This window comes from Actinokineospora sp. UTMC 2448 (genome assembly GCF_024760565.1).
Classification (GTDB): domain Bacteria; phylum Actinomycetota; class Actinomycetes; order Mycobacteriales; family Pseudonocardiaceae; genus Actinokineospora; species Actinokineospora fastidiosa.
In genome coordinates, this window is record NZ_CP031087.1 from 1301028 (window position 1) to 1416370 (window position 115343).

The 115343-nt window shown below is 72.4% G+C and carries 95 protein-coding genes, 3 tRNA genes and 1 riboswitch; of the genes, 57 read left to right on the top strand and 41 right to left on the bottom strand.

The features are described from left to right. Nucleotides 1–48: 48 nt before the first annotated feature. On the top strand, nucleotides 49–1227 hold the full coding sequence (locus Actkin_RS06165) for a L,D-transpeptidase (RefSeq protein WP_258906316.1): 1179 nt from the start codon (nucleotides 49–51) through the stop codon (nucleotides 1225–1227). Between the two features lie 52 nt (nucleotides 1228–1279). Here Actkin_RS06165 and Actkin_RS06170 read toward each other — a convergent pair whose 3' ends face one another. The 3 genes from Actkin_RS06170 to orn all read right to left on the bottom strand — a co-directional run bounded on the left by Actkin_RS06170 (nucleotide 1280) and on the right by orn (nucleotide 3091). Further along, nucleotides 1280–2059 carry a S1 family peptidase gene (locus tag Actkin_RS06170; protein ID WP_189212242.1) on the bottom strand — a complete coding sequence of 260 codons (780 nt, stop codon included), beginning with the start codon at nucleotides 2057–2059 and terminating at the stop codon, nucleotides 1280–1282. 294 nt (nucleotides 2060–2353) lie between these two features. After that, nucleotides 2354–2429 (bottom strand) — tRNA-His (locus Actkin_RS06175). 53 nt (nucleotides 2430–2482) lie between these two features. Beyond that, nucleotides 2483–3091, bottom strand: coding sequence for an oligoribonuclease (gene orn, locus Actkin_RS06180; RefSeq protein ID WP_189212241.1), 609 nt, complete (start codon nucleotides 3089–3091; stop codon nucleotides 2483–2485). A 102-nt stretch (nucleotides 3092–3193) separates the two neighbouring features. On the opposite strand from orn, the gene Actkin_RS06185 reads away from it, so the two are divergent. Beyond that, a complete protein-coding gene (locus Actkin_RS06185; protein ID WP_258906317.1) occupies nucleotides 3194–4696 on the top strand; it encodes a helicase HerA-like domain-containing protein in 1503 nt (500 codons plus the stop codon). A 56-nt stretch (nucleotides 4697–4752) separates the two neighbouring features. Then, complete coding sequence (locus Actkin_RS06190) at nucleotides 4753–6231, top strand: glutamate-cysteine ligase family protein (protein WP_189212239.1); 1479 nt, start codon at nucleotides 4753–4755, stop codon at nucleotides 6229–6231. On the opposite strand, the gene Actkin_RS06195 is transcribed toward Actkin_RS06190, so the two are convergent. Next, nucleotides 6221–7729 carry a PH domain-containing protein gene (locus Actkin_RS06195; RefSeq protein ID WP_258906318.1) on the bottom strand — a complete coding sequence of 503 codons (1509 nt, stop codon included), beginning with the start codon at nucleotides 7727–7729 and terminating at the stop codon, nucleotides 6221–6223. The two genes, Actkin_RS06190 and Actkin_RS06195, sit on opposite strands and share 11 nt — an antisense overlap. Beyond that, entirely contained in the window at nucleotides 7726–8217 is a 492-nt protein-coding gene (locus Actkin_RS06200; RefSeq protein ID WP_189212238.1) for a PH domain-containing protein, read from the bottom strand. The genes Actkin_RS06195 and Actkin_RS06200 overlap by 4 nt, the downstream gene beginning before the upstream one ends. Before the next feature lie 131 nt (nucleotides 8218–8348). Here Actkin_RS06200 and Actkin_RS06205 point away from each other — a divergent pair, with 131 nt between their 5' ends. Beyond that, nucleotides 8349–11882 (top strand): NB-ARC domain-containing protein, encoded by a 3534-nt coding sequence (locus Actkin_RS06205; RefSeq protein WP_258906319.1) that lies wholly within the window; start codon nucleotides 8349–8351, stop codon nucleotides 11880–11882. Here Actkin_RS06205 and Actkin_RS06210 read toward each other — a convergent pair. The 3 genes from Actkin_RS06210 to Actkin_RS06220 form a co-directional block, all read right to left on the bottom strand. Then, nucleotides 11848–13737 (bottom strand): SDR family oxidoreductase, encoded by a 1890-nt coding sequence (locus Actkin_RS06210; RefSeq protein ID WP_258906320.1) that lies wholly within the window; start codon nucleotides 13735–13737, stop codon nucleotides 11848–11850. The two genes, Actkin_RS06205 and Actkin_RS06210, sit on opposite strands and share 35 nt — an antisense overlap. A gap of 56 nt (nucleotides 13738–13793) precedes the next feature. Next, nucleotides 13794–13997 (bottom strand): hypothetical protein, encoded by a 204-nt coding sequence (locus Actkin_RS06215; RefSeq protein ID WP_189212235.1) that lies wholly within the window; start codon nucleotides 13995–13997, stop codon nucleotides 13794–13796. Between the two features lie 98 nt (nucleotides 13998–14095). Continuing rightward, complete coding sequence (locus Actkin_RS06220; protein ID WP_258906322.1) at nucleotides 14096–15364, bottom strand: multidrug effflux MFS transporter; 1269 nt, start codon at nucleotides 15362–15364, stop codon at nucleotides 14096–14098. Nucleotides 15365–15540: 176 nt separating this feature from the next. Here Actkin_RS06220 and Actkin_RS32575 point away from each other — a divergent pair, with 176 nt between their 5' ends. Genes Actkin_RS32575 through Actkin_RS06240 form a run of 3 tightly spaced genes read left to right on the top strand, consistent with a single transcriptional unit; the run spans nucleotide 15541 to nucleotide 20110 of the window. Then, a complete protein-coding gene (locus tag Actkin_RS32575; RefSeq protein ID WP_309569115.1) occupies nucleotides 15541–18030 on the top strand; it encodes a tetratricopeptide repeat protein in 2490 nt (829 codons plus the stop codon). A gap of 41 nt (nucleotides 18031–18071) precedes the next feature. Beyond that, on the top strand, nucleotides 18072–19226 hold the full coding sequence (locus Actkin_RS06235; RefSeq protein WP_258906325.1) for a lactate 2-monooxygenase: 1155 nt from the start codon (nucleotides 18072–18074) through the stop codon (nucleotides 19224–19226). Then, nucleotides 19226–20110, top strand: coding sequence for an AraC family transcriptional regulator (locus Actkin_RS06240; RefSeq protein ID WP_189212231.1), 885 nt, complete (start codon nucleotides 19226–19228; stop codon nucleotides 20108–20110). Before Actkin_RS06235 ends, Actkin_RS06240 begins: the two co-directional genes overlap by 1 nt. Here Actkin_RS06240 and Actkin_RS06245 read toward each other — a convergent pair. Genes Actkin_RS06245 through Actkin_RS06255 form a run of 3 tightly spaced genes read right to left on the bottom strand, consistent with a single transcriptional unit; the run spans nucleotide 20000 to nucleotide 23264 of the window. After that, nucleotides 20000–20866 (bottom strand): NAD(P)-dependent oxidoreductase, encoded by an 867-nt coding sequence (locus Actkin_RS06245; protein WP_229787108.1) that lies wholly within the window; start codon nucleotides 20864–20866, stop codon nucleotides 20000–20002. The two genes, Actkin_RS06240 and Actkin_RS06245, sit on opposite strands and share 111 nt — an antisense overlap. Nucleotides 20867–20915: 49 nt before the next feature. Beyond that, nucleotides 20916–21617 carry a hypothetical protein gene (locus Actkin_RS06250; RefSeq protein ID WP_258906328.1) on the bottom strand — a complete coding sequence of 234 codons (702 nt, stop codon included), beginning with the start codon at nucleotides 21615–21617 and terminating at the stop codon, nucleotides 20916–20918. A gap of 15 nt (nucleotides 21618–21632) precedes the next feature. After that, a complete protein-coding gene (locus Actkin_RS06255; protein WP_258906329.1) occupies nucleotides 21633–23264 on the bottom strand; it encodes a bifunctional 3'-5' exonuclease/DNA polymerase in 1632 nt (543 codons plus the stop codon). A 263-nt stretch (nucleotides 23265–23527) separates the two neighbouring features. Here Actkin_RS06255 and Actkin_RS06260 point away from each other — a divergent pair, with 263 nt between their 5' ends. Further along, a complete protein-coding gene (locus Actkin_RS06260; RefSeq protein WP_258907866.1) occupies nucleotides 23528–25072 on the top strand; it encodes an acyl-CoA synthetase in 1545 nt (514 codons plus the stop codon). Nucleotides 25073–25108: 36 nt separating this feature from the next. On the opposite strand, the gene Actkin_RS06265 is transcribed toward Actkin_RS06260, so the two are convergent. Continuing rightward, nucleotides 25109–25690 (bottom strand): TetR/AcrR family transcriptional regulator, encoded by a 582-nt coding sequence (locus Actkin_RS06265; RefSeq protein ID WP_258906330.1) that lies wholly within the window; start codon nucleotides 25688–25690, stop codon nucleotides 25109–25111. An 86-nt stretch (nucleotides 25691–25776) separates the two neighbouring features. Here Actkin_RS06265 and Actkin_RS06270 point away from each other — a divergent pair, with 86 nt between their 5' ends. The 9 genes from Actkin_RS06270 (at nucleotide 25777) to Actkin_RS06310 (ending at nucleotide 33637) form a co-directional block, all read left to right on the top strand. Further along, nucleotides 25777–26976, top strand: coding sequence for an acyl-CoA dehydrogenase family protein (locus tag Actkin_RS06270; RefSeq protein WP_258906332.1), 1200 nt, complete (start codon nucleotides 25777–25779; stop codon nucleotides 26974–26976). Then, nucleotides 26973–27761 (top strand): SDR family NAD(P)-dependent oxidoreductase, encoded by a 789-nt coding sequence (locus tag Actkin_RS06275; RefSeq protein WP_258906333.1) that lies wholly within the window; start codon nucleotides 26973–26975, stop codon nucleotides 27759–27761. The genes Actkin_RS06270 and Actkin_RS06275 overlap by 4 nt, the downstream gene beginning before the upstream one ends. Beyond that, on the top strand, nucleotides 27758–28510 hold the full coding sequence (locus tag Actkin_RS06280) for an SDR family oxidoreductase (RefSeq protein WP_229787106.1): 753 nt from the start codon (nucleotides 27758–27760) through the stop codon (nucleotides 28508–28510). The genes Actkin_RS06275 and Actkin_RS06280 overlap by 4 nt, the downstream gene beginning before the upstream one ends. Beyond that, nucleotides 28507–29547, top strand: a complete 1041-nt coding sequence (locus Actkin_RS06285; protein WP_258906334.1) for a phosphotransferase family protein — start codon at nucleotides 28507–28509, stop codon at nucleotides 29545–29547. Before Actkin_RS06280 ends, Actkin_RS06285 begins: the two co-directional genes overlap by 4 nt. Further along, on the top strand, nucleotides 29544–30185 hold the full coding sequence (locus Actkin_RS06290; protein WP_258906335.1) for a histidine phosphatase family protein: 642 nt from the start codon (nucleotides 29544–29546) through the stop codon (nucleotides 30183–30185). Before Actkin_RS06285 ends, Actkin_RS06290 begins: the two co-directional genes overlap by 4 nt. Before the next feature lie 101 nt (nucleotides 30186–30286). Next, nucleotides 30287–31120, top strand: a complete 834-nt coding sequence (locus tag Actkin_RS06295; protein WP_258906336.1) for a helix-turn-helix domain-containing protein — start codon at nucleotides 30287–30289, stop codon at nucleotides 31118–31120. Further along, on the top strand, nucleotides 31117–31269 hold the full coding sequence (locus tag Actkin_RS06300) for a DUF397 domain-containing protein (protein ID WP_258906338.1): 153 nt from the start codon (nucleotides 31117–31119) through the stop codon (nucleotides 31267–31269). Before Actkin_RS06295 ends, Actkin_RS06300 begins: the two co-directional genes overlap by 4 nt. A gap of 535 nt (nucleotides 31270–31804) precedes the next feature. Continuing rightward, a complete protein-coding gene (locus tag Actkin_RS06305; RefSeq protein ID WP_258906339.1) occupies nucleotides 31805–32680 on the top strand; it encodes a phosphotransferase family protein in 876 nt (291 codons plus the stop codon). 60 nt (nucleotides 32681–32740) lie between these two features. Continuing rightward, complete coding sequence (locus Actkin_RS06310) at nucleotides 32741–33637, top strand: NADP-dependent oxidoreductase (protein ID WP_258906341.1); 897 nt, start codon at nucleotides 32741–32743, stop codon at nucleotides 33635–33637. On the opposite strand, the gene Actkin_RS06315 is transcribed toward Actkin_RS06310, so the two are convergent. Beyond that, on the bottom strand, nucleotides 33638–34009 hold the full coding sequence (locus tag Actkin_RS06315; RefSeq protein WP_189212217.1) for a hypothetical protein: 372 nt from the start codon (nucleotides 34007–34009) through the stop codon (nucleotides 33638–33640). A 131-nt stretch (nucleotides 34010–34140) separates the two neighbouring features. Here Actkin_RS06315 and Actkin_RS06320 point away from each other — a divergent pair, with 131 nt between their 5' ends. Together Actkin_RS06320 and Actkin_RS06325 are read left to right on the top strand one after the other, a co-directional pair. Further along, on the top strand, nucleotides 34141–35124 hold the full coding sequence (locus Actkin_RS06320; RefSeq protein ID WP_189212216.1) for an SMP-30/gluconolactonase/LRE family protein: 984 nt from the start codon (nucleotides 34141–34143) through the stop codon (nucleotides 35122–35124). 11 nt (nucleotides 35125–35135) lie between these two features. Beyond that, nucleotides 35136–35603 carry a PPOX class F420-dependent oxidoreductase gene (locus Actkin_RS06325; RefSeq protein WP_258906342.1) on the top strand — a complete coding sequence of 156 codons (468 nt, stop codon included), beginning with the start codon at nucleotides 35136–35138 and terminating at the stop codon, nucleotides 35601–35603. On the opposite strand, the gene Actkin_RS06330 is transcribed toward Actkin_RS06325, so the two are convergent. Then, the gene (locus Actkin_RS06330; RefSeq protein WP_258906343.1) at nucleotides 35566–36213 is read right to left on the bottom strand and encodes a Pr6Pr family membrane protein; all 648 of its coding nucleotides are present in this window, start codon (nucleotides 36211–36213) and stop codon (nucleotides 35566–35568) included. The genes Actkin_RS06325 and Actkin_RS06330 overlap by 38 nt on opposite strands. A gap of 188 nt (nucleotides 36214–36401) precedes the next feature. On the opposite strand from Actkin_RS06330, the gene Actkin_RS06335 reads away from it, so the two are divergent. From Actkin_RS06335 to Actkin_RS06355, 5 genes are all read left to right on the top strand, one after another. Next, nucleotides 36402–36764: an STAS domain-containing protein gene (locus Actkin_RS06335; protein ID WP_189212213.1), complete on the top strand. Its 363-nt coding sequence runs from the start codon at nucleotides 36402–36404 to the stop codon at nucleotides 36762–36764. Between the two features lie 251 nt (nucleotides 36765–37015). After that, nucleotides 37016–37681, top strand: a complete 666-nt coding sequence (locus Actkin_RS06340) for a hypothetical protein (protein WP_258906345.1) — start codon at nucleotides 37016–37018, stop codon at nucleotides 37679–37681. Between the two features lie 78 nt (nucleotides 37682–37759). Then, entirely contained in the window at nucleotides 37760–38089 is a 330-nt protein-coding gene (locus Actkin_RS06345; protein ID WP_189212211.1) for a YciI family protein, read from the top strand. 1 nt (nucleotide 38090) lies between these two features. Beyond that, complete coding sequence (locus Actkin_RS06350) at nucleotides 38091–39317, top strand: RNA polymerase sigma factor (RefSeq protein ID WP_258906346.1); 1227 nt, start codon at nucleotides 38091–38093, stop codon at nucleotides 39315–39317. Then, nucleotides 39307–39891 (top strand): maleylpyruvate isomerase family mycothiol-dependent enzyme, encoded by a 585-nt coding sequence (locus tag Actkin_RS06355; RefSeq protein ID WP_258906347.1) that lies wholly within the window; start codon nucleotides 39307–39309, stop codon nucleotides 39889–39891. The genes Actkin_RS06350 and Actkin_RS06355 overlap by 11 nt, the downstream gene beginning before the upstream one ends. Before the next feature lie 593 nt (nucleotides 39892–40484). Here the strand turns inward: Actkin_RS06355 and Actkin_RS06360 are convergent. Both Actkin_RS06360 and Actkin_RS06365 read right to left on the bottom strand, forming a co-directional pair. Next, nucleotides 40485–41684, bottom strand: coding sequence for an RNA polymerase sigma factor (locus Actkin_RS06360; protein ID WP_258906348.1), 1200 nt, complete (start codon nucleotides 41682–41684; stop codon nucleotides 40485–40487). Next, a complete protein-coding gene (locus Actkin_RS06365; protein ID WP_258906349.1) occupies nucleotides 41681–42049 on the bottom strand; it encodes a YciI family protein in 369 nt (122 codons plus the stop codon). The genes Actkin_RS06360 and Actkin_RS06365 overlap by 4 nt, the downstream gene beginning before the upstream one ends. Before the next feature lie 226 nt (nucleotides 42050–42275). Between Actkin_RS06365 and Actkin_RS06370 the strand changes: the two genes are divergently transcribed. Together Actkin_RS06370 and aroF are read left to right on the top strand one after the other, a co-directional pair. After that, nucleotides 42276–43817, top strand: coding sequence for an acyl-CoA carboxylase subunit beta (locus Actkin_RS06370; protein WP_258907867.1), 1542 nt, complete (start codon nucleotides 42276–42278; stop codon nucleotides 43815–43817). 286 nt (nucleotides 43818–44103) lie between these two features. Next, nucleotides 44104–45138, top strand: a complete 1035-nt coding sequence (aroF, locus tag Actkin_RS06375) for a 3-deoxy-7-phosphoheptulonate synthase (protein WP_258906350.1) — start codon at nucleotides 44104–44106, stop codon at nucleotides 45136–45138. 228 nt (nucleotides 45139–45366) lie between these two features. On the opposite strand, the gene Actkin_RS06380 is transcribed toward aroF, so the two are convergent. Beyond that, nucleotides 45367–45804, bottom strand: a complete 438-nt coding sequence (locus tag Actkin_RS06380; protein WP_189212205.1) for an SgcJ/EcaC family oxidoreductase — start codon at nucleotides 45802–45804, stop codon at nucleotides 45367–45369. Nucleotides 45805–45813: 9 nt separating this feature from the next. Next, nucleotides 45814–46992, bottom strand: a complete 1179-nt coding sequence (locus Actkin_RS06385) for an acyl-CoA dehydrogenase family protein (RefSeq protein WP_189212204.1) — start codon at nucleotides 46990–46992, stop codon at nucleotides 45814–45816. A gap of 177 nt (nucleotides 46993–47169) precedes the next feature. On the opposite strand from Actkin_RS06385, the gene Actkin_RS06390 reads away from it, so the two are divergent. From Actkin_RS06390 to Actkin_RS06425, 8 genes are all read left to right on the top strand, one after another. Further along, nucleotides 47170–48627, top strand: a complete 1458-nt coding sequence (locus Actkin_RS06390; protein ID WP_258906351.1) for a multicopper oxidase family protein — start codon at nucleotides 47170–47172, stop codon at nucleotides 48625–48627. 109 nt (nucleotides 48628–48736) lie between these two features. Continuing rightward, complete coding sequence (locus tag Actkin_RS06395; protein ID WP_258906352.1) at nucleotides 48737–53926, top strand: type I polyketide synthase; 5190 nt, start codon at nucleotides 48737–48739, stop codon at nucleotides 53924–53926. 10 nt (nucleotides 53927–53936) lie between these two features. Continuing rightward, nucleotides 53937–54095, top strand: coding sequence for a hypothetical protein (locus tag Actkin_RS06400; protein ID WP_189212201.1), 159 nt, complete (start codon nucleotides 53937–53939; stop codon nucleotides 54093–54095). 70 nt (nucleotides 54096–54165) lie between these two features. Next, nucleotides 54166–55188, top strand: a complete 1023-nt coding sequence (locus tag Actkin_RS06405) for a hypothetical protein (RefSeq protein ID WP_258906354.1) — start codon at nucleotides 54166–54168, stop codon at nucleotides 55186–55188. Nucleotides 55189–55226: 38 nt separating this feature from the next. Then, nucleotides 55227–55305, top strand: a riboswitch (S-adenosyl-L-homocysteine riboswitch). A gap of 17 nt (nucleotides 55306–55322) precedes the next feature. Further along, complete coding sequence (gene metH, locus Actkin_RS06410) at nucleotides 55323–58916, top strand: methionine synthase (protein ID WP_258906355.1); 3594 nt, start codon at nucleotides 55323–55325, stop codon at nucleotides 58914–58916. A 411-nt stretch (nucleotides 58917–59327) separates the two neighbouring features. Next, nucleotides 59328–60545 carry a DUF6801 domain-containing protein gene (locus tag Actkin_RS06415; RefSeq protein ID WP_189212493.1) on the top strand — a complete coding sequence of 406 codons (1218 nt, stop codon included), beginning with the start codon at nucleotides 59328–59330 and terminating at the stop codon, nucleotides 60543–60545. 187 nt (nucleotides 60546–60732) lie between these two features. Next, a complete protein-coding gene (locus Actkin_RS06420; protein ID WP_258906357.1) occupies nucleotides 60733–61938 on the top strand; it encodes a PucR family transcriptional regulator in 1206 nt (401 codons plus the stop codon). Between the two features lie 158 nt (nucleotides 61939–62096). Then, nucleotides 62097–64406: an ATP-binding protein gene (locus Actkin_RS06425; RefSeq protein WP_258906358.1), complete on the top strand. Its 2310-nt coding sequence runs from the start codon at nucleotides 62097–62099 to the stop codon at nucleotides 64404–64406. A 93-nt stretch (nucleotides 64407–64499) separates the two neighbouring features. Here Actkin_RS06425 and Actkin_RS06430 read toward each other — a convergent pair whose 3' ends face one another. Together Actkin_RS06430 and Actkin_RS06435 are read right to left on the bottom strand one after the other, a co-directional pair. After that, the gene (locus tag Actkin_RS06430; protein ID WP_189212197.1) at nucleotides 64500–65171 is read right to left on the bottom strand and encodes a DUF998 domain-containing protein; all 672 of its coding nucleotides are present in this window, start codon (nucleotides 65169–65171) and stop codon (nucleotides 64500–64502) included. Nucleotides 65172–65310: 139 nt separating this feature from the next. Beyond that, the gene (locus Actkin_RS06435; RefSeq protein WP_189212196.1) at nucleotides 65311–66372 is read right to left on the bottom strand and encodes a lytic polysaccharide monooxygenase; all 1062 of its coding nucleotides are present in this window, start codon (nucleotides 66370–66372) and stop codon (nucleotides 65311–65313) included. A gap of 188 nt (nucleotides 66373–66560) precedes the next feature. Here Actkin_RS06435 and Actkin_RS06440 point away from each other — a divergent pair. Next, nucleotides 66561–66643, top strand: a tRNA-OTHER gene (locus tag Actkin_RS06440). 12 nt (nucleotides 66644–66655) lie between these two features. Here the strand turns inward: Actkin_RS06440 and Actkin_RS06445 are convergent. Both Actkin_RS06445 and Actkin_RS06450 read right to left on the bottom strand, forming a co-directional pair. Then, nucleotides 66656–67864, bottom strand: coding sequence for an extracellular solute-binding protein (locus Actkin_RS06445; RefSeq protein WP_258906361.1), 1209 nt, complete (start codon nucleotides 67862–67864; stop codon nucleotides 66656–66658). A 5-nt stretch (nucleotides 67865–67869) separates the two neighbouring features. Then, the gene (locus tag Actkin_RS06450) at nucleotides 67870–69852 is read right to left on the bottom strand and encodes a vWA domain-containing protein (RefSeq protein ID WP_258906362.1); all 1983 of its coding nucleotides are present in this window, start codon (nucleotides 69850–69852) and stop codon (nucleotides 67870–67872) included. 128 nt (nucleotides 69853–69980) lie between these two features. Here Actkin_RS06450 and Actkin_RS06455 point away from each other — a divergent pair, with 128 nt between their 5' ends. The 5 genes from Actkin_RS06455 (at nucleotide 69981) to Actkin_RS06475 (ending at nucleotide 75371) form a co-directional block, all read left to right on the top strand. Beyond that, complete coding sequence (locus Actkin_RS06455; RefSeq protein WP_258906364.1) at nucleotides 69981–70946, top strand: cation diffusion facilitator family transporter; 966 nt, start codon at nucleotides 69981–69983, stop codon at nucleotides 70944–70946. 148 nt (nucleotides 70947–71094) lie between these two features. After that, a complete protein-coding gene (locus Actkin_RS06460; RefSeq protein ID WP_258906365.1) occupies nucleotides 71095–73863 on the top strand; it encodes an AfsR/SARP family transcriptional regulator in 2769 nt (922 codons plus the stop codon). Between the two features lie 9 nt (nucleotides 73864–73872). After that, complete coding sequence (locus Actkin_RS06465) at nucleotides 73873–74745, top strand: class I SAM-dependent methyltransferase (RefSeq protein WP_258906366.1); 873 nt, start codon at nucleotides 73873–73875, stop codon at nucleotides 74743–74745. 210 nt (nucleotides 74746–74955) lie between these two features. Then, nucleotides 74956–75171 carry a hypothetical protein gene (locus Actkin_RS06470; RefSeq protein WP_229787102.1) on the top strand — a complete coding sequence of 72 codons (216 nt, stop codon included), beginning with the start codon at nucleotides 74956–74958 and terminating at the stop codon, nucleotides 75169–75171. Beyond that, nucleotides 75168–75371 (top strand): cold-shock protein, encoded by a 204-nt coding sequence (locus Actkin_RS06475; RefSeq protein ID WP_189212190.1) that lies wholly within the window; start codon nucleotides 75168–75170, stop codon nucleotides 75369–75371. The genes Actkin_RS06470 and Actkin_RS06475 overlap by 4 nt, the downstream gene beginning before the upstream one ends. Nucleotides 75372–75378: 7 nt before the next feature. On the opposite strand, the gene Actkin_RS06480 is transcribed toward Actkin_RS06475, so the two are convergent. The 7 genes from Actkin_RS06480 to Actkin_RS06510 all read right to left on the bottom strand — a co-directional run bounded on the left by Actkin_RS06480 (nucleotide 75379) and on the right by Actkin_RS06510 (nucleotide 78553). Continuing rightward, on the bottom strand, nucleotides 75379–75912 hold the full coding sequence (locus tag Actkin_RS06480; RefSeq protein ID WP_229787101.1) for a GNAT family N-acetyltransferase: 534 nt from the start codon (nucleotides 75910–75912) through the stop codon (nucleotides 75379–75381). Next, on the bottom strand, nucleotides 75909–76037 hold the full coding sequence (locus tag Actkin_RS06485) for a hypothetical protein (protein WP_258906368.1): 129 nt from the start codon (nucleotides 76035–76037) through the stop codon (nucleotides 75909–75911). Before Actkin_RS06485 ends, Actkin_RS06480 begins: the two co-directional genes overlap by 4 nt. 34 nt (nucleotides 76038–76071) lie before the next feature. Beyond that, a complete protein-coding gene (locus tag Actkin_RS06490; RefSeq protein ID WP_189212189.1) occupies nucleotides 76072–76500 on the bottom strand; it encodes a DUF6292 family protein in 429 nt (142 codons plus the stop codon). Nucleotides 76501–76746: 246 nt separating this feature from the next. After that, complete coding sequence (locus Actkin_RS06495) at nucleotides 76747–77190, bottom strand: hypothetical protein (RefSeq protein WP_189212188.1); 444 nt, start codon at nucleotides 77188–77190, stop codon at nucleotides 76747–76749. Further along, nucleotides 77184–77396 (bottom strand): hypothetical protein, encoded by a 213-nt coding sequence (locus Actkin_RS06500; RefSeq protein ID WP_258906369.1) that lies wholly within the window; start codon nucleotides 77394–77396, stop codon nucleotides 77184–77186. Before Actkin_RS06500 ends, Actkin_RS06495 begins: the two co-directional genes overlap by 7 nt. Before the next feature lie 263 nt (nucleotides 77397–77659). Next, the gene (locus Actkin_RS06505) at nucleotides 77660–77965 is read right to left on the bottom strand and encodes a peptidoglycan-binding domain-containing protein (protein ID WP_258906370.1); all 306 of its coding nucleotides are present in this window, start codon (nucleotides 77963–77965) and stop codon (nucleotides 77660–77662) included. A 9-nt stretch (nucleotides 77966–77974) separates the two neighbouring features. After that, the gene (locus Actkin_RS06510; protein WP_258906372.1) at nucleotides 77975–78553 is read right to left on the bottom strand and encodes a hypothetical protein; all 579 of its coding nucleotides are present in this window, start codon (nucleotides 78551–78553) and stop codon (nucleotides 77975–77977) included. 897 nt (nucleotides 78554–79450) lie between these two features. Between Actkin_RS06510 and Actkin_RS06515 the strand changes: the two genes are divergently transcribed. Both Actkin_RS06515 and Actkin_RS06520 read left to right on the top strand, forming a co-directional pair. Further along, entirely contained in the window at nucleotides 79451–79735 is a 285-nt protein-coding gene (locus Actkin_RS06515; protein WP_258906373.1) for a cold-shock protein, read from the top strand. A 13-nt stretch (nucleotides 79736–79748) separates the two neighbouring features. Further along, on the top strand, nucleotides 79749–80312 hold the full coding sequence (locus Actkin_RS06520; protein WP_258906374.1) for a hypothetical protein: 564 nt from the start codon (nucleotides 79749–79751) through the stop codon (nucleotides 80310–80312). Between the two features lie 771 nt (nucleotides 80313–81083). Here Actkin_RS06520 and Actkin_RS06525 read toward each other — a convergent pair. Further along, nucleotides 81084–81159 (bottom strand) — tRNA-Arg (locus Actkin_RS06525). 103 nt (nucleotides 81160–81262) lie between these two features. After that, entirely contained in the window at nucleotides 81263–82282 is a 1020-nt protein-coding gene (locus Actkin_RS06530; protein ID WP_258907868.1) for a LacI family DNA-binding transcriptional regulator, read from the bottom strand. Between the two features lie 89 nt (nucleotides 82283–82371). On the opposite strand from Actkin_RS06530, the gene Actkin_RS06535 reads away from it, so the two are divergent. The 8 genes from Actkin_RS06535 (at nucleotide 82372) to Actkin_RS06570 (ending at nucleotide 98921) form a co-directional block, all read left to right on the top strand. Continuing rightward, nucleotides 82372–83529 carry an MFS transporter gene (locus Actkin_RS06535; RefSeq protein ID WP_258906375.1) on the top strand — a complete coding sequence of 386 codons (1158 nt, stop codon included), beginning with the start codon at nucleotides 82372–82374 and terminating at the stop codon, nucleotides 83527–83529. 47 nt (nucleotides 83530–83576) lie between these two features. Beyond that, nucleotides 83577–85562, top strand: a complete 1986-nt coding sequence (locus tag Actkin_RS06540) for a bifunctional copper resistance protein CopD/cytochrome c oxidase assembly protein (RefSeq protein ID WP_258906376.1) — start codon at nucleotides 83577–83579, stop codon at nucleotides 85560–85562. Nucleotides 85563–85663: 101 nt separating this feature from the next. After that, nucleotides 85664–86053, top strand: a complete 390-nt coding sequence (locus Actkin_RS06545; RefSeq protein WP_258906377.1) for a single-stranded DNA-binding protein — start codon at nucleotides 85664–85666, stop codon at nucleotides 86051–86053. Nucleotides 86054–86158: 105 nt separating this feature from the next. Continuing rightward, complete coding sequence (ettA, locus tag Actkin_RS06550; RefSeq protein WP_189212182.1) at nucleotides 86159–87835, top strand: energy-dependent translational throttle protein EttA; 1677 nt, start codon at nucleotides 86159–86161, stop codon at nucleotides 87833–87835. Nucleotides 87836–88802: 967 nt separating this feature from the next. Then, nucleotides 88803–92699, top strand: coding sequence for a hypothetical protein (locus tag Actkin_RS06555; protein WP_258906378.1), 3897 nt, complete (start codon nucleotides 88803–88805; stop codon nucleotides 92697–92699). 153 nt (nucleotides 92700–92852) lie between these two features. Then, nucleotides 92853–97778, top strand: a complete 4926-nt coding sequence (locus Actkin_RS06560) for an NAD-glutamate dehydrogenase (RefSeq protein WP_258906379.1) — start codon at nucleotides 92853–92855, stop codon at nucleotides 97776–97778. Between the two features lie 89 nt (nucleotides 97779–97867). Continuing rightward, entirely contained in the window at nucleotides 97868–98299 is a 432-nt protein-coding gene (locus Actkin_RS06565; RefSeq protein ID WP_189212179.1) for an acyl-CoA thioesterase, read from the top strand. Further along, on the top strand, nucleotides 98292–98921 hold the full coding sequence (locus Actkin_RS06570) for a DUF8010 domain-containing protein (RefSeq protein ID WP_258906380.1): 630 nt from the start codon (nucleotides 98292–98294) through the stop codon (nucleotides 98919–98921). Before Actkin_RS06565 ends, Actkin_RS06570 begins: the two co-directional genes overlap by 8 nt. Nucleotides 98922–99191: 270 nt before the next feature. Here Actkin_RS06570 and Actkin_RS06575 read toward each other — a convergent pair whose 3' ends face one another. The 4 genes from Actkin_RS06575 to Actkin_RS06590 all read right to left on the bottom strand — a co-directional run bounded on the left by Actkin_RS06575 (nucleotide 99192) and on the right by Actkin_RS06590 (nucleotide 102637). Next, nucleotides 99192–99524 carry a hypothetical protein gene (locus tag Actkin_RS06575; RefSeq protein WP_258906381.1) on the bottom strand — a complete coding sequence of 111 codons (333 nt, stop codon included), beginning with the start codon at nucleotides 99522–99524 and terminating at the stop codon, nucleotides 99192–99194. A 93-nt stretch (nucleotides 99525–99617) separates the two neighbouring features. After that, on the bottom strand, nucleotides 99618–101189 hold the full coding sequence (locus tag Actkin_RS06580; RefSeq protein ID WP_258906382.1) for a glycoside hydrolase family 13 protein: 1572 nt from the start codon (nucleotides 101187–101189) through the stop codon (nucleotides 99618–99620). 49 nt (nucleotides 101190–101238) lie between these two features. Next, entirely contained in the window at nucleotides 101239–101649 is a 411-nt protein-coding gene (locus Actkin_RS06585; RefSeq protein WP_189212175.1) for a globin, read from the bottom strand. A gap of 13 nt (nucleotides 101650–101662) precedes the next feature. Next, nucleotides 101663–102637 (bottom strand): mechanosensitive ion channel family protein, encoded by a 975-nt coding sequence (locus Actkin_RS06590; protein ID WP_189212174.1) that lies wholly within the window; start codon nucleotides 102635–102637, stop codon nucleotides 101663–101665. A 166-nt stretch (nucleotides 102638–102803) separates the two neighbouring features. Here Actkin_RS06590 and Actkin_RS06595 point away from each other — a divergent pair, with 166 nt between their 5' ends. Then, a complete protein-coding gene (locus tag Actkin_RS06595; RefSeq protein ID WP_373292418.1) occupies nucleotides 102804–103439 on the top strand; it encodes an HNH endonuclease in 636 nt (211 codons plus the stop codon). A gap of 51 nt (nucleotides 103440–103490) precedes the next feature. On the opposite strand, the gene Actkin_RS32700 is transcribed toward Actkin_RS06595, so the two are convergent. After that, nucleotides 103491–104282 carry a hypothetical protein gene (locus Actkin_RS32700; protein WP_396122943.1) on the bottom strand — a complete coding sequence of 264 codons (792 nt, stop codon included), beginning with the start codon at nucleotides 104280–104282 and terminating at the stop codon, nucleotides 103491–103493. A 305-nt stretch (nucleotides 104283–104587) separates the two neighbouring features. Here Actkin_RS32700 and Actkin_RS06610 point away from each other — a divergent pair, with 305 nt between their 5' ends. Both Actkin_RS06610 and Actkin_RS06615 read left to right on the top strand, forming a co-directional pair. Further along, nucleotides 104588–104836 (top strand): aa3-type cytochrome oxidase subunit CtaJ, encoded by a 249-nt coding sequence (locus Actkin_RS06610; RefSeq protein WP_189212172.1) that lies wholly within the window; start codon nucleotides 104588–104590, stop codon nucleotides 104834–104836. Further along, nucleotides 104823–105317: a DUF5130 family protein gene (locus Actkin_RS06615; RefSeq protein WP_189212171.1), complete on the top strand. Its 495-nt coding sequence runs from the start codon at nucleotides 104823–104825 to the stop codon at nucleotides 105315–105317. Before Actkin_RS06610 ends, Actkin_RS06615 begins: the two co-directional genes overlap by 14 nt. A gap of 358 nt (nucleotides 105318–105675) precedes the next feature. Here the strand turns inward: Actkin_RS06615 and pepN are convergent, their stop codons facing one another. Beyond that, a complete protein-coding gene (pepN, locus tag Actkin_RS06620) occupies nucleotides 105676–108240 on the bottom strand; it encodes an aminopeptidase N (RefSeq protein ID WP_189212170.1) in 2565 nt (854 codons plus the stop codon). A 173-nt stretch (nucleotides 108241–108413) separates the two neighbouring features. On the opposite strand from pepN, the gene Actkin_RS06625 reads away from it, so the two are divergent. Together Actkin_RS06625 and Actkin_RS06630 are read left to right on the top strand one after the other, a co-directional pair. Then, complete coding sequence (locus tag Actkin_RS06625) at nucleotides 108414–109025, top strand: mycothiol-dependent nitroreductase Rv2466c family protein (protein WP_258907870.1); 612 nt, start codon at nucleotides 108414–108416, stop codon at nucleotides 109023–109025. A gap of 91 nt (nucleotides 109026–109116) precedes the next feature. Continuing rightward, nucleotides 109117–110538 carry an aldehyde dehydrogenase family protein gene (locus tag Actkin_RS06630; protein ID WP_258906383.1) on the top strand — a complete coding sequence of 474 codons (1422 nt, stop codon included), beginning with the start codon at nucleotides 109117–109119 and terminating at the stop codon, nucleotides 110536–110538. Here Actkin_RS06630 and Actkin_RS06635 read toward each other — a convergent pair. Next, entirely contained in the window at nucleotides 110519–111208 is a 690-nt protein-coding gene (locus Actkin_RS06635; RefSeq protein WP_258906384.1) for an MBL fold metallo-hydrolase, read from the bottom strand. The genes Actkin_RS06630 and Actkin_RS06635 overlap by 20 nt on opposite strands. Beyond that, nucleotides 111205–111906, bottom strand: coding sequence for a 2-phosphosulfolactate phosphatase (locus Actkin_RS06640; protein ID WP_258906385.1), 702 nt, complete (start codon nucleotides 111904–111906; stop codon nucleotides 111205–111207). Before Actkin_RS06640 ends, Actkin_RS06635 begins: the two co-directional genes overlap by 4 nt. 63 nt (nucleotides 111907–111969) lie before the next feature. Between Actkin_RS06640 and Actkin_RS06645 the strand changes: the two genes are divergently transcribed. Both Actkin_RS06645 and Actkin_RS06650 read left to right on the top strand, forming a co-directional pair. Then, nucleotides 111970–112437 carry a ribose-5-phosphate isomerase gene (locus Actkin_RS06645; RefSeq protein WP_258906386.1) on the top strand — a complete coding sequence of 156 codons (468 nt, stop codon included), beginning with the start codon at nucleotides 111970–111972 and terminating at the stop codon, nucleotides 112435–112437. Nucleotide 112438: 1 nt separating this feature from the next. After that, nucleotides 112439–113248, top strand: coding sequence for an Fpg/Nei family DNA glycosylase (locus tag Actkin_RS06650; protein WP_258906387.1), 810 nt, complete (start codon nucleotides 112439–112441; stop codon nucleotides 113246–113248). Here Actkin_RS06650 and Actkin_RS06655 read toward each other — a convergent pair. Together Actkin_RS06655 and Actkin_RS06660 are read right to left on the bottom strand one after the other, a co-directional pair. After that, nucleotides 113245–114051: a hypothetical protein gene (locus tag Actkin_RS06655; RefSeq protein ID WP_258906388.1), complete on the bottom strand. Its 807-nt coding sequence runs from the start codon at nucleotides 114049–114051 to the stop codon at nucleotides 113245–113247. The genes Actkin_RS06650 and Actkin_RS06655 overlap by 4 nt on opposite strands. A 60-nt stretch (nucleotides 114052–114111) precedes the next feature. Next, nucleotides 114112–115314, bottom strand: coding sequence for a GNAT family N-acetyltransferase (locus Actkin_RS06660; protein ID WP_258906389.1), 1203 nt, complete (start codon nucleotides 115312–115314; stop codon nucleotides 114112–114114). Between the last annotated feature and the right edge of the window lie 29 nt (nucleotides 115315–115343).

Here is a 115343-nt window from a genome sequence, read left to right on the forward strand (position 1 = left end):
TGGGGCACACTGGGTTCCCACAGGTCAGCGTGAGGAAAGTGGGGGACGATGCGGGGACGGGTTGGCGTGCTCGTCGCGGTTCTGGTGGGTCTGGGGGCGTGCACGGCCGCCCCCGAGCCGTCGGCGCCCGCGGGGGAGACGCCGGGTGTGACGACCACCACGGCGCCGCCCGCGGAGCCGTTGCGGCTGACGCTCACCCCGGCCGACAAGGCCAAGGACGTGGAGCCGGGGCAGCCGGTGACGGTGGAGGTCGCCGGGGGGATGCTCAGCGAGGTCGTGCTCAAGAACGACGCGGGCAAGGCGGTCGAGGGGAAGCTGTCCGACGACGGTCGCACGTGGACCTACGCGGGCGGGCTCGGCTACGGCAAGACCTACACCATGACCGCGACCGGCAAGGACGCCGAGGGCAAGCCGACGACCTCCACCGCGACCTTCACCACGGCCAAGCCCGCTCGGCAGACGGCGCTGTCGATGAACCCCCTCGACGGGCAGACGGTCGGGGTCGGGCAGCCGTTCTCCTTCTACTTCAGCACCAACATCCGCGACAAGGCCGCCGCTGAGAAGGCAATCAGGATCACCACGTCGCCGGAGACCGAGGGCGCGTTCTACTGGTACGACGACAGCACTGTGCACTGGCGGCCCAAGGAGTACTGGAAGCCCGGCACGAAGGTGACCGTCGACGCGCGGATCTACGGCAAGCACTTCGGCAACGGCACCTACGGCCGCGAGGACCGCAAGGCCTCGGTGACCATCGGCGACGCCGTGGTGATGAAGGCCGACGGCAAGACCCACCAGATGACGGTGACGATCAACGGCAAGGTCGCCAAGACCATGCCGATCTCGATGGGCAAGAAGGGGTACGAGACCCCGGTCGGCACCTATGTGGTCATGAGCGAGCACGTGAACTACACAATGGACTCCTCCACCTACGGCGTGCCCACGGACGCCGCCGAGGGCTACCGCACGACGGTCGAGGTGGCCACCCGGATGTCCAACAGCGGGATCTTCTACCACTCCGCGCCGTGGTCGGTGGGGGACCAGGGCAGGCGCAACGTCAGCCACGGGTGCATCAACGTCTCCACGGAGAACGCGCGCTGGCTGCAGCGGATCTCGCAGAAGGGCGACGTCATCACCGTGGTGAACTCCGGTGGGGCCAAGCTGCAGTCCTGGGACGGCCTCGGCGTCTGGCAGGTGCCGTGGGAGACCTGGAAGAAGGGCAACCGCTGAAAAACGGGCCCCCGGCGGGACTGCCGGGGGCCCGTTCCTTACCGGTACCGGCCTAGGACAGGGCGCCGGTGTACTGCTGGATCCAGTTGCGGAACGCCGGGACGTCGGTGTAGATCGACGGCGCGACGGCGCACTGCGAGCCGCCGCCGGAACGGCTGGTCGCCCCGATCAGCTCCCACTGGCCGTTGACGGCCTTGATCTGCGGGCCGCCGGAGTCGCCGTAGCAGGCGCCCGCGCGGTTGCCGGGGTTGTCGGTGCAGATCTCGATCGAGCCCGAGATGCCGGAGCACTCGTAGTCGTTGACGATCGAGGTGTCGAGCTCCTGCAGCGTGATGGGCGCGCCGCAGGCACCGCGGACCGGGCAGGTCTGGCCCCAGCCGATGATGCGCGTCTGGGTGCCGACCGGACCGGACGACGCCGCGATGCGCACCGGCGCCTGGCTGACGCTGGTGCTCAGCTGCACGAGCGCGATGTCGTACGGGCCGCGGTAGGACGGGTGGATGATGATGCGCGAGGCCCGCGCCACCGTCCCGCCGCTGGTGCGGTTGGTGGTGCCGATGCGCGCGATGGTGCTGCTCGGGGAGCGGCCCTGGACGCAGTGCGCGGCGGTCACCACCCAGTTGGCCTTGATGAGCGAACCTCCGCAGAAGTGCCCGCCGGAGGTGGACTGCAGCGACACCATGAAGCTGTAGGTCTGGGTGGCGTTGTGCCCCCCGACGATCAACGTGCCCATCTCGCCGTCGCCGGTGGGCGGCGCGGCCGCGGCCGCGGTGGGCGCCACCACGGCGGCAGCGGCGGCGATCATGCCCACCAGCAGGGTGCGAACCTTCATTGTCGCGACTCTCCTTCCACCGCCGGGGCCCTCGACCCGGCGATGATTGGTCACGCTAGGAGAGCCGGGTCACACCCGGCACCCGTCGACCGGAGGGGGTCGTTGCCAGTCGGTGATTCACCGGGAGTGGGAACGGCCGGTGACCAGCTAGCGAGCGGATTCCCTGGGAATGGCCGGGGCCCATCAGGCGAGCGTCGCGGGGAAGAGGGGCGAACTCGGGCGGAGGTCCACAGACGCAAGAAGGGCCGTCCGAGAGGACGGCCCTTCTTGAACAGGTCCCTGAACGGGCCCGGGTGGGGTGAGTGACGGGACTTGAACCCGCGACATCCTGGACCACAACCAGGTGCTCTACCAGCTGAGCTACACCCACCATCGCGCACGGGCGCGCCGTGCGGAGACATCGTAGCGCGTCCCGGGAAGCGGTTATGCCTGGGGGTTGACCAGCAGGGTCCCGGCCACTGCCTTGGCCTCGTCCGTGGTCGGTCCCGGCTGCGGGACGAAGACCGTGCCGCGGTAGTAGCGCAGCTCCCGGATCGACTCCTGGATGTCGGCCAGGGCGCGGTGGGCCAGGCCCTTGTCCGGCTGCGCGTAGTACACCCTCGGGTACCAGCGGCGGGCCAGCTCCTTGATCGACGACACGTCCACCATGCGGTAGTGCAGGTGGGCGTCCAGCGACGGCATGTCCCGGCTGATGAAGCCGCGGTCGGTGGCGATGGAGTTGCCGCACAGCGGCGCGGAGCGGACCTCGGGGACGTGCTGGCGCACGTAGTCCAGCACCGCGCGCTCGGCGTCGGCCAGGGTGAGCGTCGAGGCGCGGACCTCCTCGGTGAGCCCGGAGCGCGCGTGCATCTCGGCGACGACCTCCGGCATCCCCGCGAGCGCCTCGTCGGAGGCGTGGATGACCAGGTCGACGCCGTCGCCGAGGACGTTCAGCTCGGAGTCGGTGACCAGGGCGGCGATCTCGATCAGGGCGTCGCGGCCGAGGTCGAGGCCGGTCATCTCGCAGTCGATCCATACCAAGCGGTCCGTCACCCGACGTAGCTTAGCCGCACGGCCCGGCGCGGATCCCGGGCTGCGGCCGCGCCGCGCCGGTTCTACGCTCCCGCTGATCCGGCACCGGGCGGAGGAGGCACGATGAGCAGCGCCGAGGACATCGCCGAGGGTTACGCCACCGACGGGGCCGCGGTCGAGTTGGGCAGCGTCGTCATCGCGGGGACCGCGCACCCGGCGGCCGCCGTGCGCGTGCCGCTGTCGATGATGAACCGGCACGGGCTCGTCGCCGGGGCCACCGGGACCGGCAAGACCAAGACGCTGCAGGGGATCGCCGAGCAGCTGTCCGCGCACGGCGTCCCGGTCGTCATGGCCGACATCAAGGGCGACCTGTCCGGGCTGTCCCGGCCGGGCGAGGCCGACGACAGGATCGCCCAGCGCGCGGCGGACACCGGCGACGACTGGACGCCCACGGCGTTCCCCGTGCAGTTCCTCTCCCTGGGCGCCTCCGGCGCGGGCGTCCCCGTCCGCGCGACGGTCACCGGGTTCGGCCCGCTGCTGCTGTCCAAGGTGCTCGGTCTCAACGACACGCAGGAGTCCACCCTCGGCCTGATCTTCCACTGGGCCGACCGGCGCGGCCTGCCGCTGCTGGACATCAAGGACCTGCGGGCGGTGATCACGCACCTCACCGGCGACGAGGGCAAGGCCGACCTCAAGGGCATCGGCGGGGTGTCGTCGGCCACCGCCGGGGTGATCCTGCGCGCGCTGGCGAACCTGGAGGCGCGCGGCGGGGACGAGTTCTTCGGCGAGCCCGAGCTCGACATCGCCGACCTGATGCGCGTCGACAGCGGCCGGGGCGTGATCAGCCTGCTGGAGCTGGCGAACCTGCAGGCCGACCCGGCGCTGTTCTCCACCTTCCTCATGTGGCTGCTGGCCGAGCTGTTCGAGGAGCTGCCCGAGGAGGGCGATCTCGACCGGCCCAAGCTGGTGTTCTTCTTCGACGAGGCGCACCTCCTCTTCGCCGACGCGTCGAAGGCGTTCCTGGAGCGCATCGAGCAGACGGTGAAGCTGATCCGGTCCAAGGGCGTCGGGGTGTTCTTCTGCACACAGCTGCCCACGGACGTGCCCACCGCGGTGCTGTCCCAACTGGGCGCACGCGTGCAGCACGCGTTGCGCGCGTTCACCCCGGACGACCAGAAGGCGCTCGCCAAGACGGTGAAGACGTACCCCACCACCGAGCACTACGAACTGGACAAAGCGCTCACCTCGCTCGGGATCGGTGAGGCGATCGTCACGGTGCTGTCGGAGAAGGGCGTGCCGACCCCGGTGGCGTGGACGCGGCTGCGCGCCCCTCGGTCGCTCATGGACACCATCGGCGACGACGGGATCCGGCAGGCCGCCGCGGCCTCGCCGCTGCACGCCAAGTACGCCGAGACGGTGGACCGCGAGTCGGCCTACGAGCGCATGGCCGCCAAGGTCGCGCCCCCGCAGGAGGCGCCCCCGCCGGAGGAGGCCGCGCGGCCGGAGCCGGGCTTCGTCGAGCAGGTGATGGGCAACAGCGCGGTGAAGTCGTTCCTGCGCTCCGCCGCGAGCGCACTGGGCCGGGAGATCGCCCGCGGCGTGTTCGGCACGCGCCGGAGGCGGTAGGCCACGGCGGGTGACCGGTGTGGCGGGATGGTCACGGATGAATCACGCTTGGCGGCATGGGCAAGGACGTCGAGCAGACCGAGTTCACCCGGGCCGACCGCCAGCGGTTCCGGCAGAAGGTGCGCCAGTGCCTGGACGTGTTCGCGCGCATGCTGGCCGAGTCGCGGTTCGACGCCGACCGGCCGATGGCGGGCATGGAGGTCGAGCTGAACCTCGTCGACCCCGAGGGCAGGCCGTCCCTGCGCAACGCCGAGGTGCTGGACGAGATCGATGACCCCGCGTTCGTCCCCGAGCTCGGGCAGTTCAACATCGAGATCAACGTGCCGCCGCAGCGGCTCGACCCCGTCGGGCTGACCGCGTTCGAGAAGAAGGTCCGCGACGACCTCAACGCGGCCGAGGCCAGGGCCGCGCGCATCGGCGCGCACATCGCGATGGTCGGCATCCTGCCGACGCTGCGGCGCGAGCACACCGCGCCGGAGGCGCTGTCGGAGAACCCGCGCTACCGGATGCTGGACCAGCAGGTGTTCGCCGCGCGCGGGGAGGACATGGCCATCGCGATCACCGGCGCGGAGCGGCTGGCCACCCAGGCCGAGTCGATCGGGCCCGAGGCGGCGTGCACGAGCGTGCAGTTCCACCTGCAGGTGGCCCCCGACGACTTCGCGCGGTTCTGGAACGCCAGCCAGGTCATCGCCGGGCCGCAGGTGGCGCTGGGGGCGAACGCGCCGTACCTGTTCGGCAAGCAGCTGTGGGCCGAGACGCGGATCGCGCTGTTCGAGCAGGCCACCGACACCCGCCCGGACGAGCTGAAGGCGCAGGGCGTGCGGCCGAGGGTGTGGTTCGGGGACCGGTGGATCACCTCGATCTTCGACCTGTTCGAGGAGAACGTGCAGTACTTCCCCGCCCTGCTGCCGATGTGCTCCGACGAGGACCCGACGGAGGTGCTGGAGCGCGGCGACGTGCCCCGGCTGGAGGAGCTGCGCCTGCACAACGGCACCGTCTACCGCTGGAACCGCCCGATCTACGACGTGGTGCGCGGCCGCCCGCACGTGCGCGTGGAGAACCGCGTGCTGCCCGCCGGGCCGACGGTGATCGACGTGATGGCCAACGGCGCGTTCTACTTCGGCCTGGTGCGCGCGCTCGCCGACCAGGACCGCCCGGTGTGGTCGCGGATGAGCTTCTCGGCGGCGGAGGACAACTTCCACGCCGCCGCGCGCAACGGCATCGACTGCCGGGTGTACTGGCCGGGGGTCGGCGAGGTGCCGCTGACCGAGCTGGTGCTCCGGCGGCTGCTGCCGATGGCCCACGACGGGCTGGACGCCTGGGGCGTGGCCGCCGAGGACCGGGACCGCCTGCTCGGCGTGATCGAGCAGCGCTGCCTCACCGGCCGCAACGGCGCCACCTGGCAGGTGAGCACCGTCCGCGCGCTGGAGGAGGGGTCATCGCTGGACCGCGACGAGGCGCTGGCCGAGATGACCCGCCGCTACCTGGAGCTGATGCACGCCAACCGGCCCGTGCACGAGTGGCCTACTCCCTGATCAGGAACGGCGTCAGCAGGTCGGGGACTGCGGCGTCGGCGAGCCGGACGCCGTCGGACTCGCCGATGTCGGTCACCGCGTACTGGCCGTGCCCGGCCGCCGTCGTGGCGGTCAGGGTGACCAGCCGCGCGCGCCGCTGGAACGGCGACTGCTCGACGCGCCAGCCGATGATGCCGGTGCGCTGCAGGGCGACCGTGCGGCGGGTGAACGAGCCGGAGCGGCTGACCAGGTAGCGCCCGGTGAGCGCATGGCCGAGGTTGCGGTAGCGATCGAGTCCGATGAGGACGGACAGCGGGATCAGCGCGGCCGCCCCGATCCACAGCCCGGCAGGCCAGTCGGCGAAGGCGCTGAGCAGGGCCAGGGCCGCGGTGAGCACGACCGGGACGGCGACCGCCCTGACCAGCCGCCTGCGGCGCGCGGCGACCGGGTGGCGGGTCAAGGGCGCGCTCGTGGGGTTCTCGCCGATGACCGCCGCGGCGACCCGGTGCGACTCCGCGCGCGGGGCGGGCGGGACCAGCAGGCTGCTGGCGGCCTGGCGCAGGCCGAGGCCGGTGGTCACCGCGTTGAGCCGGGCGCCGCGCGCCGCGCGCAGCAGCAGGGGCTCGTGCAGCGCGACGCCGCGCAGGCGCTGCTCCTCGATGGAGACCGAGCGCGTGGTCAGCAGCCCCCGGCGCACGCGGACGGTGGCGTCGGCGTGCCGGGTGAGGCGGAAATCGTGGTTCTGCAGCAGATACGTCAGCAGTGAGGCCACAGTGGACAGCAGGACGACCACCACGGCGGCGATCAGCACCACCAGCGCGGGCGACTGGCCGCTGAGCCAGCCGAACAGGCCGCGGATCACGTCGACCTCGGAGAACCGCAGGTTGAGCTCGCCCGCGAGGTTCATCCCGAACCCGACCGCGATCGCGATGCCGAGCAGACCCGACAGCGACAGCGGGGCATAGCGGTACCAGCGCCGGTCCAGCCGGGTGATCTCGACGGCGGCCGGTTCCTCCGCGCCGTCCGTCGAGGTCGCGGCGGTGGTCGGGCGGTGCAGGAAGACCTGGCGCAGGCGTTCGGCCTCGGCCGTGGTGACGGCGTCGAGCACGACGCCCTCGCCCGCCTGCCGCTCCTGCTGCCCGGTGCCGACCCGGACAGCGGACAGCCCGAACAGCCGGTGGCCGAGCTTGGCGGTGAGGTCGACCGTGCGGATGCGGTCGCGCGGGATGGCCCTGCGCTGCCGGAACACGACCCCGGTGTGCAGCTCGACCTGCGCGTCGGTGATCCGGTACTTCGTCGTCAGCCAGGCGAAGAGGCCGTAGAGGATGATCAGCGCCACGGTCCCGACCCCGACCACGACCCGCCACGTCTCGACGTTGCCGAGGAACACCAGGGCGAACAGGAGGGGCAGCAGGCCGATCAGCTCGTTGAGCGGCTTGACCACGATCATCCTCGGGTCGAGCCTGCCCCACTCGGGCACGGGCTCGACGACCGGCGGCGCGGCGGGGAACGCGGTCACGTCGCGTCCCCGGGCACGGCCTGCGTGGTGGTGGCCAACTCGTCGACGATGCGGGCGGCGACGCTCTCGTCCAGCCCCTCGATCTTGAGCGGCCCCGCCGCGGACGCGGTGGTGATGGTGACGGTCGCCAGCTTGAGCAGCTGCTGCAGCGGCCCGCGCCCGGTGTCGACGGTCTGGATGCGCGAGACGGGCGCCAGCCGCCACTCCTGGTTGATCCACCCGCTGCGGGTGAACACCGCCGCCGGGGTCGTCTCCCACCGGTGCACCCGGTACCGCCACGTCGGCATCACCGCCACGTGCACGACGGCCGCGACCGCGAGTCCGGCGAGCACGTGCCCGACCCAGTCCGGCCCGCCCAGCGCGTGCCAGACGCCGAGCCCGCCGAGCACCACGATCCAGCCGATCGCCGCCCGCACCGTCCACTGCACCACCGCGCGCTTGCTGACCAGGTTCACCGGCGCACGCAACCGCCACTCACCGTCGTCCACCCCGCCAGTCTGCCTCCCGCGTCCGTGCGCCGCCGTCAGCCCGGAGGGGGACGCGGCGACGACCGGGGCGTGGCCCTGCGCACGCACTACGCTGCCGGTGTTCCGACGATCTTGCCGAGGGGGCGCGCTCGATGACGGCACGGAGGCAGGCGGTCGCCGCGGCGGCGGCCACCACGGTGAGCGTCCTCGTCGCCGTCATGGTCAACCTGCTGACCTCGGGGTGGAGCTGGCTGATCTTCCTGGGGCTGGCCGCGCTGTCGCTGGCCTGGGTCGGCCTGGAGGTCTGGCGGTCGACGCCGGGGCGGGAGTCCCGCGCGGCGCTGGGCGCGCCCGCCGAGGTGGCCGCCGTGGACGGGTTCGTGCCCCGGCCGGAGCTGACCGCCGGGATCGTCCGCGCGCTGCTCGCGGGCGGGCGGCGCAAGGTCGGGATCACCACGGCGCTCGCGGGCGCGGGCGGGTTCGGCAAGACCACGCTGGCGGCCCAGGTCTGCGAGCTGCCGGAGATCAAGGCAGCGTTCCCCTCGATCTACTGGGTGACGGTGGGCCAGGAGGTGCGGGGCGCGGCGCTGGCCGACACGGTCAACGACGTCATCGAGCGGGTCGCCCGGCGGCGGTCGGGCCTCACCAGCCCGGAGCAGGCCGGGCTCCAGCTGGGCGAGCTGCTGGCCGAGCGGGGGCCGTCGCTGCTGGTCGTCGACGACGTCTGGACCGCCGAGCAGCTGCGGCCGTTCCTCAACGCGGGCCGCGGCTGCACCCTCATGGTGACGACCAGGATCCCGGACCTGCTCCCGGACTCCGCCGACACCGCGACCATCCGGGTCGACCAGATGAGCCGGGTGCAGGCGACCGAATTGCTCGGCAGCGGCCTCGGCGGGCTCCCCGCGCACGTCGGCGAGCGGCTGCTGGACATCACCGGCCGCTGGCCCCTTGCCCTGCGGCTGGCGAATGCCGCGCTACGCCGCACCGCCCGCGACGGCGGGGACATCGCCGAGGCCGCCGAACGCCTGCTGCGCCGACTGGGCGAGCTGGGCCCGGCGGCGCTGGACGTCACCGACACCGCCCGCCGCGAGCGCACGGTCGCCGCGACCCTGGAGTCCTCGCTGAGCGTGCTGGGGGCCAACCGGGACCGCGCGCTGGAGCTGGCGATCTTCCCCGAGGACGTCGAGGTCCCGCAGGACCTCGTCGCCCACCTCTGGAAGGCGACCGCCGACCTGGCGCGGGACGAGAGCGACCGGCTGTGCCGCGAGCTGGTCGAGCTGTCGCTGGTGACCCAGCACGGACCCCGGCTGCGCCTGCACGACGTCATCCGCACGTACCTGCGGCACGAGTGCGGCGGTCTGCGGCTCGCGCGGCTGAACGAGAGCCTGCTGACCGAGGTGGCGTCCACCCTGCCCGACCCGGTGTCCGGCCAGGTGCCGTGGTGGTGCCTGCCGCGCTCGGCCGACTACCTGTGGCGCTCGCTCGCCTACCACCTGGACAGCGCGGGCCGCGCGGAGGAACTGGCGGCGCTGGCGACCGCGCCGCCGTGGGTCATCACCAAGCTGCGCCGCTTCGGCCCGGTCGCGGTGGCCGAGGACCTGGCGTTCGTGGACACCGAGAGCGCGGCGGAGCTGGGCCGGTTCCTCGACCAGCTCGGCCACCTGCTGGTGCCGACCGAGCCCGACCACGCCGTGGTGAACGCCCTCGCCCAGCGCCTTCCCGCCTCTCCCGCGCTCGACGACCTGCGGAGGGCCGCCCTGGCCGCGGTCGACGGCGTGCCGCGCCTTGTGCCGCAGCGCGCGCTGCCGGACCTGCCGGACCCCGCCCTGAACCGCGTGCTGGTCGGCCACGAGGACATCGTCGAGGGCTGCGTCTACGCCCCGGACGGGAGCTGGCTGGCGACCGTCGCCGCCGACGGGGTGCGCGTCTGGGACCCGGAGACCGGCAGGCTCCTGCGCATCCTGGAGGGCAGCGCGCGGGACCTGCTGGAGGAGGGCTTCGCGCTGTCGCCCGACGGCCGCCTTCTCGCCTGCGCGGCTGATGTGCACACCGTCGACGTGTGGGACACGAGCACCTGGCGGCTGCGGTACACGCTCACCGGGCACCGGACGCCGCTGAACTGCTGCTGCTTCTCCGCCGACGGCACGACCCTGCTCACCGCGGACTACTACCGGCAGGCCCGACTGTGGGACGTCGCCACCGGCGGGCTGATCCGGGTGATCAAGACCGACCCGGCGGTGGAGTCCTGCGCGGCACTGCCGGACGGGCGGCTGCTGGCCGTCGACGGCGACGGCGTGAAGGTGTGGGACCCGCGCGCCGCGGTCGGCGCCGCGATGCCGCTGCCGAGCGGCTTCACCTGTGAGGCCGTGGCGGTCAGCCCCGACGGCCGGTGGGCCGCGGCTCCCGGGGACGTCGGGGTGCTGATCTGGGACCTGACCGCGATGGGTGAGCCCCCACGGATGCTCCACCACCACCGCGACCTCACGGTCGCGGTGTTCTCCCCTGACGGCGGGACCCTCGCCGTCGGCGGGGAGAACGGGCTGATCGTGCTCTGGGACACCGTCGCGTGGCGTCAGGCGGGCGCCATCGCCGCGCACGGGGCGGAGGTGACGGACCTCGCCTTCGCCCCGGACGGCTCGGTGCTGGCCTCGACGGCGAAGGACCGCACGGTCCGGCTGTGGAACCCGGGCCGGGCGCGCGTGGATGTGGAGCACCGCGAGGTCCCCGACGCCCTGGGCGAGTGCGCGGCCGCGCCGGACGGGAGCTGGTTCGCCGTGGGCACGGGCGACGTCGTCGAGATCCACGACCCGGCCGGCGGCGGGGTCCGGGAGAGGATCCGCTATCCCGGTCGCCTTTTCGACCTCACCCCGGTCGGCGCCGACCTGCTGCTGATCCAGGACTTCGACCGCTTCCTGCTGTGCCGGACGGACGACTGGCGCAGCGCCCGGCCGCTGCTGCACCCCGCTGACCTGCTGCGGTACCCCCTGGGGGTCGGCGGCGCTCTGGTCTGCGGGGTCGACACCCAGGGCTGGGTCGTGGTGTGGGACACGGCGACCTGGACGCCGCCGGTGTTCCTGGAGGCCACCGAGTCCGGGGTGCGCGTCCACCGGCAGTGGGCGGACAGGACCGACCAGCTGGCCAACCGGCTCCGCCGCGTCGCGGGGCGCATGCCGAAGCAGGACAACTCGGCCGAGGCCGCGATCTCGCCGCACGGCGAGTGGCTGGCGGTGCGCCGGGCCAGGACGATTCACGTGCTCGCGCCGGGCGATTGGGCGCCCCTCGCCGCGATCCGCGTCGATCACGAGGTCGACGCCATGGACGTCACCCCCGACGGCGCCCACCTACTGCTGACGGGACCCGACGGCGACCGTTGGTGGGACACCCGCACGTGGACCGAAAGCGAAGCGCCGCCGCGCTTTCCGTCGAAGGTGATGGACGACCGGTGGTCGCCGAACGGCAGGCTCGTCGCGAGCGTGTCCGAGCGGGTGCTGCGGATCCGCGACGCCGAGGACTGGTCCCCGCTGACCGAGATCCGGCTCGATGGCGAGGTCACCGGCTGCGCCTGGCTGACCGACGAGCGGCTGGCGGTCATCGGCGGCCACGGGATCTTCTGGTTCGCCTACGTGCCGGGCGAGAGCGACCCGGCGACCGTCAGCCCGACGGTCGACGCAGGCGTCGCCAGATAGGCCGGACGAGCGCGCTCGCCAGCACAGCCGCCGGGTGCTCGCCGCGGTCGCGGGCCTCCGGGGCGGACTCCGGGGTCATCCGGTGGGTCAGGTTGAGCGCCTGCCGGTGCACCGTCGGCGCGAGCACCCGCAGCAGTTCCAGCGCCAGGCCCTCCGGCCGCTGCACCACCTCCGCGGTCCCCTCCAGCGCGGAGACGATCATCCGCGCCGCCGTGTCCGGGGAGAACGCGGGCACGCCGCGGTAGGCGTCGGTCGCGGTGATCATCGGCGTCCGCACCAGGGGCATGCGGACCGAGCAGAACGTCACGCCGTCGGCCAGCAGCTCGCGGCCCGCCGCGCGGCCGAAGTGCTCCAGTGCGCCCTTCGACGCCAGGTAGGCGGCGAAGCGCGGGGTGTCCGACTGCAGGCCCATGGTGGTCACGTTGACGATCCGGCCGCGCCCGGCGGCGCGCATGCCGGGCAGCAGGCCCAGGGTGAGGCGCAGCGGGGCGAAGTAGTTCAGCGCCATCGTGCGCTCGTAGTCGTGCAGGCGGTCCGTCGACAGCCGCACCGAGCGGCGGATGGAGCGGCCCGCGTTGTTGACCAGCATGTCGACCTGGCCGAGATCCTTCACCAGCGCGTCGACCGCGTCGGCGTCGGTGAGGTCGCAGGGGTGGGCCGACGCCGTCCCGCCCGCGTCGGCGACGAGGTCGGCCACCGCCGCCAGCTCGTCGACGCGGCGGGCGACCAGCAGGACGTGCGCGCCGCGCCGTCCGAGCGCCAGCGCCGTCGCCTTGCCGATCCCCGAGGACGCCCCGGTCACCACGATCCGCTTGCCGCGCAGGCCGTGGTCCCCGCGGTCCGGGTCGAGGTGCTCGGCCCAGTACCGCACCAGCCGACCCGCGTACGAGGCGAACGGCGGCAGGGTGACCGCGCCCGCCAGCGCCTCCTCGGTGCGGGTCGAGTCGAACACCGTCGGCATGTCCAGGTGCGGCACGACCTCGGCGGGGATGCCCGCCTCGGCCAGCGTCGCGCAGGCGGCCGGGCCAGGGCGCAGGCGCGGCAGGCGGACCGGCAGCGTCGCGGCGATCCGCGGCGCGCCGAGCGCGTCGGCGAAGGCGTTGTAGACCTCGGTGTTGGGCTGCCTGCCGTTGTGCGTCAGGTGGTAGGTGCTGCCCGAGGGCGCGTCGATGTGCATCAGGTGGGCCATCGCGTCGACGACGTAGTCGACCGGGACGACGTTGGTCGCGCCGAGGTCGGGCAGCACCAGCGGGAGCGCCCTGGGCAGGCGGGCCAGCCGGGCGATGGTCGGCAGGAAGTAGTACGGGCCGTCGACCTTGTCCATCTCGCCCGTGCGCGAGTCGCCGACGACCGCCGCGGGGCGGTAGATCCGGTACGGGACTCGGTCCTGCTCGCGGACCAGCTTCTCGGCGGCGAACTTGGTCGCGTGGTACGGCGCGTGGTGGCGCTGGCCGAGGTCGAAGTCCGCCTCGGTGAACCGGCCCCGGTGATCGCCAGCGACGGCCACCGACGAGACGTGGTGGAACAGCCGCGCGCCCGCCGCGGCGGCGAAGTTGACCACGTTCGCGGTGCCGACGACGTTGACCGTCTCGTTGTCGGCGCCCGGGGCGGTGAAGTCGTAGACCGCGCCGAGGTGGACGACGTGGTCGACCGGCGGCAGCAGGTCGAGGCCGAGGCCGGGCTCGCACAGGTCGCCGACGACCGGCACGACGCGCTCGTCCCACGCGGGCAGCTTGCGCAGTGACCGCGCGCGCACCAGGACGTGGATCGTGCCGCAGTCGGGCCGCGCCAACAGCCGGTCCACCAGCCTGCGGCCGAGGAATCCTGTCGCGCCCGTGACGAAGTAGGTAGCCATCCCGTGCCTCCTCGGACAGGATTCTGCCACTACCTACTCACAAGTAGGAAGTGTGGTCAGCGATCGGCCTCCACCGAGGCGTCCACGACCGCGTCCCGCAGGGCGGCCCGCAGGCGGCCCACGTCCAGCGGGGAGAAGACGGCCGTCTCCCCCGGCGGGGCCACGAGCACCACCCTGCCCTGCCGGACGAAGATCGTGACGTCCCGCCGCCGACCCGCTATGTCGCGGCAGCTGACCGTCCACTCCCGGTGGCTGCTCACCGTGTCCCACCCTCTCTTGAAACCATGTGCTGGCGCTTATGCGACGCGGACGGTAACGAGCCGTGACGGGACTAGGTGACGCCAATCCGGGGATTTCTCTACACATGCCCCCGCGGCGACCCGACCGGCCGGAACGGGATGGTGTCGGCCTGGCGGAAGGCGGCGTAGCGGCCGGGGCGGCGCCGGGTGGGCCGCAGCAGCGCGAACGCGATCAGCCCGGCCGCCGACATGCCCGCGATCACCGTGGCCATCGGCGTCGCCGACCGCTCCGCGCCGAGCCCGACCAGCGGCGCTGCCAGGCCGCCGATGAGGAACTGGATCACGCCCAGCAGCGCGGACGCCGTGCCCGCCCGGTTGCCGTGGTCGGCCAGCGCGAGCGCGGTCGCGTTCGGGCTGACGATGCCCAGGCTCGCCACCACGAGGAACAGCGCCGTCAGCAGGTACACCAGCTCCAGCTCCATGGCCACCGCGGTGTAGACCCCGGCCCCGGCCAGCGCGGACAGCGCAAGGCCGACCGTCAGCAGGACGCGGGGGCTGAGCCAGCGCAGCAGGATGCCGTTGACCTGGGTGAACAGCATCAGGCCCAGCGCGTTGGCGCCGAAGACCAGGCTGTAGGTCTGGGGGCTGAGCCCGTGCAGCTCCTGCAGGACGAACGGCGACCCGGCGATGTAGGCGAACATCGCGGCGGTGACGAAGCCGATCGAGGTCGCGTAGGCGACGAACGTCCGGTCGGTGGCGACGCGCAGATAGGTGCGCATGATCTGGCGCGGGTTCGCCGGGCGGCGCTTGGGCGGCGGCAGCGTCTCCCGCAGGCAGACCGTCGCCGCGATGAGCAGCAGGACGCCGAAGTAGGCCAGCACGACGAACACGCCCTGCCAGTTCGTCCACCGCAGCACCTGCGCGCCGATCAGCGGCGCCAGGATCGGGGCGAGCCCGGACACCAGCATCAGCATGGAGAAGAACCGCGCCATCGCGGGCCCGGTGAAGATGTCGCGCACGGCGGCGCGGGCGATCACCACCCCGGCCGCGGCGGCGACGCCCTGCGCGAACCGCAGCCCGACGAGCGTGAACACCGACGGGGAGATCGCGCAGGCCAGCGACGCCATCGTGTAGGCCGTCAGGCCCGCGAGCAGCGGAAGGCGCCTGCCGAGGGTGTCCGAAAGCGGACCGACGACCGCCTGGCCCACCGCCATCCCGATCATGAACGCGGTCAGGGTGAGTTGGACCTGCGCCTGGCCGGTGTCCAGGCCGTCGGCGATCTCCGGGAACGCCGGGAGGTACATGTCGATGGACAGGGGACCGAAGGCGGAGATCCCGCCGAGGAGTAGCGCGAGCCGCGCTCTCGCCCACGGCGATGGTCTGCTCACCCGATCAGTCTATGTCCTATGACAAACGAGGCTTACCCGCCGTCGCCTGTCTGGTCCACACTGGCTTGGTACGTCTGTCCGTCATCGCTGATCACCCGGTGGACACCCGGGCGGGTCGACTGGGCACCGGATCGGTCCCTTGACAGACTGTGCGTCCAGAGCGCGGGAGGGGAGCCATGTCCCAGCCGATCGATGCGGTCCTCGCCGACGCGGCGCGCCTCACCGCCGCGGGCAGGCCGCGCGCCGCCATCGAGGTCCTGCGGCCCGTGCTCGCCGACCACCCCGACCACCCCGGCGCGTGGTGCGGTCTCGCTGCGGCGTTCCTGGACGTCGGCGAGCCGCTGCACTGCCTCGACGCCGCCAAGCGCGCGATCACCCTCGGCGAGCCCGCATGGGCGCACCGCCTGGCCAGCCTCGCGCTGACCGAGCTGGGCAGGCACGAGGAGGCGGTGATCTCCGCCCGCGAGTCGGCCCGCCGCGACCCCGACGACTGGCGCGGCCAGGTGGCCCTCGCGGAGGCCCTGGCCCCCACCACCCCGGCCGACGCCCTCACCGCCGCCCGCCGCGCGGTGGCGATCGCCCCGGAGGAGCCCCGCACCCACGAGGTCCTGGGCAACACCGCCGAGCGCGCGGGCGACCTCGACGGGGCGCGGGCGGCCTACCAGGAGTCCCTGCGCCTGGACCCGACGAACCCCGACGCCCAGGCCGCCCTCTCCCGCCTCCGCCGCACCACGGGCCGCTTCGGCGACGTCCCCTGGGAACGCTCGACGGCGTGGCATGAGGCGGAGGATCCCGACTGGACCCTGGTGGACGCCGACCCGGCCCGCGCGCGGAAGTCCCCCCGCGGCCCCAAACGCCCCGCCGCCGCCCGAGCCGTCCGCCTGGCCCCGGACCTCGACGACGCGGCCGTCCACGCGCACGCGGCCCCGGTGGACCTGTCCGACCACCTCCCCCACCCACCCGCCGATGATCTCGACGTCGACCCCACCCACCCCGACGCCGACCCCACCCACCCCGACGCCGACCCCACCCACCCCGACCGCACTGCCTGGACCCCCCGCCCCAAACAAGCCCCGCAAGACGACGGTGACCGCCCAGACGGCGATCGCACAGCCGCAGTCCCCAACCCCGACCCAACCGGGGACCGAGAGCCCGCCACCGCCCGCCCCGACCTGTTCCCGACCGAGGGCGAGCGCCGAAAGCGAGGCCTCTTCGCCCGAATCCGGTCCCGCCACCCCCGCCCCGCCCCCAAGCCCGACTTGTTCGCAGGCCTCACCGAGGAGCCTCGGCCCCGCCGCCCCAGGCCCACTCGCGACTCAAGGCCCGCCCCGTTCGCAGGCAGCGCCGCGACCCAGGCCGAGGACGATGGGTCCAAGCCCGCCCGCTTCCCCCACGCGGGCGCGGCAGGAACCACCCGCGATTGGACCAAGCCCACCCGCCCCGCCCGCGGCGACTCCACAGGCGATGACCGGCCCGAACCCGATCCGTTCGCGGAGGGTGGCTCGGTGGGGGTCGAGGGTGATCACGACGCCCCCGGTCGGTTCGCGCGCGGCGGTTCCGTAGGAGCCGAGCGGGATGGGGCCGAGGCGGATCGGTTCGCCCGCAGGGACTCCACAGGCGATGATCGGTTCGAGCCGGGTCGGTTCGCGCGCGGTGGCTCTGCGGGAGCCGAGCGCGAGGCGGATCGGTCCGCCCATGGAGACGCCGGAGGTGATGATCGGTTCGAGCCTGGTCCGTTCGCGGTGGGGGGCGAGGGTGATCAGGGGCCTGCTCGGTTCGCGCGTGGTGGTTCCGTGGGCACCGACCGGGATGGGGCCGAGGCGGATCGGTTCGGGCGTGGGGACGCCGGAGGTGATCGGTTCGGGCCTGGTCGGTTTGCGCGTGGTGGTTCCGTGGGAGCGGAGCGGGATGGGGTCGAGGCGGATCGGTTCGGGCGTGGGGACGCCGGAGGTGATCGGTTCGAGCCGGGTCGGTTCGCGCGCGGTGGCTCTGCGGGAGCCGAGCGCGAGGCGGATCGGTTTGGGGGTGGGGGTTCTGGTGGGGCTGGTGGCGGTGTTGGGTCGGGCTGGGGCAAGGGGGATCGCGAGGCTGAGCTGTTCGCGCGGGGGACGGGGCGGCGTGCGGGGGAGCAGGAGCCTGATCTGTTCGTGCGGGGTGGGCGTGTGCGGGGCGGTGGGGGGCGGGCCGCGGTGGGGCAGCAAGGGCGGACCGTCGGTGCGGGTGGGGCTCGGGAGGCGCGGCCGCTGCGGGATCGGCGGTTCGGGCGGGCGCAGCGGATCGGGTTGTGGTTGGCGTTGCGGCGGGGGGCTGGGTGGTTGCTGGCCGGGGGGCTCGTGCTGATGATCGCGGGCATGCCCTCGCCCAGCCGGTTGCTGGTGTGGTTCGGGGTGGCGCTGCTCGTGCTGGTCGCGGGGGTCGTGGGGGTGGCGGTGTTCCGGCTGCCCGCCGACATCCGGGTGACGCCGGGCTACCTCTGGGGGCAGGACCGGCTCATGGCCGTCTGCGCCGCCGTCCTGGCGCTCGGGCTCGGCCTGCTCGCCGTCTGGACCGCGGCCCTCGGGCTGGGCGCCACCGGCATGGCCCTGCTGACCCCGGTGGTCATCCTCGGCCTGCTGGCCTTCGCCGTCGGCACGCTCGGACTGTGGCGGATGCGCATCCGCCGGTGACAGACTCTCGCGGACCCGACCCCCGACGGTGAGGACGCGCGATGGGCCAGCACTCCGGCTACCAGAACGAGATCTACCTGCAGGGGCTGGCCGAGAAGACCCCGCCGTTCACCACCGACGCGACCCGGCTCGAGGCCGTCGCCGCCGAGGCGTTCGCGCCCGGACCCTTCGGCTACGTCGCGGGCGGCGCGGGCTCGGGCGCGACCATGCGCGCCAACCGCGCCGCCTTCGACCGGTGGCGGATCGTGCCCCGGATGCTGGCCGACGCCACCGAGCGGACCCTCGACACCACCGTCCTCGGCACCGCCATGCCCGCGCCCGTGCTGCTCGCCCCCATCGGCGTGCAGTCGATCGTGCACCCCGACGGCGAGCTCGCCACCGCCCGCGCGGCCAAGGCGCTGGGCGTGCCGATCGTGCTCTCCACCGCGTCCTCCTACGCCTTGGAGGAGGTCGCCGAGGCCGCGGGGCCGCGCTGGTTCCAGCTGTACTGGCCCAACGAGCCCGAGGTGTGCGCGAGCCTGCTCCAGCGCGCCAAGCGCGCCGGGTACGAGGTGCTGGTGGTCACCCTCGACACCTGGACCCTCGCCTGGCGCCCGCAGGACCTCGACCAGGCCTACCTGCCGTTCCTGCGCGCGACCGGCGTGGCCAACGCCTTCACCGACCCCGCGTTCCTCGCCGGGCTGGCCAAGTCCCCCGCCGACGACCAGGCGATGGCCGTGCTGCGCTGGGTGTCGCTGTTCACCGGGCAGGACAAGAGCTGGGACCGCCTGCCGTTCCTGCGCGAGCACTGGGACGGCCCGATCGTCCTCAAGGGAATCCAGCACCCCGACGACGCCCGCCGCGCCGCCGACGCGGGCATGGACGGCATCGTGGTGTCCAACCACGGCGGCAGGCAGGTCGACGGCGCGGTCGGCGCGCTGGAGATGCTGCCGGAGATCGCCTCGGCCGTCGGCTCGCGCATGTCGGTGCTGTTCGATTCCGGCGTCCGCACGGGCGCGGACGTGCTCAAGGCGCTCGCCCTCGGCGCCGACGCGGTGCTGATCGGCCGCCCCTACGTCTACGGCCTCGGCCTCGGCGGCGAGGACGGCGTGCGGCACGTGCTGCGCGGCCTGCTCGCCGACCTCGACCTGACGCTGGGCCTGTGCGGCAGGCGCAGCGTGTCCGAAGTGGACTCCAGCCTGGTGCGGAGCGCCTGATGGAGGCCGGGTTCAGGCTCCGCTTCGGCGGCGGGGCCGAGGGCATCGAGCGGTTCGAGGCGTCCCTGCTGGGCGCGGCCTTCTCCACCCACCGCCACGACACCTACGCCATCGGGATGACGCTCTCGGGCGTGCAGACCTTCCGCTTCCGCGGCGAGCGGCGGCAGTGCCTGCCGGGGGAGTGGCACATCCTGCACCCCGACGAGCCGCACGACGGCGCTGCCGGGACCGACGCGGGCTTCCGCTACCGGATCTTCTACCTCGACCCCGCCCTGGTGCAGTCCGCGCTCGGCGGCGCGCCGCTGCCGTTCGTGGCCGACCCGGTGGTCAGCCGCGCCGACCCGATCATGACCGCCCGCCTCGCCGACATCGACGACCCGCTCGACGACCTCGCCGCCGTCGAGCTGACCACGGCGATCGCCGACCTGCTCCGCGCGCACGCCGCGCCCCGCCGCGGCCGCGCCGCCATCGACATCGCCGCGATGACCCGCGTGCGGTCGCTGCTGATCGACGACCCGACCGTCCCGCACAGCGTCGCCGAGCTGGAGCGCGTCGCCGGGTGCGACCGGTGGTCGATGGCCCGCCAGTTCCGGGCCGCGTTCGGCACCAGCCCCACCCGGTTCCGGACGCTGCGCAGGCTCGACATCGCCCGCGGGCTGATCCGCGCGGGACGGCCGCTGAGCGAGGTGGCCGTGGCCGCCGGGTTCGCCGACCAGGCGCACCTGACGCGCATGTTCAAGGGCGCCTTCGGCCTCACCCCGGCGGCGTGGCGGTCATCCGGTTCGCTCGCGCAGGGCGTGGATCACCGCGATCATGTCGGACTTGCCGTGGCCGAGCGCCACGGTCTCGGTGAACAGCGCGTGGCAGGCGTCCAGCAGCGGTGACGCCGTGCCGTTGGCGCGGGCGGCGCCCGCGATGAGCTGGTTGTTCTTGAGGACGTCCGCGCACGCGGCCTGCACGGCGAGGTCCCCGGCGACCAGCTTGGCGGTCTTGGCCCGCGACAGCGCCGACGACATCGGCCCGTTGTCGAGGATCTCCGCCAGCCGCACGGTGTCCAGGCCGTGCTCCTCGGCGAAGTGGAACGCCTCGGCGAGCCCGGTGGCCAGCGTGATCAGGTGCAGGTTGACCGCGAACTTCATCAGCAGAGCGCCCGGGACGGCGCCGCAGTCGACCACCCGCGAGCACATCGCCGCCATCAGCGGCCGCACCCGCTCCGCCGCGCTGCCTGCGACCATGCCCACCAGCGTCGCGCTCTCGGCGGGCCCCTTGGACCCGGAGACCGGCGCCTCCACGTAGTCCCCGCCCGCCGCGGCGATGTCGGCTTCGAGCGCCTGCGAGTAGGTGGCCGCGAGCGTCCCCATCTGCACGACGACCCGCCCGCGCACCCTCGGCCCGAACGCCGGGCCGCCGCGATCGAGCACGGCGTCGACGGCGGCCTCGTCGGCCAGCATCAGGAACACGATCTCGGCGCGGTCGAACACCGCGGCCACGCTCTCGCCCTGCTCGGCGCCCGCCGCCAGCGCGGGTGCGCACTTGGCGGGGGTGCGGTTCCACACGACCACCGGGGTGCCGGATCGCGCGAGGTTGACGGCCATGGGCGAGCCCATGACACCCAGTCCGATGAATCCCACAGTCTCCACACCCGGCGTTGTACTCAGCGGAGCGGGCGCGGTCTTGAAGGTTTGTGCGCTAGTCCCGCGCCCAGACGGTGAGCAGGGCGAACGCGTCCCTCTCGTGGAACTCGACGTCGCTGAGCACCACGATCCGGCCGCGCGGGCTCTCCGCGCAGTAGACGCCGCCCTCGGCCAGGGACAGCCGCGCGGTGCCGAACCGCCGGATCGCGTCCTGGCACTCCTCGCCGTCGGGCACACCCGCGCCGCGCCACTCCGCCAGCGTCCGCTGCCGCTGGTACATGTTCGAGCCCGCGTAGAGGTCCGCGTGGGTGGGGGCGCCGCCGATGCCCTGGAGGTAGTCGAGGGTGAAGACCGCCGACCCGCTGCCCGGACTCGGCGGGATGACGTCGACGTTCACCTGCTGCACAGCCCAGACCTGCGAGTACACGCGCCGGAACCCGGTGGCCGGTCCGGCGGCGGTGGTCTCGGTGGTGGGCCGCGGGTCGGCTGCCGTCGTGGTGGGCTCGACGGCAGCCGCGGTGGTCGTCGGCGCGGCGGTGGCCGGGACGGGCGGCGGCTGGGACTGCCCCGCGGGCGCGGCGGGCTCGTCGCCGACCAGGGCGAGCACCAGCGCCGCGCCGAGGGCGATCACGGCGATCACCACCGCGTACGGCAGCCACGGGCTGCCGAAGAAGATGCGGACGTTGCCACCCGCCTGGGTGAAGATGCCCGAGGCGTTGCCGCCGACGCTGGTGGAGTTCCGGACCTTGCCCGTCATTGATCAATCGTGCCATCACTTGGCGTCGGCGTAGCAGTCCACGACGGTTGCCTGGAGCGGGAAGCGCACGGGTGTCCGCCCGAAGACCAGGCCGGTGGCCTCGGCGGCGGCCGCGTCGAACTCGGCGGCGACGGCGGGGGCGTCGGCGGCCGGGCAGTGCACGATGACCTCGTCGTGCTGGAAGAAGACGATCGCCGCCTCGCTCGCTGCCAGACGGCGGCGCAGCGCGGCGAGCATCGTCAGCGCCCAGTCGGCCGCGCTGGCCTGCACGACGAAGTTGCGGGTGAACCGCCCCCAGTCGCGGGCGGCCCTGCGGCCCGCGGTCTCGTCGGTGGACGTCAGCTCGCGCCACGCCTCGCTCGGCGGCGGGCTGGTGCGGCCCAGGCGCGAGCGCACGACCCGGCCCTGCTCTCCGGCGCGGGCAGCGTGCTCGACGTAGTCGACCGCGCGCGGGAAGCGTTTGCGCAGCACGGCCAGCAGCGGTCCGGCCTCGCCGCTGGTGCCGCCGTACATCGCCGAGAGCATGGCGATCTTCGCCCGGCCCCGGTCGCCGCCGAAGGCGTCCGCGGCGAGGCTGGTGTAGAGGTCGACCGACGCCGACACCTCGGCGAACCGCTGGTCCTCGGCCAGCGCGCCGAGCACGCGCGGCTCCAGCTGGGCGGCGTCGGCGACCACCAGCGACCAGCCGGGATCGGCGCGCACGGCCGTTCGCAGCAGCTTGGGCAGTTGCAGCGCCGCCCCGCCGCGCGTCGCCCACCGCCCGGAGACCACGCCGCCGACGACGTACTCCGGGCGGAACCGCCCGCCGTCGACCCAGCTCTCCAGCCACGACCACCCGTGCGCGACGTACAGCCGCGCCAGCTCCTTGTACTCCAGCAGCGGCTCGACGGCCGGGTGGTCGACCTCCCGCAGCACCCACGCCCGCGCCGACGGGATCTCGATGCCCTCCCTGGCGAACGCGGCCACGATGCTCGCGGGCGCGTCCGGGTTGACCGCCCGGCCGTGGAACGCCGCGGTGATCCGGTCGGCCAGCGCCGCCAGCTTCGCGGGCCGCCCCCCGGGCGATGGCCGCGGGCCCAACGCGGTGACCAGCAGCTCGGCGTGGATGTCGGCCCGCCAGGGCAGCCCGTGGTGGGTCATCTCGGCAGCGGCCAGCGCCCCGGCGGACTCCGCTGCCGCCAGCAGCCGCAGCCGCTCGGGATGCGCGGTCGCGGCGATGCGCCGCTCCTGGTCGGCGTGGACGGCCTCGATGGCGTCCAGCACGTCGACCCCGGCGGGCGTGGTCCCGCGGTCGGGCTCGAACAGCGTCGGCTGCTCGCCCTTGGCGATCGGCCGGGGGTCGGCGGGCTCCGGCCCGCCCCGCAACCGGGCCCAGGCCGCCGCCAGGTTCCTCGGCCGCCTCGGCGTCTCGGCGAAGGCGAGCAGCAGCGCCTCGACCAGCCCGAGGTCGTGGCACCGGCCCAGCCGGACCCCGCGCTCGAGCAGCGCCGGGTACAGCTCCTCGGCCGAGGGCACGATCCACCGCGGCCCCTCGGCCTCCATGCCTGCCATCCACCCGGCGAGGTCGTCGGTCTCGACGGTCGTGGCGGAGCCCAGCACGCGGGCCCTGCCCCGACCGTCCCCCGTGGGTACCACCGCGACCAGCACGAGGTGATTCTGCCGCCGGGGACCGACAGCCTGCCTCACTTTCGGCCAGCGGGAGCAGGCGCCGTCTCCCCGCACGGGCCGGATCTTGCTCTCCCCCAGTGTCCCGTGCGTCCCGTTTTGCGCCCCCCGCGACGAGTTCCCGGACGCGTGGTTGACGGGGCCGAGGGGCCTGGGGCACGGTGTTACCCATCAGTAACAGCCGGGGAGGCGTGGTGTCCGAGATCCTCACCAAGGCCAAGGTGGCGGTGCGCAGCGTCGACGTGATGCGCAGGGCCGGGCTCGTGCCGCTGTCGCGTCCCGACCACGTGCTCAAGTCCGCGCTCGCCGTGCGCAGGCTCGGGCCGATCGCCGGGGCCGCGCAGGTGGCCGCGACCAGGGACAAGACCGCCGTCGGGCTGGTCGACGAGCGCGGCCCGCTGACCTTCCACGAGCTCGACACCCGCTCCAACGCGCTCGCCCGCGCGCTCCAGCAGCGGGGTGTCACCGACAAGTCCGTGGTCGCCCTGCTCGCGCGCGATCACCGAGGGGCCGTCGAGACCATGCTGGCCGCGGGCAAGATCGGAGCCCGGCTGCTGCTCATGAACACCGGCTTCGCCCGCCCGCAGCTGATCGACGTGGCCGAGCGCGAGGGCGTGACCGTCTTCGTGCACGACGAGGAGTTCGCCGACCTCGCCGAGGCGGTGTCCGTTCCGCGGTTCCTGTCCTGGGGCGAGGGCGGCACGACGCTGGAGCAGCTGATCGCCGAGGCCGACGACAAGCCGCTGCCCGCGCCCGCCGAGCCCGGCGGCATGGTGCTGCTGACCAGCGGGACCACCGGCACCCCCAAGGGCGCGCCCCGCCAGGTCCGCTCCCCGCTGGCCGCCGCCCAGTTCCTCGACCGGGTGCCGCTGCGCGCGGGGGAGTGCACGGTCCTCGGCGCGCCGCTGTTCCACGCGACCGGGCTGTCGCAGTTCATCCTGTCGTTCGCCCTCGGGTCCTGCGTCGTGCTGCGGCGCAAGTTCGACCCGGAGACGATGCTGGCCGACATCGCCGCCAACAGGGCCACCGCCGTCGTGCTGGTCCCGACGATGCTGCAGCGCGTCCTCGACCTCGGCCCGGAGGTCCTGGCCAAGTACGACACGTCCTCGCTGCGCATCCTCTTCACCGCGGGCTCGGCGCTCTCCCCCGAGCTGGGCAACCGCGCCACGAAGGCGTTCGGCGACGTCATCCACAACCTGTACGGGTCCACCGAGGTCGCCGTCGCCACCGTGGCCACGCCGGAGGACTGGAAGGCCGCCCCGGGCACCGTGGGCAAGCCGCCCGTGGGCTGCCGGGTCGTGCTCTACGACAACGACGGCAAGCCGATCACCGAGCCGCACGTCACCGGCCGGGTGTTCGTCGGCAGCGGCCTCAGCTTCGCCGGGTACACCGACGGCCGCACCAAGGACATGATCGACGGCCTGCTCTCCAGCGGCGACATCGGCCACTTCGACGCCGAGGGCAGGCTGTTCATCGACGGCCGCGACGACGACATGATCGTCTCCGGCGGCGAGAACGTCTTCCCGGCCGAGATCGAGAACCTGCTGGTCGAGTACCCCGGCGTGGTCGAGGCGGCCGTCCTCGGCGTCACCGACGAGCAGTTCGGCCAACGCCTCAAGGCCTACGTCGTCGTGGACAACCCCGCCACGGTCACCGCCGACGACCTGCGCGAGCACGTCAAGGCCAACCTGGCCCGCTTCAAGGTCCCCCGCGACGTCGTCTTCCTCGACGAGCTCCCCCGCAACGCCACCGGAAAGCTCATGCGCAAGCAGCTCACCGAACTGGGCTGAGCCACTCGCGCGGACCGCCGAGGGCCCGTTGGGCGGTCAGCGGCGGACGAGGCCATCCAGAGTGGACAACAGCAGCTCCACCAGCGCGTCGTGGTCGGTGCGGCCGCGGCCGGTCCACTCGATGGTCAGCTCCTCGGCGAACGCCCACCAGGCGCGCACCGCGAGTTCGGTGACCTCGTCCGGCTCGGCGAGGCCCAGCGCGTCCAGGGTGCGCTCGGTCAGGGCCGTCTGGGTCTCGTCGTGCACCGCGCGCACCCAGTCGCCCTGGCCGCCCGCGCGGAACAGGCCCACGTACTGCGAGCGCCGCCGGGTCAGGAAGGCGATGTAGCCCTCCACGATCGCGCGCAGCCGCTGCGGACCGGGCGCGTCCGGGTCGACCCGGGTCGCGCGCAGCATGCGGCGGCCCGCCGCGCGCACGACCTCGACGTAGAAGTCCTGCTTGGTGGGGAAGTAGTGGAACAGCAGGCTGCGCGCGATCCCGGCCTGCGCCGCCACGTCGTCGACGGTGATGTCGTGGATCGGCCGGGTGGTCAGCATGCGCAGGCCGATGCCGATCAGCTGGCGGCGGCGGTCCTCGGCGGTGCGCCGGGTCCGGGTGGGCCGCGTCACCTGGTCCATGGTCCTCCTGCTGTTGAGCGCTGCTCGATAAGGAGGGTACCTTGTCGAGCAGTGTTCAATAGCAGTCGTCCGGTCGGGAGGCCGCCGTGGACTTCGCCCACTCCGCCAAAGCCGCCGAGTACCTGGCGCGCGTCACCGAGTTCATCGCCACCGAGATCGAGCCGGTCGAGCCCGAGTACCACCGCGAGCTGGCGCGGCTGGACGACCCGTGGACGGTGCTGCCGGTCATCCCCGAGCTGAAGGCCAAGGCCCGCGAGCGCGGGCTGTGGAACCTGTTCCTCCCGTCGGTCTCCGGCCTGACGAACGTCGAGTACGCCCTGCTGGCCGAGGCGATGGGCCGCTCGGCCATCGCGCCCGAGGTCTTCAACTGCAACGCCCCCGACACCGGCAACATGGAGGTCCTGCACCTCTACGGCTCCCCGGAACAGCAGGAGCGCTGGCTCACCCCGCTGCTCGACGGCGAGATCCGCTCCGCGTTCTGCATGACCGAGCCGGACGTCGCCTCCTCCGACGCCACCAACATGGCCGCCACCGCGGTCGTCAAGGGCGATGAGGTGGTGCTCAACGGCCGCAAGTGGTTCTCCACCGGCATCGGCCACCCCAACTGCAAGGTCCTCATCTTCATGGGCCTGACCGACCCGGACGCGCACAAGTACCTCCAGCACTCGATGGTCCTGGTCCCGCTGGACACCCCGGGCGTCGCGATCGAGCGGATGCTGCCGGTCTTCGGCCGCCACGACGAGCCGTTCGGCCACGGCGAGGTGAGCTTCACCGACGTGCGGCTGCCCGCGAGCGCGATCATCGCCGGGCCCGGCCGCGGCTTCGAGATCGCCCAGGGCCGCCTCGGACCCGGCCGCATCCACCACTGCATGCGGCTCATCGGCCTGGCCGAGAAGTCGCTCGATTTGGCCTGCAAGCGCGCCAGCACGCGCACCGCGTTCGGCAAGCCGCTGGTCAACCTCGGCGGCAACCGCGAGCGCATCGCGCAGGCCCGCATCGCCATCGAGCAGGCCAGGCTGCTGGTGCTGCACGCCGCGTGGAAGATCGACACCGTGGGCGCGATGGCCGCCCGCTCGGAGATCTCCCAGATCAAGGTCGCGGTGCCGAACATGGCCCTCGGCGTGATCGACATGGCCATCCAGCTCCACGGCGGCGCGGGCATGACCGACGACTTCCCGCTGGCCGCCGCCTACTCCGGCGCGCGGTCGCTGCGCCTGGCCGACGGTCCCGACGAGGTCCACCTGGGTGTGATCGCCCGCCTTGAGCTGAAGAAGCACCTGTCGTGAGCCGGGTCCTGGTCACCGGCGCGGGCTCCGGCCTCGGCGCGGCGCTGGCCCGCGGGTTCGCCGCCCGGGGCGATCAGGTCCTGGTGACCGATGTGGACGGTGACGCGGCGAAGGCGGTCGCGGACGGGATCGGAGCCGAACACCGCGCCCTCGACGTCACCACCGACGACTGGGCCGCCGCCCGCGAGTGGTGCGCCGAGCACTGGGGCGGGCTCGACGTGCTGGTCAACAACGCGGGCGTCGGGTCGGGTGGGCGCATGGAGCGCATCCCGCTCGCCGACTGGGACTGGATCTGGGACATCAACGTGCGCGGCGTCGTCCGCGGCTGCGCGGAGTTCATCCCGGTGTTCAAGGAGGCGGGCGCGGGCCACCTGGTCAACATCGCCTCGCTCGCGGCCATCATGAACCTGCCCGGCATGGCGTCCTACAACGTCACCAAGGCGGGCGTGCTCGCGCTCTCGGAGACCCTGCGCCACGAGTTGCGCCCGTACGGGATCACGACCACCGTCGTGTGCCCGGGTTTCTTCCAGACCAACCTCAACGACCGGCTGCGCACCCCGGACCCGGCCGCGCTCAGGCTCAGCCGGAAGCTGATGGCCTCGGCCACGGTCACCGCAGACGACGTGGCCGCGCGGGTGATCGCGGGCGTCGCCGCCCGCCGGTTCCTGGTGCACACCCACCGCGACGGCCGCCGCGCCCACCTGCTCAAGCGGCTGCTGCCCGGGGTCGTCGACCGCCAAGTCGCCAAGTACTGGGCCCGCATCCGGCCCGCCATGGAGAAGTGATGACGCGCAAGAACATCCTGATCACGGGAGCCAGCTCCGGCCTCGGCGCGGAGATGGCCCGCCAGTTCGCCGCGCGCGGCCGCAACCTCGCGCTCGCGGCGCGCCGGGTGGAGAACCTCGACGGGCTCAAGGCGGAGATCACCGCGGCGAACCCCGGCATCACGGTCAGCGTGCGCGCGCTGGACGTCAACGACCACGACGCGGTGTTCAAGGTGTTCGGCGAGTTCCGCGACGACCTCGGCTCGCTCGACCGGGTGATCGTGAACGCCGGACTGGGCAAGGGCCAGCCGATCGGCACGGGCTACTTCGCGGCCAACAAGCAGACCGCCGAGACCAACTTCGTCGCCGCGCTCGCCCAATGCGAGGCCGCCATGGAGATCCTGCGCGCGCAGAACGCGGGCCACCTGGTGATGATCTCGTCGATGAGCGCCATGCGGGGCATGCCGCGCAACCTGACGACCTACGCGGCCACCAAGGCGGGCGTCTCCGCGCTCGCCGAGGGCATCCGCGCCGACGTGGCCCGCACGCCGATCAAGGTCACCACCATCCACCCCGGCTACATCCGCTCGGAGATGAACGAGCGCGTCGCCAAGACCCCGCTCATGGTCGACACCAGGACCGGCGTGACCGCGATGGTGAAGGCGATCGAGAGCGAGACCGGCAGCGCGTGCGTGCCCCGGTGGCCGTGGAGCGTGCTGGGCTTCGCGATGCGGCACCTGCCGCTGGGCGTCGTGGCGAGGATGTCGTGAGGGACGAGCCCGGTTCGGTCCGCGGCGAGGACAGCTTCGACGTCGCCGCGGTCGACAGCTGGTTGAAGTCCATTGTGGAGCTGGACGGGACGCCGTCGGTGCGGCAGTTCCCCGGCGGGGCGTCGAACCTGACGTACCTGCTGACCTATCCCGGCCGGGAGCTGATCCTGCGTCGCCCGCCGGTGGGCCGCAAGGCCGCGTCGGCGCACGACATGCGCCGCGAGTACCGCGTGCAGCGCGGGCTCAAGCCGGTGTACCCGTACGTGCCGACGGTGATCGGGTTCTGCGACGACCACGCCGTCCTGGGCTCGGACTTCTACGTCATGGAGCGCATCCCGGGCACGATCCTGCGCGGCGAGCTGCCGCCGGGGATGGCGTTGGACGAGGCCGGGGCGCGGAAGCTGTCGACGGCCCTGTTCGACCGGCTGGTGGACCTGCACCGGGTCGACCCGGCCACGGCGGGCCTTGCCGACCTGGGCAAAGGCGCGGGCTACGTCGGCAGGCAGGTGAGCGGCTGGTCCACGCGCTACCGCGCCGCCCGCACGGAGAACGTGCCCGACTTCGAGTCGGTCATGGCCTGGCTCGCCGAGCACCAGCCCGACGACGTGGCCACGGTCGTCATCCACAACGACTGGCGCTTCGACAACGTCGTGCTCGACGACGCCCTGGACATCGTCGGCGTCCTCGACTGGGAGATGTCCACCCTGGGCGACCCGCTGATGGACCTCGGCGGCGCGGTCGCGTACTGGATCGAGCCCGGCGACGACGCCGTCTTCCAGCAGGCCCGCCGCCAGCCCACCCACGTGCCCGGCATGCTGACCCGCGCGGAACTGGTCGACCACTACTGCGCCGCCTCCGGCCTGCGCCCGGCCAACTGGGCTTTCTACGAGGTGTTCGGCCTGTTCCGGCTCGCGGTGATCATGCAGCAGATCTACTACCGGTACCACCACGGGCAGACCCACAACGAGCGGTTCAAGGACTTCTGGATGTTCGTGGGCTACCTGGAGTGGCGCTGCCGGGAGGTGGCGGGCCGGTGAGCGTCATCTACCTCGTCCGCCACGGCCAGGCGTCCTTCGGCCAGGCGGACTACGACGTGCTGTCCCCGACGGGCGAGCGCCAGGCGAAGATCGTCGGCGCGGAACTGGCGTCGCGGGGCGTGCAGCCGGTGTCGGTGCTGTCGGGGACGCTGTCGCGGCAGAAGGCCACCGCCGAGATCGCGTTGGCCGCCGCGGGCCTGTCGGTGCCGTGCGTGGCGGACGCGCGCTGGAACGAGTACGACCACTTGGGCCTGGTAGCGGCCTTCGTCGACCCGCTGCCGACCGATCCCCGCGATTACCAGTCGGCGCTGGATCGCGCGCTGCACACGTGGGTTACCGAAGGCAGGGTCGCGGGCGCAGCAGGCTCATTTGCGGACTTCGCCGCCGCGGGCACCGCCGCCCTCGCTGAGGTTTCACGTGCGGGAACCGCCCTGGTCTTCACCTCCGGCGGCGTGATCGCGGCCCTGTGCGCGGGCCTGCTGGGCTTGGGACCAGCGGGTCTGGTGGCGTTGAACAGGGTCGTGGTCAATGCCGCCATCACCAAGATCGTGGTCGGCCGCTCCGGTTCGTCCCTGGTGTCGTTCAATGACCACGGGCACTTCGAGGGCCCTAATCGCGAGTTGCTGACATACAGATAGATCACTCATCCGTGGTACCTGAAAGGCCAAGCCGGACGCCTCCCGATCAAGATAGTTTGCCGACCTGACACGCGATTGCGAGCTGAGAAAGGGTCGGCACAATGGGAGGCGCTCGGAAACCGTCGCAGGCAAGGGATCGCGCCATCGGCGCCCTGCTCCGCACCATCCGCACCGAGCGGACCGACCTGTCCCTCGAACAGGCCGCCGCTGCCGTAGGGATCTCCACCCCCACACTCAGCAGGACCGAGAACGGCAAACGCCACATCACCGTCGAGGACGTGGCCAGCCTGCTGACGGTGTACAAGGTCCCGTACGCGGAGCGGGAGAGCATCTGCGCGACCGTCAGGGCACCCAATCTGCCCGGCTGGTGGTCACGACCACTTCCCGGCGTCACAGCCGATGTAGGGACGTTGGCAGGCTATGAGGCAACGGCGAACGTGGTGACGAACTGGTCCAACGCGCTCGTGCCCGGAATGTTGCAGACCTGCGCCTACGCGATGGGCTTCATGAAGATCGATGGCGCTTCAGATGCGGAAGCCGAGATGCGTTGGCTGGCTCGACTGCGAAGGCAGCAGGTCCTTCCCACGATCGACTACACCGCGTTCATCCACGAGGCCGTGCTACACACTGCCTACGGCGGCAGGGAGGCGCTTGCCGAGCAGCTCAGCCATCTTCACGACGTAGGGACCAGGGGTGTCGGCGTCCGTATCGTCCGTCGCCAACCACATGCGGCGATGCTGCACTCCTGGATGCTGATCGAGTTCCCGTCCTGCCCGCCGATCGTGCACGTTGAGCTGCAGCGCAGCAGTGTCGACCTCCATGACGAGGAGGTCGACGTATACCTAGGGTTGCGGTCGACGCTGAACAAGATCGCCCTTTCGGCTGCGGAAAGCCGCAGTATGATCGAGCGACTGATAGAGAGGGTGAGCCCATGAACTGGCGTAAGTCGTCCCGCTCCGGCAACCAGAGTGACTGCGTCGAGCTGCGACAAGACCTGAGCGCCGCCCGCGACAGCAAGAACCCGAACGCCACCCTCCCCCTCACCCCCACCGCGATCCGGAACCTCATCGCCCACGTGCGGTGAACCATCAAGTGTCGCCGCTCCCTCGGCCGGCGGCTGACCAAAGAGCGATTGCCTGCCATTACTGGAACGCCCATCCCACCCTCCGCTATGGCAGGTCCCTGGTCTCGAATCGCTGGTGCGCCGGTTGTCCGCGAGGATCGCCGCCACCTGCGGCAGCACAGGACGGGATGTCTCTCCGTTGTCGCCCAGCAGGCAGGTTGACATCGGGTGGCACACCTTCATCTGGCTCGACACCCGTGCCTACCACGAATTCTGCGAGCGTGTCTGCGGCCGGTACATCCACCACATCGACCACGATGGTGGCGCACCGGGGCAGGCGCGGGCGGACACAGTCGATGCGATCCGGCAGGCGGGTTTCTTCGTGGACGCCGAGTTGTGGCCGAGCTCTGCGTCCTGCGGCCCCTGCCACGAGGACGGCAACTGCAACGCCTCAGGTGGCGACGGGAACGAGAACTCCGACACGCGCAGGAAGTTCGCTGCGGCGCTAGGGTGACTCCCGGCCGCACAAGGGCGACGCGGCCCGGTAGGAGGCCTGATGCCCGCGAAGCTGTCCTGGGACGACCTGCCGGGCGCTGTTCGTCTGTCGGTGGAGCGGCACGCGGGCCCGATCTCCGTCATCGAACGGGTCGTGGTCGGGCAGAGCAGCGACATCACCTGCGTGCTGCACCTCGGTGACTCGCGTCGGGTCTTCCTCAAGGGCGTCCGAGGTCGCCGTCCCGCGATGCGGTGGTTGCGCAACGAGACAGCCGCCGCTCGGCATGTTGTCGGCATCGCCCCCGAAGTCCTGTTCTCCGAGGATGTCGCGGTCGATGGTGACGACTGGCTGGTGGTGGGCTTCGAGCACGTGTCGGGTCGACCCGCGGACCTCTCGCCAGGGTCGCCCGATCTCGCCCCGGTCGCCCAGGTCGTCGAACGGATTGCCGAGGTCAGGGCACCGGACCTGCGTCCGTTGACCATGCGCTGGCCGGAGACGCACTGGTGGCGTGACCTCGCCGTCGCCCAACCGGAAGCCGTGCACGGCCTCGACCCCGCCCGACTGGACGCGCTCTCCGCCGAGCTGCCCGCATTGGTCGACGGCGATCGGCTTGTTCACACCGACCTGCACGGGGACCAGTTCCTGCTGTGCGGTCCTTCCGCCCGCGTGATCGACTGGGGGATGCCGGGCAGGGGCGCGGCCTGGGTGGACACCGCCTACCTGATCGTGCGGCTCATCGAGCGCGGACACTTCCCTGCCGAGGCCGAATCATGGGCGCGGAGCCGGGGAACCTGGTCGGCCGACGCGGAAGCCGCGCTGACCCCGTGGGCCGTCTACCTCGCTGGGATGTGGACAAGCTGGGTGCGGCAGGGCCGCTGTACCGCCACGCGTGCTGCGCTCGCCCAGCGCTACATGCGATGGCGTCTGGGCACTTGACCTCTTCCATAGTGGAGGTTGCACGATCGCCGTCATGAACCAACTGAACGGCGCGCAGTCGTGAAGGCCGTTGTCGCCACCGCTGCCGGTGGTCCTGATGTCCTCGAACTGGTCGACCTACCCGACCCCCTGCCCGGTTCCGGCCAGATCCGCGTGCGGGTCAAAGCGGCTGGTGTGCAGCCGTTCGACGTCGGTGTTCGGCAGGGGTGGGCGCCCAGGGGGATCGAGATCCGGCATCCCCAGCTGTTGGGCAACGAGTTCGCGGGCGTGGTCGACCTGCTCGGCCCGGACGTCACCGCCTTCGCCCCGGGGGACGCCGTCGTCGGGTTCGCGGTTCTCGCCTGCTACGCCGAATACGTCGTCGTCAACGTCGATCAGGTCGTGGTCAAGCCTGCGGCCATGTCCTTCGAGCAGGCGGGTGGCTTGTCCGGCAGTGGCCAGGCCGCCCACACCGCGCTCGAAGACCTGCGGGTGGGCGCGGGTGACACGCTGCTCGTGCACGCCGCAGCGGGCGGGGTCGGGACGGTGGCTGTGCAGCTTGCCAAACAACGGGGCGCGACCGTGATCGGCACGGCCGGCGCGGCCAACCACGAGTACCTGCGCGAGCTGGGCGCCATCCCCGTCACCTACGGACCCGGGCTCGTCGAACGCGTCCGGGCGGTCGCGCCGAACGGTGTGGACGCGGCGCTCGACGGGGCGGGGGCGGAGGCGTTGCGGGCGTCGGTCGAGTTGGTGGCCGACCGGTCGCGGATCGGGACGCTCGTGGCGTTCGACCTGGTCGACGAACTCGGGGTGCGGGCGTTGTTCAGCAGGCGGTCGGCCGACCGGCTCGCCGCGCTGACCGCGGCGCACCCGCGTGTCCACGTCCGCGCGACGTACCCGCTCGCCGACGCGGCCGCCGCGCACCGCGACGTCGAGACCGGGCATGGTAGGGGCAAAGTCGTCATCGTGCCTTGACTATTGGCGGCTCGTGCGCGTGGACCACAGCTTGCACGTCTGGATCTGGTGCAGCCAGAACGTGGTCGCGTCGCGCTTGTCGGCGATGGTGGCGGTGACGATCAGCGGGTCGGGCTGGTTGTTGAGCCGGAAATAGGCGGCGTCGGGGAAGTCGCGTCTGGGGCCTGCGGCGTGCACCACCAGGGCGTCCAGCGGCGGCAGGCCGCGCTCGGCGCAGCGTTGGTGGAACTGGGTCATGAACTCGTCGATCACTTGCGGGTCGGCCGAGGGCAGACCGGCCGCGCTGAACAGCTGCGAGTAGTTCGTCAGCGCGCCATTGGTCTGGATCACATGGTCGATGGCCTGGTCGACGTGCTCCCTGGTGAAGTGCACGGCCTGCTCCCTGAACCTTGAAAGGGCGTGGGTGAACTGCATCGTCGGGAGCAGCGCGGATGCTACCTGCGGTGGTGGCATCCGGTCCCGCTCGTCAGGATGGGGGAGACGCCGACCAGAAGGAGCCGATGATGCGCAGGCCCGCGATCGAGCCCGTCGTCTGGAAGGCGCCCCGCGCCGGCCGCAGGCCCCCGCCGTCGCTGCCGCCGCTGACCGTCTGGCACGTCAACGGCAGCGGGGCCGAGGACGTCCTGGTCGACGACAAGGGCAACGTCTACACCGGCGTCGACGACGGCCGCGTCCTGCGGCTCACCTCCGACGGGCGGCGGCTGGACACGATCGCCGACACCGGGGGCCGCCCGTTGGGGCTGGAACACCTGCCCGATGGTCGACTCCTGGTGTGCGACGCCAAGCGCGGCCTGCTGGCCGTCGACCGGGTGACGGGCGCGGTGGAGACGCTGGTGCCCAGGAGCCCGCAGCTGCACCTGTGCAACAACGCCGCCGTCACCGCGGACGGCACGATCTACTTCACCGACTCCACCCAGCGGTTCGAGCTGACCCACTGGAAGGCCGACCTGCTGGAGCACACCGGGACCGGCCGGTTCCTGCGCCGCACCCCGGACGGCACGGTCGACGTCCTGCGCAGCGGCCTGCAGTTCCCCAACGGCGTCGCGCTCGCCCCGGACGAGTCCTTCGTGGTCTTCGCCGAGATGTGGGAGTACCGGCTGATCCGGCTGTGGCTCTCCGGCGCGCGGGCGGGCGAGTTCGACGTCATCGCCGACAACCTGCCCGGCTTCCCCGACAACATCTCCACCGGCAGCGACGGGCACATCTGGATCGCCTTCGCCAACCCGCGCGACCCGCGCCTCGACCTGCTGCTGCGGACCCCGCCCGCGCTGCGCAAGGCGCTGTGGCGGCTGCCGGAGCGGTTGCAGCCCGCGGAGAAGAAGACCGTGTGGGTACGGGCGATCGACGGCGGCACCGGCCAGGTGCTGCACGACTTCTACGGCGCCGGTGTCGGCTACCACATGGTCACCGGGGTCCGGGAGCACGACGGCCGGGTGTACCTGGGCAGCCTGGAGGAACGCGCGGTGGCGTTCTTCGACCTGCCGTAGTGTCGAGTGGCATGTCGCCCAGAATCGCCACCGCTGAGCATCCCGGACGCGATGAGTTGATCTCTTTCCTGCGGGGCCGCTCGCGGTGCGTGCTGGTCACGACCAGGGCGGACGGGACGCCGCAGCTGTCGCCGGTCTCGGCGGGCGTCGACACTGCGGGCAGGCTGGTCGTGTCCACCTATCCCGAGCGGGCGAAGGCGCGCAACATCCGGCGCACCCCCTCGGTCTCGGCGTGCGTGCTCTCCGACGACTGGAACGGGCCGTACGTGCAGGTCGACGGCCGGGCCGAGGTGCTCGACCTGCCGGACGCGCTGGAGCCGCTGGTCGAGTACTACCGGTCGATCTCCGGCGAGCACCCCGACTGGGACGACTACCGCGCCGCGATGGTGCGCCAGGGCAAATGCCTGATCCGGGTGGAGATCCAGCGGTGGGGGCCGATCGCTACCGGGGGCTTCCCGCCTCGGCTGGCGCCCGCGTGAGCACGCGGTCCAGCGCGAGCGCGCCGAAGGCCAGGAGCAGGAACAGCGCGGCGACGGCCAGGCTGTTCAGCAGGACGCTGCCGTAGCCGTTCAGCGCCACGTCGAGGAACGGGTACGGGTAGAACTCCGCGATCGGGCCGCGGATCAGCGTGAACACCAGGTACAGCGCGGGGAACAGCAGCGCGTGCAGCGCCGTCCGGAGCCCGATCCGGGCGCGCGGGCCGAACAGCAGCCAGCCGACGACCGTCAGGATCGGGGTCGCGGTGTGCAGCAGCAGGTCCGCGAGGTGCGCGAGGCCGGTCAGGTCATAGAGCGAGCGCAGGACCGTGTGGTAGACGACGCCGGTCACCGCGATGCCGATGAGGCCCGCCAGGCGGAACGCCGCGAACACCGGTCCCGTGCGGTTCGGATCGCGCGCGAGCAGGGCGTGCGTGAGGCAGACGATCAGGTTCGACTGGATCGTGAAGTAGCAGAGCATGGTGAAGACGCGGCCTGCTGCGGTCTCGAACTGACCGCTGGTCGCCGTGATCGAGACGGTGGTCTGCACGGCGAGCCCGGCCAGCGCGACCAGGGCCGTGAGGCCGAACCAGAGCCGGGACGTGGGGCGCATGTGGGTGAACATAACCCCGGGCCGTGACCGAACGCGTGTGATGCTCGCGTAATTCAGCGATTGGAGTGTGATTTGAGTGGCATTCGGGTCGGCGAACGGGTGGTCGGGTCCGCGGCGGTGATCGCTCCGTTATAGTCCGTGGGCCTGGTGTGACCGGGCAATCCCCCTTGTGTGGCTGGAGGAGTTTCGTGACGCCCTTGGTCGTGACCACCCGGCGGACGCGCTCCGCCGTCGTGGTCGCCGCGCGGGGGCGCATCGACCTTGCGGGCGAGGAGCCGTGGCGCCAGCAGGTCGAGGAGGCCTGCGGGGAGAACTCCGCCAAGATGCTCGTCGTGGTGGACCTGACCGAGGTGGGATACCTCAGCGTCGGCACCGCGCCCCTGCTGATCAGGGCGCATTACCACTGCCTGCACCGGGGACGGCGGCTGCGCGTCGCGGCCCGGCCGGGGCCGGTGCTGCGCACGCTGCACCTGACCGGCGTCCACGAGATCGTCTCGATCTGCCCGGACCTCGACGCCGCGCTGCGGCCGCTGGTCGCCTCGCGGTGGTAAACGGGCGCGACACGCGTTATTGATCCGACGGCACGCGATGATGCCTGATCGAGTTATCCGGCGTGGAGCAATTCTGGCCGTCCGTGACGGAATGTCCCATTCCGGCCCCGATGGTGGTCGCCCGTACCGCGACCGCCGTATCCGGACCGGGTGAAGCCGGGGTGATCACAATGGGTGATCATATGGTGTCCTTTGATTGCGCCTGGTAGCGGTTGAAAGGGGGCAGTGGACCAAACCGGAGAGGAACTTCGATGAATCGACACCTCGGGCGGATCGCGGCCGCTGTCATGGCCGTGGGCGTGATGTCCACGGCGGCCACGGGCCTCGCCATCGCGACGACCCCGGTGGTCGCCGAGAGCGAGCCCCGGACCGTCGAGTCCGACCTGACGGCACTGCACGAGCGCATCGCGACCGCCGTGACGGCGGGCGACTCCTTCGCCCTGATCGAGGCCGTCACCGACCTGCCGCCCGCGATCGCCGCCGCCTACGAGGTGGCGCGGTCGGAGCGGGCGTTCGGACTGCTCGACGAGGCCGACGCGCTGGCGGCGCAGATCCGGGACTCCTGGCCGTGGGACCCGTACCGGCCGCCGACGGCGGTGGCCACGCTGGTCAACTCGCTGCTCAGCGTGATCGAGGCGTACCTGCAGGAGATGGGCGAGCCGGTCGTGGTGCATTACCCGGTGCCGGTGTGGGAGCCCGTGCCCATGTGGGGACCGGTGCCCTTGTGGGGACCGGTGCCGGTGTGGGGGCCTGACCCGGTGGTCGGCGAGCCCGCTGCGGAGGCGCCGGTGATCGAGGACCCGGTGATCGAGGAGCCCGCGATCGAGGACCCGGTCATCGAGGAGCCGGTGATCGACCAGCCGGAGGTCAGCGGTCCGGTGATCGGGGACGCGGTGTCGACCCCGGCGGCGCCCTGAGAACTTTCTCGGCGCCTCGGTCCGTGCCGCCGTCTCCCGTTCGTCGTATAGGTGTAGGACGACGATGGGAGACGGACAGTGAAGTACATGCTCATGATCTACGCGGGCTCGGCGGACGAGGCGCAGTGCACGTTCGAGGACTGGGTGGCCTACGACAAGACCGTCAAGGACGCGGGCGTGTTCGTCTCCGGGCACACCCTCAAGGACCTCACCACCGCCACGACCGTCCAGGTGGACGCGGCGGGGGAGGCCACCGTGACCGACGGGCCGTACGCGGAGACGCGCGAGGTCCTGGGCGGCTACTACATCATCGACGTGCCGGACCTCGACGTGGCGCTGGACTGGGCGCGGCGGTGCCCGGGGGCGCGGGACGGGGCGGTCGTCGTCCGGCCGGTCGCCGAGTTCTGAGGTGGACTCCGCCGTCTTCCGCGAGGAGCGGGGCAGGCTGCTCGCCGCCCTCGTGCGCCGCTTCGGCGACCTCGACCTGGCCGAGGACGTCGCCTCCGAGGCGATCGAGGCGGCACTGGTGCGCTGGCCGGTCGACGGCGTCCCGGACCGGCCCGGCGCCTGGCTGCTGACCACTGCCCGGCGCCGGGCGGTCGACCGGCTGCGCCGCGACCGGACGTACGCGGCGCGGCTGGCGATCCTGCAGGTCGAGGCGGACCGCGCCGACCCGGCGCCACCGGCGGACGCGACCGCCGACCTGCCCGACGAGCGGCTGCAGCTGTTCTTCACCTGCGCCCACCCGGCGCTGCCCGCCGAGGACCGCGTGGCGCTGACGCTGCGCTGCCTGGCCGGGCTGACCACGGCCGAGGTCGCCCGCGCGTTCCTGGTCCCGACCGCGACGATGAGCAAGCGGATCGTGCGGGCGAAGAACAAGATCCGCGAGGCGCGCATCCCGTTCCGCGTGCCGGGCGCCGACGAGCTGCCGTCGCGGCTGCCCGGGGTGCTGCAGGTCGTGTACTCGGTGTTCACCGAGGGCTACGCGGCCAGCTCCGGTGACGCCCTCCAGCGGCTCGACCTGGCGGCGGAGGCCATCCGGCTGGCGCGCATCCTGCGCCGCCTGCTGCCGGGCGAGCGGGAGGTCGCGGGCCTGCTGGCGCTGATGCTGCTGGTCTTCGCCCGCCGCGACGCCCGCACCGGCCCGTCCGGGGAGCTGGTGCTGCTGGAGGACCAGGACCGGTCCCGCTGGGACCGTCCGATGATCGACGAGGGCCGGGCGCTGGTGGAGACCGCGCTGACCGGGGGTGCGCCCGGCCCGTACGGCGTGCAGGCGGCGATCGCGGCCCTGCACGACGAGGCCGCGTCGGTGGAGTCGACCGACTGGCCGCAGATCGTGGCGCTGTACGACGTGCTGCTGGCCATGACGCCGTCCCCGGTGGTCGCCGTCAACCGCGCCGCTGCCGTCGCGATGCGGGACGGCGCGGAGGCGGGGCTGGCGCTGCTGGACGAGCTGGCGGACGAGCCGCGGCTGCGCGCCTACCACCCCTACGCGTCGGCGCGGGGAGACCTGCTGACCCGGCTGGGCAGGGTCGCCGACGCCGCCGCGGCCTACCGGCAGGCGCTGGAGCTGGCCGGAACGGAACCCGAACGCGCCCACGCGCGCCGACGACTGGAGGAGATCGGTGATTCCTGACTGGACCCGCGCCGAGCGGCTGAGCCTGGCGGACTTCCTGGACGCCCTGACCGACGCCGAGTGGCGCGCCCCGTCGCTGTGTCCCGGCTGGACGGTCCACGACGTGGCCGCCCACATGACCTTGTCGACCCGCACGGGCTGGCGCGAGTGCATCGTGGGGGCGATCCGCGCCCGCGGCGACTTCAACCGGATGGTCGCCCGCGCGGCGACGGAGCGGGCCGCCCGGTTCGACCGGGTGGAGCTGGTCGCCCAACTGCGGGAGACGGCGGGCTCACCCCGCCGTGCTCCCGGGTCGGGCCTCCTCGACCCCCTGGTGGACGCCCTGGTCCACGGCCAGGACGTGGCCCGCGCCCTGGGACGGGTGCGGGAGATGCCGGAGGAGCAGACGGTGGCCGCCCTGGAACACGTCCTGGCCAGCCGGTTCTACGGCGCCCGCAAACGCTTCCGCACCATCCGCCTGGTAGCCACGGACGCCGACTGGACGTCCGGCACCGGCGAGGCCCGCCACGCCCCCTTGGGAGACCTCCTCCTGGCTGCCACCGGCAGAACCGTGACCTTCACGCCAGCGGGATGACCTAGATGATCCCATCATCCAGATGACGACATCATTCGAATGATCGGACCATCTGGATGATGAGACCATCTGAATGAGCGCAACACCCGAGCAGCCTGACTGTTCAGATGATCAGGCCATTTGAAGCGCGCCGAACCGGATGATTTCCCGATCCGAAGGCCCCGACCCTCCGACTGGCCCGACCGTGCGAATGTCCTGGTCATCCAGATGACCTGATCATCCAGATGACCTCATCATCCGAAGGGTCTGATCATCCAGGCGGCTCCGCACCCAGATGGCCTGGTCATCCAGGCAGTTCTGCACCCAGATGGCGTGATCATCCGGGTGCTACCCACTCAGATGGTCTGATCATCCAGACGGCCCGAGCATCCGGATGGCCCGAGCATCCAGATGGTCTCAGCATCCAGATGGTCTGATCATCTAGAGGGGCTCAAATTCCAGATGGTTTGAGCATTCAGATGATCTGATCATTCGGATGGTCGCATCATCTGAACTTGCCAATCCCCGACGGCTCGGATGATCTCGTCATCTGGGCGCTGAAGGTGTGCGGTCGCGTGGATGATGTGACCATCTGGCTTACTCAGATGATGTGGTCATCTGGAAGGGTCAGGGGGATCGGGGCGGAGACGGTCGGCTCGGGTGGTCAGGTAGCGCTGTTCGGGGGCGCTGGCGGTGGCTCGGGCGGCGGCCAGGTAGGCGGCGCGGGCGGCGGTGGGGTCGCCGGTCATCTCCAGCAGGTGGGCGCGGACGGCCGCCAGGCGGTGGTGGTGGGCCACCCGGCTGTCGTCGTCCAGGGTGTCCAGCAGGGCCAGGCCCGCCGACGGCCCCTCCACCATCGCCACCGCCACCGCGTGGCTCAGGGTGACCATCGGGTTCGGCGCGATCCGCGACAGGATGCGGTACAGGACCGCGATCTGCCGCCAGTCCGTCTCCGCCGCCGACGGCGCCTCCGCGTGCACCGCCGCGATCGCCGCCTGCAGGCGGTACGGCCCGAGCCCACCCGTCGACATCGCCGAGGACGCCAGGCGCACGCCCTCCGTGATCTGGTCGCGGTTCCACAGCGTCCGGTCCTGCTCCTCCAGGGGCACCAGACCGCCGTCGGGGGCGGTGCGGGCCGGGCGGCGGGCGTCGGTGAGGAGCATCAGCGCCAGCAGGGCCGTCACCTCCGGCTCGTCGGGCAGCGCCGCGCGGGCCAGGCGGGTGAGGCGGATGGCCTCGGCGGTCAGGTCGGTGTTCAGCAGGTCCGCGCCCGCGCCCGCCGTGTAGCCCTCGTTGAAGATCAGGTACAGCACCTGGAGCACGGCGGGCAGCGCGCCATCGTGCTCGGTGAACCCGCCCCGCACGCGGGCCTTCGCGCGGCTGATGCGCTGGGCCATCGTCGCCTCCGGCACCAGGAACGCCCGGGCGATCTGCGCCGTCGTCAGCCCGCCCACCGCGCGCAGCGTCAACGCCACCTGCGACGACGGCGACAGGTCCGGATGGCAGCACAGGAACAGCAGCCGCAGCGTGTCGTCCACCGCCGACGGCTCCGACGGGACGGTCCGCAGCGCGTCGGCCTCCTCGCGGCGGCGGCGGGCCGACTCGCTGCGCCACATGTCGGTCAGCCTGCGCGTGGCCACCGTCAGCAGCCACGCGCGCGGGTCGTCCGGCATCCCCGAGGGCCACTGGGTGACGGCCGCCAGCAGCGCCTCCTGCACGGCGTCCTCGCACGCGTCGAACTGCCCGTGCCTGCGCACGAGGGTCCCGAGGACCTGCGGGGCCAGCGCCCGCAGGTCCGCCTCGAAGCCGCTCACATCTCCATGCCCGCGTCGAACATGATCTGCCGGACCTCCACGCCCATCCCGGGCACCGCCGCGTCCGGGATCATCGAGGCCAGCTCCAGCGCCCGCGCCTGGCTCTCGCAGTCGACCAGGTAGTACCCGGCCAGGAACTCCTTGGTCTCGATGTACGGCCCGTCGCTGACCACGGGCACGCCGTCGCGCACGCGCACGACCCGCGCCGTGGACGGGTCGGCCAGCGCCTGGGTGTTGATGAACTCGCCGGACTCCCTGATCGCGGCCATGAACCCCTCGTGGGCGTTCATCACCGCCTGGCGCTCGTCCTCGGTCAGCGCCTCCCAGGCGGAGGGGTTCATGTGCAGCATGAGCAGGAACTTCATGGTGTCTCCCTATCAGGTCGGTCACCCCCCGGTCGGAGCCGCCGGCGCCGTTTCGACATCCGTGCGCTCATCGGGTGCACGGCAATCCGAAGGATGAGCGCCACACCACGCTGTGTGAGGGTTGATCGGGACGTTGGGGAGGTAGCACATGACGGCCGCCGAGTCGGAGTACCCGCGGGTGCGGGCGCGCACCGCCAAGGAGCGCAAGGCCGCCCGGCCGCGGCCGATGTGGCTGCTGCGCTCCCAGCTCGCCGAGCTGCGCGACGAGGTCGAGGCGGGCAGGGCCGCGGCCGTGGAGCGCCAGCACGCGCTGGGCAAGCGCACCGCGCGCGAGCGGATCGACCTGCTGCTCGACGAGGACTCCTTCGTCGAGCTGGAGATCTACCGCACGCACCAGGCCCGGGGGTTCGGCCTCGACGGGAACCGCCCGCACTCCGACGGCGTGGTCGCCGGGTCGGGCACGATCGACGGCCGCAGGGTGTTCGTCTACGCCCAGGACTTCACCCTGTTCGGCGGCTCGCTGGGCGCCGCGCACGCCGCGAAGATCCACAAGGTGATGGACCTCGCGCTGGCCGCGGGCGCGCCGCTGATCGGGCTCAACGACAGCGGCGGCGCGCGCATCCAGGAGGGCGCGCTGTCCCTGGACGGCTACGGCGGCATCTTCCGCCGCCACGTGGAGGCGTCCGGGGTCATCCCGCAGATCAGCGTGATCCTCGGCCCGTGCGCGGGCGGCGCCGCCTACTCGCCCGCGCTGGCCGACTTCACCTTCATGGTCCGCGACACCGCGCAGATGTACCTGACCGGGCCGGACGTGGTGAAGACCGTCACCGGCGAGGACGTCACCCACGAGGAACTCGGCGGCGCGGACGTCCACGGCACCCGCTCGGGCGTGGCCACCTTCGTCCACGACGACGAGGAGAGCTGCCTGCACGACGTGCGCTACCTGGTATCGCTGCTGCCGTCGAACAACCTGGAGTCCCCGCCAGCCGAACCGGCCTGCGGGGCGCAGAGCGACGAGCGGCCCCGCCTGGCCGAGATCGTGCCCACCGAGCCCAACCAGCCCTACGACATGCGCGCCGTGCTGGCCGAGCTGGTCGACGACGGCGAGTACATCGAGATCCACGAGCACTGGGCGGGCAACGTCGTCTGCGCGCTCGGCCGCGTCGACGGCGAGGTCGTGGGCGTCGTCGGCAACCAGCCGATGGTGTTCGCGGGCGTGCTGGACAGCCCCGGCGCGCAGAAGGCCGCCCGGTTCGTCCGGTTCTGCGACGCGTTCAACATCCCGCTGGTGACGCTGGTCGACGTGCCCGGCTTCCTGCCCGGCACCGAGCAGGAGTACGGCGGCATCATCCGCCACGGCGCCAAACTGCTGTACGCCTACTGCGAGGCGTCCGTGCCACGGGTGCAGGTGATCGTGCGCAAGGCCTACGGCGGCGCGTACATCGTGATGGACTCGCGCAGCGTCGGCACCGACCTGTCGCTGGCGTGGCCCACCAACGAGATCGCCGTCATGGGCGCGGAGGGCGCGGTCAACGTCCTGCACCGCAAGCGCCTCGCCGAGGCGCCCGACCCGGACGACCTGCGCGCCGAACTCATCCAGGAGTACCGCGAGACCCTCATGTACCCGCTCTACGCCGCAGAGCGCGGCTTGGTCGACGACGTCATCGATCCGGTGCGCACGCGCGCCGCGGTGGCGCGCGGGCTGGCGATGCTGCGCCACAAGCGCAGGCAGGCGCCCCGGCGCAAGCACGGGAACATCCCGCTGTAGCGCTTCCAGCCGCCGTCCCGACCGCGCGCAGCCGCGCGGCCGGGCGGTGCCGTACGCCCGCGACGCCGCCGCGGGCCCGACCCGGCCGGTGAGGAGACGATCAGCACCCTGCCCAGCACGGTCTCGGACGTCGGCGGGCCAGCCGCCGCGCTCCGACCCGCCCACAGCCGCACCGACCCCGCCAGAGCCGGGGTCGGGCACGTGCACCAGCGGGGCGCCGCCGCGCTCCGCCCCGATCGCGCGGCCTGCCTCGCCAGGACCGCGGACGAGGAAAGGAATCGCGCTCATGGTCATCGTGATGTCGTCGGAGGCCACCCCGGCCCAGGTCGCCGAGGTCGTGCGCCGGGTGGAGGCCGAGGGCGGACAGGCGTTCGTCAGCCGCGGTGTCGCCCGGGTCATCATCGGAGTCGTCGGCGAGGTGGAACGCGTGGCCTCCCTCAACCTGGCCGCGCTCCCCGGGGTCGCCAGGGTGAAGCGGGTCAACTCCGGGTACCTGCTGGTCAGCCGGGAGAACCACACCGCGAGGTCGGTCGTCGAGGTCGGCGGTGTCCCCATCGGACCCGACAGCATCACCCTCATCGCCGGTCCGTGCGCGGTGGAGACGCCCGAGCAGACGCTCGCCGCGGCGCGGATGGCCAGGGTCGCGGGCGCCACGCTGCTGCGCGGCGGGGCCTACAAGCCCCGCACGTCCCCCTACGCCTTCCAGGGCCTGGGCGTCGAGGGGCTGCGCATCCTGGCCGACGTGCGGGCCGAGACCGGCCTGCCGGTGGTGACCGAGGTCGTCGCCGCCCGTGACGTCGACGTCGTCGCCGAGCACGCCGACATGCTCCAGGTCGGCACCCGGAACATGCAGAACTTCCAACTGCTGCAGGCCGTCGGCGACGCGGGCAAGCCGGTGATGCTCAAGCGCGGCATGACCGCGACCATCGAGGAGTGGCTGCTCGCCGCCGAGTACATCGCCCAGCGGGGCAACCTCGACATCGTGCTGTGCGAGCGCGGGATCCGCACCTACGAGACCGCGACGCGCAACACGCTCGACGTCGCCGCCGTGCCGGTCGTGCAGCACCTGTCGCACCTCCCGGTGATCGTCGATCCTTCGCACTCCGGCGGCCGCCGCGACCTGGTCATCCCGCTCAGCCGCGCGGGCCTGGCCGCGGGCGCCGACGGGCTGATCGTCGACGTCCACCCGCACCCGGAGACGGCGCTGTGCGACGGCCCACAGGCCCTCGTCGGCGCCGACCTCGTCGAGCTCTCCCGCGCGGTCGCGGTGTTCTCCTCGGTGATGGGCCGGGAGCAGCGCTTCGAGCGGTTGGCCGGGTAGGCCGCATGCCCGCTCCCTGGTGAACACCGCCCGCCGCGACTGTCGTCCGCGGCGGGCGGTGTTTGCCGGGGGGCGACCATCTATCACAAGGATAGGAGTCCGGCGGGCCACCGGTAAGTGAACCGGGAAGCGGTCCGGAGTGAATTCGTCACCGCGCCGGAATCCGTTGGCGCACAACGGCGAACGCCGGAGCACCGTGGTCGGTGCTCCGGCGTTCCGCGATGGGTGTCAGGCGGCCCAGGGCTCGGTCTTGGCGATGAAGCCCTCGGCGTGCAGCGGCGTGTTCATGTACGCCGCGACCTTCCACTGGCCGTTGTCGCGCGCGACGATCCACGCGGCGCGGACCTCGGAGTGGTGGGCCACCTCGGACTCACCGGACTCCAGGATGCCGCCCAGGGAGATCAGCACGGCGGCGTCCGGGCCCAGCGGGCGCAGGTCGATCGGCTTGCCCGCGACCTGGGTGCCCTTGTAGACGCCCTTGAACGCGGCCACCAGGTACTCCTGGACCTGCGCCCGGCCCTTGAGGTGCACGCCGGGCAGCGTCATGGTGCCGTCCTCGGTGAACACGCTCGCGAAGGTCTCCGCGTCGTGGTAGGCCCAGGAGGCGAGGACTTTCTGGGTCAGCGAGGCGATGGCGACCTTGTCGCCGTCGGAGAGCGTGGTCATGGTTCTCCCTCAGATGTAGAGCGTGTTGGGCTCCAGGCCGCACAGGACCCGGCCGTACAGCTCGGCGTTGGTGTTGGGGTGCATCAGCGCGTGCAGGTTGACCGCGGCGACATCGCGGGCGATCCGCTGGATCGGGATGTCGGAGTAGATCGACGACCCGCCGCTGGCCGAGGCGAAGATGTCCACCGCCTCCTTCGACAGCCGGACCACGGCGCCGAGGTCGGCGCGGGCGCGAGCGCGCTCCTCCAGCTTCCACTCCGTCCCGTCGACGCACTTGCCGTCGACGAGGTCGGTCAGCCGGTGGGCGTGGAACTCGGCCTGGTCCAGCTTCATCGTCGCCTCGGCCACCTGCAGGTGGGTCAGCGGCGCCTCGCGCTGGCTCTCGTAGGCGGTGTAGGTGATCTTGCGGTTCGGCAGCCTGCGCAGGAACACGTCGCGGGCGGCGCGGCCCATGCCCAGCGCGGTGCCGACCGACGACGCGGCGGCCACCGGCAGCAGCGGGGCGTTGTAGATGGCCGACCCCGCGTTGCCCCGCGACGCCGACTGGCCCTGCAGCACCGCGGGCAGCGGCACGACGCGCTGCTGCGGGATGAACAGGTCCTTGGCCACGGTGCTCACGCTGCCGGTGCCCTTGAGGCCCGAGGTGTACCAGTCGTCGACGATCAGCAGGTCCGAGATCGGGACCAGCGCCATGATCGGGTACGGCTCGCCCTCCGGCGGCATGAAGATCGCGATGACCTCCTGCCAGTGCGCGTGGTGCGCGCCGCTGATGAACTGCCACTTGCCGGTGACCACCACGCCGCCGTCGGCGGGGGCGGCCATCGCCGAGGGGCTCAGCGTGCCGCAGATGCGGGTGTCGGGCGTGGCGAAGACCTCGTCCTGCACCTCGTCGGGGAACAGGCAGGCCATCCAGCCCGGGATCGTGTAGACCGACGACACCCAGGACGCCGACGCGTCGCCCCTGGCGAGCTCGGCGGCCACGTCGACCAGGGTGCGGGTGTCGGCCTCGAACCCGCCGTAGCGCTTGGGCCTGCGCAGCTTGAACAGCTCGGCGTCGGCCATCGCCTCGACGACCTCGTCGTGCAGGCGGCGGTTCTCCTCGGACCAGTTCGCGTGCTTCTGCAGCAGGGGCGCCAACTTCGCGGCGCGTTGGACAAGTTCCTCTCGCGGCGGAACCTCGGTCGTCATTCGCCTTTCCTCCTACGCGCACTAGGGAATCCCTTCCGTACGGTCGCACCGGGGCCTCTCGTGAGGCACCTTCGGGTGTGCGGGGTTGGGCGCGAAACCGCATGCCGGAAGAGGAATCCCGCGCGCGGGCGGTGGAGGATGTGCGGTGGGGAGGATCTCGACGCACTGGGGGAGTCGATGCTCAACCGCAGGAAGATGCTGGCCGTCGGAGGGGCGGCCGGCGCCGCTCTGCTGGTCTCGTACGGCTGGCGCTCATCGCTGATGGCCGCGCCGCCCGGCCCGGAGACCCACGATCACACCAGCGGGTCTGCGGTGCTGTCGTCGCCGCCGTTCGCGCTGTTCGCCGCCCGGATGCCGGTCGTGCCCGAGCTGGCGCCGGTCGCCCGGACGTCCACATCGGACCTCTACCACCTGCCGGTAGTGCCGAGGAACATCGAGATCCTGCCCGGCCTGCCGACGCCGGTGCTGACCTTCGGCGGCAGCTTCCCCGGGCCCACGATCCGGGCGAGGGCGGGCAGGCGGGTCGTCGTCGCCGTGGAGAACCAGGCCGCGTCACCGGCCAACGTGCACCTGCACGGCGGCCACGTCGCGCCGGAGCACGACGGGCACCCGCTGGACACCATCGCGCCCGCGGCGACCCGGGGGTACTTCTACCCGAACACCCAGCAGGGCGCGACGCTGTGGTACCACGACCACAGCCACCACACCGAGGCCGAGCACGTCTACAAAGGACTGCACGGCGTCTACATCATCGACGACCCCGCCGAGGTCGGCCTCAACCTGCCCTCCGGCGAGTACGACGTGCCGATCAGCCTGCGCGACGCGCTGTTCGACACCAGCGGCAACCTGGTCTTCAGCGGCAACCCGCGCGACCGGGACGTCATCCTGGCCAACGGCGTGCCCGTCCCGCACTTCCCGGTCGCCGCCCGCAAGTACCGGCTGCGGCTGGTCAACGCCGCGACCGAGCGCTCGTTCACCCTCAGCCTGGGCGGCGGTGACGAGATGATCCAGATCGCCTCCGACGGCGGCCTGCTGCCCGCGCCGGTCGCGCGCACCGAGGTGGCCATCAGCTCGGGCGAACGCGTGGAGGTCGTGGTCGACTTCGCCCGCTACCCGGTGGGCAGCCAGGTCGTCCTGTACGACGCGACCGGCCCGGTCCTGCGCTTCGACGTCACCCGCACCGCTGCCGACCGCAGCCGCGTGCCCGCCACGCTGCGGGAACTGCCCGTGCTGCCCGCCGCGACCGTGACCCGCGACGTCGTGTTGGCCTTCGACCGCACCACCGGCTCCGCGCTCGGCGTGGTCAACGGCAAGGTCTTCGACCCGCACCGCGTCGACTTCCAGGTCAGGCGCGGGACCACCGAGGTGTGGAACGTCCACAACGCCGACGTCGAGCCCGCCGTCCCGCACAACTTCCACCTGCACCTGGTGCAGTTCAGCGTGCTCTCGCGCAACGGCGGCCCGCCCGGACCGGACGACCTCGGCCGCAAGGACACCGTCATGCTCGCGCCGGGGGAGACGGTCCAGGTCAAGGCCCACTTCGGCACCGAGCACCTGGGCCGGTACCTGTACCACTGCCACTTCCTGAAGCACTCGTCCCTCGGCATGATGGCGACGATGGAGATCGTCGCCTGAGAAATGCTCGCCGGGTGAGCGGGTTGCTTCACGCAATGTGCGTGCGGTGTCAGAGTTCTGTCAGACGCGGCTGCTTGGGTGTCTGCGAGCGAGCCGGAAGGACAGCATCATGGCGGCAGCGCACGAGCCCGTGGCCATCGTGGGGATCGGACTGCGGACGCCCGGCGGCAGCCGGACACCGGAGGAGTTCGCCGAGTTCCTCGCCGGGGGCGGCAGCGGAATCGGGACCAGGGACGGCCAGGCGGGCGGGTACCTCGACCGCATCGACGAGTTCGACGCGGCCTTCTTCGGCTTGACGCCGGTCGAGGCCCAGTACACCGACCCCACCCACCGGCTGCTGCTGGAGACGGTGTGGGAGGCGCTGGAGAACGCCGCCATCGACCCGACCGGGACCCGGGGCGGCAACGGCGGCGTCTACGTCGGCGCGGGCACCTCCGACTACGCGTTGGAGATCGACCGGCTCCGCGACGAGGACCTCGACGGCGCGCTCGCGGCGGGCATCACGCCGTTCGCGCTGTCCGGGCGGCTGTCGTACTTCCTCGACTGGCGCGGCCCCAGCATGACCGTCGACGCCGCGGGCGCGTCCTCGCTGACCGCGCTGCACCAGGCGATCGTCGGGCTGCGGCGGCGCGAGTGCGAGATCGCGCTGTGCGCCGCGGCCAACACGCTGCACAACCCGCGCCCGCACGCCATCCTCAAGGCCGCGAACGTGCTGTCGAGCGAGGGCCGGGTCAAGGCGTTCGACGACGCCGCCGACGGCTACGTCCGAGCGGAGGGCGCAGCGGCCATCGTCCTCAAGCGCCTGACCGACGCCAAGCGCGACGGCGACCGCGTCCTCGCGGTCGTGCGCGGCACCGCCGTCGGGCAGGACGGCGACGGGCCGGGGATCTCGGTGCCCAACGGCGCCGCCCAGGAGCGGGTCATCCGGGCCGCGCTCGACGACGCCCGGATCGAGCCCGCCGAGGTCTCCTACGTCGAGGCGCACGGCCTCGGCACGCCGCTGGGCGACCCGATCGAGCTGGGCGCGATCGCCGACGTGTTCACCAGCGAGGTCGCGGTCGGGTCGGTGAAGACCAACGTCGGGCACCTCGAACCGGCGGCCGGGCTGGTCGGCCTGGTCAAGGCCGTGCTGCAGATCCAGACCGGGCGCGTCTTCGCGCACCTGAACTTCGAGACGCCGTCGGCGCGCATCCCGTGGGACCGCTACCCGATCACCGTGCCGACGGAGTCCCGGGACTGGGCCGTCGAGCGCCGGTGCGCGGTGGTCAACAGCTTCGGCTTCGGCGGCGCCATCGCGGCCGCGGTCGTCGAGCAGCCGCCCGCGCCGCCGGAGCCCGCCGAGGACGACGGCGCCCACGTGTTCACCCTCTCGGCCAAGAACCGCAGGGCGCTGCGCGCGCAGATCGAGCGCTACCGCGACCACCAGGGCGATCTCGCCGACCTCTGCTACACCGCCGCCGTCGGCCGCGCCCACTTCAAACTGCGCGTCGCAGGCGTGGTGCGCACGGACGCCGACCTGCGCGCCCTGCTCGACCAGGAGCCCGACGACGGGCCGGAGGAGACGCCGAAGGTCGCGTTCCTCTTCGACGACAATCACGTTCAGCACGACGACACCGCCCTGCGCGCGTTCCCCGTCTACCGCGCCGCCGCCGAGGAGTGCGAGCACGCCGGTCACGGGAAGCTGTTCACCACCCAGTACGCGCTCGCGCAGCTGTGGCTGTCGTGGGGCGTCAAGCCCGGGATCATGGTCGGGCGCGGGACCGGCGAGATCGTCGCCGCCACGGTGTCCGGCCTGTTCACCGTGACCGACGCGGCGAAGGTCGTGGCTGGCGACCTCGACGGCGTCCGGTTCGGCGAGACCACGCTGGCCTTCGTCGCCGCGCTCTCCGGCAAGGTCGCCCGCCGGGGCGAGATCACCAAGCCGGACTACTGGGTCCGGCAGGCCGCCGAGCCCCCCGACTTCGCCGCCGCCCTGGGCGCGGTCGAGCGCCGCGGCGCGCACGTCCTGCTCGAACTCGGCCCGCCGACCGGCGAGCCCGGCAGGCTGCCCTGCCTCGGCGGCGACGACGCCCACCTGCGCGCGCTGGCCGAGCTGTACCGGCAGGGCGTCGCCGTGCGGTGGGCCGGTTTCTACCGAGGCCGCGAGCGTGTCAAGGCCGTGCTGCCCACCTACGCCTTCGACCGCAAGCGCTTCTGGCTGCCCGCCCCCGCGCCCCGCCTCGACGCCCAGCACCACCCCCTGCTGGGCGTCGAGGCCGACTGGCCGCAGGGACGGGAGTTCCGCGCGGTCATCAGCCCCGACCACCCGGCCTACCTCGCCGACCACGTCGTCGGCGGCCAGGTCGTGTTCCCCGGCGCGGGCTACGTGGAGATCCTGCTGGCCCTGCAGGACGCCGTCTTCGGCGACGCGGGCCGCACGCTCACCGAGGTCCGCATCCGCGAGCCGCTGTTCGTCACCGAGCACACCGAGCTGCGCACGCGGGTCTGCCACGCGGGCGCCGCGGAGATCCTCAGCGTGGTGGACGGCGGCGTCGAGCGCGTGCACGCCACCGCGATGCTCGGCGGGGCGCGCCACCACGCCGACCCCGGCCCGCCCGGGCGCGACCTGCGCGCGCGGGCCTCCGGCGCGGGGCGGGCCGACGACGTGCGCGAGACCGAGGAGCTGTACCCGGACTTCGCCGCCGTCGGCATGGGCTACGGGCCAGCGTTCCAACGCATCCGCGCGGCCTTCCAGTTCGGCGCCGACTTCGCGGTGGGCGACCTGCGCGGCGAGCGCACCGCCGGGATGGAGTTCCTGCCGCCGCCGGTGCTCGACGGCGCGCTGCACACCATCGCCCCGCTGATCGACGACGGCCACAACTACCTGCCGGTGCGCTTCGGCGAGGTGCGGCTGTTCAAGAAGCCCAAGTCCGACGACCTGCGGGTCCTGCTGCGGCTGACCGACGGCGAGGACGACCGCACCGCCGACCTGCTGGTGCTGGAGGACGACGAGCCGGTGGTCGAGGTGCGCGGCCTGGGCTTCAAGCGGCTGGCGGCCGGTCCCGGCTTCCTGCACCGCCGGGTCTGGGTGAAGCGCTCGCAGCTGCCGCCCGCCGGGGACGAGCCCCGCCACGTGCAGTTCATCGGCGGCGACGCCGCCGTCTACGCCGAGCGCGCCAAGGAACTCGGCGTGCAGCTCTCCACCGGCGACGAGCCGCTCGACGGGGTCACCGACGTGTGCTGGTTCTGGCGGCCGGACGCCGAGGCGCCCGCCTGCCCGGGGAAGCGGCTGTGGGTCGTCACCGAGCGGGCGCAGTGGCTGCCCGGCGACACCGGGTCGACACCCGCGGCCGTCTGGGGAGCGGACGCGCCGGGCATCCTGGTCGACCTGCCGCCGGGCGGCGATCCGGCGTTCGCCCAGGAGTGGGTCCGCGACACCGTGGAGCCCCGCCTGGCCTACCGCGACGGCCACCGGTACGTGCGCAGGCTGCTGCCCGCGGCCAAGCCGAGCGACGAGAACATCGCGCTGACCATCACCGAGCACGGCCGCTTCGCCGACATCAAGCCGCTGCCTGCGCCCGACGAGCTGCCGTCCGGGTCCGACATCCAGGTGCGCGTGCACGCGGCGGGGCTGAACTTCAAGGACGTCCTCAACGCCCTGGGCATGCTCAAGCAGCACGCGGAGAGCACGGGCGCGGAGTACGCGGCGCAGCCGCTCGGGTTCGAGTGCGCGGGCACCGTCCTGGCGGCGGGCCCGACCGCGTCGTTCGCGCCGGGGGACGAGGTCATCGTCAACTACTCCGGCCTGATGCGGCGGCGGGTGACCGTCCCGTCGGTGACGGCTGTCGCCAAGCCCGCCCGCCTGACCTGGGCGGAGGCGGCCGGGCAGGCGTCGGCGTACGTGACGGCGCACTACGCCCTGCACCACCTGGCCCGCATGAAGGCGGGCGACCGCGTGCTGATCCACGCCGCCGCGGGCGGCGTCGGGCAGGCCGCGGTCCAGCTGGCGAGGGCGGCGGGCGCGGAGGTGTACGCGACGGCGAGCCCGCACAAGTGGCCCGTCCTCGCCGCGCAGGGCGTCGAGCACCTGATGAACTCGCGCACCCTCGACTTCGCCGACCAGATCCCCGGCGGCGTCGACATCGTGCTGAACAGCCTGAACAAGGAGTTCATCCCGGCGGGCCTGCGCACCCTGGCCGACGGCGGCCGGTTCATCGAGCTGGGCAAGGTGGGCGTGTGGGCGCCGGAGCAGGTGGCCGCCGAGTACCCGCACGTCGAGTACCACAACTTCGACTTCAGCGAGCTGCCCGCCGACGAGGTGACCCGCATCAACCGCGAGATCATGACCGACGTGGCCACCCGCCTGGCCCGAGGCGACCTCGACCCGGTCACCACGACGGCCTACACCCTCGACGAGGTGGAGGAGGCCTTCGGCGTCCTCAGCCGGGGCGCCAACGTCGGCAAACTGGTCCTGGCCTTCGACCAGCCCGCGCCCCGCCCGGTCGCCGTCCGCCCGGACCGCACGTACGTCATCACCGGCGCGGACACGGAACTGGGCAGGCTCACCGAGGCCAAGCTGACCGCCATGGGCGCGACCCACCTGGCGCTGGTCACCAACGCGGACGACCTGGCCGGATTGACCGGCCGCCCGCCGGTCGGCGGGGTCGTGCACGCCGCCGAGGACCCGGGGCTGGCGTGGGCCCTGCACGAGGCCGCCTTCCCCGACCTGGACTTCTTCGTCACCTACTCGCGGCTGGCCGCCCTGGTCGGCATCGAGCACCGGCCCGAGGACGAGGCGCTCGACCACCTCGCGCACCGCAGGGCCAACGCCGGGCTCCCCGCGCTCAACATCGCCTGGGGCCCGCTCGGCGAGGCGCGGGACGGGCTGCACGCCGTCACCCCGGCCAAGGCCATGCGCACCTTCGCCGCCCTGCTGGGCACGCCCGACGTGTCGGTCACGGCGGGGGCGGGCGACTGGACCGCCGAGCCGCTGTTCGAGGCCCTCGCCAAGGCCGACGGCGGGGCGACCGGCGCCCAGATCGACCGGGCCGCCCTGCTGTCCCTCCCGCCGGACGAGCGCCGGGCGGCCGTCGAGGACTTCATCCGCGTCAAGGTCGCCGAGGTCCTGCGCTTCCCCGACGCCGACGAGGTGGGGCCCCGCACGAAGTTCGCCCGACTCGGCCTGGACTCGCTGGTGGCCGTCGAGCTGAAGAACGCGCTGGAGGCCGCCTTCGCCGTCCCCCTGCCCGCCGCCGTGGCCTTCGACCACCCGACGGCCGCCCAGCTCGCCGAGTTCCTGGACGGCCTGCTGACCGGCTGAGGGAGACCCGATGTCCGAACTGCTCCTCCTCTCCATCCACCTCGACGACGACGCCGACGGCGAACCCACCGCCCGCACCGTCACCGTCCACCACCCCTCGGGCCGCCGCTTCGTCGTCGCCGAGATCGCCGACACCGAGGAGACCGAGTCGGACGCCTCGATCTGGTGACCGACGGGGTGGGGCCCGGCCCCGCGCCGAGATCTACCTCCCCGGGCGGCGCGCGGGTACGGTGCGGGGCGTGTCACAGCCTCCACGCGACCCGTACCAGCAGCGTCCCGGCGGTTACCCGAGGCAGCCCGGCCACGGGCAGCGGCAAGGCGACGCCCAGCAGCGTGGTTACCCGAGGGAGCCCGGCTATCCGGACTCCCCCTACCGGGACGACCGGCGCTCGGCCTACCCCGACGGCGCCTACCCGGCGGGCCAGCACCCGTACCCGACCGCCGATCAGCACTCCGCGTACCAGGACGAGCGCTACGGCGACCAGCGTTCGAGCTACCAGGACGAGCGCTACGGTGATCACCGTTCCGGCTACCAGGCAGAGCGCTACGGCGACCAGCGCTCTGCCTATCCCGACCACCGCGAGCAGCGTGCGTCCCAGCCGAGCCGTCCGCCCCAGCAGCCCCGCCAGCCCCAGCCCTCCCGCTCCCGGGGCAGGCGCGTCCTCGGCCTCGGGCTGACCCTCGCCATCCTCGGCGCGCTCGTCCTGCTGGTCAGCGTCACGCTCCTGCCCTGGGTCGACGGCGGCGTCTCGCTCGCGGGCCTCTGGGACAGGGTGACCGGGGTCCAGGACATGGGCTTCGGCGACTGGTACGTCCTCGTCGCCGGGTATCCGCTGGTCGCGCTCGGCATCCTGCTGTCATTCGCCGCCGTGCTCGAATCGGTGGCGATGAAGGTGATCTGGGTCGCGCTGACGGTGCTCGGCCTCGGGTACGTCGCCTTCCGCTACGGCATCGGGCCCCTTACCGGATTGTTCGGCGAGGAGAGCGGCTTCTCACTTGTTGAGATCGGCGTGGCCGCCGCGGCGCTCGCGGGCATCGTTGTGGTGCTGTTCGTGCTCAAGTCGGCCGTGGGGATGTTCCGGCGGATCGCCGGTCTGGTCCTCTTGGGACTGTCCGGTGTGCACATCAGCGCGGTCGTGGATCTTGTCAGCGCCAACGGTTTCGGCGAACTGAGCGCTGGCGCGTACGGTCCCGCGCTGGGCTACCTGCTGGCCGGGGCCGCCGCGTTCGTGGGTCCGGGGAGCCTGGTACCCGGGCGCTGACCGATGGCATCATTTTCGGCGGTGAGGTAATTTCGTCCGTGGCCGAGAGGCGCTGCAACGGACTACGGTCCGCCACGCTCGGCCGGGTCCACCGCGAAGCAAGGGCGCCTCCCACGACAAACGGGAGGTGACGGGTGCGCACAACGCTGACGGAGCTGCTGGACCAGCGGATCGCGGTCCTGGACGGAGCATGGGGAACCATGCTCCAGGGCGCCAAGCTCACCCCGCGGGACTACCGCGGGGACCTCATCGGCGACCACCCGTGCGACGTCACCGGTGACCCGGACCTGCTCAACCTGACCCGCCCGGACGTCATCCTCGACATCCACCGCCAGTACCTGCGCGCGGGCGCGGACATCACCACCACCAACACGTTCACCGCCACCAGCATCGGCCAGGCCGACTACCAGCTGCAGCCGCTGGTGCGCGAGATGAACCTGCGCGGCGCCCAGCTGGCCCGCCAGGCCGCCGACGAGTTCGGCGGGCGGTTCGTCGCCGGGTCCATCGGCCCCCTCAACGTCACCCTGTCGCTGTCGCCGAAGGTCGACGACCCCGCCTACCGGGCCGTCGGGTTCGACGAGGTCGCGGAGGCCTACGCCGAGCAGATCGCCGCGCTCGCCGAGGGCGGGGTCGACCTGCTGCTCATCGAGACCGTCTTCGACACGCTCAACGCCAAGGCCGCGGTGGCCGCCGCGCGCGAGGTCGCCCCGCACCTGCCGCTGTGGGTGTCGGTCACCATCGTCGACCTGTCCGGCCGCACCCTGTCCGGGCAGACGGTCGAGGCGTTCTGGAGCTCGATCGAGCACGCGAACCCGCTGGTCGTGGGCCTGAACTGCGCGCTGGGCGCCGAGGAGATGCGCCCGCACGCCGCCGAGATGGCGCGCCTGGCGGGCACCTACACCGCCTGCCACCCCAACGCGGGCCTGCCGAACGCCTTCGGCGGCTACGACCAGACCGCAGACGAGACCGCCCGGCTGCTCGGCGGGTTCGCCGCCGAGGGCATGGTCAACATCGTCGGCGGCTGCTGCGGCACCACGCCCGAGCACATCGCCAAGATCGCCGCCGCTGTCGAGGGCGTCGCGCCCCGGCACGTGCCCGCGCCGCCCGCCGCCACCCGGTTCAGCGGGCTCGAGCCCTTCGGCATCGGCGCGGACACCGGCTTCGTCATGATCGGCGAGCGCACCAACGTCACCGGCTCGGCCAAGTTCCGCAGGCTCATCGAGGCCAAGGACTACCAGGCCGCCGTCGACGTCGCGCTCGACCAGGTGCGCGGCGGGGCGAACCTGCTCGACGTCAACATGGACGCCGACCTGCTCGACAGCGAGCAGGCGATGACCACCTTCCTGAACCTGATCGCCACCGAGCCCGAGGTGGCGCGCATCCCGATCGTCATCGACAGCTCGCGCTGGAGCGTGCTGGAGGCCGGGCTCAAGTGCGTGCAGGGCAAGGGCGTGGTCAACTCGATCAGCCTCAAGGAGGGCGAGGGCCCGTTCCTGGAGCAGGCCCGCCGCATCCGCGACTTCGGCGCGGGCGTGGTCGTCATGGCCTTCGACGAGCAGGGCCAGGCCGACACCGCCGACCGCAAGGTGGAGATTTGCGGCCGCGCCTACGACCTGCTGACCCGCAAGGCGGGCTTCCCGCCGGAAGACATCATCTTCGACCCGAACGTGCTCGCCGTGGCCACCGGCATCAGCGAGCACGACAACTACGCCAAGGAGTTCCTCGACGCGCTGCCCCGGATCAAGGAGCGCTGTCCGGGCGCGCGCACCAGCGGCGGCATCTCCAACCTGTCGTTCTCCTTCCGCGGCAACGACGTCGTCCGCGAGGCCATGCACTCGGCGTTCCTGTTCCACGCCGTGCGGCTGGGCCTGGACATGGGCATCGTCAACGCGGGCCAGCTCGCGGTCTACCAGGACATCCCCGCCGACCTGCTGGAGCTGGTCGAGGACGTCCTTTTCGCCCGCAGGCCCGACGCGACCGACCGCCTGGTGGCTTTTGCCGAGACCTTCAACGGCAAGAGCAAGAAGCGCGAGGTCGACCTGTCCTGGCGCGAGGCCCCGGTCGCCGAGCGGCTGGCGCACGCGCTCGTGCACGGCATCGTCGACTTCATCGAGGAGGACACCGAGGAGGCGCGCGCGGTCGCAGCCCGGCCGCTCGACGTCATCGAGGGTCCGCTGATGGACGGCATGAAGATCGTCGGCGACCTGTTCGGCTCGGGCAAGATGTTCCTCCCGCAGGTGGTCAAGAGCGCCCGCGTGATGAAGCGGTCGGTGGCCTACCTGGAGCCGTTCATGGAGGCCGAGAAGGCCAGGCTCGCCGAGGCGGGCACGGCGTCGCGGGGCAACGGCAAGGTCGTGCTGGCCACGGTGAAGGGCGACGTCCACGACATCGGCAAGAACATCGTCGGCGTCGTGCTGGGCTGCAACAACTACGACGTCATCGACCTCGGCGTGATGGTGCCCGCTGCGAAGATCCTGGACACCGCGGTCGCCGAGGGCGCCGACGCCATCGGCCTGTCCGGGCTGATCACGCCGTCGCTGGACGAGATGGTGGCCGTGGCCACCGAGATGCAGCGCCGCGGCCTCAAGCTGCCGCTGCTGATCGGCGGCGCGACGACGTCCCGCCAGCACACCGCGGTCCGCATCGCGCCCGCGTACGACAGCACGACGGTGCATGTGCTCGACGCCTCCCGCGTGGTCGGCGTCGTCTCCGACCTGCTCGACCCCGACCGCGCCGCCGCGCTGGCCGAGGCCACCCGCACCGAGCAGGCGCGGCTGCGCGAGCAGCACGAGGCCCGCGAGCGCAGCCCGATGCTGTCGCTGGAGAAGGCCAGGGCCAACCCGGAGCGGGTCGACTTCGACGACCTGCCGGTGCCCGCGTTCACCGGCGTCCGGCAGGTGAGCCCGTCGATCGCCGAACTGCGCGAGATGATCGACTGGCAGTTCCTGTTCCTGGCGTGGGAGCTGCGCGGCAAGTACCCGGCGATCCTGGAGCAGCCGGTCGCCCGCGAGCTGTTCGACGACGCGAACACCCTGCTGGACGAGATCATCGCCAACGGCTCGTTCACCGCGCGCGGCGCGTACGGCTTCTGGCCCGCGCGCTCCGACGGCGACGACATCCTGCTCGACGGCGGCCCCGCCTTCCCCATGCTGCGCCAGCAGACGCAGAAGCCCGAAGGCCGCCCGAACCGCTGCCTCGCCGACTACATCGCCCCCGAAGGCGACCACCTCGGCGGCTTCGCCGTGGCCATCCACGGCGCGGAGGACCTGGCCGCGCACTACGAGGCCCAGCACGACGACTACCGCGCCATCATGGTCAAGGCGCTGGCCGACCGGCTGGCCGAGGCGTTCGCCGAGCACCTGCACCTGCGGGCCCGCCGGGAGTGGTTCGAGCCGGACGCCGACCCGGCGATCGAGGACCTGCACGCCGAGCGCTTCCGCGGCATCCGCCCGGCGCTGGGCTACCCGGCCTCGCCGGACCACAGCCTCAAGCGCGACCTGTTCGACCTGCTGGACTCCGCGGCCATCGGCATGGGCCTGACCGACTCGTTCGCGATGACCCCGGCGGCCAGCGTCAGCGGCCTGATCTTCGCGCACCCGGCCTCGCGCTACTTCACCGTCGGCAGGCTCGGCCGCGACCAGGTGAAGGACTACGCGATCCGGCGCGGCCTCCCGGTGCCCGAGGTGGAGCGCTGGCTGCGCCCGAACCTGGCCTACGACCCGGACTAGGCCCCCGCGCGCGTCCCACGGCGGCGCCATCGCCCGACTCGGCTCGGGTGGTGGCGCCGCCGTCGTGATTGGAATCCCAAGACAACCCCTGTCTGCGGAATTGGGTTTGTGCTACAACTGTCCACGTGCGGATTAGCACGTGGTTGATGACTTGCTGACCAGCGGTTTTCGCTTTCGAACTCACATTATTATCAGGTCCCAACAAGTCTTGGTTGACCTGGGGAACGAGCTTTCGGAGAATCCTTGCCCGGTCGCATTGGTGTCCGTTACCGTCGGTCCGGACAGTATCCGATAGGGCGGGAAAACCCGTCGTGAAATCGAGGTCGGCCCTTTTCGGGAGCGGACTCGTCGATTGTTTGCGTTCGTATCATCGCTGATACCTGAGGACTGATCATCGTGACTTCACGGAATGTGACCAGGAGGCTGGTGGCAGGCGGGGCGGCCTTCGCCGCCGCCGGTCTCGTCGCCGCCGGTATCGCGCTCGGCTCCGGCACGAGTGCGGCAGACCCGGTCTCGCTGACGCTGAACTACAACTGTCCCTTCCCGCTGATCGGCACCCAGCCGATCAAGGTCGTCATCAACACCGACATCCCCAAGACGACCAAGGTCGGGCAGCAGAACCCCGCGTTCGACATCGAGGCCATCACGACGGTCCCGGAGACCGCCACCCAGGGCCTGACCCTGGTCGGCGCCAAGACCGTCGAGGGCAGCGCGGTGTCGTCGGCCGAGGTCGCCGCCCCCGAGGCGACCCTGCCGGTCAACGTGCCGATCACGGTGGAGAAGACCCCGATCCCCGCCTCCGGCGCCTTCGACGTGCGGGCCACCGGCCAGACCCCGCCGCTGACCTTCAGCAAGGCGGGCCCGGCGAAGATCACCGTCAACGGCCTCAAGCTGACCCTGACCCCGCGCACCGCGGACGGCTCGGAGACCGGCCTGGGCACCTTCGACTCGGTCTGCACCCTGGCCCCGGGCCAGAACAACGAGCTGGCCACCATCGAGATCCTGCCCGGCGACAGCAACCCGCCGACCAGCACGACCACGACGGTCCCCCCGACGACCACCACCACGACGACCACGACGCAGCAGCCCCCCACGACGACCACGACCCCGCCCAACAACGGCGTGCGGGTGTCGTACGACCTCAAGGGCGTGTCGAACCTCAAGGGCATGCTCACCGGCCCGGTCCCGCTGTCGGGCACCTTCGACGCCAACGCCGACCTGGCCAAGGGCGTCTACACCGGTGACCTGAAGCTGAACAGGACCTCCGGCACCTTCAAGATCTTCGGGTTCCTGGAGTCCAAGGCCGACATCGAGTTCGTGCCGGTCGGCCAGGCCAGCGGCACCGTCGCCACCGGCGCCATCACGTTCAACGGCAAGCTGACCGTGAAGCTGCCCAAGGTCTCCCTCTTCGGCATCCCGATCAGCCAGGAGCCGACCTGCCAGACCGTCACCCCGTCCGACATCAGCCTGAAGTCCGTCGGCAACTTCGACGTCCTCAAGGGCGGCAAGATCGCGGGCACCTACGGCCTCTCGGCCGTGCAGGGCTGCGGCGGGCTGAACGACTTCATCAGCCCCTTCGTCCAGGGCAACGGCCACACGATCGACATGGACCTCACCATCAAGCAGTGACCTGATCAGCGAGCGGGGCCCCACCGGACACCGGTGGGGCCCCGTTCCGTGTTACCCGGGTACTGGGCCATACGTCGCAATCTCGGTAGTGCGTACGTACAAGTACGGATGTGCGCCGCGTCACCGGTGCGGCACGGTTGCCCCATGGCGGTGAAGCCGAGCCGCCCGCAATGACCGGAGGCAGAGGATGAGCGCGACACCCGTCCTGGAGCACCGCGGTCCGACTCCGGACCAGTCCTTCGCCGAGCGCCTGCGCCGCGAGGTGGTCGGCGAACTCGGCCAGGCGATGCCGGAGGAGTCCGGTGAGCTGGCCAGCGTGGTCGACCCGCTCGTCGAGACCATCCGCACCACGATCCTGTGCTGCCTGGACACCATGACGAACCCGCGCGGCCTGGCAGGCGACGACTGGTCGGCGGTGTTCCGCGCCCGCCGCCGCGAGCTGGTCAAGAGCTGCCGCCCCGACCTGCTGGTCTGGGCCTACCGCATCGGTGGCCAGGTGGCGTGGCGGCACGCGTCGCACTACGCGCGCACCCGGCGCATCCCGGCCGCCGCGGTCGCCCGCGGCGCGGAGGTCATCTTCGCCTACCTCGGCGAGCTGTCCGGCCTGACCGGCGCGACCCAGGCGCGGCCGGTCTCGGGCGCGGCGGCCCGGCGCAGGCTCGTCCGGCTGATCATGGCCGACCCGGCGCCCGCGCCGGGGCAGCTCACCGAGGCCGCCCGCGAGGCGGGCTGGGCGCTGCCCGCCGCGCTGCGCGTGGTGGCCCTGCGCCGCCCGGCCACCGGCGACCAGGGCGTTCCCGCCGACCTGCTGCGCGAGCACCTGGTCGACACCGAGAGCGCCGAACCCTGCCTGCTGGTCGCCGACACCGTCGACGTCCGCGGCCTCGCCGTCACCCTGCGCACGGCGCTGCCCGGCTGGACCGCGGCGATCGGCCCGTCGGCCGCCCTGTCGGAGGTGCGCTCGTCGCTGCGGGTGGCCACCCGGGCGCTGGACCTGGCCGCGCGCGAGCTGATCCCCGCCGACGGCGGCGTGGTCGACTGCGCGGAGCACCGGCTCACGCTGGCGCTGTTCGCCGACGAGTACCTCATCGCCGAACTCGCCGAGCGGCGGCTGGCCCCGCTGCGCGATCTGACCGCGCGCAGGCAGGACCGCATGCTGCGCACCCTGCACGAGTGGCTGGCCAGCCAGGGCAGGGTCACCGAGATGGCGGCCAGGATGGGCGTGCACCCGCAGACCGTGCGCTACCGCATCCACCGCCTCGAAGAGCTCTTCGGCGACCAGCTCGCCGACCCGCGCGGCCGGTTCGAGCTCGAGCTCGCCGTGCGGGCGGCCGTCCTCAAGCAGCCCGGGGAGGGTACGGACACCGAGATCGGCGCCGCGAGCGCTTCCTGACCACCGGTATGGAGCGGCGGCCTAACCCTGTGGGCCGCCGCTCCTATATAGAGGTGTTATCCCTCCCCTTGGGAGAGTGATTGCGCGAACCTATGGCCCATCCGTCAGAATGCTTGTCCGACGGACGGGCGGGTGGTGCGCGAGTGTCAGGTGCTGGGGTGCGGCGGTCCGGGGCGGGGCCGCTGCCTGCCGAGGCGACGACCTATGTCGGCAGACGACAGGAGATCGCCGAGGTCAAGCGCCTGCTCGGGGCCGGACCGCTGATCACCCTCACCGGGCCGGGCGGTGTCGGGAAGACCCGGTTGGCAGTGCGCGTTGCCGATTCGGCGCGCGCGTCCTTCGGCGAGCGCGTCGTGTTCGTCGGTCTGGCCGACCTGCGCGAGGAACGGCTGCTGGCCAGCACCGTCGCCGAACGCCTCGGCATGGGCGACCGCTCCACCAAGGCGCCGCTGGACCGCATCGTCGACCAGTTCCGCGACCAGCGGCTGCTGCTGGTGCTGGACAACTGCGAGCACATCGTCGAGGCGTGCGCGGTGTTCGTGGACGCGCTGCTGGCCGAGTGCCCGCACCTGGTCGTGCTGGCCACGAGCCGCCAGTCGCTCGGCGTCGCCGCCGAACGCGTGGTGCCGGTGTCGCCGCTGGCGGTGCCCGAGCCCGGCGAGAACGCCGCCGCCCTGGCGTCCTACGACGCGGTGCAGCTGTTCACCGAGCGGGCGACGGCGGTGGTGCCGTCGTTCGAGATCGATGAGGACAACGCGCGCGACGTCATCCGGCTGTGCAAGGCGCTCGACGGGCTGCCGCTGGCCATCGAGCTGGCCGCCGTCCGGCTGCGCTCGCTGTCGGTGCGTCAGCTCGCCGACCGCCTCGACAAGCGCTTCACCCTGCTCACCCGGGGCAGCAGGGGCGCGCCGAGCAGACACGAGACGCTGCGCGCGCTCATCGACTGGAGCTACGAGCTGTGCGACGAGCAGGAACGGCTGCTCTGGGCGCGCGCGGCGGTGTTCACCGGCTCCTTCGACCTCGACGCCGCCGAGCACGTCTGCTCCGGCGGCGGCCTCGACCGCGGCGCCGTGCTCGACCTGCTCGACGCGTTGCTGGACAAGTCGATCCTGCTGCGCGAGGAGCACGACGGCGTCGCCAGGTACCGGATGCTGGAGACGGTGCGCCAGTACGGCGAGGACCGGCTGCGCGCCAGCGGCCACCTCACCCGTCAGCGGCTGCGCCACCGCGACTGGTACCGCAGGCTCACCGCGCGCTTCGCCGAGGAGTCCTTCGGCCACGACCAGACGGCGTGGCTGGGCCTGTTCATCGCCGAGCACGCGAACCTGCGCGCCGCCCTGGACTGCTGCACCACCGATCCCGACGAGGCCGCCATCGGTCTGCGGATCTTCGTGGACCTGCGGGAGTACTGGCTGCTCAGCGGGCACAACACCGAGGCGCGGCTGTGGGCGAGCGCGCTGCTGGACATGGCGGCGGCCGACGCGCCCGCCCGCGCGCACGCGCTGGTGTTCTACGGCTTCCTCGCGCTGATCCAGGGCGACCGCCCCGCCTACGAGTCCGCCTTGGACGACGCCGCCAAGCTGGCCGACGTCCGCGGCGACGAGAGCGCCCAGGCCTACGCCCTGCACATCCGCGCGTACGCCGCGCTCATGGGCGACGAGAGCGAGCTGGCCGCGGAGCAGTTCGCGCAGGCCGCCGACCGCTTCCGCGTGCTCGGCGACGAGGCGGGCGAGCTGTGGGCGACGTTCAACTACGGCCTGGCGATCGGCCGCATCGGCGACCTGGCGCGCGGCCGGGAGGTGCTGGACGACGCCATCGTCCGCTACACCGACCGAGGCGAGGTGTTCTGGCGCTCGTGGGCCCTGTGGTCGCGCAGCGCGGCGGAGTACCTGCACGGCGACATGGAGGTGGCCCGCCAGGCCGGGCTGGACGTGTTGCGCCTGCAGCGCACGGTCGACGACCGCGTGGTCATGGCGTTCACGTTCACCGTGCTGGCAGGCTGCGCCACCCACCAGCGCGAGCCGGTCCGGGCGGCCCGCCTGCTGGGCGCGGCGAGCACGCTGTGGCAGGCGCTGGGCGCGTCCCCGGCCAACTACGTGGCCTTCGTCGAGCCGATGCAGCGCGACATCGGGGTCGTCACCGGGGAGATCGGCCCGCAGGCCGCTGCCGAGGAGTTCATCGCGGGCACGGCGCTGTCCATCGACGACGCCCTCGCCTACGCCCTCGGCGAATCCACCGAGGAGGAGCCCGAGCCGGAGCCCATGCCCAACCCGCTGACCGCCCGCGAGATGCAGATCGCCGAGCTGGTGGCCCAGGGCCTGACGAACCGCGAGATCGCCACCCAGCTCGTCATCGCCCCCCGCACGGCGGACACCCACGTCGAGCACATCCGCTCCAAGCTGGGCTTCAGCAATCGCACCCAGATCGCGGCCTGGGTGGCGGAGACCCGCCGGGCGAAGGCCGGATAGCGGCGGAGCCGAACACCTCCGTTTCCAGCGCAGCCCAACGCCTTCGACATGACAACGCCCTCGGCGGGAAGCCGAGGGCGTGTCCACAGTGGATCAGACCGCCGGTTGCCCCACCGCCGTGCTGCGGTCGCCGCCGGTGTCCGGGAGGATCAGCTCGCCCTTGGTGAGCCAGGCGGTGCCGAAGGCGAAGGTCGCGGCGAACTCCAGCCACAGCGCGGGGCGCAGGGCCTCGGTCTGCTCCTGGAAGAACAGGCCGAGGATCACCATCAGGGCCAGGGACGCCAGGATCACCACGCCGGAGAGCACGTACACCCCGTTGCGCTTGACCTTGCGCTCGGTCGTCGGGTCCTCGCCCGTGGAGCGGCGGAACAGCACCAGGCAGAAGTACGCCAGCGACAGGAAGAACACGCCCGCGAACGCCAGGTGCAGCACGGCGAACACCTCGTCGGACGCGGTCGCGCCGCTCGGCGGTGCGGTCGGGAACAGCGCGACCCCGATGGCGGCCACGGCGGCGATGTTGCTCACGAGGTCGTCGACGGGTGCGTAACCGCGGTAGGACAACAGGAACACGCCGATCGCGCACATGCTGCCGACGTACACGTCACGCAGGTCGCTGTAGTAGTAGCCGCTGATCGAGTGCAACAGCCGCCCGTCGATCAGGTACTGCCCGAGGACCAGGACCACCGGCAGGGCCATGCCGATGAGGCCGATCGCCCGGCGCAGGTAGAGATAGGAGTGGACGAGGTTGTCGTGTATGGGGCTCATGGCCGCCTCCCGACCTGAAGAAGCCGATAACGGATATATCGGCACAGACGGGTCGCGATGTAACCCCCTCACCCGATCGGACGCAGGGGTCCGGCCCGGCGGACCGCGTCGCCCGCCGGACCGGACCGGTCAGCCCTGATCAGGGGCTGGTACAGGTGAGCGTGGCCGCACCGCTCGTCCCGCCCGCGGTGAAGCCGAACGACGTGGAGCCGCCCGCGGCGATGGTCCCGTTGTAGGACGCGTTCTTCACTTGCACCGTCGACCCGCTCGTGGTCAGCGAGCCGTTCCACACCTGGCTGATCGTCTGGCCGCTGGCGAGCGTCCAGCTCACCGTCCAGCCGTTCACTGTGGACGCTCCCGCCCGCACGACGACCTCGCCCTGGTAGCCGCCGCCCCAGGAGTTGGTGACCTTGTGCTCCGCGGTGCACGCCCCGCCGGTCGGCGGCGGGGTGGTGGTGGTCGGCGGGGTCGTGCTGCTCGGCGGGGTGGTCGGGTCGCCGTCGCGGCCGACGCCGGTCACCTCGCCGTTGCCGCCGTCGAAGACGACGTCCGAGCAGTTGTAGAAGGTCTCCGTGCTGTCCGAGCGCGACCACACCGAGTAGATGATGTGGCGGCCGGACTTGCCCGTGGGCAGGTTGCCGCTCCAGTAGTAGTGCCCGTCGTTGGTGCCCACGGCGCCCCGCTGCGGCGGGTTGGTGACCCGCAGGAACGGCTGCTCCTCGATGTCGGCCCAGCTCAGCGGCCGGGTGGGGCTCCAGCTGTCCTTCGTGACGTACATGGAGAAGGTGCCGGGGTGGTGGGCCCAGTTGCTGTAGCGCCAGTTGAAGTTGGCGCCCGCGGTCAGGTGGGTCACCGGGTAGTCGGCGCGGGCGATGTCGAAGCCCGCGAAGGTCGGGTTGTTGGCGCTGCACAGCTTCCCGTCGGGGATGAACCCGCGGGTGCGGCCCGCGCCGTCCGAGCGGAGCGACCCGAACCAGTTGTAGAGCGCGTTCGTGCCGCCCGCGTCGACCGCCGCCTTGCAGGCCGGGTTGATCGGCACGATGTTGCCCTGCGGGCTCAGGCCGTCCTGCCAGCACAGGTACGACCTGGCGCCGGGCGCCATCATCGCGCCGTGCGCCGATGCCGGGCTGACCGCCACGACCAGCCCGACGGCGGTGGCCACCGCCGCCGCGGCGCTGAAGAGCGCAAGCTTCCGTCGCATCCTCACCGTTGTCCCTTTCGCGATACCTCGTTGTGTCGGTGCGGGAGTTTGGGAGCGCTCCCAGAAGCAGTCCAAGGGTAGCCCGATCAGTCGGATATGTGAATACCCGATGACGGCCGGGGGCGGTCAGCCGTCGATCAGCCCCTGGTCAGCGGCCCCCGGCAGACTGGGTTCCAGCAAGGCGAAAGGGAGAGGTGCCCGGAGCGGCTTATCGGGTTCCTGCTCGCAGGAAGGGCCTCGGCCCGCGCAGGTTCGAATCCTGCCCTCTCCGCACATCCGCCCGCTATCTGCCCTCCAGACAGCGGGCGAGCCGGTCCACCGCGTCCGGTGGCAGGGATCCCGTCACCAGCAACTCGCGGACGACGCCGCGCAGGCACTCGCTGAACGCGGTGTAGTGCGGGGTGACCGGGCGCAGTCGCGCGTTCTGGATCGCCGTCTCCAGCGTCTTCGCGTACGGATAGCGGGAGGTCACGGCCGAGTCGAGGTAGATGATGTCGCGGGTCGCGGCCAGCCCGCCGCGCTCGAAGAGGATCTGCTGGCTGCGCGGATCGGTCAGGAACTCGATCAGCTCCTGGGCCGCGCGCGGGCGCTCGGACTTGGCCGCCACGGCCAGGTTCTGCCCGCCCAGGACGCTGCCGCCGGGCAGCGGCGTGACGCCGAACTCGACCGAGTGGCCGAGCGTGCGGTAGGCGACGGGCCAGTTGCGCATGAACAGCGCCTGCCCCGCGCCGAAGGCGTGCGTGCTGGCCAGCTCGTCGAATTCCAGGGACGCCTGGAGGTTGACGTCGGCGTCGCGCACGTCGTCGGCGAGCCTGCGCAGCGCGGCCTGGGCCTCGTCGGAGTCCAGGGCCACCCGACCGTCGGCGCCGACGACCTCCCCGCCCGCGGCCCACACGGCCTCGTGCACCGCGACCGTCAGGCCCTCGTAGTCGGCCAGCTGCGTGGTCAGCCCGGCGCGCATGCCGTCGGGCTTGGCCTCCTCGATGGTCTCGCGCATCTCGGACGCGGTCTCCGGCGGCACGTCCACGATGTCGCGCCGGTAGTACAGCAGGCCCGCGTCGGTGTTGAACGGCAGTCCCCAGAGCTTGCCGTCGTAGCGGCAGGTGCGCAGCGGCTTCTCCAGGAAGCCGGTCGTGTCCGCGTCCTCCAGCGGCCGGATGAAGCCCGCGTCGGCGAACTCGGCCATCCAGGTGACATCGAGGTTGTAGATGTCGACCTGCTCGGCGCCGGACTGCGCGTGGGCCACCATCTCGCTGTGCGCCTGGTCGGCGTTGGCGGGCAGCTCGACGATCCGGGCGGGGTTGGCGGGCCGGATGTCGTTCCACTGGTCCACCAGCGCCTGCCGCTGCCCGCCCTCGCTCTGGTCGAGGCCGCTGAGGATCACCAGCTCGCCGTCCTCCACGCCGTCGCCGCCCGCGAGCGCGGGCACGACGTACTGGGTGGCGACCATGGTCACCAGCACGCCGATGACGAACCCGATGACGAGCCGCATCCCGTTCACCCCCACAGCTGCCGGAACAAATCGGTCAGCGCCCGGTCGACCGAGCCCGGACCGGCGTGCAGGCACGCGCCGTCGGTGGCGCGGGTGAGCGCGGCGAACGTCGATGCGCATGCGGCTTCCCCCATCGCGATCACGAATACCCGTACGTCCTGGCCGCGGACGGCGTCGAGCAGTTGCGCGGCGGTCATCCCGCCCGCGGTGTCGTCGCCGCCCGCGAGCACGACCAGCGCGCCGATGCGGCGCTCGTCGCCGGGCCCGACCGCCGCGACGCCCTCGGCGACGGCCCGGTGCAGCGGCGTCGTCCCGGCGGCGGACAGGTCGGGCAGGCGCTCGTCCGCCGCCTCGGCCACGGCGTCGCGCGGCCCGAACGGGACGAGCGGGCGCACCCCGTCGCCGGAGTACGTCCACAGCCCGACCACGTCGTCCGGGCCGAGCAGGTCCAACGCCGCCATGACGCCGCCGGACGCGGCCGACAGCCGGGTCCGCCCGCCCGCCTCCGGCGTGCCCATCCGCTCGGAGGTGTCCAGCGCGAGCAGGACCCGCCCGGTGCGCTGCGCGTTGTCGTGCAGGGCGCGGACGGCGGCCTCCCGCGCGGCGTCGGGCTCGTCGCGCATCGCGGCCACGTGGGGGCCGGTGAGCGCGCCGTAGTGCCTGCTGAGCAGTTCGCCCGCCTCGGCGTCGTTCGTGCGCAGCCCGGTGTCGTTCAGCGCCGCCTGGCCCTGCGGGGTGCCGAGCCAGTCGCCGAAGGCCCGCGCGGCGCGCGCGGCGGGCGAGTCGCCGTTCCACCCGATCGCGGCGAAGGTGTGCCGGACGCGGAAGGTGTCGCTCGGGTAGTAGGCGATCAGGCAGCCGGGGGGAGCCTCGGCGCTCGCGCAGTTCGGCAGCGTCACCCGGGCGTCGGTCCGGGTGAGCGCGTTCGACCGGACGAGCGCCTGTTCGGCCACGATCAGGGCGGTGGACGGCTTGTCGCGGGCGCGGTGGGTCTGCAGCAGGAGCGGGCCCGGCGCCAGCGGGAACCCGTCGCGGTCCGCCGAGCGGCCGACCCAGCGCTCGCGGACCCGTGCCTGCGCGGCGGGCAGCAGCCCTCGGTCGGCGGTGCTCAGCAGGGCGTCGGTGGCCAGCAGCCCGATGCCCGTGGTCGTCGGGTAGGGCCGCACGACGCCCAGCCCGCCCGCCTCCGCGGCCCGCAGCAGGTCGTGCCAGGTGGCGGCGTTGGGGTCGATGCCGCCCAGCCGGTCCACCGCGCCCACCGGCACCCCGAGCACCAGCGGCGACCAGCCGATCTCCCGGTCGCCGTCGACGACGGGGTGGCGGCGGTCGGTGTCGGCCAGGGTCTGCCGCAGCCGGGCCAGGTCGCTCGGCGCGGTGGTGATGAGCACGTCCGGATGGGGCCCGTACTCGCGCACGTAGTCGGCGGTCCACCCGACCCCGAGACCCTTCACGGCCCGCTCGGGCGCCACGGGGTAGACGGCGACGTGCGTGGTCGGGCAGCCCAGCGACTCCTCGGCGGTGTGCCGCTCGTAGGCGTCGGCTACCTCCCGGTACAGCTCCACGTCGTCCGGCGGGGTGGCCACCCGCAGCTCGATCGGATGTTCGCAGCCGTAGATGAGGAACCGTCCATAAGCGACGGCAGGTGGGGTGCCGATCCAGACCACCGCGGCGGCCGCCGCCACCCCGGCGGTCCAGGCGACCATGCGCGTCCAGAGCCTGCGCGAGCGGCCGCTCACCCATCTGCGCAGCTTCGACAGCACAGGCGCGCGCAGCTGCGAGCCGCCTGCGGCCACCAGCACGGCCCCGCCGATGAACTGCAGCCACGCGCGCAGCGAGGTCAGGGAGTTGGCGGACAGGGCCATCAGGATCTCGCCGAGCATCATCAGCGCGACCCAGCCCAGCTGGGACCGCTCCGGTTTGTGCTCGTCGGTGCTCAACGTCGAGGACACCTTCCCGCGCGGGAACCCGTGCACCCAGAGACCTACCATATGCCTCCACCCAGGTGGCGGAGTTCACTCGCTGTCACCCGATCGGCGGCTATCCAGTCCGTGCCATCACCCGAGGACGGGCGGTCGGCCCGGCCGCTCTGTCCACTGTGGTCGACTACCATCGGGCCATGGCCAAGAGCGGGAGCACGCTGACGGTGGTGCTGGCGGGCGCCATGAACCTCGCGATCGCGGTGTTGAAGCTGATCGCGGGCCTGGTCACCGGATCGGCGGCCATGCTGGCCGAGGCTGGCCACTCGGTGGCCGACACGCTGACCGAACTCCTGCTGCTGACCGCGCTGCGGGTCTCCGGCCGCCCCGCCGATCGTCGTCACCCGTTCGGGTACGGCAAGGCGCGCTACTTCTGGTCCCTGCTCGCCGCGGTCTCGATCTTCGTGTCGGGCGCGGTGTTCGCGCTGTACGAGGGGTTCTCGACGGTCTTCGGCGAGCCGGAGGAGCAGACGTCGCCGCACGTGGCCTACGTCGTGCTCGCGATCGCCTTCGCCCTGGAGTCGGTGTCGTGGCTGCAGGCGCGCCGCCAGGTCAGCCGGGAGGCCGCGGCCGCCCACCGCACCTTCTTCGTCCACTTGCGACAGAGCGAGGACCCCACGTCGAAGACCGTGCTCTACGAGGACAGCGCCGCCCTGGCGGGCCTGCTGCTGGCGTTCGCGGGCGTCGGCATGCACCAGCTGACCGGCTCGTCGGTGTGGGACGGCGTCGCGTCCGTGGCCATCGGCGTCCTGCTGGCGTTCGTGGCCTACCTGCTCGGGCGCACCAACGCGGGCCTGCTCATCGGCAGGCAGGCAGCGCCCGACCTCGTCCACGCCCTGCGCGCCGCCCTGGCCGCCGCGCGGGAGGTCGAGGCCGTCGTCGACCTGCAGACGATGCTCATCGGCACCGACCGCGTCCTCGTCTGCGCCCGCGTCGACTTCGACGACGCGCTGGGCGCGGCGGAGCTGGAGCGCGCCTGCGTGCGCATGGCCACCGAGCTGCGCGCCGCGCACCCGGCCGTCGCCGAGGTGTTCATCGAGCCCGTGCCCCGCACGGACCAGGAGCTGCGCGCCGCCGTCCTGGCCCGCTACGGCGAACTCGACTGAGCGGGGGCCCGGCCAGCGAGACCCCCAAAACCCGCTGGACGGGCGCGTGCCAGCGTGGCAGGGGCCGTCCTCGGATCGTCCCTGCCCGGTCCCCGTCACGGCGGTACGCTGATCGTTTCCACGGCGTCGAACGCGGGGGAGGCTCCAGGTGCGGGTCCGCGTCCTCGGGCCGCTGCAGGTGGTGGCGGGCGAGCGGGAGGTTCCGGTCAGCGCGGCGCGCTCGCGCAAGGTGCTGGCCGCGCTCGCGCTGGCGGCCGGGCAGCCCGTCTCGCTCGACCGGCTCATCGACGCGGTGTGGCAGGCCGACCCGCCTGCGACGGCCGCCAAGCAGATCCGCAACACCGTCTCCGACCTGCGCCGACTGCTCGCCGCGACCGCCGCGGTCCCGCCCACGCCGACCGGGTACCGGCTGGCCGTGGAGACCGACGTCGGCGCGTTCGCCGAGCACCTGGCCCGCGCCCGCGCGCACGCTTCCGAGGGCCGCGACGCCGACGCGGCGGGGGAGTACCGCGCGGCGCTGGCGCAGTGGCGGGGGCCCGCGCTGGCCGACGTCGCCGTGCCCGCGCTCGCCGCGCAGGTCGCCGGGCTGACCGAGCAGCGGCTGGTCGCCATGGAGGAGTGCGTCGAGCTGGAGCTGGCGCTGGGCGCGCCCGGCCTGGTCCGGGAGCTGACCGCGCTGGTGGCCGAGCACCCGCTGCGGGAGCGCTTCGCCGCCCAGCTCATGACCGCCCACCTGCGCGACGGCGCGCACGCCGAGGCGCTGACCGTCTACGAGACCGTCCGCAGGGCGCTGGCCGAGGAGCTGGGCATCGATCCCGGCCCCCGGCTGCGCGGCCTGCACGCCCGGATCCTGGCCGACGACCGGCCAGCGCCCGTGCCCGCGCGCTGCGACCTGCCCGCCGACGCCACGCACTTCACCGGCCGCGAGGCGGAGCTCCGACGGCTGCTCGACGCGGCGGGCGGCGGCGGCGCGGTCGCCATCTCGGCGATCGACGGCATGGCGGGCGTCGGCAAGACGGCACTGGCCGTGCACACCGCGTACCGCCTGATGGACCGCTACCCGGACGCCCAGCTGTTCATCGACCTGCACGCGCACACCCCGGGCCGCGACCCGCTCCCGCCGCAGGTGGCGCTGGACAAGCTGCTGCGGGCCATCGGCGTGCCCGGCGAGCGCGTCCCCGACGACGTGGAGGACCGCGCCGCGCTGTGGCGGGCGGAGCTGGCCCGGCTGCGGGCCGTCATCGTGCTGGACAACGCCGCCGACGCCGAGCAGATCCGCTCGCTGCTACCGGGGCGCTCGGCCAGCCTCGCCCTGGTCACCAGCAGGCAGCGGCTCACCAGCCTCGACAACGTGTGCCTGGTGTCGCTCGACGTGCTCCCGCCCCAGGACGCCCGCGCGCTGTTCGCGGGCGTCGTCGGCCACGAGCGGGTGGGCGCGGAGCCCGACGCCGTCGACGAGGTCCTGCGCCGCTGCGGGTACCTGCCGCTGGCGATCCGCATCGCCGCGTCCCGCCTGCGGCACCGCCCCTCCTGGACCGTGGCGCACCTGGCCGCCCGGCTCGGCGAGTTACCGACCGGCGTCGCCGCCGCGTTCGCCCTGTCCTACCGGCACCTGAGCCAGCGCGCGCAGCGGCTGTTCCGGCTGCTCGGCCTCATCCCCGGCCCCGACATCGACCTCTACGCCGCCGCCGCGCTCGCCGGGCACCGGCCCGAGGAGACCACGGCGGTCCTGGACGAGCTGGTCGACGCCCACCTGCTGCAGGAGCCGCTGGTCGGCCGGTTCCGGTTCCACGACCTGCTGCGCTCCTACGCCGCGGAGTCCGCCGCGGGCGACGACCGCCGCGGCGCCCTGACCAGGCTGTTCGACTTCTACCTGCACACCGCGTCCGCGGCCATGGACACCCTGGCGCCCACCGAGAAGCCGCACCGGCCCAGCCTGCCCCCGTACGACACCCCGCGCCCGGCGCTGACCGAGTACCAGGCCGCCCTGCGCTGGCTGCGCGCGGAGAACGCGAACCTGGTGGCCGTCGCCGACGCCGCGGCCGCCGATGGCTGGCACCGGCACGCCTGCCACCTCTCGTCCACCCTGTGGCGCTACTTCCACGTCTCCGGCAAGCAGAACGACGCGCTGGCGCTGCACGCCCACGCCCTCACCGCCGCCCGCGCTGCCGGTGACCGCCTGCTGGAGGCCGAGACCCTGGCCAGCCTCGGCTACGTCGGCTGGTGGCTGGGCCGCTACCGGGAGGCCATCACGCACTGCCGCGCCGCCGTGGCGGTCGCCAGGGAGACCGGCAACCTGGCCCTGGAAGGACGCGCGCTGCACGCGCTGGGGCTCGTGCACTGCAGGCTCGAACAGCACGCCGAGGCGCACGCGGTGTTCACCAGGATGATGACCGTCGCCCTCGACAGCGGCGACCGGATCCTGGAGGCGTACGCGCTGCGCGGTCTCGGCGACGTCCACAACAGACTCGGCGAGCACGGGCAGGCGCTGTCCTGGCTGGGCAAGGCGCTGAGCCTGGCGGAGGAGACCGGGAACCGCAGCGCGGAGGGCTTCGCGCTCAACGGCCTCGGCGACGTCCACCGCCGCATCGGCGACCACGCCACGGCCGCCGACTACCAGCGCCGCGCGCTCACCACGGCCAAGCAGACCGGCAACCGCAACGTCGAGATCCGCGCGCTGAACGGGCTCGGCGAACTCCCGACCACCGGGTACGACCAGGCCATCGGCTACCACCGCCGCGCGCTGGCGCTGGCCGAGACCGTCGGCGACCGCTTCGAGCAGGCCCGCGCGCACCAGGGCCTCGCGGGCGTGTACCGCGCGCTGCGCTACGCCGACGAGGAGCGCCGCCACGCCGATGCCGCCCGTGATCTCTACACTGATCTCGGCATCCGCGCACCGGGTGAAGTGCCTGCCTGAGGGGGGACCATGGCCGGTCACGTTGCCGACTCCACCGCCGAGGCGGCGACGCTGCTGCGCGCCGCTGGCGCCCTCGTCCCCGATCGGGGGCTGCGCGGCCCGGACACCATGGCCGCCCGGTTCATCCCGTGGTCGGCGCGGGCGGGCGCGCTGGTCAAGGTGCCCGTCGTCCGCTCGCTGCTGGTCCGCGCCCTCCGCAGGGCGTGGCCGGGCGCGCTGTGGTTCGAGGTCGTGCGCACCCGGCACATGGACCAGGTGCTGCGCGACGAGGTGGCCGACGGCGCGGCGCAGGTCGTCATCCTCGGCGCGGGCTTCGACTCCCGCGCGTACCGCATGGCGGAAACCCTTGCGGCGACAACGGTCTACGAGGTCGACCACCCGGACACGTCCGCGCGCAAGCGCGAGCGCCTGCGCGCCGTGGTCGCCGAGATCCCCGCCAACGTGCGCTTCGTGACCGTCGACCTCAACCACCAGGATCTCGCTGAGGCGTTGGCGGACAAGGGTTTCTCGCCGACGGCCCGCACGGTGGTCATCTGGTCCGGTGTCGCGCCGTACCTGACGCCGGACGGCGTCGAACTCACGCTGCGCTGGATGGCGACGCAGCACCGGGACAGCGCCATCGTGTTCGACTACTGCTGGCAGGAAGTGCTGGACGGCACCTCGACCAACGAGAACGCGCTCACCGTCGCCCGCTGGGTCGCCACCAGGGGCGAGCCGTGGCGCTCCGGCATCCCCGAGGGCCGCACCGCCGAGTACCTGGCCCGCCTCGGGCTGCGCGTGGCCGAGGACCTGACCATCCCCGAGGCCCGCGCCCGGCACCTCGGCGAGCGGCCGGTCCCCATCTGGGACTTCGGCGGCTTCGTCGTCGCCCGGCCCGCCTGATCGCGTCGCGCCCGACCGCGGGCCCCGCCCTTGGGGTACAGTCGGCCGGGTTGGGACATCAGCTCTCGGCACCCGGCCTGCGCGGTGTCCCAATCCAGTCCGGCCAGGTGGTTCTCCGGCCGGGGACGGGAGCACCGGCTTGTCGCCGGACCATAGCCCGCTTTCCCACGATCAGCCCCCTTCCACCGCCGCTGCGCGGCGGAGAGTCCCGTGAGCCGCGTCAAGCGGTCCGCCCTGTCCCGGGGCACCGCTCCGCTCGCCTTCGCCGAGGCGCGGGCAGCCGCCTGCCAGGCCGAGGCGGGCGTTCGCGCCCAGGCCGCCAAGACCGTGGCGGGCCATTCCCTCGATGCGGGCGACTGCGACGAACTGCTGCGCATGCTGGGCCTGATCGATCCATTCCGCACCACAGGAGGACACAGCCGATGACTCAGGGAACCGTGAAGTGGTTCAGCGGCAGCAAGGGCTTCGGGTTCATCTCCCCGGCCGAGGGCGGGGAGGACCTGTTCGTGCACCACTCCCAGATCGAGGGCTACGACTTCCAGGGCCTCCCGGACGACCAGGCGGTGGAGTTCGAGGTCGGCACGGGCCGCAAGGGGCCGCAGGCCATGGGCGTGCGCGTCCTCTGAGCCCCGGCTAGGCCGGGGGCCGCTGCCCCTCGGGGGCGAGGCGGTCGAGGTCGGCGGCGCGCAGCCGGAACACGCGAAGGTCCCGGTCGAAGTACTTGCGCGTCTCGCCGACCCAGGACATGCCGTTGCCGCGGATGGCCGGGGCTTCCCGGCCGTCCTCGGGACGGACCACGGTGAACACCTCGTCGATGTCGTGACGGAACGCCCACGTCGCGAGGGCGAAGGTCACCTCGCCAGCGAGCTCGTCGTCGCCGCGGACGTCCGGGTGCGGGTGCCAGCCGATCTCCAGGTCCTCGTTGCCCGGCGGCAGGGGCAGCACGACGGCGCCGCCGACGACGCGGCCGTCGCGCTGGATCGCCCAGCGGCCGGTGGGCGGCGGGCGCTCCTCGGACTCCCACTGCCGCAGCAGCGCGCGCATGCCCGCGATGTCGGCCACGCGCTCCAGTTCGGGGCTGTGGTCGACGCCGTAGACGGCCAGCGCGGCGGCCGCGTCCTCCGCGCGCCAGGCGCGGAACACGACCGGCGGGTATCCGGTGGTCAACGGCTGGCCGCGTGCTTGAAGCAGGGGACCGGGGTGGCCTCGGGCTTGGCCGCCTGCTGCGTGGTGCTCTCCGTCGCCAGGTGGCTGAACACGACGGGCGGCACGGGGTTCTTCTCGGCTGTCATGGATTCCTCTTCGTCGTTGATGCGCAATGGACTGTCAGCGGGTGCGGCGGTGCAGGCGCGCGGCGAGGTCGCCGCGGTCCGTCCGGGCTGCGGGGATGGCCCCTGGCCCGGCCTCAGCGTCGCCTGCCGCCTTCCCCAGGGATTCGGCGACGAACCGGGCGACGGCCTCCGGCGCGGGCACCGAGTCGCCGCCCATCCGGGACAGCACGATCGGGGCCTCGGCGGGCGCGGTCTCGACCGAGACCACCCACCCCTGGGACTCCTCCCAGGCCAGCATGACGTCCCGGCCGGGATGCCCGGCCGACCGGCAGTTCAGCGCCACATACGCGGTGACCGTGTCCGTGACCTCCCAGTTCACCCCGTCGGCGGGAACGCCGACCGTGTCGGCGACCGCTCGGACATAATCGGCGAGTGCTTGGGCCAGAGCGTGTGCGTGTGCGCTTGCCTGCGCGGTCTGTGTCATGTGCTGGTCCTTCCCCGGCCTCGCCGCGTGCCCGCGGCTCCCGGGGTTGTCACGAAAGCGGCCGAAACCATGAACAGACCGCGATGAGTGGCTATGCCGATGCGTGATCGGCGCCGTGGCTCCCGTTGAGGGGGATTCGGTTGAGAACGCGCTGTTCGTACGCGCAGCCAACCCGATCGCCAGTGTATCCCATCGGGGCCCGCGGAGCGGATCACCAAGCCGGCGTGACGGCGTGTCCGCGCGTTTCTAGACGGCGTCCGGCCCCACCGCCGGACGCGCAGGCGTCCGCGCGCACGCGAGGCAGGCCTTGAGGAAGTCGTTCAGCACCCGCAGCAGCCAGGTCAGCTTCCCGAGCCGACGCCGCATCACCTCCGTCCGCGCCTGACACGCCCTGGCGTACTGCGTCCACGCGTCATCCCCGGCCCGCTCAGCGGCCAGGGCGAGCTTGTCCCAGGCCGCCTCTTCCTGCACCAACGCCTGCTCGAAGTCCAGAACCCCCGCCACGAACGCCGCCGTGCAGGGCGCCAGCGCCGCCACCCCCAACAGCCCCACCGCAACCGCCCCGACCGGCGTCTCCGGCAACCCGTCGCGGAAGGCGTAGATCACCCCACCCAACGGGAGCGCGGCCGCCAGCGCCGACGCCAGCGCAACCGCGGCCGCCTTCTTCTGCGTCCGAACGGCCTTCAGCACGTCATACTCCAACTGAGCCCGCTCCCCGGCGTCCAGCCCACCCCCGCCGCCAGCAGCTCCCACCACCCCGCCTGCAGGCCCTCCGCCGGCTCCGCCCGCTGGGCCTCCGCCAACCCCGCCCGCTGGCCCTCCACCGGCTGCGGCTGCGGGGTCTCTGCCAGCTTCGTCCGCTGGGCCTCCGCCAGCCCCGCCCGCTGGGTCTCCACCGGCTCCGTCCGCCGGGTCTCCGCCAGCTCCGTCCGCTGGCTCTCCGCCAGCTCCGCCTACCGGGCCTCCATCGGCCCCGCCCACCCCCGCCGCCGGTGCTCCGCCGCCTCCCGCTCCGGCTGCCCCGTCGACTGGTGCCGGGACGGCTCCGCCGCCTCCGACCGCTGGTGCTCCGCCGACTGCCGCTTCTTCCCCGCGGCCCGGGGACTCGATCGCCGAACCTTCGGGACTCGACAACGGGCTGCCCATCATGGCCTCCTGGTCAGGCGGTTTCCGGCGGCGTCAAGGCGGCGATCACCGCGTCGTGGTCGGCGAGGTAGGCGTCCACGTCGATGCCGTAGAGCTTGAGGAACTCCTTCGCGCTGTCCTCCGTGCCGTCGAGGACGAGCAGGTCGCGCAGCACCGGGTGCTCGTCGAAGTCGATCACCACCGTCTCCTCGGCCTGCCGGGGCGCTGGCTTGGCCAGCAGCTCCCACGTCTTCGGCCCGGCCACGCCGTCCCCCGACAGCCCCTTGTCCAGCTGGAAGGCCGCGAGCCGGGCCTGCAGCTCCGGTGACATCTCCGCCATCGCGTCCTCCTAGTACCCGTGGGCCCTGAGCTGCCGGTCGAGGTATTCCACCCACTCGCCGCTGTCCCCGAGCCGCACCTCGGGGAAGGCCTCCGGGTCGGCAGCGACGTCGACCCCGTGCCGCCGGAACACCTCGGCCTTGTCCGCCGAGCCCTCGGCCTCCACCACGAACCCCTCGGCCCGCTCCGCCACCCCACGCGCGCCCGCCTCGTGCAGGAACCAGTCCCGGAACTGCGCCCAGTCCTCCTCGCGCCCACTCCAGACCGGCCCGCACTCGGCGAGGAAGTCCGCCCACTCGCGCTCGGAGGCCCGCGCCAGTTCGAGGTAGAGGTCCGTCAGCGAGTCCCCGTACTCCTGAACCCGCGCCACGACCCACCCTGGATCGCCTGCATAGGTGACGTACTCGACGAACCGCTCCACCGCGTACTCGTCAACCGACTCACCGACAGCCCGCTCCCGCAACCCGTCCCGGAACGCGTCCCAGTCGTCCCCCACCGGCTCGGCGCACAGGACCTCGAACCACCGCCGAACCTCACCCACGTCCGCGATCCCCACCACCCGGACCGCCCCAGCCACCACGTCGTCCATCGGTCCCCACCCATCCGCGATCGGAGAGTCGAACACCTGGCCCCAGCCAAGCTACGACGCCCCCCACGCGAACGGACGCCCGTTCATCCGGACTTTCGGGCACCCATCCACCACCCACCGCCCGCCCTAAAGACCGCGTCCGCATACCCCAACGACGAACACGCCGAATGATCAACGGGAGTTCGACCGCGAACTTACTATCTCTCGGCTTAGCGGTACTTCTGCGGACGGCGCGAAAGCCAGCCACTATGAGTGCGGTGCCCTCTACGGCTCCCTCCCGAACTTGCCAAGGTAGACCGTCTGCCGGGCCGCAGCGAAAGATCGTCAGATCTAGGGGTCGGCCTGGCGCGTGACTTCCGTCGCCCCAACTGACGTATACGAGGCATGCTCTCCCGGTGCGCACGACACGCAGAGCGCGCTCAGGGCGTATCGTTCACAGCCGCTACGAAGTCAGCGATGAGACGTTAGCCCAGCTCTGGCGGCTGGCGGCACCGTTCGCGCCCACTTCGAGCTGGGGCGGTCACCCTCGTCGGAGTAATACCACTTACGAACTCGGCAGGCAACTGCCGCGCCACGCCCGACACGATCGCGTCTAGCGGTCGACCCTCCTCCGGCCAAGGCGGGTAAGCGATGAGCCACGATCACGCTTGCCCCGTCTGCCACCTGCAGTTATCGCTACGGTTGCCAATGTGCGGCCGGCTTGGTGAACGTCAACGGGCACTTAAACGGCCTTCCCGGTGCTTGTTAAGACCAGCCGAAGCGGGCTGCAGTGTTGCGCTCCGCTTGCAAATTTAGTACGCACCACCCTAACAGTCGCCAACACCCGTCGGGGTTGACAAGGCGACACGAACAGCAATACGTTCGAATCACTGGGGAGGAATCGTGTACAGTTCTCGCATGTCAAGTCTCGATAATGCTAGGACTTATACTGGGGTGGTCGCAGAATGGCACGAGGATGAGGGGTGGGGTGTAATCCACTCGTCGGACCTCGATCGTCTAGTATGGGCCCATTTCTCGTGCATCGATTCCTCAAGTCACAGAGTCGTCGAAGCTGGGGGATTTCGGGTCTTGAAGCAAGGTGATCGGGTTCGGTTCACCGTTGAGCAAGCAGACCAGGATGGATTCCAGTTGCGTGCGACGTGGATAACCACTGAGGGACCTAATGAAGAATCGAGCTCTTAAGCTCGTCGGAACTGTGGTCGGCGCGTTCGTAATGGTGGCCACCTTGGTCGCCCCCGCGAACGCCTCCGGCCAGTTTTATCACACGTTTACCACCGCGAACCCATACTTCCAGTCTACCGATGGTCGCGGTACATTCACGGCTCAGGCGCGGACAAAGCCTGGGTATGCGGTGCCCTTGGCTTGGTCCTGGCAGATCGCGCCGAGCCTGCAGGCGATCGCGACTGGCAACATGACCTGTACTGCGGGGCACCACCAGATCAAGGTCTACAGGGATTACCACCCGAATGTCCCGGTCAGCTACCTGTGGCACTCCAGCTTCACCGGAAGTTGGTCTGACAACACGAAATACGACCTGTGGGGCGAGTGCGTCTTTCCCGTCTACTCCGGGGGTCGGCCCGGAACAGCTCGTGTATCTTTTGTCTTCCATTACTCACTGTTCTGCGGGCCTTGCGGGCTGACCTCCGAGTCTGAGGACGCGCCAGTTCGGGTTCCCGACATGGACGAGGGCCTCGTTCCCACCGAACCAGCAGATGAGGCCGAATTCTCTTCGTCGGTTGTCATCATCTACGACGCCTAAGGGTAGAACGATGCGTACTCCCACACAGTGAAGGCTTAGGAGTGGATACGCGACAAAAGGAAGGTAGCTAGGGTAGAGACAGCGGTATGCGTGGGCGCTCTCCATGTGTGCCGCTGTTCTCTTGCTGTGACGCGCGTGGTGCAGTCCATAAAAACTATAACGGCTAGTAGTTAATGCCAAACTCTGGCAGGGCCACAGCGGCTATGGCGGTCGCCGTGTGATGCGTTAAGCCTGTATGGCCGATAGCCACCCGCCCTTACCCGCATCTTGTTAGGGTGTACCTGCTCGTCGGCCTACTTGGCAGGAGGGCCGAGCGGGCTTAATGAACGCGGCTAGGTCTTTCTGGCGTATCAGGGTCGACGAGCCCTGTTCTTCCGACACCAGTGGCTTACCGGGGGCGGGGCTCGTTGCCGCGTCCGGCGGGCCACGGGGGTTGCTTCGCGAGTTGCTTCTTTCCGATGACCGTCCGCGTGAAGCGACGAAATCCTATTACCTTCCTGTCTTGGCGATCAGGCGGAGATCGCGGTATTCCGTGTGTCCTTACTCACCCTCAAGCAGCAGGATGCTCCAAGGGGTGGAGGAACTGTTCGACCCGGTGAGGGGGCAGCACGCTGAGCTGTCCAAGGGCGAGCACCAAGCGGGGGTGCCGACCGAGGGTTGCGGCTCGCGCAAGGGAGTGATCACGAAGAAGTCCCAGCGCACTTAGTGCAGCTGGGGCCTTCGCCCTGATCACTTCGTTCCCCGGGTGGCCGGGCTTGAGAGGGATGTCCGTGGTGCCCCCGGCAGGACTCGAACCTGCGGCCAAGAGCTTAGAAGGCTCCTGCTCTATCCGCTGAGCTACAGGGGCGTGGGACGACTGCCCCGTCGCTGGAGGGTAGCCGTCTCGAAGGGTGTGATCGCCGGAAGCGGCCCGTCCGTTTCTCCGTCGAGCCGGTTGGGTGACGAAACCGTCATCTGGGGGCGGTCGAGGCCCGCTCCACCAGCGTGGTCGGAAGGGTCCGGCTGGGGCCGGGTCTTGCGCCGTCGAGCAGGGATATGGCCAGCTCAGCGGCTATGCGCCCCTTGTCGACAAGATCCTGTCTGACGGTCGTGAGCGGCGGATCGGCCCACTGGGCGGCGGGGGTGTCGTCGAAGCCCACGAGGGTGAGGTCCTCGGGCACGCGCAGTCCCAGGTCGTGTGCGGCGCGCAACGCCCCCAGCGCCAGTTCGTCGGACATGCACAGCAGCGCTGTGGGCCGCGGGACCTGCCGCAGCAGCCAGTGGGCGCCCTCGCGCCCGTGGTCGCGCAGGCAGCCGGGCGTCTCCCACACCGGCGGCGCGTCCAGCACCGACACGTACCCCGCCATCCGCTCCCGCGTCACCCGGTACCGCGAGGTCGCCACGCGCTCGGCGGACGGGGGGCCGCTCACGCCGTCCGCGTGCAGGGCGAACGCCAGCACGCCCACGTCGCGGTGGCCCAGCCCGACCACGTGGGACGCCGCCAGCGCGGCGCCCGCGCGGTCGGCGACGTCCACCATCGCGGACCCGGGCAGCACCGGCTGGTCGATGACCACCAGCGGCAGCCCCCGCCGCTCGACCTCGACGAGGGCCGCGCACTCGTCTGGCAGGGAGTACGCGACGGCGACGTCGGCGTGCGCCCGCGCGACGCTCTCGCGTCGGGGGCCGCCCTCGACGCCGGGCATCAGCAGCATGGAGCGCTCGACGTCCAGGGTGTCGGCGAGGCTGTCCAGCACGATCGACAGCGCCGGGTCGGAGAACGCCGCGGACAGCCGCGAGCCGAGCATCACCGCCACCGCGCCGCCGCTGCGCGTGGCCAGGCTGCGCGCGACCGGGTCCGGCCCCGCGTACCCCAGCGCCGCCGCCGTCATGATGATGCGCTCGCGCAGCGACGCCGAGAGCTGATCAGGGCGGTTGTAGGCGTTCGACACCGTCGCCCTGGACACACCCACTTCGCGAGCCACCGTGTCCAGGGTCGGCCGTCGTTCCCGTCCCACCCCCCAAGCCTAACGGTCGGCTAAATCACGCGACCGCTCTGAAGCGCTTCAGTTAGCATGGCCGCGTGGTCGCTGTCCTCGTCTTCTTCGCCCTGAACGGTGTCGTGTTCGGCTCGTGGGCCTCACGCGTGCCCGCGCTCGCCGCCCAGATCGGCGCCCAGGAGGGCGCGCTCGGGCTCTCGCTGCTCGGCGCCAGCGTCGGCATGATCGCGGCCGCGTCGGTCACCGGCAGGCTGACGGCGTCCTTCGGCGCGCGCCGGGTGCTCGGCCTCTCGACGCTGGCCAGCGCCGCCGCGCTCCCGCTGCTCGGGCTCGCCCCGTCGCCGCTGGCCCTCGGCCTGGCGCTGGTCCTGCTCGGCGCCTGCGTCGGCACCTTCGACGTGGCGATGAACGTCGCCGCGGTGACCGTCATCCGGGCCACCGAGCGCCCGATGATGCCGATCTTCCACGCGTCGTTCAGCTTCGGCGGCCTGCTCGGCGCGAGCGGCGCGGCGGTGGCCGCGTTCGCGGGCCTCCCGCCCTTCCAGCACCTGCTGATCGTCAGCGGGCTGGTCGTGGTCGCGCTCGCGGTCTTCGTGCGCCAGGTGTCCGACGAGGTCCGCCCCGCCGAGGCGGTGACCACCTCCACCGGGCCCGCCGCGTTCCGCAGGCCGGTGCTCTGGCTGCTCGCGGGCGTCGCCCTGTTCTCCGCGGTCGCCGAGGGCGCCAGCGCCGACTGGTCGGCCCTGTTCGCCGCCGAGTACCGGGGGATGAGCGAGGCGTCCGCGGCGATCGTCTACGGCGTCTTCTCCATCGCCATGGCCGTCACCCGGCTGTTCGGCGAGCGGGCCCAGCGCCGCTTCGGGCCCGAGCGGCTGCTCGTCTTCGGCGCGCTGGTCGGTGGCGGCGGGCTGATCCTGACCGCGCTCGCGCCGTCGGCCGTGGTGACCTTCGCCGGATTCGCCCTGGCGGGCGTCGGTCTGGCGTACATGTTCCCGGTCGCGCTCGACCTCGCCGCGGCCGCCGGGCGCCGCGCCGACGGCACCGGCGGCGAGCGCGAGCTGGGCTTCGTCACCACCATCGCCTACAGCGGGTTCCTGGCCGGACCGCCGTTGGTCGGCGGCATCGCGCACCTGTCGGACCTGGCCGTCGCCCTCGGCGTGGCGGGCATGATCGCCTGCGCCATCGCCCCCACGGCGCTCGCCGCGCGGGCGGCGGCCAAGCGGGAAGCCGTCACTGTGTGAAACACGTGCTCTCGGCTCGCGATCACCGGCGCACTACTCTGCCAAGAGTGGACAAGCCCCAGCGTGCGACCGGCGTCGTCGGACTCATCGCCGTCGGGATCGGGCTCGCCGCCACCCTGGCCGCGCTCCTGGTCTCGCTCTCCGGCGACGGCCTCTACGACCTGCTCGGCCTGCCCACCCCCGACGCCTTCACCCGGCACGGCCTGACCGTCGTCCGGGTGCTCGCCGAGGTCGGCAGCGTGATCACCATCGGCTCGCTGCTGTTCGCCGCGTTCCTCGTGCCCCCGCAGAAGTCCGGCGTGCTCGACGTCGGCGGCTACGGGGCGCTGCGCTGGGCGGGCGGCGGCGCGCTGCTGTGGTTCGTCGGCGCGCTGCTGTCCGCGCCGTTCCTGGCCGCCGACGCCGTCGGCCGCCCCGTCCTCGACATCCTGTCGGCGGACACCCTGCTCTCCCTGGTCGGCGCGCTGTCGCAGGCCCAGGCGTGGCTGCTGACCGCCGCCATCGCGCTGCTCGTCTTCGTGGGCACCCGGTTCGTGCTGACCTGGGGCTGGACGACCGTGCTGTTCGGCGTCGCCCTGATCGGGATGACGCCCGTCGCGGTCACCGGGCACTCGTCGAGCGGCGGGTCGCACGACATGGCCACCAACAGCCTGCTGCTGCACCTGGTCGCGGCCGCGCTGTGGGTCGGCGGGCTGATCGCGCTGCTGGCCCACGGCAGGCGCGCGGGCGCGAACCTGCCGCTCGCCGCGACCCGGTTCTCCAGGATCGCCCTGGTCTGCTGGATCGTCATGGCCGGGTCCGGGGTGATCAACGCGCTGGTCCGGCTGCCCCTGGCGGACCTGTTCACCAGCACGTACGGGCTGCTGGTCGTGGCGAAGGGCGCGGCGCTGCTCGTGCTCGGCGTGTTCGGCTACTTCCAGCGCGAACGCGGCGTGAAGGCCGTCGTCGAGAAGGGCGCGGGCGGACCGCTGATGCGGCTGGCCGCTGGCGAGGTCCTGCTGATGCTGGTCACCTTCGGCCTGGCCGCGGGGCTCGCCCGCACGCCGCCGCCGGAGTCGGCCATCGTCGTGCCCGACCGCGTCGAGCTGGCCCTCGGCTTCCCGCTCAGCGAGCCGCCGACGGTGAGCACCCTGCTGTTCGACTGGCGCTTCGACCTGATCTTCGGCACGCTCGCGCTCGCCCTCGCCGGGCTGTACCTGCTCGGCCTGCGCAAGCTGCGGGCGCGGGGGGTGGCGTGGCCGGTCGGGCGGACGGTCGCCTGGCTCGCGGGCTGCCTGGTGATCCTGTTCGCCACGTCGTCGGGCTTCGGCAAGTACGCGCCGGCGATGTTCAGCGTCCACATGCAGACGCACATGATGCTGTCGATGCTGGCCCCGATCCTACTGGTCCTGGGCGCGCCGATGACGCTGGCGCTGCGCGCCCTCCCGGCAGCGGGCTCCGACGCCCCGCCAGGGCCCCGGGAGTGGCTGCTCGCGCTGGTCCACTCGCCGGTCTCGCGCGCGCTGACCAACCCCGTGGTGGCGCTGGTGCTGTTCATCGGCTCGTTCTACGGGCTGTACCTGTCGGGGCTGTTCGACTCCGCGCTCCCGCAGCACTGGGCGCACCTGGCGATGAACGCGCACTTCCTGATCGTCGGCTATCTCTTCTACTGGCCGGTGATCGGCGTCGATCCGGCGCCGCGGAGGCTGCCGCACCTGGGCAGGCTTGGTCTGGTGTTCGCGTCGCTGCCGTTCCACGCGTTCTTCGGCGTGGTCCTCATGGGCATGCAGACGGTGATCGGGGAGGCGTTCTACCGGGGGCTCGCGCTGCCGTGGAACTCCGACCTGCTGGCGGATCAGCGCCTCGGCGGCGGCATCGCGTGGGCGTCGGGGGAGATCCCCCTGCTGGTCGTGCTGATCGCGCTGCTCGTGCAGTGGGCGCGGGCCGACGACCGCGAGGCCCGGCGGTCGGACCGCCGCGTCGATTCCGGCGATTCGGACGAACTCGAGGCGTACAACGCGATGCTGAAGAAGATGGCGGACCGGAAGCCGTAGTTATCCACAGGTCGCGGATCGCGGTGGCGAGCGGGATCGCCGCCCGGCCAACCTGGTCTCAGCGGGCCCGACGCGGGCCCGGCGACGACTGGGAGAGGCAGATGTTCGAGACCTTGGTGACCCTGGCGGGCAGGCTGGTGGACGACCCGGTGCAGCGCCGCACCGGCGACGGCACGGTCTGGGCGCGGTTCCGGCTGGTGAGCACCGAACGCCGGTACGACGCGGAGATCGCCGACTGGGTCGACGGGAACGTGATGTTCGTGTCGGTGCACTGCTGGCGCACGGTCGGCAGGAACGCGCTGAGCACGCTCAAACGCAACGACCCGGTGATCGTGCACGGGCGGATGCGCATCTACGGGCAGACCACCGAACTCGCCGACAAACGCGACGTCCAGATCGACGCCTACCACCTGGGTCTGGACCTGAGCAGGTGCGATGACGTGGTCCGATCGGCCGCGACCGAGCACGCCGCGCTCGCCGCGGTCGCCTGAACGGGTGATCGCCATGGTTGTGCGGGTGTCCGCAGAAGTCGTTCGGCGGCGCAAAGCACCCTGCCGCGGTCAGGCCGTCCGCCCCGTCGCTCTACGATCGCGGGCATGGCCGAGTTCATCTACACCATGCGGAAGGTGCGCAAGGCGCACGGGGACAAGGTCATCCTTGATGACGTCAGCCTGTCCTTCCTGCCCGGCGCGAAGATCGGGGTCGTCGGCCCCAACGGCGCCGGTAAGTCCAGCGTGCTCAAGATCATGGCGGGGCTCGACCAACCGGGCAACGGCGATGCGTTCCTGGCTCCTGGCTACACCGTCGGCATCCTGCAGCAGGAGCCGCCGCTCAACGAGGAGAAGACGGTCCTCGGCAACGTCGAGGAGGCCGTCGGGGAGACCAAGCAGAAGCTCGACCGGTTCAACCAGATCGCCGAGCAGATGGCCACCGACTACTCCGACGAGCTGATGGAGGAGATGGGCAAGCTCCAGGAGGAGCTGGACCACGCCGACGCGTGGGACCTGGACTCCCAGCTGGAGCAGGCGATGGACGCCCTGCGGTGCCCGCCGCCGGACGCCGAGGTCAGCAAGCTCTCCGGCGGTGAGCGCCGCCGGGTGGCGCTGTGCAAGCTGCTGCTGTCCAAGCCCGACCTGCTCCTGCTCGACGAGCCCACCAACCACCTCGACGCCGAGAGCGTGCTCTGGCTGGAGCAGCACCTGGCGCAGTACGCGGGCGCCGTGCTGGCCGTGACCCACGACCGGTACTTCCTCGACAACCTGGCCGAGTGGATCCTGGAGATCGACCGCGGCAGGCTCTACCCGTACGAGGGCAACTACTCCACCTACCTGGAGAAGAAGCGCGAGCGGCTGGAGGTCCAGGGCAAGAAGGACGCCAAGCTGGCCAAGCGGCTGCGCGACGAGCTGGAGTGGGTGCGGTCCAACGCCAAGGCCCGCCAGACCAAGTCCCGCGCCCGCCTCGACCGGTACGAGGAGATGGCCGCCGAGGCCGAGCGCACGCGCAAGCTCGACTTCGAGGAGATCCAGATCCCGCCGGGCCCGCGCCTGGGCAGCGTGGTGGTCGAGGTCGACCACCTGCGCAAGGGCTTCGGCGACCGGGTGCTGATCGACGACCTGTCGTTCAGCCTGCCCCGCAACGGCATCATCGGCGTGATCGGTCCCAACGGCGTCGGCAAGACGACGCTGTTCAAGACCATCGTCGGGCTGGAGAAGCCGGACGCTGGCGATGTCCGGATCGGCGAGACGGTCAAGCTCTCCTACGTCGACCAGAACCGCGCGGGCATCGACCCGAAGAAGACCGTCTTCGAGGTCGTCTCCGGCGGGCTGGACTACATCGAGGTCGGCCAGGTCGAGATGCCCTCGCGCGCCTACGTCAGCGCGTTCGGCTTCAAGGGCCCGGACCAGCAGAAGCCCGCGGGCGTGCTGTCCGGCGGCGAGCGCAACCGGCTCAACCTGGCGCTGACGCTCAAGCAGGGCGGCAACCTGATCCTGCTGGACGAGCCCACCAACGACCTGGACGTGGAGACCCTCGGCTCGCTGGAGAACGCCCTGGAGCAGTTCCCCGGCTGCGCCGTCGTCATCTCCCACGACCGCTGGTTCCTCGACCGCGTCGCCACCCACATCCTGGCGTGGGAGGGCACCGAGGAGAACCCGGCGAAGTGGTTCTGGTTCGAGGGCAACTTCGAGGGCTACGAGAAGAACAAGATCGACCGCATGGGCGCCGAGGCCGCCCGCCCGCACCGGGTCACCTACCGCAAGCTCACCCGAGGCTGACGGGCAGGCAACCGTGGCGGCCTGGACCGACGACCCCGCGGCGGACGGCGCGGCCCTCCTGGCCATCGCCGCCCGACTCCGCTGGAGCGCCCCGGAACTGGCAGTCCACCTAGCCGCCCAAGCCCTCACCCGAGCAACCCCCCAAGGCACCGGGGCGGTCGCCCCCACCACGGCCGACCACCCCGGTGCCCCGGCACCCCAACCCGCCGACCACTCCGGTGCCCCGGGATCCCAACCCCTGGCACCCCAACCCGTCTCCACCCCCGGCGAGCCCGGCCTTTCGCTCCACCACCCAGGCGTCCTGGCCTCCCAGGCCAGCTCCGGCATCGGTGAGTCCGAACCTTCGTTCCACCACCCGGGCGTCCTGGCACCGCAGGCTGGCTCCGGCATCGGTGATTTCGGGACTTCGCTCTACCGGCCCAGTGCCCTGGCACCGCAGGCCGGGTCGGGTATCGGTGAGCCCGGGACGTCACTCCACGGTCCCGGCACCTCGACATCTCAGCCAGGTGCTGCCACCGGGGAGCCCGGCACTTCGAACCGCCCCGGCGCCCCGGCACCTCAGTCTGGATCCGCCACCGGCGAGCCCAGCACCCCACTCCACCGTCTCGGCACCTCGGCACTTCAGCCCGGGTTCGGTACCGGCGAGCCCGGCATCTCACTCAACCGCCCAGGCGCCTTAACCGACCTCACCGGTCTCCTGCCCGAGCCCGGTCGCTTAGCCGCACCCGGTCGTTCGGCTGAGCCGGACCGGCTGGCTGAGTCCGGGCGCCATGCCAACCCCGGCGGCCTGGCTGAATTCGGCCGTCTGGCTGAACCCGGTGGTTCCTCCGAACCCGGTCGGCTGGCTGGGTCCGGCCGTCTGGCCGAACCAGGCGTCCCGGGTGTCCATTCCGGCACCTTCGCCCACCACATCCCCGCCGATCGCTCCGAGACGGGCGCGGCGGCCGGCCAGGGGGCGTGGGGAGAGTTGCGCACCCATGCCCAGATCCTGCTCGCCGTCGGGCTGGCTGGGCTGGGGCGGCCTGCGGAGGCGGTGGAGCCGGGTGTGGCCGCGCTGCGCTCGGTGGTCACCGCTGGTCGAGTAGAGGACGGCGTTGTGTTGCGGACGGCGTTGGCGGCCTGTGCTCGCGCGCTCGGGGATCCGCTGGCGGGGTCGGAGATCCTGCGGCCCGTGGTGAGCGCCGAGGGGGTGTCGCCTGCCGTCTCCGCGCGGGCGATGGCCGAGCTTGCCGCGTGTCTGTCCCACGTCGCAGGGCGGGATGACGTTGAGGACGCGTTCGCCGAGGCCGACCGGCTGCTCGCGGCCGACGAGGGCCTCTCTCCAGCCCGCCGCCGCCTAGAGCGCGCGTTGGTCTGCGCCAACACCGCCGCCTACCACCGCCGCTACGGCGACACCGAGGCCGCCGCCGACGCCGCGCACGAAGGGCTCGCCATCCTCGGCCACGCGGACGGCACCGACCCGGACCAATCCGCAGTGCGGGCCTCCCTGGTCTACGAGCTGGCCCTCGCCCTGCTCGACGACGGCGCGCTCAACGACGCCGTGACCGCCTGCGCCCCCCTGCTCGCCGAGCCGGTGCGTGCGACCACCGCGCCGCCGGTCGCCCGTCTGCGCATGGCCATCGCCACCCGCGTCCACATCCCGGCGGGCCGCACCGACCTCGGCCGCACCCTGCTGCTGGACACCGTCGACACCGCCCAGCGCCACGGGCTCGACAGCATCCTCGCCGACGCCTGGACCTTCCTCGCCAACACCGAGGAGAACACCGCCCGCCCGGTCGAAGCCCTCCACGCCCTCCGCTCGGCCCGCGCCGCCGAGCACCGCCACCACCGCGCCGCCAGCCGGGCCCGCCGGATCCTCACCGCCGAGTTCGCCCCCGAACGCGACCCCACCCGCGGCGCCACCCTGCTGAACACGGTCGTCCGGCCCCACGCCCCGACCATCCCGCTCCCCGCCCAGCACCGCCGCCATACCCCGACACAGCCTTCCGACGGCCGACAACCGACCACCGCAGCGCCCCACCCCGAACCCCCGCCGCCCCGAACCGCACCATCGGACCCGGCGGGGATGCCTTTGTCCGGCGCCTGGACCTCCACCACCGACAGCCCGGGCCCAGCGGGGCGATCCGCGCGGACAACCAGTGAAGCCGACCAGGGCGCACCCACACCAAGCCCGTCCCACGACTCCGACGAAACCCCGACCCGACGGTCACGGCACGCCAGTCCGCCGGATCCGGGTTCGCCCGCGCCCGAGATGTCACCGCTCGCGGCCGATTCCCTCTCACCGACCGGCAACCCGAGTCCGGTGGATCATGGGCAGAGGCCGCAGAATGAGATCGTTGTCCCGGAGGCGGGCAGGACGGACGCCGCGCGCCCCGAGTCCCGGTGGCGGGACGGGGAGCCGCACCCGCGGGGTGTCGAGCCGGAGGAGCACCCGCGACCGGGGCCGGACAGCGCCGCCTCCCGCTTCGGGTTCCACCGGGACGCGGGCGTGGTGGGGCCGCGTGTCGAGAGTCGACACGTCCCGGTCGAAGGCGCCCAGCCGGGTGTCGCCGGGCGTGAGCCGGAGAAGGAGACGTCACCCGTGGGTCGGCATGAGGCACCGGACAACGGCCGTGATCCGTCGGCGTCGGCGGACACGCCGGACCTGCGGGACGAGGATCCCGGCTTCACCCTGATCCTGGTCAGGGCCGAGCCGATCGGCCACCCGGACGCCATCGAGCCGGAGGAGCCCGCCCTGCCGGTCGGCGACGACGCCATGATCAACGCCCTGGCCTCCCGCGTCCGCGACCTGGCCCCCACCGGCACCGACCTGGTCCGCTGCGACCGCGGCGAGTTCGCCGTGCTGCTCCCGCGCACCCCGACCGTCATCGCCGAGCAGTTCGCCTCGATCATCCGCAAGCAGGCAGGCCGAGGCCCCTGGCTGGCCGACGTCGTCGGCAGGCCCGTCACGGTCCGCACCGCCGTCGCCAACCACGCGGCCGCAGGCGTGGCCCGGGGCCTGGACAGCCTCCTCACCGTCGCCCGCGCCGCCCTCCGCGGCGAACCCGCCCCCGCCGCAGGCCTTCACGGCGAGCCCTCGCCCACCCTCCTCAGCAGCGAATCGGCCCCCACAGGCACGCCGACGGCCCTCCGCGACGAGTCAGCGCCTGCCGCCACCCCCCACAGCGAGCCAACGCCCGCCACCCCCACCGTCTTCGGCGACGAGTCCGCCGTCACGCGGACCGGCCGCCGTGGCGAGTCGACGCCGACGGTCTTCGGCGACGAGTCGGGGTCCGCCGTCACGCGGACCGGCCGCCGTGGCGAGTCGACGCCGCCGGTCGTCGGCGACGAGCCTGGGGCCACCGCGGCGCGGACCGGCCTTCGTGGTGAGTCCGCGACCAGCGCCCCTCCCACCACCGGCAGCACGCCATCCACGACGCCGGCCAGCCGCCACGGTGAGTCCGCGCCCGGCGCCAGCCCCGCGATCCCCCGGCCGTCCCGCCGCGAGCGGCGTGCTGCGGCGCCGTCGGATGCCCACGAGGTCCTCAGCCGGTTCGGCATCACCGCGGCGGGTGGTGGCCGCAGGCGTGCCCCCGACGACGACCTCGACCCGTACCTCACGGTCGGGGCCGCCATCCCCGCCCAGGCCGCCAGGCCCGCCGATCCCGAGCCCGACGAGGTTCCCCCGGTCGAGCCCGCGCCCGAGGAGATCCCTCCGATCGAACCCGGCCCCGACCAGGTTCCCGTCCGGCCCGATCCCGGCGGCATCCCCCCGGTCGAGCCCGCCCCCAACGAGGTGCCGCCGGTTCGCCCGAACCCCAGTGAGATCCCCGACGAGAAGCCCTCCGCCGCGAGCCTTCTCGACCGCCTGAGCAAGCTGGCCTCCGGCGAGCCCGCCGCCGACCGCCCGGGCAGGCGCGCCGCTGCGCCGGAAGCCGCGGATCGGTTGGGGAGACGGGCGTCCGGGGAGCCCGCGCCGGACGTCATCAGTCGGCTGGGCAGGCTTGCGTCCGGGGAGTCCGCCCCCGGCTCGATCGGCCGCACGGGCAAGCGGGCTGCCAGCGACTCCGCGGCCCGTGCCGGCAGAGCCGTGTCCGGGGACCGGCGAAATCAGCTCCCGGATCTGCCCACGCCGGACACCCCGGGCAGAACAGCCTCCGGGGAGAAGGACTCCGTCAGCGAGCAGGCCGCATCGGACCCCGCCGAGCCCCCGGCGACCCCCGTGCGCCGTGCGGACTCCGCCGTCATCCCCCGGCCCAGCCCCGCGATGGCCGAGTGGCTGCGCCGGGCGGGCCGCCCCCTCCCCGACGACGACCTGCCCGCGGCGGACCAGGCCGACGACCCGGCACCCGCGTCCCCCGACCCGGCGCCACCCGCCCCTGACCCGGCACCCGCCACCCAGGCCCCAGCGACCCCCAGCGAAACGGCGGCAGCCGAGCCCCCACCGCCGGTGAACGGCGCCCCGGCCGACGCGACCCAATCCCGTCCCCGCAGGCGCGAGCGCTCCTCCAGCGACCTCGCCAACCTCCTCACCGAGGCACTGGCCGCCTTCCAGGAGACCCACCCCGCCCAGGACTGGGCCGACGAGCCCGAGCGGCCCAGCCCCCTCGACGCCGCCCTGGCCGCCCGCAGGCCGCTGCCCGGGCCCGTGCGGCCCAACGAAGGCGGTCGCCGCCGGGCCCCGGACGACCACGAGCCCACCGACGTCGGCCAGGCGTCCGGCAGGCGGGCCGCCCGACGCGCCCGCGAGGAGCGGTGGGTTGCCGACGCCCGGGCCGCCGACCCCGACTCGCCGCCGCCCGCGCGGACCTTCTCGTGGCGGCCGGACGAGGGGGGCAGGCACCGGTCGTCGGGATGGGCGCCCGCCGACGTGGACGGCGGCTGAGTTCTGCCTGGCAGGACCCGATTTCCCGGCTCTGTTAATGCCCGGTCACCGTGCGGTGAACAGTCCAGGCGCGGCATGCCGCCCCGGGGCCCGGCACTACCCTGAGGGTGTGACACACCGACGTGGCACATCGACTGTGGAGCCGACCTGAAGATGACCTCGACTGGTACCCCGTCCCGCACCGAGAGAGCCGCCAGCGTCGACGGCTCACCCGCGCGCAGTCCCGAGCAGACCCGGGACGAGCTCATCGCGCGGGCCGCGGAGCTGGACCCCGACATAGCCGACCTGATCCGGCTGTACTACCGCTACATCCCCCCTGAGGAAGTCCTCGACGACGACCCGCGCGACCTCCTCGGCGCCGTCCACTCGCACACCCAGCTCGCCGAGCGCCGCGTGCGCGGCCGCCCCGCCGTGCGGATGCTGAACCCGGAGACCAGGACCGACGAGTGGTCCTCCCCGTGCTCGGTCATCCAGCTCGTCACCGACGACATGCCCTACCTCGTCGAGTCCGTCACCGCCGCGCTCGCCCGCACGGGCGCGCACGTCCAGCGGGTCATTCACCCCATCGTGGTCGTCCGGCGGGATGTCGCTGGCAACCTGCAGGAGATCCTGCCGACCGCCGACGCCGAGGCCCCGCCCGCGGAGGCGTTCCCCGAGAGCTGGATGTCCATCGAGGTGGACCGGGTCACCGACGGCGAGCGGGCCCGCGAGATCGAGACCGTGCTGCACTCGGTGCTGACCGACGTGCGCGAGGTCGTCGAGGACACCGACCGGATGATCGGCACGGCGATCAGCCTGGCCGACCAGCTGGAGCAGAACCCGCCGCCGCTGGACGCCGAGCACCTCGCCGACGGCGCCGAACTGCTGCGCTGGCTGGCCGACGGCCACTTCACCTTCCTCGGCTACCGCAACTACGAGCTGGTCGACGGCGACGGCGAGCCCGCCCTGCGCGCCATCCTCGCCAGCGGCCTCGGCGTGCTGCGCCAGGACAGCCTGGCCGCCCGCAGCCTCACCGCCGGGCCGGACGCCGTGCGCCACGCCCTCGCGCCCGAGCTGCTGGTCCTCACCGAGGCGAGCGCGCCGTCCACCGTGGCCCGCGCCGCCTACCCGTACTACGTGGGCGTCAAGACCTTCGACAGCGAGGGCCGCGCCACCGGCGAGCACCGCTTCCTGGGCATCTTCACCACCTCCGCGCTGCACGAGGACGTGCTCGACATCCCCGTGGTGCGCCGCCGCGTCCGCGACGTGATCCACCGCGCGGGCTTCCCGATGGAGTCCTACTCCGGGCAGCGCATGCTGGAGGTCATCCAGAACTGGCCTCGCGCCGAGCTGTTCTCCGCCACCGCCGAGTCCATCTACACGACCGCGACCGGCGTGATCGCGCTGGCCGACCGGCGCAGGCTGCGGCTGTTCCTGCGCAGGGACCCCTACGGCCGGTTCTTCACCTGCCTGGTGTTCCTCCCGCGCGACCGCTACACCACCACCTCCCGCATCGCCATGCAGGAGGTGCTGCTCGAGGAGCTGGGCGGCACCAACCTGGAGTTCAGCACCCGCCTCGGCGAGTCGCCGCTGGCGCAGGTGTACTTCATCGTCCGCACCGACCCGGCGACGATCACCGACCCGGACGTGCTGCGCATCCAGGAGCGGCTCACCCAGGCCGTGCGGACCTGGGACGACCGCATGGTCGAGGCCCTGCTCACCGAGCGGGCCAACGGCGCCAACAGCGAGTCGGCCACCGAGCTGGGCCAGCGCTTCGCCAACGCGTTCCCCGAGGCGTACAAAGAGGACTTCGACGCCCCCGAGGGCCTGGCCGACCTGCGCCGGATCATGGCGCTGGGCAAGGACGACATGGCCGTCCAGTTCTACGTGCCCGAGGGCGCGGAGGCGGGGGAGCGGCGGCTCAAGCTGTTCCTCGCGGGCGGCAAGGTGACGCTCTCCCAGGTGCTGCCGGTGCTGCAGGCGATGGGCGTCGAGGTGCTGGACGAGCGCCCGTACGAGCTCGAGCGCGACGACCGCGAGCCGTGGTGGGTCTACGACTTCGGCCTGCGCATCGATCCGGCCGTGCTGGAGGCGCGCACCGACGACCTCGACCGGCTGCCCGCCGAGTTCGAGGACGCGTTCAGCGCGTCGTGGCGCGGCGAGGCCGAGGTCGACCGGTTCAACGCGCTGGTGCTGCGCGGCGGCGTCACCTGGCGGCAGGCGGCGATCCTGCGCGCGTACTCGCGGTACCTGCGCCAGGCGGGCACGCCGTACAGCCAGGAGTACATCGAGGACGCCGTGCTCGCCCACACGCATGTGGCGACCGCGCTGATCCAGCTGTTCGAGACCTGCTTCGACCCCACGCTGTCCGCGGACACCCGCTCCGCGCACGCCAAGGCGCAGATCGACGAGATCTCCGGGATGATCGACGGGGTCACCAGCCTCGACGAGGACCGCATCCTGCGCAGCCTGCTGACCGTCATCCGGGCGACGCTGCGCACGAACTACTACGTGCGCGACGCCGAGGGCAACCCGCGCCCGTACCTGGCGATCAAGCTGGAGCCGGGCGCGATCCCCGAGCTGCCCGAGCCGAGGCCGCGGTTCGAGATCTTCGTCTACTCCCCCCGGGTGGAGGGCGTGCACCTGCGGTTCGGCCCGGTCGCCCGCGGCGGCCTGCGCTGGTCCGACCGCAGGGAGGACTTCCGCACCGAGGTGCTGGGCCTGGTCAAGGCGCAGGCGGTGAAGAACGCCGTGATCGTGCCGGTCGGCGCGAAGGGCGGCTTCGTCGTCAAGCGCCCGCCAGCGCCGGTCGGCGACGCCGCGCTGGACCGCGAGGCGTTCATGGCCGAGGGCGTGGCGTGCTACCGCATGTTCATCTCCGGCCTGCTCGACCTGACCGACAACCTCGACGGCACCGAGGTCGTGCCCGCCAAGGACGTCGTGCGCTACGACGAGGACGACACCTACCTCGTCGTCGCCGCGGACAAGGGCACCGCCACGTTCTCCGACATCGCCAACGACGTGGCGCGCCAGTACGGGTTCTGGCTCGGCGACGCCTTCGCCTCCGGCGGCTCGGTCGGCTACGACCACAAGGCCATGGGCATCACCGCCCGCGGCGCGTGGGAGAGCGTCAAGCGGCACTTCCGCGAGCTGGGCGTGGACACCCAGACCGAGCCGTTCACCGTCGTCGGCATCGGCGACATGTCCGGCGACGTGTTCGGCAACGGCATGCTGCTGTCCGACCAGATCCGCCTGGTGGCCGCGTTCGACCACCGGCACATCTTCATCGACCCCGACCCGGACCCGGCGAGCTCGTTCGCCGAACGCCAGCGGCTGTTCGCGCTGCCGCGCTCGTCCTGGGACGACTACGACCGCGCCAAGATCAGCGCGGGCGGCGGGGTCTGGCCGCGCACGCTCAAGTCGATCCCGCTCAGCCCGGAGGCGGTGCGCGCGCTCGGTCTGCCCGAGGGCACGCAGAAGCTCTCGCCGCCTGAGCTGATGAAGGCGATCCTGCTCGCCGAGGTCGACCTGCTGTGGAACGGCGGCATCGGCACCTACGTCAAGGCCAGCACCGAGACCCACGCCGACGTCGGCGACAAGGCCAACGACGCGCTCCGCGTCGACGGCGCCGACCTGCGGGTCAAGGTGGTCGGCGAGGGCGGCAACCTGGGCCTGACCCAGCGCGGCCGCATCGAGTTCGCCCGCGCGGGCGGCAAGGTCAACACCGACGCGCTGGACAACTCCGCGGGCGTGGACTGCTCCGACCACGAGGTCAACATCAAGATCCTGCTCGACCACCTGGTCCGCTCCGGCGAGCTGGACCCCGAGCAGCGCGACGACCTGCTGGCCGAGATGACCGACGAGGTCGCCGACCTGGTGCTGGCCGACAACTACCGGCAGAACGCGGTCATGGGCGTCAGCCGCGCCCACGCCAAGCCGATGCTGTCGGTGCACCAGCGGCTCGTGGACAGCCTGGAGAGCCGGGGCCTGGACCGCGAGCTGGAGGCGCTGCCGACCAGGGCGCAGTTCAAGGCGATGGACAAGGCGGGCGAGCAGCTCACCTCCCCGGAGCTGTGCGTGCTGCTCGCACACGTCAAGCTGGCGCTCAAGGACGACGTCCTGGCCGCCGACCTGCCGGACCTCGACGTGTTCGCGCGCAGGCTGCCGGAGTACTTCCCGACCCAGCTGCGGGAGCGGTTCGCCAAGGCGATCTCGGCGCACCCGCTGCGCCGCCAGATCACCACGACGCTGCTGGTCAACGAGGTCGTCGACGGCGCGGGCATCTCCTTCGCGTTCCGGCTGGCCGAGGAGACCAGCGCGTCGGCCACCGACGCCGTGCGCGCGTTCGCCGTGGTCACCCGGGTGTACGACCTGCACGCCATCTGGCGCGACATCGACGCGCTCGACAACATCGTGCCCACCGACGTCGCCGACGCGATGGTGCTGCAGACCCGGCGGCTGCTCGACCGGGCGTGCCGCTGGCTGCTCACCAACCGCCCGCAGCCGCTGGCGGTCGGCGCGGAGATCTCCCGGTTCCACGAGGTCGCCGCCCAGCTCGCGCCCGCGGTCGGGGACTTCCTGCGCGGCCGGGCCAGGGAGCAGGCCGAGGCGGAGACCGAGCGGCTCGTCGCCGTGGGCGTGCCCGTCGAGCTGGCCAGGCGGGTCGCCGCGCTGATCGACTCCTACGGCCTGCTCGACGTCACCGAGGTGGCCGAGCTGTCCGAGCGCGACGCCGGGCTGGACTCGGAGCGCTCGCCGTGGGAGACCGCCGAGGTGTACTACGCGCTGGCCGACCACCTGGGCTTCGACCAGATGCTCGACGCGGTCGGCGAGCTGGAGCGCGACAACCGCTGGCACGCCCTGGCCCGCCTGGCCCTCCGCGACGACCTGTACGGCTCGCTGCGCGCGATCACGCTCGACGTGATGCGCCAGAGCGACCCGGGCACGCCCGCCGCGGACAAGATCGCGGGCTGGGAGCACGCCAACAGCTCCCGGCTGGCCCGCGCCCGCGCGGCGCTGGCGGACATCCAGGAGTCCGGCAGGCTCGACCTGGCGACGCTGTCCGTGGCGGCGCGCCAGATGCGGAGCATGGTCCGCTGATCCGACCGGTGGCCGCCCGCTCCCTGGCGGGCGGCCACCGGCTTATAAAGTCTCCACGGGGCCGATTTTCTGCGGAAGGAACAGGTGCGTTGGGCGTATTCGTCACCGAGGTGCGGCCGCGCTGGTCGGACATGGACTCCTACGGCCACGTCAACCACGCCAGCACCGTGACCCTCCTGGAGGAGGCCCGCGTCGACCTGCTCTTCCACGAGGCCGCGCTCCGCGGCGCCGAGGACCTCGCGCGCGGCGTGGTGGTGGCCAACCTGACGGTGGACTACCTCGCCCCGCTGTACGCGACGGGCCGCGCGGTGCGGGTCGCCGTGTCGGTGCGCGAGATCAGGGCGGCGTACTTCGTGCTGGACTACGTGATCCACAATGGACCGTCGGAGGCCGACCAGGTGGCGGTGACGGCCCGCACGACGCTGGCGCCGTTCGACCTGGACGCGGGCAAACCCCGCCGGATCACCGACGCCGAGCGCGACTTCCTCGCCGCGTGGCACAACGGGGGCGGCCGTGGCTGAGCTGCACTTCCCCGACCCCGCCGAGCGGGACAACCTGGGCGCGTTCGTCGCCCGCGCGGTCCGCCTGGACCAGCAGGCCGTGGTCCGCCTGCGCGGCCGCGAGGACGGCCTGCTCGACGCCTGGGTCGCCACCCCGTTCGACGTCCTGGCCACCCGCTCGGCGCGGGGCACCCTGACACCGTCGGACGTGACGGTCTCCGGCAACGAGTTGCTCGCGGGCCTCGCCGTGGTCCGCGACGACCGCATCGACCCCGGCCACCCCCGCGACCTGCAGTGGCGCTCCCCGCTGCCACCGGGCAAGCACTGGAAGGTCGTCGACCGCATCCCGTCCCGCGAGGTCGCCGACCTCGCCGACCGGGGCCTGGCGCTGGCCCGCGAGAACGTCGGCCCGCAGGGCACCCCGCCCGCGTCCCTGCTCGACCAGACGGTGCTGACGGTCGAGGGGGAGGGCCTGGCGGTCAAGATCCCCCTACGCTGCCTGTTCGCCCTGTCCGGCATGGGCTTCCTGACCGACGACGACTCCCACATCCGCGTCACCGCCACCGACGCCTGGATGCGCCTCGACGCCCGCTACGGCGCCGTCGTCCGCCGCAGGCACGCCCTCCTGCCACTGCTCGTCTGAGCGCGGGTTCCTAGTTCGGGCTGTGGTCCCCGGCGGCGTTCGTCGACATCGTCGACTACGACACGGGGGAGTCGGCGCCGCTGGAGGACGACGACATCACCCGGCACATCCTCGCGGGCGCCTTCGTCCCGGTGAACATCGGCAGCGACGGCGCCTTCCGAGTGGCCGCCCGAGTCGGCTCGCCCTCGGCCGCCGCCGACGGCCTGCGCGTCCCACTGCCACCGGGCCGATGGAGCGTGACGACCGCTCTGCCCGACTTCGCGCTGCTGATCAATCCCGAAGAGCGCCCCGGCCCCTATCGCGCCGAGATCCAGACGTCCGAACGTTGTCCATGCCAGCAGAAGCCCGATTGCTCCTCAGGTGAGGTGCCGGTCGAAGAAAGCCCTCCAGATTCACCGCCGCGTCGCCCCGCCGGTCTGAGTGCAGTGTTCGGGCGGCTACCGTCCCGCCGACCGAGTGCGCCAGCAGCCCGCGCGCCTGCCTGACCAGCAGGCCCAGCCGCCAGATCTCGTCATCGAGCCGCTCCAGCAGTTCGCGCACCACGTCCGGCCGCTCGACGGCGCGGGCGATCTCCTCCAGCGGTAGGCCCAGCTGGCGCAGCACCAGGACCGGTCAGCCCGGTGGCCTTCGCCAGCGCCCCCACACTCCATCGTCGGTCATGGCCTCAAAGAGCCAGGACCTCCCGCTACGTGAGGGTCAAGCCAGCCAGACGGCCGCGTCCGGGGGGAGCAGGCCGCCCTCCAGCGGCGCGCTCGACAGCAGTACCTCGCCCGGCGGCAGTGGGACGGGGGCCGCGGACGTGTTCAGGGCGCAGATCAGCCCGCCGCCCTTGCGGCGGAACGCGAAGCAGCCCGGGGGAGCGCCGTACCACTCCAGCTCGGTGCCGCTGAACGACGCGTGCGTCTTGCGGATCTCCACCGCCTGGCGGTACAGCGACAGCATCGACGCCGGGTCCTCCAGCTGCGCCTCCACGGTCAGCGGGCCCCAGTCGTCGGGGATCGGCAGCCATGTCGACTCGCCGGTGGTGAACCCGAACGGCGCTTCCGTGCCCTCCCACGGCATCGGCACGCGACACCCGTCGCGGCCCTCCTCCGCGCCGCCGGAGCGGTGGTGGATCGGGTCCTGGCGCGCCCAGTCGGGGACGTCGACGTTGGGCAGGCCCAGCTCCTCCCCGTTGTAGAGGTAGGCGACCCCGGGCAGCGCCAGCTCCACCAGCGCCATCGCCCTGGCCCGGCGCGTGCCCGCCGCCCCGTCGCCGTACCGGGAGACGTGCCGCACGACGTCGTGGTTGGACAGCGTCCAGGTGGGCGGCGCCGAGCCCGCCGCGGCCATCGACCGGTCGATGGCCCGGCGCACGGCGTCGGCGTCGAAGTCGGCCTGGGCGAGCTTGAAGTTGAACCCCAGGTGCAGCTCGTCCGGCCGCACGTACCGGGCGAAGCGCTCGTCGCTGTCCACCCAGATCTCGCCGACGGCCATCGTCCCCGGGTGCTCGTCCAGCACGCGGCGGATGAGACGGTGCACGTCGTGCACGGCCTCGTTGTCGAAGCGCGGGTCGGTGGCGTGCGGGGTCTGGGCGCCCGCCATGACCGCGACGACGGCCGGGTCCATGTCCGGCAGGCCGTCGGGCTTGGCCATGCCGTGCGCGACGTCGATGCGGAAGCCGTCCACCCTGCGGTCCAGCCAGAACCGCAGGGTCTGCACCAGATCGACCCGCACGTCGGAGGAGTCCCAGTTCAGATCCGGCTGCTGGGGGGCGAACAGGTGCAGGTACCACTGCCCGTCCGGGACGCGGGTCCACGCGGGCCCGCCGAAGATGCTGGTCCAGTTGTTCGGCGGGTCGTCACCGCGCCCGTCGCGGAAGTAGTACCGGGCCCGCTCCGGGCTGCCCGGCGCCGCCGCCAGCGCGGCCTGGAACCAGGGGTGCTGGTCGCTGGTGTGGTTGGGCACCAGGTCGATGGTGACCTTGAGACCGTGCTTGTGGGCGTCCTCGACCAGCCGGTCGAAGGCGGCCAGGTCGCCGAAGAGCGGGTCGACGTCGCGCGGGTCGGCGACGTCGTAGCCGTGGTCGGCCATGGGGGAGCGGAAGAACGGCGTCAGCCACAGGGCGTCGACGCCGAGCAGTTCCAGATAGCCCAGGCGGGAGCGGATGCCCTCCAGGTCGCCGATGCCGTCGCCGTCGGAATCGGCGAAGGACCGCACGTACACCTGGTAGAACACCGCGTCCTGCCACCATGCGGTGGCGCCATCGGGCCGCGCGCTTCGTCGCACGTTCTCCTCGCTCGCGAGAGATCGGACTCCCCGAAGTCCTCGGATCGGATCAGACCCAGCTGTTCATGAGGCTGTTGGCGGCTGTCTCCAGGTACTGCCACAGCTGGGCCCGGTGGCGCTCGTCCAGGCCTGCCTCGTCGACGGCCACGCGCATGCAGCGCAGCCAGGCGTCGCGCTCGATCGGACCGATGGTGAACGGGTGGTGCCGCATCCGCAGCCGGGGGTGCCCGCGCTGGTCGGAGTACGTGTGCGGGCCACCCCAGTACTGCATCAGGAACAGCCGCAGCCGGTCCTCCGCCGGGCCGAGGTCCGGCTCGGGGTACATGGGGCGCAGCACCTCGTCCTCGGCGACCTCGACGTAGAAGCGGTGCACGATCCGGCGGAACGTCTCCTCGCCGCCGACCGCATCGTAGAAGTTCTCGGGTGTGCCCACTGCGTCATCATCCCCCACGGGTCGCATCGTCCCCCATTGGCTACGGCTGCGGGGCCGGTGGGAACAGCCTGCCGAGCGGCGGCTGGATGTCCGCCTCCTCCAGCGCGGCCATCGCGCGCGCCCGCAGGGCCCGCTGCACCGCCCACTGCCTGCCCGGACGCACCTTCACCGTGACCCGGAACGTCATGCCCTCGGGTGTGACCTTCTCCACACCCAGGACCTCGGGCGGCTCGATCACATCGGTGGCGTGGTCGCTGTCCTCGGTCAGCTCGCCGCTCACCCGGCGCAGGATCGAGGTCACCTGCTCGGCGTCGGCGCTGTAGCCGACGGGCAGGTCGACGACGGCCACGGCGAAGCCCTGGCTGAAGTTGCCGACCCGCAGGATCTCGCCGTTGCGGACGTACCAGACCGTGCCGTTGAGGTCGCGCAGCGTGGTGACGCGCAGGCCGACGCCCTCGATGGTGCCGGTGGCCTCGCCGAGGTCGACGATGTCGCCGACGCCGTACTGGTCCTCCAGCAGCATGAAGATGCCGGACAGGAAGTCGCGGACCAGGTTCTGCGCGCCGAAGCCGAGCGCGACGCCGACGATGCCCGCCGAGGCGATGATCGGCGCCAGGTTCACCCCCAGCTCGCCCAGGACCAGCATGAACGCCAGCCCGAACACGACGGCGGTGACGATGGACTTGAGCACCGAGCCGATCGTCTTGGCCCGCTGGGCCCGGCGCTCGCTGAGGATGGAGCCCAGGGCCTGCGGGGCCCGCTCCTTCAGCGGCCGCAGCAGCTTGGGGGTCTTGCCGTCGCCGTTGGTGAGCCGGTCGATGGCCTTGCGGGCGAGCAGCCGCACGATGACCGCGACGACCAGGATCAGCAGGATCGTCAGCGGCTTGGCGATCAGCCAGTCGGCGGACGCGGCGAGCCAGGCGCTGCCGGTCAGCTCGAACACCTGGGTGCACCAGGAGTCGGCCTCGCCGACGCACTTGGGCGGTTCCAGGGAGAGGGGGAGGTTGGCACTCATCGGCGCCGACGATAGCCGGCGGTGCTCACCCGCGTCTAAGACACTGCTCCGGGTGGGCGGTGTTCACCAGGCGTTCCGGTCGGGATGCGGGACACGTCACACAACACGCGTGCGTTAGGGGCCGGATTTGTGGTCGACTTAGGCACGCACCGGTGGAGGTGGTCGAGTGCCAGACCGACAACCGACTCCCATCGGCGCTGCCCACGGGCAGGCGCCGATGGCCGTCTTGTGCCCCGAACCGCCGCAGACGCCGGATCCCGGCGGTGGCCCCCCGGCACGGACACCCTGGAGCCGGCGTCGGGTACTCCTCCTCAACGCCACGTACGAGCCGTTGACCGCGCTGCCGATGCGGCGCGCGGTGGTCCTGTTGGTCTGCGGCAAGGCCGAGGTCGTCCACGGCGATCCGACCGGGATGGTCGTGCACTCGGCGACGTCGAGCCTGGAGGTGCCGTCGGTGATCCGACTGGCCACCTACGTGCGCGTCCCCTATCGCGGCCGGGTGCCGCTGACGCGGGCCGGGCTCATGCTGCGCGACCGCTACCGCTGCGCGTACTGCGGGGGTCGGGCGGAGACGATAGACCACGTGGTGCCGCGCAGCCGCGGGGGCCAGCACACGTGGCAGAACTGCGTGGCGTGCTGCGCGAAGTGCAATCACCGCAAGGCCGACAAGCTGCTGTCGGAGCTGGGCTGGCGGCTGCGGGTCGTTCCGTCGGCGCCGCGCGGACCGCACTGGCGGTTGCTGGCCGGGGTCGTGGACGCCGATCCGCTCTGGCTGCCCTACCTGGGGGAACCGGCGGCTTGATCGACTACCGGACAATTGTCGGGGCCGATCGCTAAACTGCGGGTTATGACGTCAGGCCGCGGTGACACGGGTCCCACCGGTGACCCGCGTGCCGCGGGTGACCCGGGTTCCCCTGGTCACGCGGGTGCCGCCGGTCACCCTGGTGCCTCGGGTGACGCGCGTGCCGAAGTCGACGGCCAGCACGGCGCCGCCGGACTCGAGCGCGGTCACGCGGGTGCCGTTGGTGACGCGGGTGCCTCGGGTGACCCTGGTGCCGAACTCGACGGGGGCCGCGCCGGTCACGCGGGTGCCTCGGGTCACGCGGGTGCCGTTCGTGACGCGGGTTCCCCTGGTGACGCGGGTGCCGAAGTCGACGGCCGCCACCCGGGTGCCGAACTCGGCCGCGCTGGTCACCCGGGTGCCTCGGGTCACGCGGGTGCCGTTGGTGACCCGCGTTCCCCTGGTGACGCGCGTGCCGAACTCGACGGCGTTGGTGACCCTGGTCCCCCTGGTCACGCGGGTGCCGAAGTCGATGTGGCCCGCGCTGGTGACGCGGGTGCCCCGGGTGACCCTGGTGCCGCGCGTGACGCGGGTGCCCATCCAGGCCAGCTCGGCGGTGACCCTCGTGCCTCGGGTGACTCGGGTGCCTCGGGTGACGCGCGTGCCCATGACGATATTTCCCTCCGTGTTGGCCGAAACCCTGGTGCGGTCGGTCGTCGGGGTGCCAGGATGCACGGCAGTGACCCTCGTGCCCCGCGTGACGCGGGTACCCCGGGTGACGCGAGTTCCGCCAATCAGCTCGTCCGCGTACTCGCCCGTCTGGGTGAAGAGCCTGGCCTCGTCGAGGGAAGCGATGATGTACATGGCGTGTCCTCCCGGGAGCTGTCACGCATCGATCAAGGGGAGAGCTGGTTCGCAAGGGCCGTATAGGTGAAAGCTATGACCCTGGTGGGTAACCGACAAGACGTCAACCCACCACAAGGTCGTTCGCCTGCCCACTTAGGGCCGTTCGCCTCTTGCCGATAGGCCCTTTGAGCTACCCGCCGCAGCGGCGGACGGGTGATCGGCCTTACCAGGAGAGCACCAACCGTTTACTTTGCGTGACCCCCGGGTGAGCGCAGCCAGGGCGGCGCGGGGTGTCCGGCCTATTGTGGGCTACCGTAGCGCCCGTGACGATCGTCGAGACCTTTCTCGTGTTCGCCGTCATCCCGTTGGCGATCTACGCAGTGGTCGCGCTGGTGACCTTGCGCGACCGGTTCGCGAAGAACCCGCGCTATCGCCCGGGCCAGGACTGGGACCACCCCCCGGTCTGGTGGACGGCCAACCCCGCCGGGCTGGACGCGGGCCACACCGCCGTCGCCGCCACCGAGAGCGCGCCTGTGCGCACGGCCAAGGGAGGTGCCCGTGGCAGCTGGTGAGCTCGTCCGCCATGAGGACCAGGTAGTCGAGGACCCCGAGCACGGCTACGGCTCGGCGATCACCGCGAGCGGCAGGCTCTCGGTCGCCCGCGCCAAGACCGCCCCGGAGCCCGGCCTGCCGTTCTCCACCGTCCAGCTGACCCGCCTGGACGAGGCGCTGACCCTGTCGTCGCGTTCGACCGGCCTGCTGTTCAGCATCTACCTCGGCGACCTCGGTCCGGACACCCGCGACCGCGCCGAGGAACTGCACGCCGAGATCGGCGCGGCCTCCGCCGAGGCCGTCCTCATAGCGGTTTCCCCCGGTCAGCGCAAGGTCGAGATCGTCACCGGCGCCGAGGCGGCCCGCCGCCTCCCCGACCGAGGCTGCAACCTGGCCGTCATGGCGATGGTGGCGTCCTTCAAGGAAGGCGACCTCACCGGCGGCCTGGTGAGCGCCCTGCGCATGCTCGCCGACCAGGCAGGCAACGCCCCCCGCAGGTAGCCCCACACACAACCCCGCCCACCTCGGGGGACAGCCCACCGATACGTGGAAGCTATCGACCACGTGTTCGAGTGGTCAAGCGAATTTCCTGGCAGCGGCCCGGACCCCGGAAGGGGCCGGGCCGCTGCCACGTTGGGGGCACGGTCTCCGGAGAGCACGCTGCTGCGTGGTCAACGAGCGCGGCAGTGCCGACCTGATCTCCGGGCGCGGTGGGCAGGCTGCGGCACGCGAGATCCGGGCCGCTCGAAAGCATCTGCAGGAGGCAATGAGTGCGGGCCACGCGGGGGTCCGATCGCTCCGCAGCGGGGAGAACGGCGAGCGGCCCGGCCCCGCGGAAGGGGCCGGGCCGCTGTCGTTGTCAGGAGCCGTCGAACTCGCGGGCGGCCAGGGCGCGGAGGATGCCTGCGCGGCCCTCCGAGACGAGCCTGCGGAGGGCGGGTGGGTGGTCGGCGGCGAGCCACTGGTCGGACGCCTCGACCGTGGCGTGGGTGACCGCCCAGGCCGGGTAGAGGCCCAGCACCATCGACTGGGCCCGCTCGCTGGAGCGGCGCTGCCAGACGCCCGCGACGTCCTCGAAGTACTTCGCGGCGTAGGGGGCCAGCAGTTCGCGCTGGGCCGGGTGGGAGAAGCCGTTGATGATGGCCTCGTTCACCGCGTTGGGCAGTTCGTCGTCGTGGACGGCTCGGCGCCAGGCCTCGGCCTTTGCGGCGATGGTGGGGACCAGGGCGCGGGCGCGCTCGGCGTGGCGGTTGCCGGTGGCCGTGGAGTCGGCGCGCAGCTCGGCGTCGATCTCGGCCTCGTCGGCGGCGCCGTGGGCGACCAGGGCGTGCAGCAGGCGCCAGCGCAGGTCGGTGTCCACGGACAGGCCGGGCAGCGGGGCCGAGCCGTCCAGCCAGCCGCGCAGCACGGCGACCTTGGCCTCGTCCAGCACCGAGCCGGTCAGCGAGTTGACGTACGCCAGCTGGTGGTCCGAGCCCGGTTCCGCGGTCCGCGCCAGCTCCAGCACCCGGTCGGTGAACAGCGCCCAGCCCTTGGGCGAGTACGCCGGGTCGGCGTAGGAGGCCAGGGCGGTCTGGGCCTGCAGCAGCAGCCGCTGCACGACGCCGACCTCGCTCTCGGCGGACAGGCCGTGGCAGACCAGCGAGACGAAGTCGCGGGCCTTCAGCTCGGCCTCGCGGGTCATCTCCCACGCCGCCGACCAGCACAGCGTGCGCGGCAGCGGCTCGGTGATGTCGCCGATGCGGTCGACCAGCGTGGTCAGCGAGCCCGGGTCGAGGCGCATGGTGCAGTAGGTCAGGTCGTCGTCGTTGACCAGCACGAGCTGCCCGCGCGGCACGCCGATCAGCTCCGGCACGCTGGTCACGTCGCCGTCGACGTCGACCTCCACCCGGTGCGTGCGCACCAGCTTGCCGTCGACGTCGTCGTACACGCCGATGGCGACGCGGTGCGTGCGCAGCTCGCCCGCGCCCGGCTTGGCCCCGCCCTGCAGCACGGCGAACGAGGTGAACTTGCCGTCCTCCACCTCGAACCGCGGCCGCAGCGAGTTCAGCCCCGTGGTCTCCAGCCACTGCGCGCTCCACCACGACAGGTCGCGGCCGGACGCCTCCTCCAGCGCGGCGAGCAGGTCGGCCAGCGTGGCGTTGTCCCAGGCGTGCTTGGCGAAGTACACCCGCAGGCCGGACAGGAAGTTCTCCAGCCCGACGTAGGCCACCAGCTGCTTGAGGACGCTGGCGCCCTTGGCGTAGGTGATGCCGTCGAAGTTGACCTCGACCGCCTCGACGTCCGGGATGTCGGCGGCGACCGGGTGCGTCGACGGCAGCTGGTCCTGCCGGTACGCCCACGACTTCTCGATGTTGGCGAAGCTGGTCCACGCGTGCTCGTACTCGGTGGCCTCGGCCTGCGCCAGCACCGACGCCCAGGTGGCGAAGGACTCGTTGAGCCACAGGTCGTCCCACCAGCGCATGGTCACCAGGTCGCCGAACCACATGTGCGCCATCTCGTGCAGCACGGTCTCGCAGCGGCGCTCGTAGGCGTAGCGGGTGACCCTGCTGCGGAAGACGTAGTCCTCGAGGAAGGTCACGCAGCCCGCGTTCTCCATCGCGCCCGCGTTGAACTCCGGCACGAAGCACTGGTCGTACTTGCCGAACGGGTAGGGCACGCCGAAGTTGCGGTGGAAGAACCCGAAGCCCTGCTTGGTCTCGGTGAACAGCCGCTCGGCGTCCATGTGCTCGGCCAGCGACGCGCGGCAGTAGATGCCCAGCGGGATGGTGCCGTGCTCGTCGGTGTACTCATCGCGCCACTCGGCGTACGGGCCGGCGACGAGCGCGACGAGGTAGGTCGACATGCGCTCGGTGGTAGTGAACTCGTGCCGCACGACGCGGTTGTCGCCTGCGGCCAGCTCGGTCTGGACCGGCGCGGCGGCGTTGGAGATCACCTTCCAGTCCGCGGGCGCGAGCACGGTCAGCGTGTACGCGGCCTTGAGGTCGGGCTGGTCGAAGCAGGCGAACATCCGCTTGGCGTCGGCGGTCTCGAACTGCGAGTACAGGTACACGCCCTTGTCGACCGGGTCGACGAAGCGGTGCAGGCCCTCGCCGGTGTTCATGTACTCGCAGGTGGCGGTGATCGTCAGCTCGTTGGTCGCGGCCAGGTCCGGCAGCGCGACGCCCGCTTCCTGGGTGTAGCCGGAGACGTCGAGCTCGACGCCGTTGAGCACGGCCGACTCGACCGAGCGGGCGACGATGTCGATGAAGGTGGACGCGCCGGGTTCGCGGCTGGTGAAGCGCACCGTGGTGCGGGAGCCGAATGTCGCCTCGCCGGGCTGGCCGAGACCGTCGGTGAGATCCAGCTCGACGGTGTAGGACTCCACCTCCAGCAGAGCGGCCCGCTGGCGGGCTTGGTCACGGGTCAGGTTGGGCGCGGCCACGGGACACCTCGGGGAACGGCGAGGCGGGGACTCCTCGCGGGACGGTACTGACAATCGCATCCAATCACGTTCGGGGTGGGCGGCGGGCGGGAAGGTTTCCGCGCGGGTTGGATGTTGCACAGGACGGGCGGCGCGACGCCGCCGAACGGACCTCGAGCATGGAGACATCGCGCATGACCGCCGACAAGCCCCGCGTCGACTTCTACTTCGACCCCGTCTGCCCGTTCGCCTGGATCACCTCGCGCTGGATCCTGGAGGTCGAGAAGCACCGCGACATCGAGCTGCGGTTCCGGGTGATGAGCCTGTCGGTCCTCAACGACGGCCGTGACCTGCCGCAGGAATACCGCGACCTGCTCGACCGCGCGTGGGGCCCCGTCCGGGTGGCCATCGCCGCGGCCCAGGAGCACGGCGAGGAGGTGCTGCGCGACCTCTACACGGCGCTGGGCACCCGCATCCACAACGGCAAGAACGACGACTACCCGGCGGTGATCAAGGAGGCGCTCGCCGAGGTCGGCCTGCCCGAGTCCCTGGCGGCCGCCGCCGACTCCAGCGACTACGACGACGCGTTGCGCAAGTCCCACCACGAGGGCATGGACCCGGTCGGCATGGACGTCGGCACGCCGACCATCCACATCGACGGCGTCGCCTTCTTCGGCCCGGTGCTGACCTCGATCCCGCGCGGCGATGACGCGGTGCGGATCTTCGACGGCGCCCGCGCGCTGGCCGCCTACCCGGACTTCTTCGAGCTGAAGCGCACCCGCACCGGCGAGCTGAAGTTCGACTGATGTGACGTGGCGCGCCGTGCGGCCCGCGCACCGGATGTGACACGCTGACGGGCGTACCCGTCCGTAGGTGTCACATCCGGTTGGAGGGCCCATGGCCGCACCCGTCACCACCCGCACCGGTCACGTCGTCGGCGGCGAGCTGATCGACACCGGGAGCGAGCGGATCGAGGTGGTGAACCCGGCCACCGAGCAGGTCATCGCGACCGTGCCCGCCGGGACGGCCGAGGACGTCGATGCCGCCGTCGCCGCCGCGACGGCCGCCTTCCGCGGCTGGTCGTCGCTGTCGCCCCAGGAGCGCGCGGCGGCGGTGAAGCGCGTGTCCGAGGGCATCGCCGCCCGCCGGGACGAGCTCGCCGCGACGATCACCGCCGAGATGGGCTCGCCGATCACGTTCTCCACCAAGGTGCAGGCCGCGCTGCCCGCGGCGACCTCCGCCGGGGTCGCCGGTCTGGTGGCCGACGGCTACTCCTTCACCGAGGAGATCGGCAACTCGCTGGTCGTGCGCGAGCCGGTCGGCGTGGTCGGCGCGATCACCCCGTGGAACTACCCGCTGCACCAGATCGTCGCCAAGGTCGCCCCCGCGCTGGTCGCGGGCAACACCGTGGTGCTCAAGCCCAGCGAGGTCGCGCCGCTCAACGCGAACCTGTTCCTGGAGATCCTGGCCGCGGCGGGCATCCCCGACGGCGTGGTGAACCTGGTGCACGGCACCGGCCCGGTCGTCGGCGAGGCGCTGGCGGCCCACCCCGGCGTCGACATGGTCTCGTTCACCGGCTCCACCGCAGCCGGGCGCCGGGTCTCGGCGGTGGCCGCCGAGACGATCAAGCGCGTTGCCCTCGAACTGGGCGGCAAGTCGGCCAACGTCATCCTCGACGACGCCGACCTCGGTCTCGCGGTGAAGATCGGCCTGGCCAACACCTTCATCAACGGCGGGCAGACCTGCACGGCGTGGACCAGGATGCTGGTGCCCGCCGCCCGCCACGACGAGGCCGTCGAGCTGGCGTGCGCCGCGGCCGCGAAGTACACCGTGGGCGACCCGACCGACGCGGCCACCCGGATCGGCCCCATGTCCTCCGCCGCCCAGCGCGACCGCGTGCTGGAGTACATCCGCGTCGGCCAGGACGAGGGCGCCCAGCTCGTCTACGGCGGGTCGGAGGTGCCGCCCACGGGCGCGTACGTGCCGCCCACGATCTTCGCAGGCGTACGCCCGGACATGCGGATCGCGCAGGAGGAGATCTTCGGCCCGGTGCTGTCGATCCTGCCCTACGCCGACGACGACGAGGCCGTGGCGATCGCCAACGACTCCCAGTACGGCCTCGCCGGGTCGGTGTTCTCCGCCGACACCGAGCGGGCGCTGGCGGTGGCCCGCCGGATGCGGACCGGGCAGGTCGACATCAACGGCGGCGCGTTCAACCCGCTGGCGCCCTTCGGCGGCTACAAGCAGTCCGGCAACGGCCGCGAGCTGGGCCGCTACGGCCTGGAGGAGTTCACCGAGATCAAGTCGATCCAGCGCTGATCGCGTCGCGCTGGGCCGCGACGAACCCCGGGTCGACCGGCTCGCCGTGACCGGGGACGACGGTCGTCGGGCGCAGCGCGAGCAGGACGTCGAGCGCGCCCGGCCACCGGGCCGGGTGCGCGTCGTCGCCGATCGACGGCGGCGCGCCCTCCTCGACCATGTCGCCCGCGAACACCACGTGCGCGTCGGGCACGTGCACGGCGACGTCGTGGTCGGTGTGCGCGAGGCCGGGGTGCAGCAGGGTGACCCGACGGCCGCCGAGGTCGAGGTCGACCCGGTCGTCGACCTCGTGCGTGGGCAGCACGATCCGGGCCCGCTCGACGCGCTCGGCCAGCTCGGGCTTGCCCTGCTCCCGGTATCGCCTCGCCCACGCGCCGCGGTGGTCGACCGCGGTCATCGCCGGGCCGCAGCGCGGGTGGGCGTAGACCGGGACGTCGCCGAAGGCGGCCGTGCCGAGGAAGTGGTCGAAGTGGGCGTGCGTGATCACGACCGTCCACGGCAGGTCGGTCAGCTCGCGGATCGCGGCGGCGAACTCGGCGCCGTGGGTCTCGTCGGTGCCGGTGTCGATCACCAGCGCGCGGCTGTGGCCGACGACCAGGCCGAGGGTCTGGTCCAGTTCGGTGTGGCGGCGGGCGTGGACGCCGTCGGCGATCTCGATCCAGCGGCTCACCGGTACACCCCGTCGGTCAGGCGCGGAACGGTCGTGCTCGCACCGTAGGCCGCGGCGAGGGCGACATCGGCGGCGTGGCCCCACTCGGCGAGCTCCCGGCCGGAGGAGCACGCGGCGAGCACGGCGGGCAGGTCGGCGCGGTGGGCCAGGAACGCCACCTCGGCCGCGCGGGCCTCGGGGGAGAGGGCGCCGCCGAGGTGGTGGGCGATCGCGCCCGCACCGAGCAGGTCCTCGACCGAGGGGCGCAGCGCGTCGTTGTGCGTCCAGCGCTCGCCCGCCGCGATCACGCCGACCGGTCCGCCCGCCGCTCCGGCCGCCTTCGCGACCGCGGGGGCGTTGCGCAGGCAGCCCGCGAAGACGGTGCCCGACGCCAGGGTGGTCAGCGTCGCGCCATTGGGGGAGGGCAGGGCGAGGAAGGTGCCGGACGGGATGTCGGTGAGCGACGCGGGCCGCAGCGTCCACCGGTCCTCGCCCGCGAGCACCGCGCCCGCCTCGCGCGCGGCGGCGGCGGCGCGCTCGTCGCGCCAGGGCAGCGGGAGGACCCGGGCGCCGTGGGACACCGCGATGTCCACCGACGTGCTGAACGAGAGGACGTCCACGATCACGACGACCGGGCAGTCGGCGAGGGCGGCCACCCCGTCGGGGCCCCACTCCAGCCGGACGGTGAAGCCGGACTGGTCGTATGGGTTGTTGGTCACGTCGACCATCGTCGCGCCCCCGCTGATGGGGCGTTCGGCGGGTTCGGATGGCACACTGCGCGCGTGCGTGTCTATCTGGGTTCCGACCACGCGGGGTACGAGCTGAAGGCCCACCTCGCCAAGCACCTCGCCGCCGCGGGGCACGACGTCACCGACGTCGGTCCCGCCGAGTACGACGCGCAGGACGACTACCCGCCGTTCTGCATCGAGACCGCCCGCCGCGTCGTCGCCGACGACGGCAGCCTGGGCGTCGTCATCGGCGGCTCCGGCAACGGCGAGCAGATCGCTGCCAACAAGGTGCCCGGCTGCCGCGCCGCGCTCGCCTGGAGCGCCGAGACCGCGACCCTGGCCCGCGAGCACAACAACGCCCAGGTCATCGGCATCGGCGCGCGGATGCACAGCGCCGAAGAGGCGCTGGCGATCGTCGAGGCGTTCCTCGCGACCCCGTTCTCCGCCGACGAGCGCCACGCCCGCCGGATCGCGCTGATCTCCGAGTACGAGCGCACCGGCGAGCCCCCCGCGCTGCCCTGACATGCCCGAAGGCCACACCCTGCACCGGCTCGCCCGCATCCACACCAAGTGGTTCGCGGGCGGGCCGGTCGCCGTGTCCAGCCCGCAGGGCCGGTTCTCCGCCTCGCTTGTGGACGGTCGGGTGCTGCGCAAGGCCGAGGCCCACGGCAAGCACCTGTTCCACTCCTACGGGCCGGACGCGGTCGTGCACGTCCACTTGGGACTGTACGGGACGTTCACCGAGTCCCCGCTGCCCGCGCCCGCCCCGGTCGGCCAGGTCCGCATGCGCCTGGTCGGGCCGTCGCACTACACCGACCTGCGCGGCCCGAACGCCTGCGAGATCCTGACCGCAGCCGAGGCGCGGGCGCTGCGCGCCCGGCTGGGCCCCGACCCGCTGCGCCGCGACGCCGACCCCGAGCGCGCCTGGGCCCGCATCAGCCGCTCGCGCACCGCCATCGGGGCGCTGCTGATGGACCAGGCGGTGATCGCGGGCGTGGGCAACGTCTACCGCGCCGAGGTCCTCTTCCGCCACAACGTGCACCCGCTGCTGCCCGGCCGCGACCTCGACCGGGCCGAGTGGGAGGCGATGTGGGCCGACCTGGTCGGCCTCATGCGGCTGGGCGTGCGCCGCGGCCGCATCGACACCGTCCGCGACGAGCACCTGCCCAAGGCTATGGGCCGCGCGCCCCGCGTCGACCGGCACGGCGGCGAGGTCTACGTCTACCGCCGCACCGGCGAGCCGTGCCTGGTCTGCGGGACGCCCGTGGCGCAGGCGGAACTCGTCTCGCGCAACCTCTTCTGGTGCCCGGCCTGCCAGCCCGGGCGCGGCTAGAAGAAGTCGCCGCCGCCGAAGTCCCCGCCGAAGCCGCCCCCGAAATCGCCGCCGAAGTCCCCGCCGAAGTCTCCGCCCGGGTCGGCGCCGGGGTCGCCGCCCATGTCGCCCATGTCGCCGCCGTCGCCTGCGTCGCCGCCCATGTCGCCGCCCGCGTCGGCAGCGCCCGCGTCGTAGCCCGCCGCCCAGGCGTCGGCTGAGGCGATGCCCGCCATGCCCGCGAACATCGTGCTGAACAGCAGCATCGAGCCCACGCCCCAGGCGCCCGCGACGAGGGCGGGCCGCCACCACGGCTCGCTGTACCAGCCGCGCGGGACCGAGCGGCCTGCCACGCGCCCGCCGGGGTAGTAGTACGGCGTGCCCTGCGAGGCGTCCGGCGACGCGGCGTAGTGGTGGCCCTCGACCGCGACCCTGCGGTGCTCGGTGACCGCGCCCGCGCGGGCCGCCTCCGGGTCGACCGGCAGCTCCGGGCCGGGGTCCATGTCCATGGCGACCCGCGCGGCGCGGACGTAGTACAGGCCCTCCAGCGCGGTCTTGGTCACCAGGCGGCACTGCTCGACCGTTGTGGCCTGGTCCATCTGCGACCCGGCCGCCGTGTAGCGCTCGGAGGCGTCGGCCATGGCCTGCTGGGCGGCCTTGGTCGTGCCGGTCAGGTTCATCACCTGGCCGCCGAGCCGCTCGACCCAGCGGCGGGCCTCCGCCTGGGCGTTCTCCAGCTCCGCCCGGCGCCTGCCCGCGCCGCTGCGCGCCGCGATCACGCCGACCACGACCAGCGCGACGACCAGGACCAGCAGGATCTCCATGAGGTGACCTCCTCAACCGGGGGTTACCCGGACAACGAGGGACCTCACCCGGTTGGTTCCCTAGAAGACCTCGAGGCAGCGCGGCTCGCGGTCGGCGGACAGCGCCGTCGACAGCGCCGACACCGCGCCGGGGGAGTGCTCGACGACGCGCCCGGCGTCGGCGAGGCGGGTCAGCCGGGTGCCGCCGAGGTAGGCCGCGCCCAGCTCGGTGCTGCTGGTGGCCAGGTCGGCCGGGTCGCCCGTGCGGGTCACCGTCGGCACGCCCTTGTCGTCCACCGCGAGCCGCACGCGGCCCGCGTTCCACGGGCAGAGGTCGTCGGTGACCTCGATCACCACGTCCACGGGCGCGCTGTAGCGGCGCTGCGCGAGCGCCCGGTCGACGTCCACGAGCCGGATGTAGAGGCCGTCCTGCACCTTCCCCACCGCGGCGCGGGCGTCGGCGAGCATCAGGGGCAGCGGGTCGTCCATGCCCGCCGAGAGGTTGATCTCCCCGGCGAGGTCCATGTCGAGCGCGTACCGCAGCAGCGCCGCGTGCGCCTGGGGGGTGAGCGCGGTCAGCTCCTCCACCGTGATCTCCCCCGCGGCCCCGCGGTCGTTGTAGCGCGGCTTGGCCCGGAACAGCGCGTACCCGCGCGGGTGCACGGCCCACCGCAGCCTCGACTGCCCGCGCCGCATCGCCTCCGGGTCGTGCAGCCAGTCCTGCCAGATGGCGTCGTCGCGGCTGAGCGCGCCCGCGCGCTGGGCGGCGTACTCGTCGTAGAGCGCCCGCACGTGCGGGAGCGCCTGCTCGGCGGGCAGCTCGCGCACGCGGTCGGCCCCGAGATCGATGCCCGGGCGGAACGCCGTCTTGGCGGTGATCGCGTACTCGATCTGCGAGGTCGCCGGGCCGAACCCGAAGCGCTGGTAGATCCCCGCCTCGGACGCCCACAGCGCCGCGACGGCGGGCCCGCCCGCGTCGTGGATCTCGGCCAGCTGGGCGCGCATCATGCCGGTCAGCACGCCCCGCCGCCGCTGATCGGCCGCGACGACCACATAGGTCACCGCGGCGAACGGCACGGCCGTCCCCTCGGGCAGCGTCAGCCGCCGCTCGCCGACCGACATCGCGCCGACGAGCCGGTCGTCGTCGAACACCCCGACCTGGCGCGAGTCGGCCAACACGATCCGCATCCGCGCGCCGATGTCCTCGGCGCTGTCGGTCGACAGGAACGCCGAGATGACCAGGTCGACGTAGGCGGACATGTCCTCGTCGGTCAACACGCGCATGGGATGCATGGAAGGTGTCTACGCCCGCT

What these genes read in the sequence shown, in the direction of transcription:
- Actkin_RS06165 (WP_258906316.1), top strand. Translation starts at nt 49, where the DNA reads ATGCGGGGACGGGTTGGCGTGCTCGTCGCGGTTCTGGTGGGTCTGGGG.
- Actkin_RS06170 (WP_189212242.1), bottom strand. Translation starts at nt 2,059, where the DNA reads ATGAAGGTTCGCACCCTGCTGGTGGGCATGATCGCCGCCGCTGCCGCC.
- Actkin_RS06185 (WP_258906317.1), top strand. Translation starts at nt 3,194, where the DNA reads ATGAGCAGCGCCGAGGACATCGCCGAGGGTTACGCCACCGACGGGGCC.
- Actkin_RS06190 (WP_189212239.1), top strand. Translation starts at nt 4,753, where the DNA reads ATGGGCAAGGACGTCGAGCAGACCGAGTTCACCCGGGCCGACCGCCAG.
- Actkin_RS06205 (WP_258906319.1), top strand. Translation starts at nt 8,349, where the DNA reads ATGACGGCACGGAGGCAGGCGGTCGCCGCGGCGGCGGCCACCACGGTG.
- Actkin_RS06210 (WP_258906320.1), bottom strand. Translation starts at nt 13,737, where the DNA reads ATGGCTACCTACTTCGTCACGGGCGCGACAGGATTCCTCGGCCGCAGG.
- Actkin_RS32575 (WP_309569115.1), top strand. Translation starts at nt 15,541, where the DNA reads ATGTCCCAGCCGATCGATGCGGTCCTCGCCGACGCGGCGCGCCTCACC.
- Actkin_RS06235 (WP_258906325.1), top strand. Translation starts at nt 18,072, where the DNA reads ATGGGCCAGCACTCCGGCTACCAGAACGAGATCTACCTGCAGGGGCTG.
- Actkin_RS06240 (WP_189212231.1), top strand. Translation starts at nt 19,226, where the DNA reads ATGGAGGCCGGGTTCAGGCTCCGCTTCGGCGGCGGGGCCGAGGGCATC.
- Actkin_RS06250 (WP_258906328.1), bottom strand. Translation starts at nt 21,617, where the DNA reads ATGACGGGCAAGGTCCGGAACTCCACCAGCGTCGGCGGCAACGCCTCG.
- Actkin_RS06260 (WP_258907866.1), top strand. Translation starts at nt 23,528, where the DNA reads ATGCGCAGGGCCGGGCTCGTGCCGCTGTCGCGTCCCGACCACGTGCTC.
- Actkin_RS06265 (WP_258906330.1), bottom strand. Translation starts at nt 25,690, where the DNA reads ATGGACCAGGTGACGCGGCCCACCCGGACCCGGCGCACCGCCGAGGAC.
- Actkin_RS06295 (WP_258906336.1), top strand. Translation starts at nt 30,287, where the DNA reads ATGGGAGGCGCTCGGAAACCGTCGCAGGCAAGGGATCGCGCCATCGGC.
- Actkin_RS06300 (WP_258906338.1), top strand. Translation starts at nt 31,117, where the DNA reads ATGAACTGGCGTAAGTCGTCCCGCTCCGGCAACCAGAGTGACTGCGTC.
- Actkin_RS06305 (WP_258906339.1), top strand. Translation starts at nt 31,805, where the DNA reads ATGCCCGCGAAGCTGTCCTGGGACGACCTGCCGGGCGCTGTTCGTCTG.
- Actkin_RS06320 (WP_189212216.1), top strand. Translation starts at nt 34,141, where the DNA reads ATGCGCAGGCCCGCGATCGAGCCCGTCGTCTGGAAGGCGCCCCGCGCC.
- Actkin_RS06325 (WP_258906342.1), top strand. Translation starts at nt 35,136, where the DNA reads ATGTCGCCCAGAATCGCCACCGCTGAGCATCCCGGACGCGATGAGTTG.
- Actkin_RS06330 (WP_258906343.1), bottom strand. Translation starts at nt 36,213, where the DNA reads ATGCGCCCCACGTCCCGGCTCTGGTTCGGCCTCACGGCCCTGGTCGCG.
- Actkin_RS06340 (WP_258906345.1), top strand. Translation starts at nt 37,016, where the DNA reads ATGAATCGACACCTCGGGCGGATCGCGGCCGCTGTCATGGCCGTGGGC.
- Actkin_RS06365 (WP_258906349.1), bottom strand. Translation starts at nt 42,049, where the DNA reads ATGAAGTTCCTGCTCATGCTGCACATGAACCCCTCCGCCTGGGAGGCG.
- Actkin_RS06370 (WP_258907867.1), top strand. Translation starts at nt 42,276, where the DNA reads ATGTGGCTGCTGCGCTCCCAGCTCGCCGAGCTGCGCGACGAGGTCGAG.
- aroF (WP_258906350.1), top strand. Translation starts at nt 44,104, where the DNA reads ATGGTCATCGTGATGTCGTCGGAGGCCACCCCGGCCCAGGTCGCCGAG.
- Actkin_RS06380 (WP_189212205.1), bottom strand. Translation starts at nt 45,804, where the DNA reads ATGACCACGCTCTCCGACGGCGACAAGGTCGCCATCGCCTCGCTGACC.
- Actkin_RS06385 (WP_189212204.1), bottom strand. Translation starts at nt 46,992, where the DNA reads ATGACGACCGAGGTTCCGCCGCGAGAGGAACTTGTCCAACGCGCCGCG.
- Actkin_RS06390 (WP_258906351.1), top strand. Translation starts at nt 47,170, where the DNA reads ATGCTCAACCGCAGGAAGATGCTGGCCGTCGGAGGGGCGGCCGGCGCC.
- Actkin_RS06395 (WP_258906352.1), top strand. Translation starts at nt 48,737, where the DNA reads ATGGCGGCAGCGCACGAGCCCGTGGCCATCGTGGGGATCGGACTGCGG.
- Actkin_RS06400 (WP_189212201.1), top strand. Translation starts at nt 53,937, where the DNA reads ATGTCCGAACTGCTCCTCCTCTCCATCCACCTCGACGACGACGCCGAC.
- Actkin_RS06420 (WP_258906357.1), top strand. Translation starts at nt 60,733, where the DNA reads ATGAGCGCGACACCCGTCCTGGAGCACCGCGGTCCGACTCCGGACCAG.
- Actkin_RS06430 (WP_189212197.1), bottom strand. Translation starts at nt 65,171, where the DNA reads ATGAGCCCCATACACGACAACCTCGTCCACTCCTATCTCTACCTGCGC.
- Actkin_RS06435 (WP_189212196.1), bottom strand. Translation starts at nt 66,372, where the DNA reads ATGCGACGGAAGCTTGCGCTCTTCAGCGCCGCGGCGGCGGTGGCCACC.
- Actkin_RS06445 (WP_258906361.1), bottom strand. Translation starts at nt 67,864, where the DNA reads ATGCGGCTCGTCATCGGGTTCGTCATCGGCGTGCTGGTGACCATGGTC.
- Actkin_RS06450 (WP_258906362.1), bottom strand. Translation starts at nt 69,852, where the DNA reads ATGGTAGGTCTCTGGGTGCACGGGTTCCCGCGCGGGAAGGTGTCCTCG.
- Actkin_RS06455 (WP_258906364.1), top strand. Translation starts at nt 69,981, where the DNA reads ATGGCCAAGAGCGGGAGCACGCTGACGGTGGTGCTGGCGGGCGCCATG.
- Actkin_RS06465 (WP_258906366.1), top strand. Translation starts at nt 73,873, where the DNA reads ATGGCCGGTCACGTTGCCGACTCCACCGCCGAGGCGGCGACGCTGCTG.
- Actkin_RS06475 (WP_189212190.1), top strand. Translation starts at nt 75,168, where the DNA reads ATGACTCAGGGAACCGTGAAGTGGTTCAGCGGCAGCAAGGGCTTCGGG.
- Actkin_RS06485 (WP_258906368.1), bottom strand. Translation starts at nt 76,037, where the DNA reads ATGACAGCCGAGAAGAACCCCGTGCCGCCCGTCGTGTTCAGCCACCTG.
- Actkin_RS06490 (WP_189212189.1), bottom strand. Translation starts at nt 76,500, where the DNA reads ATGACACAGACCGCGCAGGCAAGCGCACACGCACACGCTCTGGCCCAA.
- Actkin_RS06505 (WP_258906370.1), bottom strand. Translation starts at nt 77,965, where the DNA reads ATGGCGGAGATGTCACCGGAGCTGCAGGCCCGGCTCGCGGCCTTCCAG.
- Actkin_RS06510 (WP_258906372.1), bottom strand. Translation starts at nt 78,553, where the DNA reads ATGGACGACGTGGTGGCTGGGGCGGTCCGGGTGGTGGGGATCGCGGAC.
- Actkin_RS06515 (WP_258906373.1), top strand. Translation starts at nt 79,451, where the DNA reads ATGTCAAGTCTCGATAATGCTAGGACTTATACTGGGGTGGTCGCAGAA.
- Actkin_RS06545 (WP_258906377.1), top strand. Translation starts at nt 85,664, where the DNA reads ATGTTCGAGACCTTGGTGACCCTGGCGGGCAGGCTGGTGGACGACCCG.
- ettA (WP_189212182.1), top strand. Translation starts at nt 86,159, where the DNA reads ATGGCCGAGTTCATCTACACCATGCGGAAGGTGCGCAAGGCGCACGGG.
- Actkin_RS06560 (WP_258906379.1), top strand. Translation starts at nt 92,853, where the DNA reads ATGACCTCGACTGGTACCCCGTCCCGCACCGAGAGAGCCGCCAGCGTC.
- Actkin_RS06585 (WP_189212175.1), bottom strand. Translation starts at nt 101,649, where the DNA reads ATGCGACCCGTGGGGGATGATGACGCAGTGGGCACACCCGAGAACTTC.
- Actkin_RS06590 (WP_189212174.1), bottom strand. Translation starts at nt 102,637, where the DNA reads ATGAGTGCCAACCTCCCCCTCTCCCTGGAACCGCCCAAGTGCGTCGGC.
- Actkin_RS32700 (WP_396122943.1), bottom strand. Translation starts at nt 104,282, where the DNA reads ATGTACATCATCGCTTCCCTCGACGAGGCCAGGCTCTTCACCCAGACG.
- Actkin_RS06625 (WP_258907870.1), top strand. Translation starts at nt 108,414, where the DNA reads ATGACCGCCGACAAGCCCCGCGTCGACTTCTACTTCGACCCCGTCTGC.
- Actkin_RS06630 (WP_258906383.1), top strand. Translation starts at nt 109,117, where the DNA reads ATGGCCGCACCCGTCACCACCCGCACCGGTCACGTCGTCGGCGGCGAG.
- Actkin_RS06650 (WP_258906387.1), top strand. Translation starts at nt 112,439, where the DNA reads ATGCCCGAAGGCCACACCCTGCACCGGCTCGCCCGCATCCACACCAAG.
- Actkin_RS06655 (WP_258906388.1), bottom strand. Translation starts at nt 114,051, where the DNA reads ATGGAGATCCTGCTGGTCCTGGTCGTCGCGCTGGTCGTGGTCGGCGTG.
- Actkin_RS06660 (WP_258906389.1), bottom strand. Translation starts at nt 115,314, where the DNA reads ATGCGCGTGTTGACCGACGAGGACATGTCCGCCTACGTCGACCTGGTC.